The sequence below is a fragment of the Flagellimonas amphidinii genome (assembly GCF_013090115.1).
GTDB lineage: Bacteria > Bacteroidota > Bacteroidia > Flavobacteriales > Flavobacteriaceae > Flagellimonas > Flagellimonas amphidinii.
Genome location: NZ_JABFNN010000027.1, coordinates 115,343 through 230,685, shown reverse-complemented (window position 1 = coordinate 230,685; position 115,343 = coordinate 115,343). Strand labels below are relative to the sequence as shown.

The 115,343-nt window shown below is 38.9% G+C and carries 113 protein-coding genes (2 of these 113 running past the window's edge); 65 read left to right on the top strand and 48 right to left on the bottom strand.

Features of this window, described 5'->3' with window-relative positions; translation table 11 throughout:
- Positions 1–518, bottom strand: partial view of a TonB-dependent receptor gene (locus tag HJC33_RS05665; RefSeq protein WP_171657831.1) — the beginning only. 2,218 nt of this gene lie to the left of the window's left edge; 518 of the gene's 2,736 nt are visible here — the first part of the coding sequence; the start codon lies at positions 516–518; its stop codon lies off the left edge, out of view.
- A gap of 103 nt (positions 519–621) precedes the next feature.
- On the opposite strand from HJC33_RS05665, the gene HJC33_RS05660 reads away from it, so the two are divergent.
- Positions 622–1,662, top strand: a complete 1,041-nt coding sequence (locus HJC33_RS05660; RefSeq protein WP_171657830.1) for an endonuclease/exonuclease/phosphatase family protein — start codon at positions 622–624, stop codon at positions 1,660–1,662.
- A gap of 9 nt (positions 1,663–1,671) precedes the next feature.
- Here the strand turns inward: HJC33_RS05660 and HJC33_RS05655 are convergent, their stop codons facing one another.
- From HJC33_RS05655 to uvrC, 9 genes are all read right to left on the bottom strand, one after another.
- Entirely contained in the window at positions 1,672–2,160 is a 489-nt protein-coding gene (locus HJC33_RS05655; protein ID WP_171657829.1) for a hypothetical protein, read from the bottom strand.
- Positions 2,161–2,252: 92 nt separating this feature from the next.
- Positions 2,253–2,690 carry a hypothetical protein gene (locus HJC33_RS05650; RefSeq protein WP_171657828.1) on the bottom strand — a complete coding sequence of 146 codons (438 nt, stop codon included), beginning with the start codon at positions 2,688–2,690 and terminating at the stop codon, positions 2,253–2,255.
- A gap of 89 nt (positions 2,691–2,779) precedes the next feature.
- The gene (locus tag HJC33_RS05645; protein WP_171657827.1) at positions 2,780–5,461 is read right to left on the bottom strand and encodes a TonB-dependent receptor; all 2,682 of its coding nucleotides are present in this window, start codon (positions 5,459–5,461) and stop codon (positions 2,780–2,782) included.
- A gap of 165 nt (positions 5,462–5,626) precedes the next feature.
- Complete coding sequence (gene pgi / locus HJC33_RS05640) at positions 5,627–7,264, bottom strand: glucose-6-phosphate isomerase (protein ID WP_171657826.1); 1,638 nt, start codon at positions 7,262–7,264, stop codon at positions 5,627–5,629.
- Position 7,265: 1 nt separating this feature from the next.
- Entirely contained in the window at positions 7,266–8,543 is a 1,278-nt protein-coding gene (locus tag HJC33_RS05635; RefSeq protein ID WP_171657825.1) for a peptidoglycan DD-metalloendopeptidase family protein, read from the bottom strand.
- Positions 8,544–8,552: 9 nt separating this feature from the next.
- The gene (locus HJC33_RS05630) at positions 8,553–9,515 is read right to left on the bottom strand and encodes a tryptophan 2,3-dioxygenase family protein (protein WP_171657824.1); all 963 of its coding nucleotides are present in this window, start codon (positions 9,513–9,515) and stop codon (positions 8,553–8,555) included.
- Positions 9,516–9,524: 9 nt separating this feature from the next.
- On the bottom strand, positions 9,525–10,307 hold the full coding sequence (locus HJC33_RS05625) for a DUF3108 domain-containing protein (protein WP_171657823.1): 783 nt from the start codon (positions 10,305–10,307) through the stop codon (positions 9,525–9,527).
- A 305-nt stretch (positions 10,308–10,612) separates the two neighbouring features.
- The gene (locus tag HJC33_RS05620) at positions 10,613–12,889 is read right to left on the bottom strand and encodes a patatin-like phospholipase family protein (protein ID WP_171657822.1); all 2,277 of its coding nucleotides are present in this window, start codon (positions 12,887–12,889) and stop codon (positions 10,613–10,615) included.
- Between the two features lie 5 nt (positions 12,890–12,894).
- On the bottom strand, positions 12,895–14,685 hold the full coding sequence (gene uvrC, locus HJC33_RS05615) for an excinuclease ABC subunit UvrC (RefSeq protein ID WP_171657821.1): 1,791 nt from the start codon (positions 14,683–14,685) through the stop codon (positions 12,895–12,897).
- A gap of 415 nt (positions 14,686–15,100) precedes the next feature.
- Between uvrC and HJC33_RS05610 the strand changes: the two genes are divergently transcribed.
- Positions 15,101–15,661 (top strand): 5-formyltetrahydrofolate cyclo-ligase, encoded by a 561-nt coding sequence (locus tag HJC33_RS05610; RefSeq protein WP_171657820.1) that lies wholly within the window; start codon positions 15,101–15,103, stop codon positions 15,659–15,661.
- On the opposite strand, the gene HJC33_RS05605 is transcribed toward HJC33_RS05610, so the two are convergent.
- The 4 genes from HJC33_RS05605 to ileS are packed head-to-tail and all read right to left on the bottom strand — an operon-like array spanning position 15,658 to position 20,766.
- The gene (locus HJC33_RS05605) at positions 15,658–16,296 is read right to left on the bottom strand and encodes a lipoprotein signal peptidase (protein WP_171657819.1); all 639 of its coding nucleotides are present in this window, start codon (positions 16,294–16,296) and stop codon (positions 15,658–15,660) included. The genes HJC33_RS05610 and HJC33_RS05605 overlap by 4 nt on opposite strands.
- Before the next feature lie 33 nt (positions 16,297–16,329).
- Positions 16,330–16,950: a DUF4097 family beta strand repeat-containing protein gene (locus HJC33_RS05600; RefSeq protein ID WP_171657818.1), complete on the bottom strand. Its 621-nt coding sequence runs from the start codon at positions 16,948–16,950 to the stop codon at positions 16,330–16,332.
- A gap of 27 nt (positions 16,951–16,977) precedes the next feature.
- Positions 16,978–17,361, bottom strand: coding sequence for a TraR/DksA family transcriptional regulator (locus HJC33_RS05595; RefSeq protein WP_171657817.1), 384 nt, complete (start codon positions 17,359–17,361; stop codon positions 16,978–16,980).
- Between the two features lie 3 nt (positions 17,362–17,364).
- Positions 17,365–20,766: an isoleucine--tRNA ligase gene (ileS, locus tag HJC33_RS05590; RefSeq protein WP_171657816.1), complete on the bottom strand. Its 3,402-nt coding sequence runs from the start codon at positions 20,764–20,766 to the stop codon at positions 17,365–17,367.
- 183 nt (positions 20,767–20,949) lie between these two features.
- Here ileS and HJC33_RS05585 point away from each other — a divergent pair, with 183 nt between their 5' ends.
- Positions 20,950–21,303 carry a hypothetical protein gene (locus HJC33_RS05585; protein WP_171657815.1) on the top strand — a complete coding sequence of 118 codons (354 nt, stop codon included), beginning with the start codon at positions 20,950–20,952 and terminating at the stop codon, positions 21,301–21,303.
- Positions 21,304–21,359: 56 nt separating this feature from the next.
- Here the strand turns inward: HJC33_RS05585 and HJC33_RS05580 are convergent, their stop codons facing one another.
- From HJC33_RS05580 to HJC33_RS05565, 4 genes are all read right to left on the bottom strand, one after another.
- Positions 21,360–23,795 carry a TonB-dependent receptor gene (locus HJC33_RS05580; protein ID WP_171657814.1) on the bottom strand — a complete coding sequence of 812 codons (2,436 nt, stop codon included), beginning with the start codon at positions 23,793–23,795 and terminating at the stop codon, positions 21,360–21,362.
- Positions 23,776–24,498, bottom strand: coding sequence for a DNA repair protein RecO (gene recO, locus HJC33_RS05575; RefSeq protein ID WP_171657813.1), 723 nt, complete (start codon positions 24,496–24,498; stop codon positions 23,776–23,778). Before recO ends, HJC33_RS05580 begins: the two co-directional genes overlap by 20 nt.
- A gap of 94 nt (positions 24,499–24,592) precedes the next feature.
- Positions 24,593–25,936, bottom strand: a complete 1,344-nt coding sequence (gdhA, locus tag HJC33_RS05570) for an NADP-specific glutamate dehydrogenase (protein WP_171657812.1) — start codon at positions 25,934–25,936, stop codon at positions 24,593–24,595.
- Between the two features lie 130 nt (positions 25,937–26,066).
- Complete coding sequence (locus HJC33_RS05565; RefSeq protein WP_171657811.1) at positions 26,067–27,221, bottom strand: cystathionine gamma-synthase; 1,155 nt, start codon at positions 27,219–27,221, stop codon at positions 26,067–26,069.
- 85 nt (positions 27,222–27,306) lie between these two features.
- Between HJC33_RS05565 and HJC33_RS05560 the strand changes: the two genes are divergently transcribed.
- Positions 27,307–28,050: a DUF3298 and DUF4163 domain-containing protein gene (locus HJC33_RS05560; protein ID WP_171657810.1), complete on the top strand. Its 744-nt coding sequence runs from the start codon at positions 27,307–27,309 to the stop codon at positions 28,048–28,050.
- On the opposite strand, the gene HJC33_RS05555 is transcribed toward HJC33_RS05560, so the two are convergent.
- Positions 28,047–28,514, bottom strand: a complete 468-nt coding sequence (locus HJC33_RS05555; protein ID WP_171657809.1) for a DinB family protein — start codon at positions 28,512–28,514, stop codon at positions 28,047–28,049. The genes HJC33_RS05560 and HJC33_RS05555 overlap by 4 nt on opposite strands.
- 125 nt (positions 28,515–28,639) lie before the next feature.
- Here HJC33_RS05555 and HJC33_RS05550 point away from each other — a divergent pair, with 125 nt between their 5' ends.
- From HJC33_RS05550 to HJC33_RS05530, 5 genes are read left to right on the top strand one after another with little or no spacing between them, the layout of a single operon-like run.
- Entirely contained in the window at positions 28,640–28,888 is a 249-nt protein-coding gene (locus tag HJC33_RS05550; protein WP_335341462.1) for an ArsR/SmtB family transcription factor, read from the top strand.
- 43 nt (positions 28,889–28,931) lie between these two features.
- Complete coding sequence (locus HJC33_RS05545) at positions 28,932–29,072, top strand: hypothetical protein (RefSeq protein WP_171657807.1); 141 nt, start codon at positions 28,932–28,934, stop codon at positions 29,070–29,072.
- Between the two features lie 16 nt (positions 29,073–29,088).
- Entirely contained in the window at positions 29,089–29,781 is a 693-nt protein-coding gene (locus HJC33_RS05540) for an aspartate/glutamate racemase family protein (protein WP_171657806.1), read from the top strand.
- Between the two features lie 48 nt (positions 29,782–29,829).
- Positions 29,830–30,183 carry an arsenate reductase family protein gene (locus tag HJC33_RS05535; RefSeq protein WP_171657805.1) on the top strand — a complete coding sequence of 118 codons (354 nt, stop codon included), beginning with the start codon at positions 29,830–29,832 and terminating at the stop codon, positions 30,181–30,183.
- The gene (locus HJC33_RS05530; protein ID WP_171657804.1) at positions 30,180–31,073 is read left to right on the top strand and encodes a DMT family transporter; all 894 of its coding nucleotides are present in this window, start codon (positions 30,180–30,182) and stop codon (positions 31,071–31,073) included. Before HJC33_RS05535 ends, HJC33_RS05530 begins: the two co-directional genes overlap by 4 nt.
- On the opposite strand, the gene HJC33_RS05525 is transcribed toward HJC33_RS05530, so the two are convergent.
- Positions 31,057–31,533 carry an acyl-CoA thioesterase gene (locus HJC33_RS05525; protein ID WP_171657803.1) on the bottom strand — a complete coding sequence of 159 codons (477 nt, stop codon included), beginning with the start codon at positions 31,531–31,533 and terminating at the stop codon, positions 31,057–31,059. The genes HJC33_RS05530 and HJC33_RS05525 overlap by 17 nt on opposite strands.
- Positions 31,534–31,650: 117 nt before the next feature.
- Here HJC33_RS05525 and HJC33_RS05520 point away from each other — a divergent pair, with 117 nt between their 5' ends.
- The 8 genes from HJC33_RS05520 (at position 31,651) to HJC33_RS05485 (ending at position 37,175) form a co-directional block, all read left to right on the top strand.
- Entirely contained in the window at positions 31,651–32,628 is a 978-nt protein-coding gene (locus tag HJC33_RS05520) for an NAD(P)H-dependent flavin oxidoreductase (protein WP_171657802.1), read from the top strand.
- Positions 32,629–32,684: 56 nt separating this feature from the next.
- The gene (locus tag HJC33_RS05515) at positions 32,685–33,644 is read left to right on the top strand and encodes a YheT family hydrolase (RefSeq protein WP_171657801.1); all 960 of its coding nucleotides are present in this window, start codon (positions 32,685–32,687) and stop codon (positions 33,642–33,644) included.
- 103 nt (positions 33,645–33,747) lie between these two features.
- On the top strand, positions 33,748–34,227 hold the full coding sequence (locus HJC33_RS05510; RefSeq protein ID WP_171657800.1) for a c-type cytochrome: 480 nt from the start codon (positions 33,748–33,750) through the stop codon (positions 34,225–34,227).
- Positions 34,228–34,289: 62 nt separating this feature from the next.
- Complete coding sequence (locus tag HJC33_RS05505) at positions 34,290–34,667, top strand: nuclear transport factor 2 family protein (protein WP_171657799.1); 378 nt, start codon at positions 34,290–34,292, stop codon at positions 34,665–34,667.
- Between the two features lie 10 nt (positions 34,668–34,677).
- A complete protein-coding gene (locus HJC33_RS05500) occupies positions 34,678–35,394 on the top strand; it encodes a membrane or secreted protein (RefSeq protein WP_171657798.1) in 717 nt (238 codons plus the stop codon).
- Between the two features lie 3 nt (positions 35,395–35,397).
- A complete protein-coding gene (locus tag HJC33_RS05495; RefSeq protein WP_171657797.1) occupies positions 35,398–36,207 on the top strand; it encodes an META domain-containing protein in 810 nt (269 codons plus the stop codon).
- 46 nt (positions 36,208–36,253) lie between these two features.
- Positions 36,254–36,838 carry a DinB family protein gene (locus tag HJC33_RS05490; RefSeq protein ID WP_171657796.1) on the top strand — a complete coding sequence of 195 codons (585 nt, stop codon included), beginning with the start codon at positions 36,254–36,256 and terminating at the stop codon, positions 36,836–36,838.
- 58 nt (positions 36,839–36,896) lie between these two features.
- Entirely contained in the window at positions 36,897–37,175 is a 279-nt protein-coding gene (locus HJC33_RS05485) for a hypothetical protein (RefSeq protein ID WP_171657795.1), read from the top strand.
- Between the two features lie 10 nt (positions 37,176–37,185).
- On the opposite strand, the gene HJC33_RS05480 is transcribed toward HJC33_RS05485, so the two are convergent.
- Both HJC33_RS05480 and HJC33_RS05475 read right to left on the bottom strand, forming a co-directional pair.
- Positions 37,186–38,727, bottom strand: a complete 1,542-nt coding sequence (locus tag HJC33_RS05480) for a SulP family inorganic anion transporter (RefSeq protein WP_171657794.1) — start codon at positions 38,725–38,727, stop codon at positions 37,186–37,188.
- Between the two features lie 264 nt (positions 38,728–38,991).
- Positions 38,992–39,909, bottom strand: coding sequence for a nicotinic acid mononucleotide adenyltransferase (locus HJC33_RS05475; RefSeq protein ID WP_171657793.1), 918 nt, complete (start codon positions 39,907–39,909; stop codon positions 38,992–38,994).
- Between the two features lie 124 nt (positions 39,910–40,033).
- Between HJC33_RS05475 and HJC33_RS05470 the strand changes: the two genes are divergently transcribed.
- Positions 40,034–41,035: an NAD(P)H-dependent glycerol-3-phosphate dehydrogenase gene (locus HJC33_RS05470; RefSeq protein WP_171657792.1), complete on the top strand. Its 1,002-nt coding sequence runs from the start codon at positions 40,034–40,036 to the stop codon at positions 41,033–41,035.
- Here HJC33_RS05470 and HJC33_RS05465 read toward each other — a convergent pair.
- Genes HJC33_RS05465 through HJC33_RS05455 form a run of 3 tightly spaced genes read right to left on the bottom strand, consistent with a single transcriptional unit; the run spans position 41,032 to position 43,391 of the window.
- On the bottom strand, positions 41,032–42,699 hold the full coding sequence (locus HJC33_RS05465) for a glycerol-3-phosphate dehydrogenase/oxidase (protein WP_171657791.1): 1,668 nt from the start codon (positions 42,697–42,699) through the stop codon (positions 41,032–41,034). The genes HJC33_RS05470 and HJC33_RS05465 overlap by 4 nt on opposite strands.
- 26 nt (positions 42,700–42,725) lie before the next feature.
- Positions 42,726–43,034: an antibiotic biosynthesis monooxygenase family protein gene (locus tag HJC33_RS05460; protein ID WP_171657790.1), complete on the bottom strand. Its 309-nt coding sequence runs from the start codon at positions 43,032–43,034 to the stop codon at positions 42,726–42,728.
- Positions 43,035–43,391, bottom strand: a complete 357-nt coding sequence (locus tag HJC33_RS05455) for a hypothetical protein (protein ID WP_171657789.1) — start codon at positions 43,389–43,391, stop codon at positions 43,035–43,037.
- Positions 43,392–43,452: 61 nt separating this feature from the next.
- On the opposite strand from HJC33_RS05455, the gene HJC33_RS05450 reads away from it, so the two are divergent.
- The 7 genes from HJC33_RS05450 to HJC33_RS05420 all read left to right on the top strand — a co-directional run bounded on the left by HJC33_RS05450 (position 43,453) and on the right by HJC33_RS05420 (position 49,198).
- Positions 43,453–43,977 (top strand): CvpA family protein, encoded by a 525-nt coding sequence (locus tag HJC33_RS05450; protein ID WP_171657788.1) that lies wholly within the window; start codon positions 43,453–43,455, stop codon positions 43,975–43,977.
- A 187-nt stretch (positions 43,978–44,164) separates the two neighbouring features.
- Positions 44,165–44,677: a CAP domain-containing protein gene (locus HJC33_RS05445; RefSeq protein ID WP_171657787.1), complete on the top strand. Its 513-nt coding sequence runs from the start codon at positions 44,165–44,167 to the stop codon at positions 44,675–44,677.
- A gap of 110 nt (positions 44,678–44,787) precedes the next feature.
- Positions 44,788–45,330: a 3-hydroxyanthranilate 3,4-dioxygenase gene (locus HJC33_RS05440; RefSeq protein ID WP_171657786.1), complete on the top strand. Its 543-nt coding sequence runs from the start codon at positions 44,788–44,790 to the stop codon at positions 45,328–45,330.
- Positions 45,327–45,701, top strand: coding sequence for a DUF1304 domain-containing protein (locus tag HJC33_RS05435; RefSeq protein ID WP_216366654.1), 375 nt, complete (start codon positions 45,327–45,329; stop codon positions 45,699–45,701). Before HJC33_RS05440 ends, HJC33_RS05435 begins: the two co-directional genes overlap by 4 nt.
- 73 nt (positions 45,702–45,774) lie before the next feature.
- Positions 45,775–47,328: an L-piperidine-6-carboxylate dehydrogenase gene (gene amaB / locus HJC33_RS05430; RefSeq protein ID WP_171657785.1), complete on the top strand. Its 1,554-nt coding sequence runs from the start codon at positions 45,775–45,777 to the stop codon at positions 47,326–47,328.
- A gap of 358 nt (positions 47,329–47,686) precedes the next feature.
- Complete coding sequence (locus HJC33_RS05425) at positions 47,687–48,604, top strand: OmpA family protein (protein WP_171657784.1); 918 nt, start codon at positions 47,687–47,689, stop codon at positions 48,602–48,604.
- A 30-nt stretch (positions 48,605–48,634) separates the two neighbouring features.
- A complete protein-coding gene (locus tag HJC33_RS05420) occupies positions 48,635–49,198 on the top strand; it encodes a hypothetical protein (protein ID WP_171657783.1) in 564 nt (187 codons plus the stop codon).
- 18 nt (positions 49,199–49,216) lie between these two features.
- On the opposite strand, the gene HJC33_RS05415 is transcribed toward HJC33_RS05420, so the two are convergent.
- Positions 49,217–49,942, bottom strand: coding sequence for a metallophosphoesterase (locus HJC33_RS05415; RefSeq protein WP_171657782.1), 726 nt, complete (start codon positions 49,940–49,942; stop codon positions 49,217–49,219).
- 208 nt (positions 49,943–50,150) lie between these two features.
- On the opposite strand from HJC33_RS05415, the gene HJC33_RS05410 reads away from it, so the two are divergent.
- The 3 genes from HJC33_RS05410 to HJC33_RS05400 all read left to right on the top strand — a co-directional run bounded on the left by HJC33_RS05410 (position 50,151) and on the right by HJC33_RS05400 (position 55,367).
- Positions 50,151–53,837, top strand: coding sequence for a T9SS type A sorting domain-containing protein (locus HJC33_RS05410; RefSeq protein WP_171657781.1), 3,687 nt, complete (start codon positions 50,151–50,153; stop codon positions 53,835–53,837).
- 100 nt (positions 53,838–53,937) lie between these two features.
- Positions 53,938–54,375 (top strand): hypothetical protein, encoded by a 438-nt coding sequence (locus tag HJC33_RS05405; RefSeq protein WP_171657780.1) that lies wholly within the window; start codon positions 53,938–53,940, stop codon positions 54,373–54,375.
- 47 nt (positions 54,376–54,422) lie between these two features.
- Positions 54,423–55,367, top strand: coding sequence for a carbohydrate kinase family protein (locus HJC33_RS05400; protein ID WP_171657779.1), 945 nt, complete (start codon positions 54,423–54,425; stop codon positions 55,365–55,367).
- Between the two features lie 22 nt (positions 55,368–55,389).
- On the opposite strand, the gene HJC33_RS05395 is transcribed toward HJC33_RS05400, so the two are convergent.
- From HJC33_RS05395 to HJC33_RS05385, 3 genes are read right to left on the bottom strand one after another with little or no spacing between them, the layout of a single operon-like run.
- A complete protein-coding gene (locus HJC33_RS05395; protein ID WP_171657778.1) occupies positions 55,390–56,526 on the bottom strand; it encodes an ATP-binding protein in 1,137 nt (378 codons plus the stop codon).
- A complete protein-coding gene (locus HJC33_RS05390; protein ID WP_171657777.1) occupies positions 56,523–57,284 on the bottom strand; it encodes an SDR family NAD(P)-dependent oxidoreductase in 762 nt (253 codons plus the stop codon). Before HJC33_RS05390 ends, HJC33_RS05395 begins: the two co-directional genes overlap by 4 nt.
- Positions 57,285–57,296: 12 nt before the next feature.
- Entirely contained in the window at positions 57,297–58,169 is an 873-nt protein-coding gene (locus tag HJC33_RS05385; protein ID WP_171657776.1) for an aldo/keto reductase, read from the bottom strand.
- A 157-nt stretch (positions 58,170–58,326) separates the two neighbouring features.
- Between HJC33_RS05385 and HJC33_RS05380 the strand changes: the two genes are divergently transcribed.
- The 16 genes from HJC33_RS05380 (at position 58,327) to HJC33_RS05305 (ending at position 76,232) form a co-directional block, all read left to right on the top strand.
- Positions 58,327–59,328, top strand: coding sequence for an AAA family ATPase (locus tag HJC33_RS05380; protein ID WP_171657775.1), 1,002 nt, complete (start codon positions 58,327–58,329; stop codon positions 59,326–59,328).
- A 76-nt stretch (positions 59,329–59,404) separates the two neighbouring features.
- A complete protein-coding gene (locus tag HJC33_RS05375) occupies positions 59,405–60,271 on the top strand; it encodes a DUF58 domain-containing protein (RefSeq protein WP_171657774.1) in 867 nt (288 codons plus the stop codon).
- Positions 60,268–61,932, top strand: a complete 1,665-nt coding sequence (locus tag HJC33_RS05370; RefSeq protein WP_171657773.1) for a BatD family protein — start codon at positions 60,268–60,270, stop codon at positions 61,930–61,932. Before HJC33_RS05375 ends, HJC33_RS05370 begins: the two co-directional genes overlap by 4 nt.
- On the top strand, positions 61,933–62,931 hold the full coding sequence (locus tag HJC33_RS05365) for a vWA domain-containing protein (protein ID WP_171657772.1): 999 nt from the start codon (positions 61,933–61,935) through the stop codon (positions 62,929–62,931).
- A gap of 3 nt (positions 62,932–62,934) precedes the next feature.
- The gene (locus tag HJC33_RS05360) at positions 62,935–63,981 is read left to right on the top strand and encodes a VWA domain-containing protein (RefSeq protein WP_171657771.1); all 1,047 of its coding nucleotides are present in this window, start codon (positions 62,935–62,937) and stop codon (positions 63,979–63,981) included.
- Complete coding sequence (locus HJC33_RS05355) at positions 63,962–64,855, top strand: tetratricopeptide repeat protein (RefSeq protein ID WP_171657770.1); 894 nt, start codon at positions 63,962–63,964, stop codon at positions 64,853–64,855. The genes HJC33_RS05360 and HJC33_RS05355 overlap by 20 nt, the downstream gene beginning before the upstream one ends.
- Complete coding sequence (locus HJC33_RS05350) at positions 64,856–66,640, top strand: BatD family protein (protein WP_246245496.1); 1,785 nt, start codon at positions 64,856–64,858, stop codon at positions 66,638–66,640. It abuts the gene before it with no gap.
- 2 nt (positions 66,641–66,642) lie between these two features.
- Positions 66,643–67,401: an SH3 domain-containing protein gene (locus HJC33_RS05345; RefSeq protein ID WP_171657769.1), complete on the top strand. Its 759-nt coding sequence runs from the start codon at positions 66,643–66,645 to the stop codon at positions 67,399–67,401.
- 55 nt (positions 67,402–67,456) lie between these two features.
- Positions 67,457–67,762 carry a hypothetical protein gene (locus HJC33_RS05340; protein ID WP_171657768.1) on the top strand — a complete coding sequence of 102 codons (306 nt, stop codon included), beginning with the start codon at positions 67,457–67,459 and terminating at the stop codon, positions 67,760–67,762.
- Between the two features lie 83 nt (positions 67,763–67,845).
- Complete coding sequence (locus tag HJC33_RS05335; protein ID WP_171657767.1) at positions 67,846–69,426, top strand: SulP family inorganic anion transporter; 1,581 nt, start codon at positions 67,846–67,848, stop codon at positions 69,424–69,426.
- Positions 69,427–69,438: 12 nt separating this feature from the next.
- Positions 69,439–70,065, top strand: coding sequence for a carbonic anhydrase family protein (locus HJC33_RS05330; RefSeq protein WP_171657766.1), 627 nt, complete (start codon positions 69,439–69,441; stop codon positions 70,063–70,065).
- A gap of 110 nt (positions 70,066–70,175) precedes the next feature.
- Entirely contained in the window at positions 70,176–72,035 is a 1,860-nt protein-coding gene (locus tag HJC33_RS05325; protein WP_171657765.1) for a SulP family inorganic anion transporter, read from the top strand.
- A 26-nt stretch (positions 72,036–72,061) separates the two neighbouring features.
- Positions 72,062–72,754 (top strand): hypothetical protein, encoded by a 693-nt coding sequence (locus HJC33_RS05320; RefSeq protein ID WP_171657764.1) that lies wholly within the window; start codon positions 72,062–72,064, stop codon positions 72,752–72,754.
- Positions 72,747–73,766, top strand: coding sequence for a phenylalanine--tRNA ligase subunit alpha (pheS, locus tag HJC33_RS05315; protein WP_171657763.1), 1,020 nt, complete (start codon positions 72,747–72,749; stop codon positions 73,764–73,766). The genes HJC33_RS05320 and pheS overlap by 8 nt, the downstream gene beginning before the upstream one ends.
- Before the next feature lie 142 nt (positions 73,767–73,908).
- The gene (locus tag HJC33_RS05310; RefSeq protein ID WP_171657762.1) at positions 73,909–75,102 is read left to right on the top strand and encodes a pyridoxal phosphate-dependent aminotransferase; all 1,194 of its coding nucleotides are present in this window, start codon (positions 73,909–73,911) and stop codon (positions 75,100–75,102) included.
- Entirely contained in the window at positions 75,102–76,232 is a 1,131-nt protein-coding gene (locus HJC33_RS05305) for an AEC family transporter (RefSeq protein ID WP_216366653.1), read from the top strand. The genes HJC33_RS05310 and HJC33_RS05305 overlap by 1 nt, the downstream gene beginning before the upstream one ends.
- 121 nt (positions 76,233–76,353) lie before the next feature.
- Here the strand turns inward: HJC33_RS05305 and HJC33_RS05300 are convergent, their stop codons facing one another.
- Entirely contained in the window at positions 76,354–77,235 is an 882-nt protein-coding gene (locus HJC33_RS05300; protein WP_171657761.1) for a DUF6268 family outer membrane beta-barrel protein, read from the bottom strand.
- Positions 77,236–77,409: 174 nt separating this feature from the next.
- Entirely contained in the window at positions 77,410–77,883 is a 474-nt protein-coding gene (locus HJC33_RS05295) for a CYTH domain-containing protein (RefSeq protein ID WP_171657760.1), read from the bottom strand.
- Between the two features lie 27 nt (positions 77,884–77,910).
- On the opposite strand from HJC33_RS05295, the gene dinB reads away from it, so the two are divergent.
- Both dinB and HJC33_RS05285 read left to right on the top strand, forming a co-directional pair.
- On the top strand, positions 77,911–79,011 hold the full coding sequence (dinB, locus tag HJC33_RS05290) for a DNA polymerase IV (protein WP_171657759.1): 1,101 nt from the start codon (positions 77,911–77,913) through the stop codon (positions 79,009–79,011).
- Positions 79,012–79,060: 49 nt separating this feature from the next.
- Complete coding sequence (locus HJC33_RS05285; protein ID WP_171657758.1) at positions 79,061–79,639, top strand: TetR/AcrR family transcriptional regulator; 579 nt, start codon at positions 79,061–79,063, stop codon at positions 79,637–79,639.
- Between the two features lie 50 nt (positions 79,640–79,689).
- Here HJC33_RS05285 and HJC33_RS05280 read toward each other — a convergent pair whose 3' ends face one another.
- From HJC33_RS05280 to HJC33_RS05265, 4 genes are all read right to left on the bottom strand, one after another.
- Positions 79,690–80,082, bottom strand: a complete 393-nt coding sequence (locus tag HJC33_RS05280) for a plastocyanin/azurin family copper-binding protein (RefSeq protein ID WP_171657757.1) — start codon at positions 80,080–80,082, stop codon at positions 79,690–79,692.
- Positions 80,083–80,121: 39 nt separating this feature from the next.
- Positions 80,122–80,655, bottom strand: a complete 534-nt coding sequence (locus HJC33_RS05275; RefSeq protein WP_171657756.1) for a carboxymuconolactone decarboxylase family protein — start codon at positions 80,653–80,655, stop codon at positions 80,122–80,124.
- A 31-nt stretch (positions 80,656–80,686) separates the two neighbouring features.
- A complete protein-coding gene (locus tag HJC33_RS05270) occupies positions 80,687–80,836 on the bottom strand; it encodes a hypothetical protein (protein ID WP_171657755.1) in 150 nt (49 codons plus the stop codon).
- Between the two features lie 95 nt (positions 80,837–80,931).
- Complete coding sequence (locus tag HJC33_RS05265; protein ID WP_171657754.1) at positions 80,932–81,780, bottom strand: helix-turn-helix domain-containing protein; 849 nt, start codon at positions 81,778–81,780, stop codon at positions 80,932–80,934.
- A gap of 162 nt (positions 81,781–81,942) precedes the next feature.
- Here HJC33_RS05265 and HJC33_RS05260 point away from each other — a divergent pair, with 162 nt between their 5' ends.
- Positions 81,943–82,464, top strand: a complete 522-nt coding sequence (locus HJC33_RS05260) for a PAS domain-containing protein (RefSeq protein WP_171657753.1) — start codon at positions 81,943–81,945, stop codon at positions 82,462–82,464.
- 11 nt (positions 82,465–82,475) lie between these two features.
- Here HJC33_RS05260 and pyk read toward each other — a convergent pair whose 3' ends face one another.
- From pyk to HJC33_RS05235, 5 genes are all read right to left on the bottom strand, one after another.
- Complete coding sequence (gene pyk, locus HJC33_RS05255; protein ID WP_171657752.1) at positions 82,476–83,918, bottom strand: pyruvate kinase; 1,443 nt, start codon at positions 83,916–83,918, stop codon at positions 82,476–82,478.
- A 2-nt stretch (positions 83,919–83,920) separates the two neighbouring features.
- Complete coding sequence (locus HJC33_RS05250) at positions 83,921–84,385, bottom strand: IPExxxVDY family protein (protein ID WP_171657751.1); 465 nt, start codon at positions 84,383–84,385, stop codon at positions 83,921–83,923.
- A gap of 110 nt (positions 84,386–84,495) precedes the next feature.
- Positions 84,496–85,233 (bottom strand): ribonuclease III, encoded by a 738-nt coding sequence (gene rnc, locus HJC33_RS05245; RefSeq protein ID WP_171657750.1) that lies wholly within the window; start codon positions 85,231–85,233, stop codon positions 84,496–84,498.
- Positions 85,234–85,243: 10 nt separating this feature from the next.
- Positions 85,244–86,494 carry a beta-ketoacyl-ACP synthase II gene (fabF, locus tag HJC33_RS05240; protein WP_171657749.1) on the bottom strand — a complete coding sequence of 417 codons (1,251 nt, stop codon included), beginning with the start codon at positions 86,492–86,494 and terminating at the stop codon, positions 85,244–85,246.
- A gap of 101 nt (positions 86,495–86,595) precedes the next feature.
- Positions 86,596–86,829, bottom strand: a complete 234-nt coding sequence (locus HJC33_RS05235) for an acyl carrier protein (protein WP_009778413.1) — start codon at positions 86,827–86,829, stop codon at positions 86,596–86,598.
- Positions 86,830–86,991: 162 nt separating this feature from the next.
- Between HJC33_RS05235 and purN the strand changes: the two genes are divergently transcribed.
- From purN to HJC33_RS05215, 4 genes are all read left to right on the top strand, one after another.
- Entirely contained in the window at positions 86,992–87,573 is a 582-nt protein-coding gene (gene purN, locus HJC33_RS05230) for a phosphoribosylglycinamide formyltransferase (RefSeq protein ID WP_171657748.1), read from the top strand.
- Entirely contained in the window at positions 87,557–88,192 is a 636-nt protein-coding gene (locus HJC33_RS05225; protein ID WP_171657747.1) for a ribonuclease H1 domain-containing protein, read from the top strand. Before purN ends, HJC33_RS05225 begins: the two co-directional genes overlap by 17 nt.
- A 74-nt stretch (positions 88,193–88,266) precedes the next feature.
- Positions 88,267–89,193: a PfkB family carbohydrate kinase gene (locus tag HJC33_RS05220; RefSeq protein ID WP_171657746.1), complete on the top strand. Its 927-nt coding sequence runs from the start codon at positions 88,267–88,269 to the stop codon at positions 89,191–89,193.
- A gap of 45 nt (positions 89,194–89,238) precedes the next feature.
- The gene (locus tag HJC33_RS05215) at positions 89,239–91,137 is read left to right on the top strand and encodes an amidophosphoribosyltransferase (protein ID WP_171657745.1); all 1,899 of its coding nucleotides are present in this window, start codon (positions 89,239–89,241) and stop codon (positions 91,135–91,137) included.
- Positions 91,138–91,210: 73 nt separating this feature from the next.
- Here the strand turns inward: HJC33_RS05215 and HJC33_RS05210 are convergent, their stop codons facing one another.
- Together HJC33_RS05210 and HJC33_RS05205 are read right to left on the bottom strand one after the other, a co-directional pair.
- Entirely contained in the window at positions 91,211–91,396 is a 186-nt protein-coding gene (locus HJC33_RS05210; protein ID WP_171657744.1) for a hypothetical protein, read from the bottom strand.
- 398 nt (positions 91,397–91,794) lie between these two features.
- Positions 91,795–92,403, bottom strand: coding sequence for a superoxide dismutase (locus HJC33_RS05205; RefSeq protein WP_216366652.1), 609 nt, complete (start codon positions 92,401–92,403; stop codon positions 91,795–91,797).
- A gap of 118 nt (positions 92,404–92,521) precedes the next feature.
- Between HJC33_RS05205 and HJC33_RS05200 the strand changes: the two genes are divergently transcribed.
- The 4 genes from HJC33_RS05200 (at position 92,522) to HJC33_RS05185 (ending at position 101,117) form a co-directional block, all read left to right on the top strand.
- Positions 92,522–95,641, top strand: a complete 3,120-nt coding sequence (locus tag HJC33_RS05200; protein ID WP_171657743.1) for a UvrD-helicase domain-containing protein — start codon at positions 92,522–92,524, stop codon at positions 95,639–95,641.
- Positions 95,642–95,653: 12 nt separating this feature from the next.
- Complete coding sequence (gene kbl, locus HJC33_RS05195; RefSeq protein ID WP_171657742.1) at positions 95,654–96,847, top strand: glycine C-acetyltransferase; 1,194 nt, start codon at positions 95,654–95,656, stop codon at positions 96,845–96,847.
- Positions 96,848–96,960: 113 nt separating this feature from the next.
- Complete coding sequence (locus HJC33_RS05190; RefSeq protein ID WP_171657741.1) at positions 96,961–98,319, top strand: OmpA family protein; 1,359 nt, start codon at positions 96,961–96,963, stop codon at positions 98,317–98,319.
- Positions 98,320–98,390: 71 nt separating this feature from the next.
- Complete coding sequence (locus HJC33_RS05185) at positions 98,391–101,117, top strand: PD-(D/E)XK nuclease family protein (RefSeq protein ID WP_171657740.1); 2,727 nt, start codon at positions 98,391–98,393, stop codon at positions 101,115–101,117.
- On the opposite strand, the gene HJC33_RS05180 is transcribed toward HJC33_RS05185, so the two are convergent.
- Complete coding sequence (locus tag HJC33_RS05180) at positions 101,118–101,828, bottom strand: SDR family oxidoreductase (protein ID WP_171657739.1); 711 nt, start codon at positions 101,826–101,828, stop codon at positions 101,118–101,120.
- A 54-nt stretch (positions 101,829–101,882) separates the two neighbouring features.
- On the bottom strand, positions 101,883–102,638 hold the full coding sequence (locus HJC33_RS05175) for a sulfite exporter TauE/SafE family protein (protein ID WP_246245495.1): 756 nt from the start codon (positions 102,636–102,638) through the stop codon (positions 101,883–101,885).
- Positions 102,639–102,714: 76 nt separating this feature from the next.
- Here HJC33_RS05175 and HJC33_RS05170 point away from each other — a divergent pair, with 76 nt between their 5' ends.
- Positions 102,715–104,517, top strand: coding sequence for a sodium:solute symporter family protein (locus HJC33_RS05170; RefSeq protein ID WP_171657738.1), 1,803 nt, complete (start codon positions 102,715–102,717; stop codon positions 104,515–104,517).
- Here the strand turns inward: HJC33_RS05170 and HJC33_RS05165 are convergent.
- Positions 104,514–105,107, bottom strand: a complete 594-nt coding sequence (locus HJC33_RS05165) for a riboflavin synthase (RefSeq protein ID WP_171657737.1) — start codon at positions 105,105–105,107, stop codon at positions 104,514–104,516. The two genes, HJC33_RS05170 and HJC33_RS05165, sit on opposite strands and share 4 nt — an antisense overlap.
- A gap of 58 nt (positions 105,108–105,165) precedes the next feature.
- Between HJC33_RS05165 and pdxA the strand changes: the two genes are divergently transcribed.
- The 9 genes from pdxA to HJC33_RS05120 all read left to right on the top strand — a co-directional run bounded on the left by pdxA (position 105,166) and on the right by HJC33_RS05120 (position 113,735).
- Complete coding sequence (pdxA, locus tag HJC33_RS05160; protein WP_171657736.1) at positions 105,166–106,218, top strand: 4-hydroxythreonine-4-phosphate dehydrogenase PdxA; 1,053 nt, start codon at positions 105,166–105,168, stop codon at positions 106,216–106,218.
- A gap of 108 nt (positions 106,219–106,326) precedes the next feature.
- Complete coding sequence (locus HJC33_RS05155) at positions 106,327–106,860, top strand: YceD family protein (protein WP_171657735.1); 534 nt, start codon at positions 106,327–106,329, stop codon at positions 106,858–106,860.
- Between the two features lie 7 nt (positions 106,861–106,867).
- Positions 106,868–107,068, top strand: a complete 201-nt coding sequence (gene rpmF, locus HJC33_RS05150) for a 50S ribosomal protein L32 (RefSeq protein ID WP_171657734.1) — start codon at positions 106,868–106,870, stop codon at positions 107,066–107,068.
- 177 nt (positions 107,069–107,245) lie between these two features.
- Positions 107,246–108,244, top strand: a complete 999-nt coding sequence (locus HJC33_RS05145; RefSeq protein ID WP_171657733.1) for a beta-ketoacyl-ACP synthase III — start codon at positions 107,246–107,248, stop codon at positions 108,242–108,244.
- Positions 108,245–108,268: 24 nt separating this feature from the next.
- Positions 108,269–108,760, top strand: coding sequence for an acetyl-CoA carboxylase biotin carboxyl carrier protein (gene accB, locus HJC33_RS05140; RefSeq protein ID WP_171657732.1), 492 nt, complete (start codon positions 108,269–108,271; stop codon positions 108,758–108,760).
- A 76-nt stretch (positions 108,761–108,836) separates the two neighbouring features.
- On the top strand, positions 108,837–110,189 hold the full coding sequence (accC, locus tag HJC33_RS05135) for an acetyl-CoA carboxylase biotin carboxylase subunit (RefSeq protein WP_171657731.1): 1,353 nt from the start codon (positions 108,837–108,839) through the stop codon (positions 110,187–110,189).
- A 33-nt stretch (positions 110,190–110,222) separates the two neighbouring features.
- Positions 110,223–111,338, top strand: a complete 1,116-nt coding sequence (locus HJC33_RS05130) for an NAD(P)/FAD-dependent oxidoreductase (RefSeq protein WP_171657730.1) — start codon at positions 110,223–110,225, stop codon at positions 111,336–111,338.
- Complete coding sequence (locus tag HJC33_RS05125; protein ID WP_171657729.1) at positions 111,335–111,781, top strand: 3-oxoacyl-ACP synthase; 447 nt, start codon at positions 111,335–111,337, stop codon at positions 111,779–111,781. Before HJC33_RS05130 ends, HJC33_RS05125 begins: the two co-directional genes overlap by 4 nt.
- Positions 111,782–112,061: 280 nt before the next feature.
- Positions 112,062–113,735 carry a hypothetical protein gene (locus tag HJC33_RS05120; protein WP_171657728.1) on the top strand — a complete coding sequence of 558 codons (1,674 nt, stop codon included), beginning with the start codon at positions 112,062–112,064 and terminating at the stop codon, positions 113,733–113,735.
- 52 nt (positions 113,736–113,787) lie between these two features.
- On the opposite strand, the gene arfB is transcribed toward HJC33_RS05120, so the two are convergent.
- The 3 genes from arfB to HJC33_RS05105 form a co-directional block, all read right to left on the bottom strand.
- Positions 113,788–114,192 (bottom strand): alternative ribosome rescue aminoacyl-tRNA hydrolase ArfB, encoded by a 405-nt coding sequence (gene arfB / locus HJC33_RS05115; RefSeq protein WP_171657727.1) that lies wholly within the window; start codon positions 114,190–114,192, stop codon positions 113,788–113,790.
- On the bottom strand, positions 114,170–115,165 hold the full coding sequence (locus HJC33_RS05110) for an ABC transporter ATP-binding protein (protein ID WP_171657726.1): 996 nt from the start codon (positions 115,163–115,165) through the stop codon (positions 114,170–114,172). Before HJC33_RS05110 ends, arfB begins: the two co-directional genes overlap by 23 nt.
- A gap of 85 nt (positions 115,166–115,250) precedes the next feature.
- A protein-coding gene (locus HJC33_RS05105; protein WP_171657725.1) for an aspartate-semialdehyde dehydrogenase crosses the window boundary here: on the bottom strand, positions 115,251–115,343 show its 3' portion. Its footprint extends 921 nt past the window's final position; the window shows 93 of its 1,014 coding nt (coding positions 922–1,014); its start codon lies beyond the right edge, outside the window; it ends in the stop codon at positions 115,251–115,253.

Sequence of the window (115,343 nt, the reverse complement as noted above, 5' to 3'; positions counted from 1 at the left end):
TTCATGGAAATACCATTGATGAGCACATTACCATTACGAGAATCATAACCTCTTACCTTAAAAAAGGCTTGGCCAAAATCAAAAGCAGCACGATTTAAGAAAACATCCCTGGTAGATTGAAGAATACCCAGAGATGAGGAAACAGTTTGGTCATCATCAAAAAGTTCAGCATCGGTAAGGGTCAACAGATTGTCTGTCTTTTCCTGAACCAAATCCTTGTCTAAGTAAATCTCCCCTAGATCAATTGGTGTTCCATCTAAAAAAACCGCGAAGTTTTGGGTAACAAAACCGTCTGAAGTAATTTTTAAAATGGACTCTCCTGAAAGGGAAATCTGTATCGAAAATGTTCCATCACCATCGGTAAAAAACTTTTCTGAAAGATTATCAATGGTAATTTCGGCATTAGCAATTGGTCGTTTCAACCCTTTCTCTAAAATATTCCCCGAAATAGTAGTGTTCTGCTGACCATATTGCATTATGGCACAGCAAAACACAGCCCAGAACAAAGCTGTTCTCATAGCTAATGAGTAGGTTAATTAAACAAAAATTGGGGTTATTACTAAAGAGGTTGTAAGAAATGTGTGCAATCTTACTTATTTTAGTCGCAAAATCAAAATATAAATGCGATTATTAATATGCCTACTTGTATTAATATCGACCTCACTTAACGGACAAGTTTCCAAAACTTATAAAATTCGGACCATTGCTTTTTACAATGTTGAAAACCTTTTTGACATTGAAAACGATTCGCTCACCTTTGATGATGACCGTACTCCGGAAGGGAAGTACCAATGGACTCAGGAACGTTATGCCCGAAAATTGGAAAACATCTCCCAGGTTTTAGCGCAGATAGGTAAAACGGTGTCTGGGTCTTCTCCAGATATTATTGGTCTTTGCGAAGTTGAAAATAGAAAAGTAATTGAGGATTTGATCCATCATCGTAATCTTCTGGGAAAAAATTATGGAATTGTCCATTTTGATTCTCCCGATCAACGGGGTATAGATGTAGCCTTGCTTTATAAAAAATCTTCATTTATTCCCTCATCGTTTCAAAGCCGTAGGTTATTGCTCTTTGATGATTTGGGGGAAAGGGATTATACTCGAGATCAGCTTGTGGTGGGTGGCGTAATGGATGGAGAGGAATTCCATTTTATCGTGAATCATTGGCCTTCCCGAAGAGGTGGTGCTTCTAAAAGCAATCCTTTACGAATTAGGGCAGCTTTGCTGAACAAGCGTATTATTGATTCTATTCAAAAATTGAATGTGAATGCCAAAATTATAAGTATGGGTGACCTTAATGATGACCCAAGGGACGATAGCTTAAAAAAAATTCTAAAAACTAAGGGCAAGGTCAATCAACTGGACAGTATCTCCCTTTTTAATCCCATGGAAAAATTATATAGAAATGGTATAGGGTCTTTGGCATACCGCGACAAATGGAATCTTTTTGACCAATTTTTTATGACACCGAGCATTTTGGATGATTCAAAACAAACATTGTCCTATTGGAAAGCGGGAATATTTACTCCTGCATATATCCGAACCACCGAAGGAAAATATAAGGGTTATCCGCTACGCACCTACTCTGGAGGAAGCTATACCGGGGGGTACAGTGACCACTTCCCGGTATACCTTTATTTGATCAAAGCAATGATAAATTGAACTTCTACCTTAGAACTGGTACCTGATTCCCAAGCCGAGGTCAAAGTCAAAGCCGTCACCATAGTCCTCGTCTCCTAAGCCCAATTCTGGTCGTAAATCCAGCGAAAGGAGCAATGGTATTTTAAAATTATATTCAATTCCAATATTACCCGTCAAGAGCGCAAACGAATTGGAACCTCCATTGTCAAAATCCACACTACCAACACCTGCGCCGGCCCCTACATACCAATGAAAAGATTGATCTAGGGGCATTATCCATTGATAAAGACCCACTAACTTAAAAGCATCGTATACATCCTTTTCGCCCCGAATACCTAAATTCAATTCCAATCTATTGTTATCAAAAAGAGCCCTTTGATAACTAACTTCGGCACCTAGGGAATCAAAACCGTCATCATCGCCAATTCTAATTCCAATAGCGTTCTTGGATATTCTTTGAGCCTCGCAATGAAAGCTAAAAGCGAGACCTAAACATAACAGTGAAATAAATGTTTTCATAGGTTGATACTTATTGTTTTTACATAGTAAAAAGTACAAAAAATAAACCCTAAAAAGAATTTAACCCCTGTGTATTCGATGGAATGCAACTTCTAAGCAAACCATTGTCCCCATGGAATACGACTCAAAATAAGTAAAAGCCCCAGACCGTAGAAAATACCAATGCTTTTAAATTTTTTGCTGCTCTCCATTAATCTTTTGTGTCTGGACCAACCTATGGTGATCAACGCCAAGGCGATGATATTGATTACGGGATGTTCCAAGGCCAATAGTCGGGCAGGAGCATTTAGCCCTCCCATACCCAAGGCTTGTATAGCTTTTAAGCCATTAGCGGAAACAAAGTATAGGATAAGTCCCACCACTAACTGAATGTGGCTTAGAATCAATGCAAAAAGACTAATTCTTAAATCTTTGTGCATGGTGAAATCCCTTTTATTGATCCAGCCCAAAAGCGCATTGATCACTGCAATTAGTAAAACGGCCAATACCACGTAGGCCAGATAGGAGTGTAGGTTCTTGATGATTTCCATAGGTACAATTTGAATGCTTAAATGTAATGATTTTGGGAATAAAAAAACCCTGCCGATTGGCAGGGTTTTGCTATAATTTTTAGAGAATCCTAGAAATCGTAACGAATAGTTACATTCCAAGTTCTTCCTAATCCAAAATAACCTCTGTTGGAAACTGCCAAACCATCATAGGTTTCATCTCCAGCTTCAACAAAGTTTGCTGTAGTCAATCTAGAAATATACTCTGTATCAAATACGTTGTTCATATTTGCTCTTATCTTAAACTGGTTTGATTTGTCTACACCAACAGGTAAGGTAAAAGTAACCCCTGCATCAACTAAGCTGAAAGAGGGTAATTCCAAGTTTTCTTTGATTGCACCAACATCTGCGTAAAGATTGTCATAGAATCTATAATCAGAATCGAAAGAGAACATCTTATTAATTCTGTATGCAAATCCTAGACCTCCTGATAATTGGGCAGCACCACCTACTTTCCCGCCATCAATATCAACAGTTTCAGTGCTTAGTACATTTCGTTCTTCATCGGTAACCTGAGTGACTGCCTCTCCAACATACTCCCAATTACCAACAGATGCAAATCCGTTGATGGTAAGCCCACTTACTGGTCTTAACTTAGCATCTAACTCAACTCCAGAGTGTAATTGCTCTGTTCCAAAGTTAGAAGTATACTGAACTACATCATCAACAAAATCTGAACTTGTTTCAACTCTATCCTTCCAAGAAGTCCTGTACAAGTTAACATTGGCGGAGAACACATTAGTTCTAAAGCCATAACCAGCCTCCAAACCAAAAATCTTCTCGTTTTCAGTCAATGGATTTACTTGATTAGTAAAGTTCAAGTAGATATTATCATGGTATGGTTGACGATTATAGTAACCTACATTAGCATAGAAACTGTGCTGAGAAGTTGGTTTATAACTAAATCCAGCCTTGGCGTTATATCCAAGATTATTTACTTTTTCGGAATCTACACCATCAGTAATCCCTGCTGGCAAAGGCTCTCCCGTCCACTGTGGAGAAGTCCCATCAATAAGTGATTGATCAGCATACTGAAATGGGTCAAACCTTTGGTGGTACTGATTTGAGATAGAACCTTGGAAGAAAGTAGAGAATGTATCAGTAGCATACTCCAATTGGGTAAAGAAACCTCCATAAGAAATTCTTTCCTCATTGTTATACGCTATTTTCTGAGTTTCATCATAACTATTGAATGCAGCTGCCCATCCTGAAGGCCTAAAGCTTTCCGTAGCAGTAACAAATTTATAGGTGCCAAAACTTCCATAAGTTTCATGGTTATTGTTTTGGTCTCTTAATCTGATGTTCTCTGTCCAAGAGTTTAGACCATGAAAATCAGATACTACTCTAAAGTGCTTTCCGTAATATGTTCTTAAATCAAAACCTGCATTCCAAGTAAGGTTATCAGAGAATTTCTTTTCAAAGTTTGAAATAAGCCCATACCAGTTGTGCAAGTTCATGGAAGCTCTTGTAATGTATGCATCATCAGAACCAAAATAAACCCCAGCTCCATTAGGAACCTGTGCGTTTTGGGCATAGATAGCATCATAATCTATACGACCTTCATCAGTTCTGATTCTATTTCCACGGTCACCTGTGCCTCCACCGTTACCCCAAGAAGCATAAAGTACTGTGGAAAGGCTTGTAGATGAATCTAATACCCAGTCCCAGTTAAGGTTGGCAACTGGCTTGTGATAGAAATTTCTTCTTTCGGTTTTGTACTCTCCGTTATAAGTACCCCAGTTGTTGTTGTACTGAAATCCATACTCCAAGTAATCAGAAATGGATTTGGTAAAGTTCTGATCATGGAACTGGGGAGCTCCTGTAATCAAGAAGTTAAAGTTGTGATTGTCATTAGGCCTGTAACCCACAGAAAAGAAGTAAGTTTGACCTTCACCAAAGTTTCCTTCATTATAGCCATCACCTTGCCAGTGGGAGAACATAGCAGTAAGACCCCATCCTTTTTCAGAAATTCCGGTGTTGTAACCAGCTGTGGTCTTAATGTAGTTATTATTCGCAACTGTAGAATATGCAAACCCACCTTCATTCATCTCAGTAGCCTTAGTTACAAAGTTCACCGTACCTCCAACAGAAGAAATGGCCAATTTAGAAGAGCCCAATCCACGTTGAATCTGCACCCCTTTGGCAATGTCATTTAATCCAGACCAGTTAGACCAGTACATCAATCCGTCTTCCATACCATTGATCGGTTGACCATTAAGTAAGAAAGCAGTGTTGTCTTGCTCAAAACCTCTTACCCTCATATTGGTGTCACCAAATCCACCAGATTGTCCTGAAACATAAACTGATGGAGTATTCACCAACGTCATAGTAACGTCTTGTGTTCCTATTTTTTCTTGAATTACTTTTACAGGAACCGACGATACAGCAATCGGAGTTTGTCTATCCGAAGCCAAGTCAATAATCCCTGTTCCTACGACTACAACTCCTTCTAATTCTTCAGCATCTGGAGATAAAGAAATGGTGCCTACACTTCCTGTAGAGGAAAATGGAACAGATTTGGATACAAATCCTATATAGGATATAACCAAAGTACCTGAACCTTCAGAAACTTCTAAAGTAAAATTCCCATCAAAATCAGTTGATGTTCCCGTCGATGTGCCTTGAACCAATACACTAGCACCTGGAAGTGGGCCTCCTAGCTCACCATCTACAACAGTACCAGTAATTGTTCCTTGTGAAAATGCCAATGCTGACGTTAAAATCGCCGCAAAAGCCAAGTAGATTCTTTTCATTTTAACAGTGTTTAATTGTTTTGAATTGTTTGGCAAAAATCTTGCTTTTTGACCTCTGTGGTGTTAACGCAACGTTAAGAAATCAAGGCCCTATGAGCAGGCAATGCAATATAAGTAATTGCAATTCAATCAATTAAATCTGAAGGAATTTTACTGAATTGTAGATTATTTCTTAAAAAATTGTAAAAGGTTTACTGTAGAGCCGTCATGATCGCCATTTCCTGAATCTTCGATATCTGCAAGAATGGTCTTTGCCAATTGTTTGCCCAACTCAACACCCCATTGATCATAACTGAAGATATTCCAAATAACCCCTTGCACAAAGATTTTGTGTTCATATAAGGCTACAAGCGCACCTAATGCTTTAGGGGTAAGTTTCTCAATGAGGAGAGTATTTGTAGGTTTGTTGCCCTCAAATACTTTGAACGGCACCAAGGATTCCAACTCTTTTTCTGATAGATTCTGACTTTTAAGCTCTTCTCGAACCTCTTCCTTGGTCTTACCCGTCATCAAAGCTTCGGTCTGGGCAAAAAAGTTGGCCATAAGTTTGTTGTGATGGTCCACATCACCATGTAACGACTTCTTGAAACCAATAAAATCTGTAGGTATCAACTTTGTCCCTTGATGGATCAATTGAAAAAATGCGTGTTGCGAATTGGTTCCTGGTTCTCCCCAAATAATGGTTCCCGTTTCATAATTGGCTCGATTACCATTTCTGTCCATGCTTTTCCCATTACTTTCCATAATGCCTTGTTGTAAATAGGCAGAAAAGCGGTTAAGATATTGGGTATAGGGAATTATAGCTTCTGTTTCTGCGCCATAAAAGTTGTTGTACCACACACTCAACAAGGCCAAAACAACTGGAATATTCTCCGAAAATGGGGTTTCCTTGAAATGGAGATCCATCTCATTGGCTCCGGACAGTAATTCTTCAAAATTTTGATAGCCTACCGCCAAAGCTATCGATAGTCCTACAGCACTCCAAAGTGAAAATCGACCACCAACCCAATCCCACATGGGAAATACGTTTTCTTGCGCAATTCCAAATTCATCAATTTTGGCCAGATTGGTAGATACTGCCACAAAATGTGCCGCTACATCTTTTTCTGACGCATGTTTTAGAAACCACTTTTTAATGGTCAATGCATTGGACAAGGTCTCTTGGGTAGTGAACGACTTGGAAACAATAACGAACAATGTGGTCTCTGGGTCAAGTCCCTTCAAACTCTCATGAACGTGATCGCCATCAACGTTGCTCACAAAATGAACCTTTAAATGATTTTGGTAAAATTTTAGGGCTTCCGTTACCATTACAGGACCTAAATCCGATCCGCCAATCCCAATGTTGACCACATCGGTAAAAGGTTTTCCGGTATATCCTTTTTTGTTTCCCGAAATTATTGCCTCAGTAAAGGATTTTATCTTTTCCTTGACCTCAAACACTTCTTCGATTACATTTTTTCCATCTACAAAAACTTGATTTTCTTTTTTGGCTCTCAAGGCAGTGTGAAGCACCGCTCTTCCTTCGGTTTGATTGATCAATTCTCCTCCAAAGTAACTGGAGATTGCTTCTTTCAATCCAACTTCATTGGCCAAATCCAAAAGAAGGGACACTGTTTCTTCGGTGATTCTATTTTTTGAATAGTCCACCAAAAAATCATTCCAAAGTATAGAAAACTGTTCTCCCCGCTTAGGATTGGAAGCGAAAAGGTCTTTTAGGTGTTCGTCTTTGTTTAGTTGATAATGTTCTTGAAGGTTTTTCCAGGCTTGTGTTTCTGTGGGGTTGATTGTAGGTAGTGCCATTTTACTGGTTGAGCGTTATAGTATTGTCTTCAGGTTCAAATTTTGGTTCAATATATTCTATGCAGTCCAGCTGTTCTTTTAAGGGCTGTATGTAATTTAAATAATCTGTTCTAATAGAATCTGCAATGGGTTCCGCAGTCGGTAATTTTTCTCTGAGAGGATCTACCTGTCTTCCATTTTTCCAAAAACGATAGCATACATGAGGGCCACCTGTATTTCCAGTCATACCAACCCAGCCAATTACATCTCCTTGCCTCACAAATTCTCCTCTTTTCACCTTTTGTTTTTTCATATGGAGGTATTGAGTGCTATAGGTGCCATTGTGTCTAATCTTAACATATTTTCCGTTACCTCCCCTTCTCGTGGATTCTGTGACGGTACCATCGGCAGTAGCAATGATTGGAGTTCCAATAGGTGCTGCATAATCCGTTCCTAAATGTGGCCTAACTTTGTAACCGTAATAAGCGATTCTACGTTTTAGGTTATAACGAGAGGATAATCGGTACCCAAACTTTATGGGAGCTCTTAAAAAAGTGCTGCGCAAATTATTGGCTTCATGATCATAGTAGTCCAATATGTTCTTCAAAGAATCGGTGACATAGGGAAAGGAGTAAATTGGTTTTCCCTTATGTTCAAAAAGTGCAGCTTTTATAGGGCCACGACCTGCATAAATACTATCATTGATGTAGCGTTCATCATAAATTACCTTAAAACGGTCTCCTTTTTCCAGTCGGAAGAAATCAATGGTCCATGCGTAGATTTCAGAAAGGTCTATGGTAACATTGTAATCTACTCCCAAACTATCGAGGGCCTGCGAAAGACTACTGTGGATGACACCTCCCACTTCGCGCTCCACATATCTTACCTTTCTTTTGCTCTTATAGGCCACAGCGCTATCCCTTAGGTCCACTACCGTATAATTGATACGGTCATTTTCATAAATGAAAACTTCTGCTACTTCAGAAGTGTCCTTGGATTTTAAGATAAAGTAGGGCTTTCCCACTTGGATTTTCCTTACATCAAAAGTGTCCTTGAAATTTTCAGAAATTGTGGCAATCTTTGGATACTCTACTTTGTTTTTCAGCATAAGTTCACCAAAGCTATCTCCCCACTTAACGGTATCTTTTACTACATTAAATTCATCCAAATTAAAGCCAAAATGAGTTGTTGGAACTTTTTCAAGCGTTTCCGATTGAACCAACTCATTCACTACAACTTTGTCTTGTTTGCACGATGCCAAAACCATCAATGCCAAGATTGCCCCAAAAATTCTTTGCATTCTAAAAATCTAACTATTTGCTGGGTTGAATATATGGTCTACCCATTGTTTTCCCCATGTATCAATCTCATTTTCTGTATACAAAGTTGGGAAAAATATTATTTTCTGAAAACCGGGGGGTAAAAACTCTTTCCAATTGGTGCCTCCAGTGGCATCAACATCCCTATCTGCCTTGGCTAAATATCTATATGCCGAGCCCATGTGCATCAACGGCCAATTGACATTTGCATTCACATCCATATCTTTTAAGGCCTTGATCAAATTTTCATTTTTCCTTGATTGCTCTGGCAACTGAAGGTATTTATGATATACGTTGCTATTCTTAACCTGATTGGCTATTCTTAACAATCGCGGCGTGTATCTAATTTCAAATTGTTTTAGAGTCAATGTTTTTTCTCCAGTGTTGACATCTGTTGCTCCTTTTTTCCAATAAATGTGCTCAAAGAGTTCTTCTATGGTATCTTTCTCTGAGAAAGATTCCCTTTCTGTATGGTGCACCAAGTTTTCCATAGGAGTGGAATAAATCTCAATCATACGATACTGTGCAGATTGAAACCCGCTGGCAGGCAGCAAAGCCATTCTATACCGAAGAAATTGTTCTCGTTCCATTCCCTTGATCATTATACTAAAGGAGGAAATGAGGGCTTTGTAATAATTGTTGATCCTGCTCACTTTTTCAATGAAAAAATCAACATCCTGTGACCTGTCCTCCACAATTTGTTTTTGCTCGTGCAGAATCAGTTTAAAGTACAACTCTGTAATCTGGTGGTACATGATGAAGATTTCTTCATCTGGAAAATGGGTTCGGGGTACTTGTATACTTAAAAGCGTATCTAAATGAATGTAATCCCAATATGTTAGATAACGCTGATAGAGAAGACCATCCAAATAAGAGCTTAGGTCTTGTCCAGAATTTTTATATTTCTCCTCAAGTTTGTTGATTTGGGACTTGATCCGGTCACCGTTGTTCATCTACTATTACTATTCCTTCATAATTATTTTAAACTGGTTCCTCAGTCCATTATAGGCATCCAAATCAGCTTTTAGGGATCCTACTGCCAAATCAGCTTTGATTCGTACAGGGATTTTATTTAAATCATTTGAGACCCATAGTGTAAGACTTTCCTGTTCTTTAAAAACACGGCCAGATTGAACCAAGGGTCTAAATTTAACACATTCTACTTTCCCAAACTTCGTTCGGATGACCTCTTTGCCCAAAAATTTTAGTTTAAATTTATAGACCCCATCGTCATCAAAAAGCATATCCAAGTTTATGGATTGGCCTTCTTCAAACTCTTCTAGGTTGTAATTGTTCCTTAGAAAATAGCTGGCAGATAGCAAATCTTGTATACGATCATGGACGGCAATGTCCATTGCAGTGCCATTTTTATTATCTGTTAGGATAGCTTTTTCTTCGTCGTAATGAAAATCTATTTCGATATCCTTGGTATATCCTCCCTCGTTTATTTTTCTTATAAATCGATAGGGTTTGCCATCATATCGGCCAAAATAGCTTTCATAGGTGTCGTCCACCTTAAAAAAGATACTTGCAAAGCCAGTGGTCTTTCCTTTTCCAACTACATGAAACACCGGAACACTATCTAAATTCTTGGAACTTAAGTGCAGTGTGGCGTAACTGGCATTAAGAAATCCATAGTGAATCCTGAACTTGAGCCATTCACCAGATTTGAACGCCGGCGTAAATTTTTGGGACATTGCCGGTAACGATAACAGTAAGTACAAAACAATAAGAGCCTTTTTCATAAGCAATAAAATTGGTATAAAGTTACTAAAATCACATTCTGAGGCTGATAGATTTACAATTACTTAAACAAAACTTGTTCCAAAATAGTATACACAAAAAAAGCCCAGTTTACAAACTGGGCTTTTCCTAAATAACCAACCAAACTTTAAATTATGAAAAACCAATACTTAAAGTTATAAGGGAACCACCCCTTATTTGCTGTAAAGATACAGCAAGGTTTTGTAGGAAAATAAGTTTTTAACGGACTTTAACTATACTAGTTGTTAATTGAGGTTTTTTAGTAAATAGTTAAGAAACTCATGCATCAAAACCAATACCCTACACTAAAAAAAACATTGCTTTGATTATTTTGAGGCGACCATGAATAGTAAATCTGTACTGGGCCAAAAAAGGATTCGAGACCGTAACCCACACCGTATCCAGAATAACTGGGTTCCTTGAACCAATCCCCAGTTCTAAAAAGATCATCCGCAACATTGGTGAAATTTGCAGAAAACATAAGATGGTTTTTTGGAGCAATTTCATAATCCAATCTTCCGTAGGCCTTTACAAAACTGTTGCCCGGCAGACTTAAGAAATCATAACCAAAAAAGGGTATAAAATTATTCACAAAGTCATTGCCGAAGCCTCCAAGAACAAAATCAAAGGAAGTTACACTTGACGTCCCCAACTTTAAGCCTCCTTCAGTTTCTAGATTAAGGCTAAGATTGTCCAGTACAGGAAAGGCGGTGCCCAACCTCGCTTTTCCAACAGAGAATTCCCTGAAATTATCATTGAAATCCGAAGAGAACAAGTATAAATGTAAGTCACTATCAAAAAAGACCCCTTTAGTCGGAAAATACTTATCATCATAGGTGTCCAAGGTTATTTTTCCAAAAGCACTGAAATAATTTGAATCTTCAAAATAGGTCCTATCAGAAGAGGATGGAGGGGGAGTGCCATCATTATCTTCTACAATCTCATTAATGGTTTTTGTACTATAGCGCAACAATTTATGTTCTACTCCCAAAGTAACTCCAAATTCCTCCCGGAAAACAGTTTGCAAATAAATCTGATTGGTCAAATCTGTCACGTCCAAATTTATTTCACTGATGTTGGGGTCATTGGGCACATCAAAATTTCCGCGAATCAATCCATAATCAATTTCCTCTCCAAAATTGGTAAATGTTGAGTTGACTCCAAAACTCCAGTAATATCCTTTATCAATATAATATTGGAGGTTATATCTTATGTGGTCACCAAGAATAAAATCAAAGGAAGCCACATCATCTTTAAGTAAAAAGTTTTTCTTGGTAAGGTTGATCAAAGCGGCACTTTTGTATAGATCATCGTAGTGGGCCCCTACCTTCAAGAACATTTTTGTTGGATTTTCCTTGAGCTTAAGGATTAGGTCTGTTCCCAATCCGTTGGACACCAATTCATAGCGAATGGCCTTAAAGTTACCCGTTGCCGATAAGTTGTTCATCCCTTGTTTTAATTTGTCAAAAGAAATTTTCTCTGCCAAATTGAACCTTAATTTTCCCTTGATGTATCCACGTGTATACCTATCGTTACCTCTAATAATCAATCGATTTATAATGAGACTATCCTGTGCTTGAATTCTTTGTTTATCCTCAACTGAAGTCAGATTATTTTGGTTTTGGGCCACATGTTGCAATTCTGAAATTTTGGTCAAAGCACCTTCTTCACCACTAGCCATAATTTCAATTCCTCGTTCAAAATCAATTACTGAAAATTGGTCAATATCCGGTCTAATGTAGATATCGGTTCTCTTGGATTTCTCCTTCATATCGTTGACCGTCCTGTAATTATTGATCTGCAACAAAATCTCAGTGGCGGAAGATAAAGATTCCCTAGTTGACAAGTCGTGTTGCACATCCACCCCAATAATCAAATCAGCTCCTAAATCCCTTACCTCATCGATGGGATAATTATTGACCACCCCGCCATCTATCAAAATCATATTATCAATTTCCGATGGCTCAAAAAGTGACGGAAAAGTGCCACTTGCCATAATGGCTTCGGGCAGGTATCCTCCATCCAGTAGAATCTCTTCACCGGTTTCCACATTTGTAGCAATACACAAAAAAGGAATGGGTAACTTTTTAAAATCTTGAACATCCTTCACATGAAATAAAAGTCGTACCAATTCATTATAAATATTTTGACCTCCAGAAATGGCCTGTGGAAACGATACATTAAAATTTGTAAAAGGGAGGGTGAGCGCATATCGTTCAGAATCTTCTTTTTCGTAGAAAGTTTTGGCTCCTCTAGGAACGTTATCTTGAATCATCCCTGCAAAATCCGTTACCCTAAAAATGGAATCCAATTCATGTGCAGAATACCCTGAAGCATAAAGCGCACCAACAATAGCCCCCATACTGGTTCCGCCGATATAATCAATTTTAATCCCAGCCTCCTCAATAACTTTAAGCGCGCCAATATGCGCCAACCCTTTTGCTCCACCGCCACTCAATACCAAGCCTACTTTTGGCGACGTTTTATCAACATCGGTCTGGGACCATGCCAAAGCACCAAAGAATAAAAAAACTAGTAACGGAATTATCTTATGGATGCTCATCTTAATCAATGAAAGGTTTTATATATTTTTTTCGCCTTCGCCATGCCTACAGATTCTGCCAAGCTTTCTATGGTGGCTTCTTTTATTCGCTTAACAGATTTAAAATTTTTCAATAACTGTTCAGCAGTTTTCTCTCCGATTCCTTCAATACTTTCCAACTCCGAATTTATGGCTCCTTTGCTTCTCTTATTTCTGTGATGCGTTATGCCAAACCTATGGGCCTCGTTCCTCAATTGCTGTATTACTTTTAAGGTCTCAGATCTTTTGTCCAGATACAATGGCACAGGATCTTCTGGAAAATAAATTTCCTCTAAGCGCTTGGCAATGCCCACTATAGCAATCTTTCCTCTAAGACCTAAAATATCCAAGCTTTTTAGGGCAGAGGACAATTGACCTTTTCCCCCATCGATAACTATTAACTGAGGCAATGGCTCTTCTTCATTCAATAGCCTTCTATATCTTCTAAAGATCACCTCTTCCATACTGGCAAAATCATCTGGGCCTTCCACAGTTTTAATATTGAAATGCCTATAGTCTTTTTTTGAAGGCTTTCCGTTTTTAAAGACAACACAAGCGGCCACAGGGTTGCTTCCCTGAATGTTTGAATTATCAAAACATTCAATATGTGTTGGTTCTTCAGAAAGTCTCAAATCGGCTTTCATTTGCGCCATCAGTCGCTTTGCATGCCTATCTGGATCGGTAATTTTTATCTGTTTTAGTCTATCCTGTCTATAAAAACGAGCATTGCGCTCAGAAAGCTCCAAAAGGCGTTTCTTATCGCCAAGTTTGGGCAAAGTAATCTTCACATCTTCTTCTACCATTACAGGAAACGGCAAGTAAATTTCTTTAGAAAGTGATTTGAACCGCTGCCTAATTTCAGTAAGGGCCAATTGTAATAGTTCCTCATCGGTTTCTTCCAGTTTTTTCTTGATCTCCATGGTATGAGATCGAATAATTGAACCGTGTGAAAGTTGTAAAAAGTTGACATATCCATGGGTTTCATCAGAAATGATGGTAAACACATCCACATTATTGATCTTGGGATTTACCACTGTTGATTTGGCATGATAATTTTCCAAGATTTCGATTTTATCCTTTACCCTCTGCGCCTTTTCAAACTCCATATTACTGGCCAGTTCCTTCATTTTTATGCGAAACGACTGCAAGGACCCTTTAAAGTTGCCTTTGATAATTTGTCTGATATCTTCAATCTGTCCGTGGTATTCATCCTCTGTTTGAAGCCCTTCGCATGGCCCTAAACAATTGCCCAAATGATATTCCAGACACACTTTGTATTTGCCAGCTGCTATTTTCTCTTCAGACAAATCATAATTACAAGTACGTAAAGGATAAAGACCTTTGATCAAATCCAACAATGTCCTCACAGTTTTCATACTGGTGTAGGGGCCAAAGTATTCAGAACCATCCTTTATAAGCTTACGAGTTGGAAAAACTCTTGGGAAACGCTCATTTTTAATGCAGATCCATGGGTATGATTTGTCGTCCCTCAACATTACATTATATCGAGGCTGTAATTTCTTGATCAGGTTGTTTTCTAAAAGTAGGGCGTCAGATTCTGTAGATACCACAATATGTTTGATGGACCGTATCTTTTTTACCAAAACCCGAGTCTTTCCGTATTCTTGTTTTTTATTAAAATAAGAAGAGACTCTTTTTTTAAGGTTCTTTGCCTTACCTACATATAGGATTTTTTCATCATCATCATAAAACTGATACACTCCCGGACTATTGGGAAGTGTACTGATTTGTACATCTATTGAGGATTGTTTGGACATATAATCTCCAGAGGTTGACACTATAACAAAAATAAATCTTATTTGCAGTGTTTTGAATTAAAGTTGATGGATTACTTTTTTGCCTTTACAATTCCATCTTTTGATCTAATGGTTTTATGTCAAATCTTTCTGGTCATCACCTCATTACGCGCAAAAAAACCTTTAAAAGTGTCTAAAAATTGTTAAACTGCTGCTAAAAATGATGTATTTCATCGATAAAAAATGCATTTCATAGTGAAATTTTCAATTCTTTTACCTACATTTAACCATATAAATACAATTCGATGGAAAACTATGTTATCGTTTTGGGAATGTACTTGATTTTGATGTTGTTCTTCAAAATCTTTTTCTCTGTTTCAACAAGAGAATAGCATTAACTATATCCCAAACACACCCCAAACTCTTTCAACATTAGATGTTGAAACATGAACTAAGAAAAAAATACAAAGATCTGAGAGCTGACTTAAGTGATGCTCAAATATCAGATTACAGTATAGCTTTATCTAATCATGTACTTAGAATCCCATTATGGGATTTTTTTTATTTCCATGTTTTCTTGAGCATTCAAGAGAATAGAGAGGTAGATACACTCCCCATCATTACTTTGCTCCAGGGAAAGGACAAACATGTAGTTATTCCAAAAGTTAGCGGCGAAAACTCCATGGACAATTACCTATTAACGGACAGTACCATTTTTAAAAAAAATAAATGGAACATTCCCGAGCCTACAGATGGCATCACCATTCCCGACGAAAAAATTGATGTGGTTTTTCTTCCACTGTTGGCGTTTGACAAAAAAGGAAACCGTGTGGGCTATGGCAAAGGATTCTACGACACCTTTCTAAACAAGTGCAGAAAAGACGTAATCAAGATTGGGCTTTCTTTCTTTGGCCCCGAAGAGCTTATTACAGATGTTCACGAAAATGATGTGAAATTGGACTACTGCATCTGCCCCAACGAAATCTATAAATTTTAATCCTCCGTTCTTTCACTTTCCTCTTTCTTGGGAAATGCTTTTTTATTGAAAACAATCAAGATACCAACTCCGGTACTTATGGCCGTATCCGCAATGTTAAAGACAGGTTCAAAAAAACGAAATGGTTTACCCCCAAAAGATGGAACCCAGTCTGGCCATGTGGTATCAATCATTGGGAAATAAAGCATATCTACCACCTTGCCATGAAACAAGCTTCCATAAGGTTCGTCGGCAAAAAGAGTAGAAACTTGTCCGTAGCTATGATCAAACAACATTCCATAAAAGACAGAATCTATAATATTTCCCAAAGCTCCGGCAAAAATTAAGGAAACAGCAAAAATCAGAGTTTTGGGAGATTTCTTCTGTATGATGTCCCAAAGCCAATAACCAATTCCAAAGACCGCAAAAATCCTAAAGATGGTCAAAATTAGTTTTCCTGTCGATTCTGAGATGGGTAAAAAATCGCTCAATTTGGTACCCCAAGCAGCACCAGAATTTTCTATAAAGTAGATTTTGAACCACGAAAAAATAATTTCAGTCTGTTCGTAAACAAAATTGGTTTTGATATATATTTTACTGATTTGGTCAGCTAAGAGAATCAGTAGTATTACCAGCAAGGACTTCTTTAAATTCATGGTTTTAAAAGAGATTGCGCAAAAGTAGGGATATTATTTTGTTTTCTTTAGGTAGATATTGCCTTCTACAGTGTTCAATATAAATTGATTGTGCCCCTGTGGGATATCTTCTTCATGTATCTGGCCATAGGCGCTTTTAGCTGTAATATTTCCATTGGAGGTTGTTACCAAAATATCCCCTTGTTGGGTGGTCACATCGACAACTTCCACTACATTATGTAAAACACATCGGCCATCAGCTAATTTTACATCCAGTTTTCTATACTCCCCTTCTACATTAACGTTGCTGTTGGTTCCATAAACATGGACTTCTTTGTGTTTTGGAACCGTGATTTCCAAAGCAATAGAAACAACCTTATGGGCACTGAGTTTGTCATTTGGATTGCTAAAATTGGGGTGAAAACCAGCAGCAATCAAAACCGTTTTTCCTTCTTCATTAATGGTGACCAACAAGTCCTTGGCATATTCTCCCTCTATGCTTGCCTCAACCTCAACCTGATTGGTATTTGCCGTAACAATGTTAACTTGATAACAATATTGGGAATCGATTTGAATAGATTCAATCTTTGGGCCAATGAAAGCTTTTTTTACCTGCTTTTGTCCTTGCACATTGCAAATGGAAAAAAACGTCAACAGAAAGAAGAGAATTCTCATAACAAAAAAACGCCCTAAGGCGTTTCATTATTTCTGCATGTTCTTTGCCTCAATGCTCAGGGTGGCATGTGGAACCAGTTTAAGTCGTTCTTTATTGATCAACTTTCCTGTAACCCGGCAAATTCCATAGGTTTTGTTCTCTATTCTCAAAAGGGCATTCTTTAAATCCCTGATGAACTTTTCTTGACGGATGGCCAACTGTGTATTGGCTTCTTTACTCATGGTTTCAGAACCTTCCTCAAATGCCTTGAAGGTAGGGGAAGTATCATCAGTACCGTTATTTCCATCGTTCATGTAGGCACTCTTTAAAAGCTCCAAGTGCTTTTTTGCCTTCTCTATTTTTTCCTCTATAAGCGTTCTGAACTCCTCAAGTTCTTTATCCGAATATCTTACTTTTAATTCATTTGCCATATTCTAGTGCTTTTGGATAAACAATTTTGTATTCACTTCATCGAAGGCGATTGCTACACCTTCTTCTAGTTTTTCTTCGAAGTCTAGCACTGCAGTAAGGGTTTCTGTTTTGATGTACTCTTCGTTGCTCGAAACCGCATTTTCCACAAGACCGTCCTTCAATATTTTGATGTCAATCTTATCGGTCACTTCCAATCCAGATTCCTTTCGGATATTCTGAATCCTATTGACCAACTCCCTGGCAATCCCTTCTTTTTTTAGGGTTTCATTGATGGTCACGTCCAAAGCAACAGTCAAAAATCCTGAACTTGCTACCAACCAGCCCTCAATATCCTGGGAACTAATGTCTACATCGGTTAACTGTAAATTAATACTTTTATTTTCCAAATGAAGCATTAATTCGCCTTCCTTTTCAATTTTTTGGATGTCTTCTTGGCCCAGTTGGTTCACAGCAGCAGCTATGGCCTTCATATCTTTACCAAATCTAGGGCCCAAAACCTTAAAGTTAGGCTTTATTTGTTTCACAAGTATACCCGAAGCATCATCCAAGAGTTCTATTTCTTTGACGTTGACTTCCGATTTTATAAGGTCCGATACTGCTAAGATGTCATCCCGTTGACTTTCATCCAATATAGGAATCATTATTTTCTGCAACGGCTGACGAACTTTTATTTTCTCCTTCTGACGGATGGACAATACCAAAGAAGACACTTTTTGTGCCAATTGCATCTTGCGTTCCAAGTTTTTGTTGACGATTGTAGCATCAAAAACTGGGAAATGTGCCAAGTGTACACTTTCAAAATCTTCTTTTTTGGTGGAGGCATCCAAATCCTTGTACAATCGATCCATAAAGAAAGGAGCCAAAGGAGCCGATAGTTTGGCTACAGTTAACAAACAAGTGTAAAGGGTTTGGTAAGCAGAAATTTTGTCTTGCTCATATTCCCCTTTCCAAAAACGTCTTCTGCACAAACGAACATACCAGTTACTCAAGTTTTCTTGGACAAAGTCGGAAATCATACGGGAAGCTTTGGTCGCTTCGTAATCCGCATAAGCTTCATCCACTTTTTGGATAAGTGTATGCAGTTCTGATAAAATCCACTGATCAATTTCTGGTCTTTCCTCCAAAGGCGTATCAACCTCAGCATAGGTAAAATTATCTATGTTGGCATATAATGCCATAAAGGAATAGGTATTGTATAGTGTGCCAAAGAACTTACGTTTTACTTCAACAATCCCTTCAATGTCAAATTTTAAGTTGTCCCACGGATTGGCATTGGAAATCATGTACCAACGTGTGGCATCTGGTCCATGTTCTGGCAGTACCTTAAATGGATCCACGGCATTTCCCAATCTTTTGGACATTTTTTTGCCTTCCTTGTCCAAAACCAGACCATTGGAAACCACATTTTTATAAGAAATGGTATCAAAAACCATGGTGGCAATAGCATGTAGTGTATAGAACCATCCTCGGGTTTGGTCTACCCCTTCCGCAATAAAATTGGCCGGGAAAGCGATGCCATCATCAATCAGTTCTTTGTTTTCAAACGGATAGTGCCATTGTGCATAGGGCATAGATCCACTATCAAACCAAACATCTATCAAATCAGATTCCCGCTTCATGGGCTTCCCAGAAGCTGAAACCAATGTAATTTGATCTACAATATTCTTATGAAGGTCAACTTTATCATAATTGGTCTCGCTCATATCACCTACAACAAAATCATCGAAGACGTCTTTTTCCAATAATCCAGCTTCAACAGCTTTGGCCATTTCCACCTTCAGTTCTTCAACAGAACCTATGATCATTTCTTCTGAGCCATCTTCTGTTCGCCAAATAGGTAATGGAATTCCCCAATAACGCGATCGGGAAAGGTTCCAATCATTGGCATTGGTCAACCAGTTGCCAAAACGGCCTTCACCTGTGGCTTTAGGTTTCCAATTGATGGTTTGGTTCAATGCAAACATCCGATCTTTTACATCGGTCACTTTGATGAACCACGAATCCAATGGGTAATATAAAATAGGTTTGTCCGTTCTCCAACAATTGGGATAACTGTGGACATATTTTTCAACCTTAAAGGCTTTGTTCTCTTCTTTTAGTTTGATGGCTATCTCTACATCAACGGATTTTTCTGGAGCTTTTCCATCATCATAGTACTCGTTCTTGACATATTTACCGCCAAATTCCTTCAATTCTGTTCTAAACCTTCCCTGAAGATCTACCAAAGGAACCGGAGTATTATTTTCATCCAAAACCAACATAGGCGGAACTTCTGGAGTGGCCTGTTTAGCCACCAAGGCATCATCTGCACCAAAGGTGGGAGCTGTGTGTACAATACCGGTACCATCTTCTGTTGTTACAAAATCCCCAGAAATAACCCTAAAAGCATTTTCAGGATTTTGATACGGCTGTGCATAGTCAATCAATTGTTCATATTGAATGCCGACCAAATCCTTTCCAATAAAACTTTCTCCAATTTTATAAGGTATCTTTTTATTTCCAGCTTCAAAAGCATTCAGTTCTTCATCCATTTCAACAGCGAAAAACTTACCAGAAAACTGTTTGCCCACCAACGCCTTTGCCAATACCACATTAATGGGTTCAAATGTATATTGGTTGAAGGTTTTTACCAATACATACTCAATCTTTGGGCCCACGGTCAATGCCGTGTTGGAAGGCAAGGTCCATGGTGTGGTCGTCCAAGCCAAAAAGTATAAATCGCCTTCAACATCCTTTAAAAAATTAGGAAGAGAATCTTTTTTTGCCTTGAATTGGGCCGTAACCGTGGTATCTGTCACGTCTTGATAAGTCCCAGGTTGGTTCAGCTCATGAGAACTCAATCCTGTACCCGCTTTTGGCGAGTAGGGTTGAATGGTATACCCTTTGTATAAAAGTCCTTTGTCGTATATCTGTTTCAACAACCACCAAACAGACTCCATGTATTTGGATTTATAGGTGATGTACGGGTCATCCATATCCACCCAATACCCAATTTTTTCGGTCATCTCGTTCCATACATCCGTATAGCGCATTACCGCTTTTTTACAAGCTGCATTATATGCTTCAACAGAGATTTTCTTGCCAATATCTTCTTTGGTAATACCCAATTCCTTTTCTACCCCAATCTCAATGGGGAGCCCATGCGTATCCCAACCAGCCTTTCGCTTTACTTGAAAGCCTTTCATGGTCTTGTACCTTGGAAAAATATCCTTTATGGTACGAGCCATTACGTGGTGAATTCCAGGCATGCCATTAGCAGATGGAGGTCCTTCAAAAAAGACATAACTCTCCCCGCCCTCTCGTGTGGATACACTTTTTTCAAAAATCTGGTTGTCCTTCCAAAATTCCAGAACCTCTTCTGATACCTTGGGCAAATCCAATCCTTTATACTCCGCAAACTTCATAAATACTGCTACTTCTTCTAGAATTCCAAGTTTGCAAAATTATGAATTTAGACGGAATTAAAGTACCTAAAATTGTGATTGAATTTTCGTAACGCCCTTAACCTAAATATGATATCTTTCATATTTTAATTTATCCCAGATTCATTATCTTATGCCCTTATTAACACTAAACCATAATTCAAAATGAAAAAAGTTCTTATTGCAGTTATTGCATTGTCATTATCAATGTCTGTAATGACCTCTTGTAAAGAAGCTGCAGACAAAGCAAAGGAGGCCACCGAGGAAGCAGGCGAAGCTCTTGAAGAAGCTGGTGAAGACCTGAAAGACGTTACCAATGATGCCGCTGATGCGGTAAAAGAAGCGGGCGAGGGTGCTGTTGATCTTGGTGAACAAGCCTTGGATAGCATCAAAAAAGCTGGTGAAGAGACCATGGACAAGGTTAAAGAGGCAGGCGATGATGCTATGGATAAAGCCAAAAAAATGGGAGATGATGCCAAGGACGCTGCCAAACAGGCCATCGATAGTTTAAAAGTATAGAGAAATCTAACTTCAATATTGCAAAAGAAGGGCATGGAACTAATCCATGCCTTTTTTTAAAATGTATATCCCAATCCCAAAATTAAATTGGTTCCTGGCGCCACTATTCCAGAGGAATAAGTCCTATACCGTTGGTTGGTAATGTTTTCCAAACTCATTCTGGCCCTAAAGGCATTGGATATCTGGTATTGCGACCTCAAATTCAACGTGTACCAAGAGGGAGAGTAGGGGTTTCCATTACTATCCGTTGCATAAATGTATGTTTTGCTCTGTTCTGAAAGTGCTAAATCTTCGTAGCTGATCTCCCCGTTATAATTTAGAAAGAAATCTGTTTTTAATTTTTCATTTTGCCAGATAAGGTGTACATCGGCAAAAGTGGGCGCGACATGACGAGCTGGTGTATCCACCCCATCGTCATCTTCTTCAATACCTTCAGTAAGTGTTAAATTTGAAGATATTGACCAGTTGTCATCCAAAAAAGCGTCCATTCCAAATTCAAATCCATAGACATAAGCCTTTGCCGCATTTTGAATCGCCTGTACATTGCTCAATTCTCCATTGTACACAATTTCAGATGCTCCATTAAAGGTGAAATCCCTTCGTACCAAAGCATCAACTAAATAGGTATAATAAGCTGACCCCCTAAATACCAATCTATCTTTAAAATTTTTGCGGATTCCAATCTCAGCGTTATAAGCATATTCCGGTTCCAGCTCTGGGTTAGGCACCACTACGGAACCAGGTTCAGAATCGAATATCTTACCAATATCATCAATGTTGGGGGCTCTAAATCCTGTGGATCCGTTGAGGGTCACTTGCAAATCGGCTCTTGGGAACCAACTAAACCCTATACTTCCCGTAAAGGCCCCGGTGATCAAATCGGCTTCATCAAACGGAAAGGGATAAAAGGTTTTATCAAAGACCGCATCAACCCAAACTTGACTATAACGGGCTCCTGAAAGGAGGGAGAAATTCGGTTTTAGTTGATATTCTCCATTAACATATCCTGCAAAAGTTTGCCATGTAGCGCCATCAGGATAACGCGAAGCCGCTTCAACAGTAACGTTGGTTTCAATATTCTGCAGACTTCCTTTGGAATGGACTTTATTAAAAATATATTCCATGCCATAATAGAGGCGTAAATCTCCTATCTTTTTGTTCTCAAAATCCAGGTTTGCTGATAGTGCATCCACTTTTTCTTGAGTCATGGACAGTTCCGTATCTTGAAATCCCCTGTCATTTCTACTTTCCTCAAAACGTTGGTAAGCGGTGGTCAATTTCACCCCATCATAAAATTTGTTTTTTCCTTGTTTGGTTACCTGAAGATTCCCCATAAACCATTTTTGGGGCCCATAATACCATTCTGCAGAACGGAGCCCATCACCTGAACTGTTTGGACGAATCAACCTATCATATCTTGAATAATCTGATGTTTCGGAATAATAGAGTCCCAAATCGTATTGCCAAGTGGAATTTGGTTTGTACGTTACTTTTTGAAGAAAGTTGATTTGATCATATCCAGAAGTAACTTGTTTTTTGGGGTCATCATTCTCCATCAAAACATCCTCTCCATTTAGCTGGGTGACATAATTTTTCCGCAAATAAGCATCAGGACCATGCTCCCCCATCATCAAATCATCAAAATTATTGTATGTAAAACTGGTGTATGAAGCCCATCTTTGGTTTCCCAAGTTGAAATCTACGTGTGTTGTGCTTTCATTATTGGCCGAAGCAAATCTATACTTGACATTTCCTGAAAAGGCAAGACTGTCCGTAAATGAAAAACGAGGTTTTTGGGTAAGAAAATTCATGACACCTCCCATAGCATCACTTCCGTAAATAACTGAACCAGGGCCAAAAATTATCTCTGTTTTCCTCACAGTAAATGGATCAACCGAGATTACATTTTGGACATTTCCTCCCCTAAATATGGCTGTATTCATGCGAACACCATCTACGGACAACAACAACCTATTAGTAGCAAAACCCCTTATCATGGGGCTTCCGCCTCCTAACTGACTTTTCTGCACAAAGACTTTGCCGCTACTTTGCAGTAAATCCGCTGAAGTTTGTGGCGTATTAAATGCGATTGACTGTGCATCTATCGATTCTATTTTTTGAGGAATGTGTTTTTTCTGCTGTTCCCATTTGGATACGGACATGACCACTTCCTGTAGTTCTTTGGCTTTTAAACTTAGGTAAACCCGATTGCCTTTTTTACCTATCTGCACTTTTGAAGTAGTGTAGGCTTCATAGCTGATATGTTTGAAGGTAATTTTTTCATTTTGAGAAAAAATCTCCAAATCGCATTTTCCATTAAGGTCAGAAACTGTGGTTTTGGATTTATCCCTGTTGTAAATGGCTATGTTAGCCACCGGAATACCGGAATCCATATCCAAGATTGTGATTTTCTGGGCAAAAATTGTTGAAGAAACCAATAAAAAAAGTAGGAATGATCCAAGGGTGCGCATACTATTTTTCAAAAACTGCATTTAGGACGGCCAAGGACCTCGGTTTTCTGAATCCGTGCAAATGTAATTCAAAATACAGAATAACCTTTTTAAGTAGTTCTTGCCGATTTGTCTTAGTTAGTTGTAACGCCTTTAATGCATCAAAATTCATGCCCAAAATTTTCTTAAAATTTTCAAGTAATTCACCTTCTATCAATGGGTTAAGGCTTGGTCGTTTTTCAAAGCTTCCTTCCAAAAGATCAAAATAGGGCGTATCAACGAACGAAGTGTCTGGATAAAAACCTAAAAATTTAGTGAGATTCAACAAAAAAAGGATGTGGTAGTTGGGGTCAGGAAGATGTTCATCCATCCATAGCAGCGAATACTCCAAATAATTGTATAATGACTGGTCCTGTTCTTGTTCTTGAATGCTATTGACCAACATTTCAGCCAAAAAAAGAACCATACTGTTCTTTATGACATCTGTATGAAGTGTTCTGTAGGGAACGATTACCTTGGCTTCCCTAATACTTTCCAAAGTTCCCTTGTTTTTGTGGTTGGCCACTACTTCCAACTGCATTAATGGAAGAAAATACGCAGGTTTCAATTTTCCTTTTTTAGAGGTCAATACTCCTTTTAGCAAATACGATTTCAACCCATCAGATGCTGTGTAGGCTTTTACAATAAGACTCGTATCCCCATACTTTAGGGAAGACAATACTATGGCCTTTGTTGTTATTTGCATGGAAGTATTTAAAAAAGAAAGGCAGTTACCTCGGGTATAAAAATAAACACTTCCCGTGGTAACTGCCCACTATAACCTTATGTTGTAGTAATGATTAAATCACCCCTTGGGCCAACATTGCATCGGCAACCTTCACAAAGCCGGCAATATTTGCTCCCTTAACATAGTTACAATAACCATTTTCCTCTTTACCGTATTCAATACAAGAGTCATGGATATCGTTCATGATTCCTTTTAATCTTTCATCCACTTCTTCACGAGTCCAACTGATTCTTAAAGAGTTCTGGGACATTTCCAATCCAGAAGTGGCAACCCCTCCGGCGTTGGAAGCTTTTCCAGGGGCAAACAAAATTTTAGCGTCATGAAATGCATGAATCGCTTCTGGCGTAGAAGGCATATTGGCACCTTCGGCAACTGCAATACAACCATTTTTAATCAAAGTGGCCGCATCATCTCCATGCAATTCGTTCTGGGTAGCACAAGGCAATGCCACATCACAGGGAACAACCCATGGAGTTTTGCCTTTATGGTATTCAGCAGAAGGATATTTATCTGCATACTCAGAAATTCTTCCTCTGCGATTATTTTTAAGATCCATTACAAAGGCCAGTTTTTCAGCATCAATACCGTCTTTATCATAAACGTAACCTCCAGAGTCAGAAAGTGTAAGTACTTTTCCACCTAACTGCAACACTTTTTCAGCAGCAAACTGAGCAACATTTCCAGAACCTGAAATCACCACATTTTTACCCTCAAAAGATTGGTTGGCAGTTTTCAGCATACTATCTGCAAAATAAACCGTTCCATAACCAGTCGCTTCTGGACGAATTAATGATCCTCCCCAAGAAATTCCTTTTCCGGTCAATACACCGGTAAATTCGTTTCTTATTTTCTTGTACTTTCCAAACAAGAAACCTATTTCACGAGCCCCCACACCAATATCTCCTGCGGGAACGTCTGTATTAGGACCAATATGCCTTGACAATTCTGTCATAAATGCATGGCAAAAACGCATTACCTCATCATCTGACTTTCCTTTAGGGTCAAAATCTGAACCTCCTTTTCCTCCACCCATGGGCAAAGTGGTCAAACTATTCTTAAAAACTTGCTCAAAAGCCAAGAACTTTAATACACTTGCATTTACCGTTGGATGGAATCGAAGTCCTCCTTTATAGGGTCCAATCGCAGAGTTCATTTGGATACGATATCCTCTATTTACATGGATTTCTCCTTCGTCATCAACCCATGCTACCCTAAAAGAAATCAACCTTTCAGGTTCCACCATGCGCAAAAGAATATTTTTACCATGGTAAATATCGTGTTGCACGATGTACGGTATAACGGTTTCAGCTACCTCTTGTACCGCTTGGATGAACTCAGGCTCATGTCCATTTCTGGTCTTGACCTCATCCATAAATGCTTTGATTTTTGCTTCCATAAAACGGATTTCTGTTTACTGCCCTCAGGCTTTGCCAAAGGCTAATTTTTATTGAATTATGAATTAGACGGCAAAATTATATTATTTATATAATCTGAATACCAAATTTTTGTAAATTTTTCAAAAATAACTATCCGATAGCCTGTTCCAAATCCGCAATCAAATCGGTAATGTCCTCAATGCCTACACTTAACCTAATAAGTGCATCCACAACACCACTTTTTTCACGTTCTTCTTTTGGAATGCTGGCATGGGTCATACTCGCTGGATGACCCGCCAAACTTTCAACCCCGCCTAGAGATTCGGCTAAGGTGAAAACACTTAGTTTTTCAACAATTTTTATGGCAGCTTCGTAATTGGCTCCTTTGGGAACAAAGGAAATCATACCCCCAAAATCATCCATTTGGCTTTTGGCTATATCATGGTTGGGGTGAGATTCAAAACCTGGCCAGTAAACTTTTTCAATTTTGGGATGACCTGCCAAATATTCTGCAATTGCTTTACCATTTTCACAATGACGTTGCATACGCACATGAAGCGTTTTTATCCCCCGTAATGTCAAAAAACTATCCATGGGACCGCATACGGCTCCACTTGCATTCTGAATAAAGTAGAGTTTATCTGCCAATTCCTTGTCCTTGACCACCAAAGCTCCTACTACCACATCGCTATGACCTCCTAAATATTTGGTGGCCGAATGCATCACAATATCAGCACCCAAATCCAAAGGTCGCTGTAGATAAGGAGTGGCAAATGTATTGTCTACGGCCAATAACAAACTATACTTCTTGGCCAAAGCAGCCGCAGCTTTAATATCAATGACGTTCATCATTGGATTAGTGGGCGTTTCTACCCAAATAAGCTTAGTATTTGCATTAATGTACTCCTCAACGACATCCATACTTTGCATTCCAATGAAATGAAAGGTAATGCCATACTTCTCAAAAATCTGTTTAAAAAGTCGATAGCTCCCTCCATATAAATCATTCGTTGAGACCACTTCATCTCCGGGGTTCAACAATTTTATCACAGCATCAATAGCGGACAATCCACTTGCAAAAGCCAAACCATAATTTCCATTTTCAATGCTTGCCAGCGAATTTTCCAAAGCCGCACGGGTAGGGTTTCCACTCCGAGAATATTCAAATCCTTGATGCTCTCCAGGTGTGGTTTGGGCATAAGTGGATGTTTGATAAATTGGTGGCATTACAGCTCCATAGGCCTTATCTGGATGTTGACCTCCGTGAATGGTCTTACTATTGAATTTCAATTCTTTTTTGCTCATGGTCTTGTGATATGCATACAAATGTATTGTTATCTTTTGGAGTAATCAATCATGTCTTATTTTTGGGATGCATAATCCCCTACCCATGAAAAAAACATTATTACTACTTCCAATTCTTTTGCTCATCCTTGGTTGCGAAAATGAGAGCAAACTTACTTTTGAACCCATGGAACTGCACGGCAAAACCTGTTCTAATTGTCCTAAAATTGAAATTTCGGTTCCAAAAGCTCTGGATAACCTCACTATTTCAAAAACTATTAATCAAGCCCTGGAGGAGGAAATTATCAGTATGCTTTCATTTGATGAAGAACAAGAGGTTGATAATATTGATAAGGCCATGACTTCTTTTACCAAAAGCTACCAAGATTTAAAGGCCAAATTTCCCGATGAAAGCGTGGGTTGGGAAGCAAGCGTAAACGGAGAAGTAAGCTATGAGGACGAAGCAGTACTTACCATAGCAGTAAACTCCTATACTTTTACAGGAGGCGCACACGGTTATGGCTCCACCACCCTATTAAATTTTGACAAGCGTAGTGGCTCCGAATTGGAAAACTGGGAACTGTTTGAAGATTTTGAAGGTTTCCTAAAATTTGCCGAGACCAAATTTAGGATTCAAGAACATATTCCCCAAGATAAAAACATCAACGCAACGGGATTTATGTTTGAGCAAGATACATTTCATTTAGCCGAAAATGTAGGGTATACTCCAGAGGGAATACAATTGATCTATAATCAATATGAAGTAGCCTCATACGCAGATGGCCCAATTGTATTGAACCTCCCATATGCTGAAATCAATGGTTTTCTAAAACTAAAAGTGAAATCCTAACCTTGGTTTTGTATAGCTTTTTTTAATGCGTTGATGGCACCAAGATGGATTCCTTCATGAAAAGCACAAAAAGCAATGGCATCTTCCACCTTTTGCAATGTGATTTTTGGAGAAGTTGTGTATTCTTTAAACTCTTTGAATTTGCCTTGTTCGTAATCAGATTTAATTTGTTCCAAAGTACTAAAAAGATAAGCTGAGACTTTTTCAATTTCTTCTACAGTTGGCTCCCCATCCGGAAATGTTCCTTTGCGATATTTATTGATGAGATCTTCTTCAATCGTATAGTCCAATCCACTTAAACCATAAATAAGAAGCTCTGGAGTTACTAATACATGGGCAATATTCCACCATATATTATTGCGGAATCCCTTTGGGATTTCAAACAAAAGCTCTGGACTACTTGTTTTGAGAATGTTATCAAGAATTGTTCTGTTCTTTAATAGGATATCCAGTAGTTTTTCCATGTGTAAGGTTATTGTTTTGTTAAAACATATCTATTTTTTTAGATATGTGAATATGTTATTTAAATTTGACTATGGATATTGTTGAAATAAGCAAAGTTCTAAGCAACAAAACTAGGGTTAATATTTTGAAGTGGTTAAAAAATCCCGAGTCAAATTTTCCGCCGCATCAAGATATTGATCATTTTGACGATGGTGTGTGTGTTGGCTTCATACAGGACAAAACTGGGTTGTCACAATCCACCATATCCACCTATTTAAATTCCATGCAGAATGCGAATCTTGTCATTCCCACTCGGCATGGCAAATGGACCTATTACAAAAGAAATGAAGAAGTCATCAAGGCTTATGTGGAAGCCCTAGAAGAAGAATTATAATTTTTTTGAATGACATATCTATAAATAGCGAATTATAAATATTATGAAAAACTGTTTGACTTACAACCACACAGATGGAGTTTTACCTCCAAAAAAAATCAAAAAAACAATTAAACAGCGACTGTTCAACTTTCTGGGGTCCCTTAAATTTGAAGGTGCTGAGGATATGTCCAAAATCAAGTAATTACAAAGAGATGCATATGAAAACTATAGGAATGATCGGAGGAATGAGTTGGGAATCCTCCAAAATATATTATCAACACCTCAACGAAATGGTCCGTGAAAGATTGGGAGGCTCTCATTCTGCCAAAAGCATTCTCTCTTCTGTTGATTTTGATGAAATTGAAAAGCATTCATTTTCGGGAGATTGGGATAAGATTGGTGCTATTATGGCGGAACACACCCAAAAACTGGAAGCCGCTGGCTCTGAATTGATCTTGCTCTGTACCAATACCATACATCTGGTAAGTGACTCCATCACCAATACTACCGAGATTCCTTTTCTACACATTGCCAAAGCCACAGGTGAAGCAATTCAACAAAAAGGATTAAAAAAGATAGCACTTTTAGGTACCCAGTTTACCATGGAGAGCGATTTTTACACCAAAATTCTTCAAGAAGATTTTGGTTTGGACGTGTTGATTCCAGATGTACAGGATAGGGAAAAACTACAATCCATTATATATAATGAGTTGGTAAAAGGGGCCTTTACTGAAGAATCCAAGGGAATTTGTTTGGATATCATCAAAAAAATGGAAGCACTGGGCGCAGAAGGAGCTATATTGGGTTGCACTGAACTGCCCATATTGATTCCTGAAAGTGAAGCATCTATTGCCACTTTTGATACAACAAAAATTCATGCTGAAAAAGCTGTAGAATTTGCGCTTTCTTAATACAGCATGAGGATTAATTGATTTCCTTTGTGGACTTATTTCAATAGGATGAAAAAAATATACCATTTGGGCAATTGCACTACCTGTCAACGTATTTTGAAAGAATTAGAGCCGTTGGAAGGAGTTTCGCTTCAAGAAATAAAAACAGAACCCATTACTTCAGAACAATTGGAGGAAATGTCATCCTTATCAGGAGGGTACGAATCCCTATTTAGTAAAAGAGCCATGTTGTATCGGCAATTGGGTTTGAATGAAAAACAACTTTCAGAAAACGATTATAAAAAACATATTCTTGAACACTATACCTTTTTAAAAAGACCTGTTGTTATTGTTGATGACCAGATTTTTGTTGGTAATTCCAAAAAGGTGGTCCAGGCCGCCAAAGAGGCCTTGCATCCATGAACAAAAGAACGTTGGCCATATTGGCCGCTATAGGAGCCACAACTATTTATGGTATTAATCATACGCTTGCAAAAGGCGTCATGCCCACTTATGTAAAACCCTTTGGGTTTATCATGCTTAGGGTACTTGGTGCCGCCATTCTGTTCTGGTCCATATCCTTTTTAGGGCCCAAAGAAAAAATTGATAAAAAGGATTGGCCTCGAATTTTGGTCTGTGCCATTTTGGGTATGGTAGTGAATATGCTATCCTTTTTTAAAGGGCTACAGCTCTCCACACCTATCAATAGTGCCGTTTTGGTCACTATTACACCCATAATTGTAGTGGTGTTGTCCGCATTTTTTTTAAATGAAAAAATCAAACTCAATAAAGCACTTGGTATTCTGTTGGGTTTTGTTGGTGCCTTGGGCCTTATTCTTTTTGGAGCCGAAGTAAGACAAGATGCGCCAAATATCCCTCTTGGAAACTTTTTGTTTGTCGTCAATGCAACTGTGTACGGTGCTTACCTTATCGTTGTTAAAACACTCATTGAAAAGTACCACCCATTCACCTTGATGAAATGGCTGTTTACCATTGCAATTATTATCAATCTTCCCATTACTTTGCCCGAATTTTTGGAAATCCAGTGGGCAACTATGCCACTTTGGGCTTATGGTATAATTGCCTTTGTGGTGATAGGAACTACTTTTATGACCTATCTTTTTAATGTTTTTGCCTTAACCCAGCTAAAGGCTTCAACCATTGGGGCTTTCATGTATGTTCAGCCTTTAGTAGGTATTTTATTTGCCTTGGCTACTGGTAAGGACCATTTAAGTTGGATAAAAATCACGGCCACCATTCTAGTCCTCTTAGGCGTTTATTTGGCTAGTAAAAAGCCTAAACCAGGTCCGTAGGAATCTGTACGTGCTTACGAGTATCTTCCTTGGTCAATATTTTAAAATCTTTGGACTTTTCCATTTGTTCAAAAGCATCCAAAAACTGCTGGGGAAGGCCAATCAATTTGCGTTCCTTTAAATCAATCCAAGCACCCATCATCTGGCAACGAGCAAAGTTTTTGCCTTTACTGTCATAGAAATCGTGCTGAAATTCAAAGAACATTCCATCCTTACTCATTCCCTGGAACCCCAGAGAAACCTTTACTGGTTTTCCGGCAAAGACCTCCTTAAAATAATACATGTGTTCATAAAAGACCACAGGACCAATATTGTGTTCTGCCATACTTTTTTGGTTAAATCCCAATTGTCCCAAATAGGCCATGCGTGCATGGCTCATAAAATTGATATAGGCAGAGTTGGCTAAATGTCGATTAGCGTCTAAATCGCTCCAACGAATTTCAAATTCCTTAAAAAACATAGCTGGTTAATTTGTTATGCATGCATAATAATTGTAAAATTACCATAGTTTTGAAAACTAAGACCCTCTGGTCGAAGAATTAATTTTACTTTTAAACATAGTTTAACATTATATAGCATGAGTCAAAAAGCCCAATTTATCCAAGACCTGTCATTACCTGTTGTGGCAGCACCCATGTTTTTGATTTCCAACCCTAAACTGGTTGTGGAATGTTGCAAGAATGGTATCGTGGGAACATTTCCTGCATTGAACCAACGCACTAGTGAAGGATTTGAGGAATGGCTCATCCAAATAACAACTGAATTACAGCAATTTGAGGAAGAAACTGGTAAAAAACCTGCGCCGTTTGGAGTAAATCTTATTGTGCATCCTACCAATCCCCGTTTGGAAGCCGATGTTAAACTGTGCATGAAACACAAAGTGCCCTTGGTGATAACATCTTTGGGTGCTGTGAGCATGGTTGTGGACGCCATACACAGTTATGGTGGTCTGGTCTTTCACGATATTATCAAAAAACGCCATGCAGAAAAAGCTGCTGAAGCTGGTGTGGATGGTCTTATTTTGGTATCTGCTGGTGCAGGAGGGCATGCAGGAAACATTAACCCTTTAAGTTTGGTGGCAGAAATCAAAAAATTCTTCAACAAGACAATCTTACTTTCAGGTTGCATCAGTACAGGTAGAGATATTGCCTCTGCGCTTCAAATAGGTGCCGATTTGGCCTATATGGGAACTCGCTTTATCAATACCGAAGAAAGCAAGGCCCCAGATGAATATCGACAAATGATCATTGAAGCTGGCGCAAATGATGTGGTCTATACCGCAGCCATTTCTGGGGTACATGCCAATTTTTTGGCAGCCAGTCTAAAAGCTGCTGGAATTTCTGAAGAAGACCTCAAAAAAGACCACAAAATTGATTTTGGAAAGGAATTGGATACCGAAGCCAAAGCCTGGAAAACCATATGGTCAGCTGGGCAAGGGGTCACTTCCATAGAAAATATACTTCCGGTGGAAAAGCTTGTGGATACTTTAAAAAGTGAATTCAAGTCCTCAATTGAGGAACAAGCAAAGCTTTTAGAAACTTTCCCGAAAGACTAGAACCCTTATTTTTGGCATCTATCTGAGGTAAATCCATTTCAAAACATTCAGGAACAATGCCAACAATATCACCCAACTATCGACCTTCCTTGTTTTTTAGAAGTGGTCATCTTGCCACTATTTATTGCGGGTTGTTCCGAAGTGTTGATGGAGTCGTTCAAACCAGGGAAAGACTCCATTTAAGTGATGGTGATTTTTTGGATTTGGACTGGAGCTCTTCAAAAATTCCCAGCCATAAACTGGTGATTTTGTTGCATGGGCTGGAGGGAAACGCCCAACGCCCCTACATTACAGGAAGCGCAAAACTTTTCAACAAAAATGGATTCGATGCCTGTGCTGTTAACTTACGCGGGTGTAGCGGCGAACCCAATAACCTTTACCGTTCCTATCATTCTGGAGCAACGGAAGACCTCAACGAGGTCATCCATCACATTGTTGCAACTAAAAAATACGCAGAAATCTATATCAAAGGTTTCAGTCTTGGTGGAAATCTAACACTTAAATACTTGGGTGAGGGCAATGTTATCCCCAATGAAGTGAAAGGCGCGGTTGCAGTATCAGTCCCCTGTAGTCTGCAAAGTTCTTGCGAACAACTACTTACCTCCAAAAACATTTTATATGCAAAGCGGTTTAAAAAACATCTTATTGAAAAGCTCAAACAAAAACAACCTGCTTTTCCTAAACTGATTACGGATTCAGATATTGCAAGCATCAAAACCTTAAAGGACTTTGATGATATTTATACCAGCAGGGCGCATAATTTTAATGATGCGTTGGATTATTATACCCAATGTAGCTCCTTGCAATTTTTGCCAAATATTAAAGTCCCTGCTTTGATCATCAATGCAAAAAACGACTCATTTCTGGGACCTGAATGCTATCCTCATAAAGAATCAAAAGAAAATGCCATGTTGTTTTTGGAAGTTCCGAGCTTTGGCGGCCATGTTGGTTTCTGGGGAAAAAACAATATTACTTACACAGAAAAAAGAGCCTTGGAATTTTTTAACTCCCTCTAAGCTTCGCTTATTGCTAAAACCTATTTTAAAAACTGATGAAATACACCCTAATTCCCTATATTAGTGGTTGCAATTACTCAATATTACAACTGAAATTAACACAATGAGAAAATTACTCCTGTTTTTGGCATTGGGAGCCTTAGTGGCTAGCTGTGGCGGAAAAAAAGAAGAAAAAAAAGACGGATTTGAAGTAAGTAGAACCAAAACGGAAGACAAAAAGGCCCAATCCAGTGAAGGTGTGCCTGTAGATTTGGACAATAAAGGAGTTGGCCCCATAAAAAATTTGGATTTTCCTGCTGATATTGATTCCGAGATGGCTGCCCGCGGTGAAGCCAAGTTCAATGCAGTATGCGTAGCCTGTCACATGATTGATCAGCGCATGATCGGTCCTGCCCTCAAAGGAGTTTATGAGCGCCGTAGCCCAGAGTGGGTCATGAACATGATGTTGAACCCAGACGGAATGCTTAGGGAAGACCCAATTGCAAAAGCACTATTAAAAGAGTATAACAATGCCATTATGCTCAACCAAAATCTGACAGAAGAAGAGGCTCGCGATTTGGCCGAGTATCTTAGGACACTATAAAGTTTTATTTAAAATCTTTGAAATGCTGTTATCTTTATACATAAGGTAACAGCATTTTTAGTATGGATTTAGCAGCAAACAAAGCCAATGCAATAGCCTTTTACAAAATGGCTTATGAAGGTAAGCCCAGAGAGGCTGTTGAACAATATATTGGTTCAGAATACATTCAACATAACCCAGATGTTGGTGACGGGACAGAAGGTTTCATTGCCTATTTTGAACGAATGAAGCGGGAATATCCAGAAAAGTCCATTGAATTTGTGCGATGCATTGCAGAAGGGGATTTGGTAGCGCTGCACACCCATCAGACTTGGCCTGGAAACGACGAATATGTGACCATGGATTTTTTCCGTTTTGATGCCTCCGGTAAAATATGCGAACATTGGGATGCCATACAACAAATCCCAGAGAAATCGGCAAATCCAAATACTATGTATTAAATCCATCTCCATGAAAAAAGTATTGCTAACCATCATCTTATGCCAAAGTTTATTGGTATTGAAAGCACAAAATTTTGAAGGTGCTTGGGCATCTACTTCAACCAATGCTAAAGGCGTTGAGGTCAGCCATGTTGCCATAATTTCTGGCGACTATTTTTCTGAAGCTTTTTATGATAAAAAAACAGGCAAGTTCATAGGGACATGGGGAGGAACTTTTACAACAACTGAAAACACCTTTACCTATACGTTTGAATATGTTTCTTTTGACCCTGAATTGGTTGGAACATCCAACAGTATTGCTTATCAGTTTTTAGATGGGAAAATTTTAATGGACGATAAAATATGGGCCAAGATTGATAACGGCAATCCGGGAGAATTAAATGGAGCTTGGCTTATTTCTGGAAGGATGCGTAATGGAGAAATTAGAAAACGTGATACTTCTGGACCACGCAAGACCATGAAAATTCTTTCTGGCACCCGATTTCAATGGATAGCTTACAATACCGAGACCAAGGAGTTTATGGGCACTGGGGGAGGCACTTACACTACTGTTAATGGAAAATATACAGAACATATTGAGTTCTTTTCCAGAGATGATTCCAGGGTCGGGGCAAGTCTTCAATTTGATTTTGAACTAAAAGATGGGGATTGGCACCATTCAGGATTAAGCAGCAAAGGTCAACCCATCTACGAGATCTGGAGCAAAAGATCTTCTCTAAAAAACTGAACCATGAAAAACACATTCCTTTTTGTTTTTGTCATTTTTCTGATGTCTAACTGTGTGGATAAAAAGAAGAAAACCATAGTGCCAAAAGAAGGCGCCGAGATTCAGGACACCATACCAGCTGAAGTGATTGAGCCTGAAGCGGTAGAAGTGGATGAAAGTTTTTTTAAAGCCCAAGGTGATGAACCTACTTGGGCGTTGAAACTTCTTGATGACCAAGTTGAATTGAAAATTGATGCAAACATTATCACAACGCCAACAGTGGAACCCATAATTTTGGAAAGTTCCAATTTAAGAATGTATCGCATTAAGACCGAAGCAACTTCAATGGATATCATTATTGCACAAAAAGAATGCATTCATCCTGATACTGGACTGAAATCTCCATATACCGTCACCATTTCATACAAAAAGGCTGAAGAGGAAGCATCAAGTGTGCTGGAAGGTTGCGGCACATATACCTCAGACCCAAAACTGGACAATACTTGGATTCTAGAGGAGATGGGCGGTCGCCAAGTATCAAAATCAGACTTTAACGGAAATGAAGTCCCATACTTTCAAATGGACCTGAAAAATTACACCTTTTCTGGACTCGCCGGTTGCAACCGAATGAATGGCAGTTTTGTTTTTGAAAAAGGAGTGCTAAAATTTCCTCAAGTGGCCACAACCAAAATGGCTTGCCCAAATGTAAAGGCAGAAACTGAATTTTTAACTGCACTTCAGAATAGTGCTTCCTATAAAATCGATAATAAAAAATTGATGCTCTTCAATAAAGAACAAAATCAACTGTTGACTTTTTTTTCTCGGAACAAATAACAATAGAGCATTATTATGCTATCCTCACGTATAACATACTCACATCATGAATAAGACCATTTTTACCATCACCTTTGTTTTAATTTTTTTTCAAATGCAGGCACAAGAACTTCCGTATCACGAAATTCCAGATTATCCAAAAGATTATAGCCCTGGCAATGTTGCAGCTAGAATGATAGACGGTCTTGGGTTTAGATATTATTGGGCCACCGAAGGTATAACCCAAAAGGATTTGGAATACAAGCCTACTGAAGAAGCAAGAACCTTGATGGAGACACTTCAACATATTTATGGAATGTCGGAAATGATCATGAACGCACCCACCGCCACTCCCAATATCCGTCCAGCAGATTTTTCTGGTTATTCTTTTGAAGAACTTCGGAAAGGAACCTTAGAAAATCTTAAGGCTGCCAGTGAGCTTGTGCAAAACAAAAAGGCTGAAGATTTTGAAAGTTTTGAGGTGATTTTCCAAAATGGAGACAAACAAACGCCTTTTCCCTATTGGAATTTAATCAACGGCATGCTCTCTGATTGCATTTACCACACGGGGCAAATAGTGATGATGCGTAGAATCACTGAAAACCCCATCAACCCAAAGGTGAATGTTTTTATGGGCAAAATCAGAACCTAGTAAAGGCCTTTTGTAACAAAATACCATTTTTTGCAACCCATAATTAAAGTAGAACAAAATGGGTTCAGCAAGCCAACCAATGTTAGTGGTCAAAGCCAATAGGGCTTTATTGAAAAAGCGTCGGAGTTTCAAAGAAATTCGTGAAGCTTACGATGGTTACTTGAATGAAACACAACTACAATTCAAAGAGCTTACTCCTTTTGAGCAAAAGAAAATTCGAGATAAAATCATCAGGCAAGCCAAAAAAGATAGACTTGATGAAATAAAAATTTCACTCCTCGCTCTGGTAGTTTTAGTTGTCTTATGTTTTGGAATTTACTCCTTCTTTGTTAATTGAAGCAGACTCCCTATTTATAAGGCCAAATTTTATCAACCGCTACTTTATAGGTTGGGTCTTCCAGTACATTCACCTCAATGATGTCATCAGCATTTTTGAGCAAGCGTATACAATCTTTGCTCAGGTGTTTTAGGTGTACTTTTTTGCCCACTTTTTTATAACGTTCTGTGATTTTACTCACGGCTTCAATGGCTGACATGTCCACCACCCTACTTTCAGCAAAATCAATAATGATATCATTGGGGTCGTTCTGCACATCAAATTTCTCTGCGAACAAAGTGGTACTGCCAAAAAACAATGGGCCATATATTTCATAATGCTTTACCCCCTCTTCATCGGTATATTTTCTGGCTCTAATACGAATTGCATTGTCCCAGGCAAATACCAATGCGGAAATGATAACGCCTACCAAAACGGCCAAGGCTAAATTATGTAAGAAAACAGTCACCAAGGTCACTAAGACCATTACCAAAACATCTGATTTTGGCATTCTTCTAAAGGTTCTTAAGCTGGCCCATTCAAAAGTTCCCAAAGCCACCATAATCATCAAACCTGTGAGCGCTGCCATGGGGACTTTTTCTATAAGGCTGGAGCCAAACATGATAAATGCCAACAACATCACGGCCGCCACAATTCCAGATAATCTTGCTCTAGCTCCATTTGAAGTATTTATCAAACTTTGACCAATCATTGCGCAACCTCCCATTCCAGAGAAAAGTCCAGAAAGGATATTTGCAGTTCCTTGTGCCACCGCTTCTTTGTTTCCTCTCCCGCGCGTCTCAGTAATTTCATCCACGATGTTTAGGGTGAGCAGACTTTCAATAAGTCCAACACCAGCAACAATGGCCGCATAGGGGAATATAATTTTCAAAGTTTCCAAATTGAAAGGCAAATCGGGAATATGGAAAGGTGGAAATGTTCCTTCAATGGAAGCAATATCTCCAATGGTTCTGGTATCAATTCCGAAGAAAAAAACAATGCCAAAAATCAAGAGTATGGCCATTAAAGACGCCGGTACTACTTTGCTCAATTTAGGAAGACCCCAAATAATCAACATGGTCAGAAGCACCAATCCCAAAAAAACATAAAGCGTAGTTCCGCTCAGCCAAGATCCATCGACTGTTTTGAATTGATCTAGTTGGGACATGAAAATAATAATGGCCAATCCATTTACAAATCCGAAGATTACGGGGTGGGGAACCAAACGCATCAATTTTCCCAATCTTAGAAACCCCGCAGCCATTTGAAGCAGTCCTGCCAAAATTACCGTAGCAAAAACATACTCAACTCCAAAATCCTTGGCCAAGTTTACAATTACCACAGCAACAGCACCGGTTGCACCAGAAATCATTCCGGGCCTACCTCCCAAAATGGATGTTACCAAGCCCATAACAAAAGCGGCATACAATCCTGTTAAGGGGGATAATCCAGCTATTAGGGCAAAAGCAATGGCTTCTGGCACTAAAGCAAGAGCCACGGTTAATCCAGATAAGACTTCTGTACGGTAGTTTACTTTCTGAGAGAAATCAAAAAGATTAAGGTATTTTTTCATCTTCCGATTATAAGGAGGCAAAAATAACACTAATCATCAGTTTAGCACTATTCCCAAAAAGAATTGAGGATATGGCAATGGTTTGTGACATTACTGCCAATGTTTCAAGGTTTTACCGAAAAAAATGAATAGGGAAGCATCCTTTTTCAGTCTAAATTAATGGCGTAAAAAAAGAACCGCCCTAAACTAGGATGTTTAGGGCGATTCTTAACTAAATAACCAACCAAAAAACTTGTATATATAGTCGAACACTATTTTTATTCCTTACATTTTTCGTTGTCTGGCAACGTTCATAGTAGCATTTTTAACTTTTGTTCTTGCCTTGCCTGAACTACCGGTTTTTAAATACTGCATATATCCTCTTCCGGTAAACTCATAGACTGTTCCGCTAGCTACGTGGTACAACTCAATGGTACTATCATTAATAACGTATAGTTCAAAATAATCATTGCCCAAGAAATCGTAATCCAATGTTAAAGTTTTAAGCGTATCATCATTGGCCACATCATACACGGCATAATCTCCCTCATAGTCCCACTGCAGATTTATTAGAGATGTCCCGGACGCATCTATGGATGATCTGAACAATCCATCATTATTGGATAAAAACTGTAGGTAATTTTCATTATCAAAATCATTGACAGCTCCTTCTTGACTGGTATAGGTTTTTTCCCAAGCTTCGTATTCCTGCAAGAAATAGTGAATATTGTCATAGAAAATCATGTCATAATCGAAGCTATTCCTCTGATAACCTCTCAAAACATAGGTTGTATTAGATTGCGGATCGCGCAGTTCCAATGTATGGTTATTCATTTCATATACATCCAACAGCCAAAGGCCATCAACATCATGATCAATCTCAACACTTCCAAAAAGAATGTCATAAGAACCTACATCAATCCCTAAACCGTTTCCGGTTTTTCCGATACCAACCAAGTTATTATTGGCTAAAACGGTACCTCTATCAAATGAAATGGTAAATGCATGCTGCAAAAAAGCGACTTCTCCATTACCACGGGTTTCATGGATGTCCACATACCACAAATCGTAGGATTCCAAAGTAAGAGCAGCATTATAAGGCGGTTCCACATAGAAATCATCTTCAAAGACCACTTCTGTGTAACAAGAGCTGGCCAAAAGACCAGTAAAAAGTATCCCAAATAGTAATTTTCCAATTTTCATAATCGACAGGTTTTGGTTCAGCCTATATAAACCAAGCACCATGCCAAAATTCATAACATTATGATAATCAGTTATTAATGTGCCCTTTAATATATTTTTTAGCTTTGCCTGCTAAATGTTGGGAATGGAGAACAAACTACGTTTTGGAGTTTTTGGTGGTGGAAGTTGGGGAACTGCCATCGTAAAAATGTTATCTGAAAATTTGGATAATATCGGCTGGTACATGCGGAACGAATCTGCCATAAGGCACATCACAAAAGAAGGGCATAATCCCAATTATTTGAGCTCTGTAGAGTTTGATTTGGAAAAACTGACCCTTAGCCATGACATCAATGAAGTTATTGATGCTTCAGATGTGCTCATTTTTGCCATCCCGTCCGCTTTTGTGGAACAGGAACTAAAAAACCTACGTGTTTCTCTCAAAGAGAAAATTGTTTTTTCTGCCATTAAGGGAATTGTACCTGAAAGTGGTGAAATTGTGGGGGAACATTTCCATGATCAATATGAAATTCCATTTGAAAACATTGGAGTCATCACGGGGCCTTGTCACGCTGAAGAGGTAGCTTTGGAACGTCTTTCTTATCTTACCATAGCTTGTGCAGATGAAGCAAAGGCCCAATGGGTGGCTGATGTATTGAAAAGTTCCTATATCCGCACCAAAATTTCAGATGACATTATTGGAACCGAATATGCTGCGATGTTGAAGAACATTTACGCCATGGCTTCAGGGATTGCACACGGCCTTGGATACGGGGACAATTTTCAAAGCGTATTGATGAGCAATGCCATTCGCGAGATGAAACGATTTATTGATAGGGTCTATAAAATGAAACGCAATATCAATAACTCGGCTTATCTAGGGGATTTGTTGGTGACCTCCTATTCCGTGTTCAGTAGAAACCGAATGTTGGGTAATATGATTGGCAAGGGATACACCGTAAAAAGTGCCATGATGGAAATGAATATGGTCGCCGAAGGTTATTATGCTACTAAAAGTGCCCATCTTTTGATGGATAAATTGGAAAAGAAATCCAAAACCCCCATCATCAACGCAGTCTACGATATCCTATACAAAGAGAAAAGCCCTAAAAAGGTGTTTGCCAAACTTACCGAAAAGTTGGATTAATCTCTATGTAAAGAGAAGTTGGAATGGACTTCCAATTCCTGCTCCATGGCTTGTTTCCATTGGTTCAGCTGTTGTTGATCGTTATCAAAGATTTCCTTAAAGTCTTTGAGCAATGCTTCATAATATTGACGAACACTACCAATATCAAAATACAACCGGCCCGTTCTTCTAATGAAAAAGTCCATGGGGTTGGTTACCATTTCATACTGAATCGCAAATCGTAGTTCTGCACGTAATAACCGTAGATAAACATCTTTGTTTTTCAATGAATCATACTCATCCAAAACCTGTTCTGTCTGTTTCCCATAAGTAGTGACCAAGTACCAAGCATCATAATCTGTCAGTCCATCAACTTTAATTCGGTCAAAAACCTCAGCAATGTATTTTTTTACATGTTTTGACTTTTTGAAATCATTACCGCACAGAGGAATCTGATCCGTAGTACAAGGTTCGGTTTTTATCCCCTCATCCTCTTCCATTTGTTTGGTTATTCTATTCACCACACGCTCTGCCATTTTACGGTATCCTGTTAATTTTCCACCTGCAATGCTGACCAATCCTGTATCTGAAGTAAAAATTTCATCCTTTCTGGAAAGTTCCGAAGCAGATTTCCCTTCTTCATGAATCAAAGGACGTAATCCAGCCCATGAAGAAATAATATCGTCCAATTCCAAATTAATCTCCGGGAACATATTGTTCACTGCTGAAATTAAATAAATGGCATCGGCAATATCTGTGGTCACTTGGTCTTTGTCCAAATTGAAATTGGTATCGGTAGTGCCTACATAAGTAACCTTGCCACGAGGGATGGCAAACATCATCCTACCATCTGGAATATCAAAATATACGGACTGTTTTACGGGTAATTTTTCCTTCGGAAAAACCAAATGCACTCCTTTGGTCAAATGAAGTCGTTTCCCCTTTTTAGATTTATTCACAATCCGAAGCTCATCTACCCAAGGTCCCGCAGCACTAATTACATACTTTGATCTTATTTGAAATTCTTCTCCTGAAATTTCATCGCTTACCTTGGCCCCTGTTACTTTTCCATTTTCGTAAATGAAATCAGTGACCTTGGCATAATTAAGGGCCTTCGCCCCAAAACCTAAACTTGTTTTAATGTTTTCTATGGTCAAACGGGCGTCATCTGTCCGGTATTCGGCATAATACCCTGCACCATTCAAAATCTTTTTGGGCAACAGCGGTTCCAGTTTTAAAGCCTCTTTCTTTTCAAGCATTTGCCGTTTGTCATCTCCTGTCACTTGGGCCAAAATATCATACACTTTTAGGCCGATGGATGTCAACCATTTTCCATAAGAGCCTCCTTCAATCAAGGGTAGAAGCATTTTTTCGGGCAAAACCAAATGTGGAGCCAGTTTATGCACAATAGCGCGTTCTGAGCCCACCTCCTTCACCAACCAAAAATCAAATTGCTTTAAATATCGAAGGCCTCCATGTATCAACTTGGTGGATTTACTACTCGTGCCCGAAGCAAAATCGCCTTTCTCCAATAATAGCACTTTCAATCCTCTGGACGCTGCATCCAAAGCAATTCCACCTCCGGTGATACCACCTCCAATAACCAAAAGATCAAAAGTCTCTTTAGTAATGGCTTGAAGTATTTCCTTCCTGTCCAGATTTGAAAATCTAATGGTCTCTTTCATATCACACAATTGTATATGGACTAAAACTATTGGCCAAACTCATATTCACGCTCCACTTTGCAAATTCTGACTTTGTACCATGAATACCATTCCCGTATTCCCCTTCTTTGCGCAACTTTATGGTCTACATGCGATTTCCAGTCGGCAATAGCTTCAAGGTTTTTCCAATAACTAATTGTTATCCCAACTCCATCCCTTGCACTTTCAACATCCAAAAAGCCCGATTGTTGTTTGGCAAGTTCAACCATTTCCTGTGCCATTTCAGCATAACCATTATCCCCATCTGTACGTTTACTGGTAAAAATTACGGCGTAATAGGGCTGTTCTAGTTCCATTTAGTTAATATATTCTTTCTCCAAAAAATAATTGACCAAAGCCTCTTTCATTAAAATAGTTTGTTCACCTGCTTTTAATGGTGGAAGCTCTTCTTTTATGGCATAATGTGGCCATCCATCGTCATCAAAAAAGTCAAAATCATAATACCCATAAGGCTCTAACAAACGGCAAATGGCAATATGCATCAGGTTGACCTTCTCATCTTTTTTAAAGGTCCTTTGAAAATCGCCCAATTCCTGCACTCCGACCAAATAAATAATTCCATCCATTTCCAAGGGGTCACCATCTGAAAATTGTTCAGACAATTTGGCCACCAAAACCTCCCATCTTTCGCGTAATATTTCGTCTCTAGCCATTGGCGTTTTTAAGAGATCCAAAGGTACAAATCAATATCCTATATTTGTTGAAAGCGCATTTATGAGTTTCTTGGATATTGTTATTGGGATTCTATTGGTCTGGGGCTTGTTTAAAGGTCTAAAAAACGGCCTCTTTGTGGAAATTGCGTCCTTAGTGGCTTTGATTGCAGGAATTTATGGGGCCATCCATTTTTCCTATATCACTGCAGACTATTTGTCCGAAAACATGAATTGGGGACAACAGTACATCAAAATCACCGCTTTTTTGATTACTTTTTTTGCTATTGTTTTGATTGTCCATTTTGCGGGTAAATTTTTAACAAAGATTGCTGATTTTGCCATGTTAGGTCTTCTGAATAAAATTGCCGGCGGCATCTTTGGTGCACTCAAGGTTGCCATAATACTAGGGGCCTTGCTCATCTTTTTTGACAGGCTCAATTCTTCGTTTAACTTCATTAACGAAGAGACTAAAAAAGAATCTATTTTCTATGAACCTGTAAAGGAAATAGGGGCATTTGTCTTTTCCTTTGTTCTTGAAAAAAAAGAACAGGATCCACCAGAAACGGAAAATTCTCAAATAATATAAAACGTTCCTTTTTATCGACAAAAGGCATCTGTTTTTCTAGAAAAAAGGTTAACATATTACAATCCTGCATTTTACCGTTAGAAAAAGCCATCCTATGGAATTTTTATGGCATTCATATAGCCTGACCCTAGTTTAGCCAACGAGAACATAGGGATTGCTAGAACCGGTCCCACAATTACCCCCGAAAATGAAAAAGTTATTTGGAGCAATTTTTATTGTTGCGCTGGTAGCACTGGCAAGCATGTGTAGCACCCCCTCAGTTTCAGAAGAGGAAAATGAATTTAATGAAGCCTTATTGGGAAATGAAAAAATAGTTGTTGATTCAGAAGCTTTGGAAAAAGAACTATTGGACTTGGTGAATGACCATAGGTCAACCAAGGGGCTACCAGTTTTAGAAGATAGTCCGTCCTCTTACAAATATGCTGAAGAACACAACAATTACATGATTTCTAAAAATGAACTGAGTCATGATAATTTCAATGCAAGAGCTACCAAAATTGCAGAAGAGACTACAGCCGTTGCCGTGAGTGAAAATGTGGCCCGCTATTATACCTCAGCTGAAAAAACCCTGGAAGGTTGGCTTAATAGCGCTTCCCATAAAGAAGCATTGGAAGGAAACTATAGTCATACCACCTTGAGTGTTCAACTTGATAAGGATGACAGACCTTATTTTACACAGATTTTTATTAAAGTGGAATAACTACCAACATATATTAGTGTGAAAGAGAGACCTGCCCCGTTTGCAGGTCTTTTTTGTTTTCGACTATGTTCCCATAAAGGTTTTTTTTACCTTTCGTGAAATCTTTGACCATGGCGATACAGGCACCTTTCAATTTGAACAAGTGGATTGAGGAAAATCGTGATACTTTAAAACCTCCTGTTGGCAATAAGAATTTATACAGAGATGCCGGCGATTACATTGTAATGATCGTAGCTGGACCCAATGCCCGCAAAGACTATCACTACAACGAAACTGAGGAATTGTTTTATCAGTTGGAAGGAAACATTGAGGTCCATATTCAAGAAGATGGACAAAAGAAAACCATGAAGCTTGGCCCAGGTGATATGTACCTTCATCCAGCCAATGTACCCCACTCCCCCGTACGCCACGAAGGTTCCGTTGGATTGGTAGTGGAACGGAAAAGAGCGGATATGAAAGTTGATGACGGGCTACTTTGGTTCTGTGACAACTGTAACCATAAACTTTATGAGGTGTACTTCACTTTAAATGATATTGAAAAAGATTTTTTGGGTCATTTTAAGCATTTTTATGGCTCTGAAAAACTAAGAACTTGTAGTAACTGTGGAACCGTAATGCCGGTAGATAAAAGATTTATAGCAAAAGAAGAATGATTCTGATCCTAGCAAAAATTATAGTCCTCATTGTGGCCGCGCTTCATCTTTATTTCTTGTGGTTGGAGATGTTTGCATGGACCACAAAAGCCAAGAAGGTATTTCGAAACTTTCCAGAGCATTTGTTTGAGCCCACCAAAACTTTAGCTGCTAATCAAGGGCTCTACAATGGTTTTTTATCGGCTGGCCTCATTTGGTCCTTACTCATAACAGATGCTCTTTGGCAAATTTATGTAGCTCTCTTCTTTTTGGGTTGTGTGGCCGTAGCGGGTATTTATGGAGCCATTACTGCATCCAAAAAAATACTTATCGTGCAAGGGCTTCCTGCCCTATTGGGTATTGTATTATTGTTGGCCCATCTTTTCCTCTAAAATCTTCCTCTTCCTCTTCAGAAATATTCGTAGTTTTGAAAAAATATAACAATATATTCATAAAAAGTTATAAATGTCAAATATTGCAACTGCTTTTGGAATAACTAAAGCTCTGGAACAACTGGGCTTACAAGAAATAAACAAGGGTACTTCAACAGGTTCAGAAAACTTCGGTTCAGGAGAAGTCATAAGCTCTTACTCTCCTGTAGATGGTGCGCTTATTGGAAAAGTTACCTCAACTGCTTCAGAAGATTATAAAAAAGTAATGGAAACTGCTACCGAGGCTTTCAAAAACTGGAGATTGAAACCAGCACCTCAAAGAGGTGAAATTGTGAGGCAATTTGGTGAAAAGCTTCGGGAGCTTAAAGAACCTTTGGGGAAATTGGTTTCCTATGAAATGGGGAAATCCTATCAAGAAGGACTCGGCGAGGTTCAAGAAATGATTGATATCTGTGATTTTGCTGTTGGATTGTCAAGACAATTGCACGGTTTGACCATGCATTCTGAGCGCCCCGGTCACCGTATGTATGAACAATACCACCCGCTTGGCGTAGTCGGAATTATTTCCGCTTTTAATTTCCCTGTAGCGGTTTGGGCATGGAATACGGCACTTGCTTGGGTATGTGGTGATGTCTGTGTTTGGAAACCTTCAGAAAAAGCTCCATTATGTGGAGTAGCCTGCCAGAATATTATTGCAGAAGTTCTAAAGGAAAACAACATGCCCGAAGGCATTTCCTGTCTTATCAATGGGGATTATAATGTTGGGGAATTCATGACCAATGATAAAAGAATTCCGTTGGTTTCAGCCACAGGCTCCATCAGAATGGGAAAAATTGTGGCACAGGCAGTAGCGGCAAGATTAGGTAAATCTTTGTTGGAACTGGGCGGAAACAATGCCATCATTGTTACTCCCGATGCTGATATTAAAATGACCGTTATAGGAGCGGTTTTCGGTGCTGTAGGAACTGCTGGACAGCGATGTACTTCAACAAGGAGGTTAATCATTCATGAATCTATCTATGATCAAGTAAAAAATGCAATCACTGATGCATATGGTCAATTGAAAATTGGCAATCCTTTGGATGAGAACAATCATGTTGGGCCACTAATCGATACTGATGCTGTAAAGATGTATTCCAATGCACTTGAAGAAGCTAAAAAAGAAGGTGGAAAGGTTCTAATTGAAGGCGGCGTTGTACAGGGCGAAGGTTATGAAAGTGGCTGCTATGTAAAGCCTGCCATTGTTGAAGCCGAAAACACTTTCAAAATTGTACAAGAAGAAACCTTTGCCCCCATTCTTTATTTGTTGAAATATTCTGGGGATGTGGAAAATGCAATCGCCTTGCAAAATGGAGTTGTCCAAGGTCTTTCATCCGCTATAATGACCAACAGCCTTAGAGAAGCAGAGCGATTTTTATCAGCAGCAGGGAGTGACTGCGGTATTGCCAATGTAAATATTGGAACTTCTGGTGCGGAAATAGGAGGAGCTTTTGGTGGCGAAAAAGAAACTGGAGGTGGTCGTGAAAGTGGTTCGGACGCTTGGAAAATTTATATGCGCAGACAGACCAACACTATAAATTATACTACTGAACTTCCTTTGGCACAAGGCATAAAATTTGACCTTTAAAAAAGAAGAGGGCCGCCATTCTAGATGAACATAGAATAGGCGGCCTTAAAAAACCAACTTAACTAACTCAAACTTAGTTTTATTAAACCCTATTCCAATGCCGGATCTTTGTCGGGAGAAATAGGGTTTCTTACCTAATATTTAGTGCAAATTTCTATATAAACACCCTTCGATAGATTCGTTTCGGTATCAATGGTCGTAAAAAGTGTATGATTGGTTCTTTTTACGTTATTTTTTGTTGTGCAAATTTCATCTCCCACCCATTTTTATCATAACATCCTCAGATTCTTAATGTTAATCTTAACATTTTAGCAATTTTTTAATATTTTGGTGTTCTTAACACTAACTATTAACACTTATGACAACAAAGGCCACTTATTTGTTGGGAATATTGGCTGCGATCATTCTTGGAACACTTCTCTACATCAATCTTTGTAGTGAGTGTGGTTTAACTAAAACCGTAGTAGAAACAGTCCAAGAAGAAGTAATCCCGCCCATAGAAACTATCCCGCAACACAGTTTTTCTCCATTTGCTTTTGAGTACGGGGATTTTGCACACAAAGTCAATGACAATTTTAACTTCAATGTTTCCAACCCATCTTTTCTAATGCCTATTTCTGAAGAGTTGAAAGGCGGTGTTTCCAGCTTGAAGGATTACTTGGATTCAAATCCAGACCGATCAATCAACATTATTGGTCATTATACTTCCGATGAGGAAAACATATCCGCATTTCCAAACTTGGGGTTGGCAAGGGCCAATTCGGTTAAAAATCACTTTGTGGTCAGTGGAATTTCCTCAAAACGAATTAATACAGAGGGAAAGCTAATGGAAGACCTAATTCCTAAGGAAAATGTGTTTTTGGGGCCTGTTTCTTATGTAATCTCCGAAGCAGACGTAGATGCTGAAGAAAAATTAAAAGCATTATATGAAGAAATCAAATCTGACCCACTAGTCCTCTATTTCCAAACAGGGGAAGCTGCTATAAACCTTACAGCAACACAAAGGCAAAAGGTTGCCATGATCTCTAAATATTTAGACAAGGCCGATGATGGCTTATGTCTGGTGGTAGGGCATACTGACAATACAGGTTCTAGAGAAACCAATATTGCCCTTGGGCAAGAGCGTGCAGATTTTGCAAAAGCTTATTTGGTTAGAAATGCTATTCCAGCATCTAAAATACAAACCTCTTCACAAGGTCCAGATTCCCCTATTGCATCCAACGACACCGAAGAAGGTCGGGCCAAGAACAGAAGAACCGTTGTTACACTAAACTAACTATTACATATAAACCATAAACTATAGAAAATGAATTTTGAAAATCTAAATATCTGGTGTTGGATCATACCTGCTTTGGTAGGGATCATCTCTACAATTTTAGGATACCTTTTAGGAAAGAGCAAAGGCTCTACCGTTGTGGACCATTCAGAGGATGTTGAAAAACTTGAATTGGAAAATGCCAAACTAAAAGCTGATTTAGAAGCCTGTAACAAAAAATTGACAGCAGCTCCCGTTTCCACCAAAACAAAGGTTCCAACTTCATCCTTGACTGCTACTGCCCCTACAGCAATAGCTTTTGATGCAGATGCTGCCAAAATTGCTTTTGGGAAGAAAATAAAACAAGATGACCTTAAAATAGTAGAAGGTATAGGACCCAAGATTGAAGGCCTATTCCACAATTTCGGAATAAAAACTTGGAAAGCACTATCAGAATCATCAACAGACAAATGTCAAGAAGTATTGGACTCTGGTGGAGATCGTTATAGAATTCATGATCCTGCATCTTGGCCAATGCAAGCCAAAATGGCTTATGAGGGTCAATGGAAAGAATTGGCCAAGTGGCAAGATGAGCACAAAGGAGGAAAGTTCTAAAATTATTTACCCTTAGACTCAGTTTCTACCTCGTTCTCCGGGGTAGAAGCTGTGTACAGGGTCACTCTGCCAAAACTCTTTAGTTTCAACATCCATCATGGTCAAGCTACCCTTAAAAGCCGCTCCAGTATCTACATTCCATACGTTGGCTCCATTTTGTGGAACTACCAATCCTGTTTTAGAAAGAGGGGTATGTCCAATGAAAATCTCTTTATAATGTATCAGCCTTTTCGGAAATTTTTTGTCCTCGGGTGTCAATCTGGGGTCCAATGCCTTTGCCAATTCCCATAAAGTTCTGTCCCAATAAAACAATTGATCAAAATACTCATGTTCAATTCCCTTCAGGTTAGTATAACCGGCATGTAAATATAGTCTGTTGGACTCATCTAAAAAGTGATTCTGCAATTGGTTGTAGAATTCAAGATGTGAATCCCAATTTTCCCGGCCTGCACTTAAATAAGAATCTCTGGTTGCGATGCCTCCATGAGCCAACCATTGAGGATTCTCTTTTTTGGTCAATAACCATTCCTTGCAAAGCTCATCATGATTGCCCCTAATAAAAGTACAATTGTATTCTTTCTTTAGATTGATTAAAAAATCAACTGTCTCCACAGCTGTACTCCATGCATCAACATAATCTCCTAAAAAAATAAGGTGGTCCATTTGTGTTACATTGGCCCGAAGCATCAATTGCTCCAATGCCCTTAATCCTGAATGGATATCACCAATGACCAGTGTTCGCATAGAAAAATTTTTCGCAATGATACACAACAAACCAATACACTTCCCAATAATTGGCGTAAAGTTTAAATTATGGTTTCTGGTATAAAACTAAAAGCTAAATTTTAAATTCCCTTAACGATGTATTTCATCGATTTTTGTAAGAATTAATTACGCTTTGCTTTCGTTTTTTGTTATATTGAAAGGCTAACTATATAAAATGAAACACTTTATGAAAAAACCTCTACTCTCTAAACTATTCTTAACTCTTTTTACTTGTTTTTCCCTAACTATTTATGGAATCCAGGCACAAGAATTAAAAAGAACACATGACGATTCGCCCCAAAAAGGTCATAATCTGTACAAACAGTCTAAACTTTATGACAGTAAAAAGGGTCCTGTTGGTATTTCACCAACTGCACCGGGTGATCGCGCTCTAGACCGACAAGCTTATGAATTTAGGCAAGTACAAGATCCATTCACTAAGCAAATTCCAGAGAACATTCGCCAATTGGAAGCTCAATTTTCTGGAAAAATTGATTCCACGGACATACAATCAGAAATGTCCAAGGCTTATGGTGGTGATGCCAATAAAAAGAAATACTTCTATTTTAAGCAAAGAGGGCCCTACAATGTTGGGGGTAGAACCCGAGCATTGGCATTGGACAGAAAAAATGAAAATACCATCCTTGCCGGAGGAGTATCTGGGGGGCTTTGGAGATCCACCAATGCAGGGCAAACGTGGAAAAGGGTGACGCGAAAGCGCGAATCGCCTAGTGTAACTGCCATTGTCCAAGATACCCGCAAAAATCGCCAAAATATATGGTATTATGCCTCTGGTGAACGTTACGGTAACTCCGCAGGTGCTCCAGGTGCTTTTTATCAAGGTTCCGGTATCTATAAATCATCCAACAATGGGAAGACTTGGCGTAGAATGAAAAACACCTCAGACGATGACGTTACCTCGTTTTCTTCCTTTGATTTAATCAATAGTTTAGCGGTACATCCATCCAATGGACATGTGTACGCAGCAACTTTTGATGGTCTGTTTCGTTCCAAGAACGGAGCAAAATCATTTGACGAAGTTCTTCCAAGTGGTTTTGATAGCCAAACAGAGGTCATCATTACCCCTAATGGAACCATTTACGCAACAGTGGACATCTTTGGTGGAGAGAACGCTGGATTCTACACCTCGCAAGATGGAGATACATGGACCGATATTACCCCAGCCGGGATCTTTCCCGCTTTTGGAAGAACGGTCATGGCTTATGACCCATCAGATGAAAACCGAGTTTACTTCTTTTCCTATGACTTGAGCAGCCTTGGTGAAGCTTACCTTTGGAGATATCAAGCAGATGCTACAACTCCAGAGGAACAATGGGTTGATCTAACTGCCAATCTTCCAACAAGTATTGGTGGATTAGCAGGCAATCTGAACCTTCAGGGAGCTTATAACATGATTATTAAGGTACACCCCACCAATCCAGATTTGGTCTTTTTGGGTGGAACCAATCTCTATAGGTCTACTACAGGTTTTACAACTCCAACAGGATTTGAAGGCTGGATCGGTGGTTATACTATTTTTAGTAATAGCTTCGCTGTTTACCCAAACCACCATCCTGATCAGCACAATTTAGTTTTTCTTCCTTCAAACCCAAACAAATCAATTTCGGCTAACGATGGAGGTGTACAGGTGACCGAAGACATTACAACTACCTCCGAACCTGTAAGTTGGACTTCCTTGAACAATGGTTACATTACCACCCAGCCCTACGCTATATCCATAGACCCAGAAGGGAATAGTCAAGATGTGGTAGCTGGTTTCCAAGACAATGGTACTTGGTTTACCAGTTCAACTGATGGGAAAGACCCATGGGAAGAGGATTTTGGTGGTGATGGCTCATTCAATGCCATTGCTGATGGCGGTCTAACACGATATGTATCCTCCCAGTTCGGAAATGTGTATCGTTTCAATTTTAACGAAACAGGTGATTTTATCTCCTTTACGAGGGTTATTCCCGCTGGAGCAAGTGGATTTGACTTTGTAGCGCCATTTATACTGGATCCCATCAATGACAACATTATGTACATGCCCGCAGGCGACCGTATGTGGCGCAATAATAATTTGGATGAAATTCCACTGTTCTCCAACGCCCCGGCAACCGTAAATTGGGTTGAACAAAGCCAAACTGCCACACCTGATGGTTCATTGATCACCGGATTGGATGTTTCCAGATATCCTGTTGCCAATAGATTATATTATGGAACTTCCAGCGGTATGATCTTTAAAATGGAAAATGCCAATATAGATGATCAAGAGCCTATCGATATTTCCACTGGTAAAGGGCTTCCGGCAGGAAACATCAATCAAATCTATGTGAACCCAAATAATGCCGATCAAGTATTTGCCGTGTTTTCCAACTATAATATTAAGAGTCTCTTCATGAGCAGGGATGCTGGAGAAACTTGGGAAAGTATCAGTGGTAATTTGGAAGAAAACAGTGATGGAACAGGAAATGGACCATCGCTTAGATGGTTTGCCATCAACGGGAATAACAATATTTATTTTGTAGGAACAAGTACCGGACTTTATGCATCCTATTATTTAAATGGAGATCGCACACGCTGGTATAGGGAACCTTGCATAGTAGGTAATGTTGTAGTGCCGCAAATTAGGACCAGAAAAGATGGTTTTGTTGCAGTCGCTGCCCATGGAAATGGTGTCTACAACGGAAAATTTTATGCATCAAAATCGCCAGAATCCAAACTAAGTGTAGCCTACTTGCTTTCTGATATGTTATTGCCAATTGGTAGCGCGGATAAAGAAGTGGATGTAACCGATTTATTTGTACACTCCAGAAACAGACCCATTTCTATTGAATTGACCAATTCTAATCCTGATTTGGTCACTGCTGTCTTGGACGGAGATACTATTCGCCTTTCTTTCGCTCCCGATATGGAAGGATCAGCAGCCATTGGATTGGTAGCAACTTCTGGCAAAGAGCAAGTATCTGAAGGATTTACGGTGACCTTGACAGAATTGCCCATTTATGAACAAAATGAAGGCGTTTCCAGCAGTACCCCATCACAGTTATTTACTGATTTTGGCGGGGCTTTGGCACAGTCTGCGGATGATTTTATAATTCCAACCGGAAGTCAGTGGACCATAAATAGTATTGTGGCGTTTGGCGGGGCTAATAACAGTCCTTCATTAACCAATGCTTCTGTTGTCATTTATGAAGACAATGGCGGATTACCTGGGGCTATAGTTTACGATAGTGGGGCTTTTGCTCCCTCTTCAGAGCCAAGCCAAGCTAATCTGACTTTGGACCTCCCTGAAGCGGTTGTGCTTACTGAAGGAACCTATTGGCTATCCGTATACGCTAATTTGGACTTTTCGCCCGATGCCACTCAGTGGTTCTGGTTTACACAAGCTGGATTGATCGGTAATGAATCTGCCTTTAGGGATACTGCGGATCTATTTGGTACAGGTGCCGTGGACTGGACTCCACAATCTGTTGCCTTTGGTGGAACTCCAGAAGATTTGGTGTTCCAAATTTTTGGAAGTGTGGACAATAGTTCTACTATGGATGCTGCTGCCGAGATTGCTCCTACGGCCGCGGCTGGCACTGGAGGCAATGAAACTTCGGAAAGTCTGGCCACGGTAGAAACCAATGTAATCACAGCGGTTTGGCCAAATCCTTCTACCAATGAATTCTATTTTGCTTTAAAAGACAGTGAAGATCCAAAAGTAACAACTCAAATCTTTAATCTGTTGGGACAAATGGTTTTTGAAAGTAAAGAGACCAGTAGTTCCGATCCTATTATTTGGAATGCTTCCAACAATCCTGCTGGTATTTACTTTGTAAAAATCAAAGGAGCAAAAACTAATGAAAACTTTAAAATCATTAAAAAATAACTACCAACTTGAATAACGAAGGGCGCGATTAACATCGCGCTTTTTTTATAACATCCAATTGAAGCTCAGCTTCGTATATATTAGTAAAACTTTATTTCCAATGAAAGCTGTTTTCGTTTTTGTTTTATTTATTCTGAGTACTGCTTGCAGTGAACCAGAAAATTCTTCCTCCACAGAAGGCCTATTAGAAGAGAGTGTTCAAAATGAAAATGACGAGACTGTGATTGATCAACAACAAATGTTAGGGCCCAACGAAATAATGTTGAAAATAAAGGTTTTAGGCTCCTCCACACAAGACAAAGAAATTTGTGGTCTATCCAAAGAGCATGTATTTCATGTTGAAGTGACGGAAATTCTTCAATCTGGAAGCAGTATCAATCAAAAACTTACCAAAGAACAGCAAATGGACGTGGCTTTTCTCTTCGATCCAGAAGTTTTGGAAACTGGCACTTCTCTGGAAGTTAAAGCAAAAGAAGGCCTTTGTCCAGATACATCCACAAGCTATTTCACCATTATTGAGCATAAAATTTTGGAATAGCTCCCTTTTTCCCCTTACTTTGAAATGCTCAATTTTTAACACCCTATATGAAGAAGGTATTCTGTGTTGGTGAACTACTCATTGATTTTGTAGCTGAAAAACAAGGGAACGATCTTTCCAAAGCCACTGAATTTACTAAAAAAGCGGGGGGTGCTCCAGCCAATGTAGCCTGTGCTATTGCCAAATTAGGCGGCAAAGGTGTTTTTGTAGGCTGTGTTGGGGAAGACCCTTTTGGAAAATTTTTACTTGACACTCTAAAAAGAGAAGGGGTGGATATTTCTTTGGCCCAGTTTTCTAAAACATTCACCACTTTGGCTTTTGTTTCTTTGGCCGAGGATGGTGAAAGAGATTTTGTTTTTAGTCGGGGTGCAGACCAAGAACTGGTTTATGACCCATCACTTAGAAAAAGTTTTCATGGCAATCTTTTGCATTTGGGCGCAGCTACCGCACTTTTAGGGGGAAACTTGGAAAAAACCTACGGTAAATATCTTTTTGATGGACTTACCAAGGAAATGTTCATAAGCTTTGACCCCAATTTTAGAGGAGATCTATGGAAAGAAAATGAGCAACAGTTCATTAAAAAATGTATGCCTTTTGTAGAAAAATCGCACCTGTGCAAATTCAGTTTGGAAGAAGCGCAATTGCTTTCTGGAAAAACAGATTTAAATGACGCTTGTGATTTTCTTCACGAAGTAGGAACAAAAATCATCACTATTACTTTGGGTAAAGAAGGCACTTTGGTCAGCATGAACGGTTCTAAAAAAACGGTTCCAAGTATTCCTGTACAACCTGTTGACACTACTGGGGCAGGGGATGCTTTTATTGGTTGTCTTTTACAACAAATAGCAGATATGGGGAACTTGCATAAAATTTTTGATGATTTTGATTTACTCACCAAAATGGTGGCCAAGGCCAACAAAGCAGGGGCTATAACCACAACCAACTTTGGGGCCATCAATTCGCTTCCTACAAAAGGTGAACTGGAAGCTTAGATTGTTTCATTGCTTTAACAAATCAACTATAGCGTACTTTCCTCAATATCCGTTGTGATTCCTTCAATGATAGATAGACATTTCTATCATATGCTTTCAACAAAGATCTTGCCTTGTCCATATGTTCTTTGGCCTCTTCAAAACCATTGAGGTAGCAAATAAGATACGTTGCCGGCAAATGTGTCAAATCAATATGTTCCGATTGGTTAAGGGCAATCTTATTTTCAAGTTTTTGAAGTAGTGTATTATTGGTATTGTAAACGTGATACAGCGTTTTTTTATCATATTGGGGTGGCTCAAATACCAAATTACTGTTGATGGTGTATTTTCCATTTTCGGAGAAGGTAATCATCATTTCCTCCAGCGGATAATATTTTTGTTGGGTTCCCAATCCCAACTGCACATATTCCAAAGTGCTAAAAGAATCATCGTTATAGGTAATGGTGATTTCATCCAAAGCTGAATAAAATAGTTTTACCTGCTCATTGATCAACTCAATATCCACTCTGGAATAATAGGTTTTGTTCTTTACCCTTTTCCGATTTCCGGCCCAACAGACCACAAATTGTTCTTTAAAAACTTTATAATCACTGATTAAATCTGGGTGTCTGTTATTCATGAAATTGATAACGGCGTCCAAGGTCATCTCAATATTGTTACGAGCATGCTTTTCAATAGTGGCCACCGCCTCTGAGTTGATGTTTTTTAACTGAATATCAAAAGCTTTGGGCAAACTGATGCTCCCTTCCCTAAAGAAAACTGCGCCTCCATAATACTTCCAAATGTTCTTTCTTAGTGCACACACTTTCCCATTGGACCGAATGGTGACCAACCCAACCACTTTACCTTCGGGCAAATGCGGGAAAGGAATGTTTTCGTAGGAAATCAAGGGTGGATTATCCAAATAGGCGTTGACCAAATTTTGAATCTTGCTGTCATCAAAAAAATCTACTCCAACAATCTTATTGTCCTCATCCTCAACTCCTATCACTATAAAAGAATTGTTATGTGGATTGCTGTTGGCCAGCGCACAGACATGTTTTAAGAATTTCGCCTTTCCTTCCTTTTCGCCAATGGAAATAAACCGCTTCTTATCATAAAAGCTGTTCTCATCATTGTGCGCCAAAAGATTTTTAACCAGTAGGCGTTTATTGATCATAGTTCCTTCTTCACAATGGTACTGCTTGCCTGGGCCGTTGGCATCACTACCAAATCTGCAATATTTACATGGTAAGGTCTAGTCACCACAAAATGAATGATATCTGCTATATCTTCAGGTCTCAAAGCTTGATATCCTTTATAGACTTTTTCTGCCTTTTCCGTATCTCCTTTGAACCGTACTTGACTAAATTCGGTCTCTACCAAACCAGGGTTTACCGCTCCCACACGTATGCCATATTCGTTTAAATCGATACGCATTCCTTGGTTAATTGCATCAACAGCATGTTTACTGGCACAATACACGTTGCCTTTAGGATAAACTTCTTTTCCAGCAGTGGATCCAATATTGATAATATGTCCCGACTTTCGTTCCACCATTTGGGGCAAAACTGCTTTTGATACATATAACAATCCTTTTACATTAATGTCCAACATGGCATCCCAGTCTTCCAAACTCCCTTGATCAATGGGTTCGAGTCCATGTGCATTCCCGGCATTGTTGATCAGAACATCTATTTCTGAGAAGGGATTTGGTAATTCAGAAATAGCAGAATCAACAGCTTGCTTGTCCCTTACATCAAATTTCAAGGGGTAAACTTGGGCCGCCTTTCCAAGGTTCTGTTTTAAGTCATCCAAACGTTCTTGCCTTCGGCCGCATAACACCAAATTAAAGTCTTGCTTTGCAAAAAGTTCAGCCGTTGCCTTTCCAATTCCACTGGTTGCACCAGTTATCAATACTGTTTGTTTCTTTTTCATTTTTAATTTTTCCTAAGGCACCTCATGCCCTTGACTAGCCGCCAATAAAGCAAACCAATCTTCCAACTCTAACTGAATGTCCACAGCTTTAGCTGCCAACGCTATTCTTTCCTTATTTGCAGTGCCAATCACTGGAAATACCTTTGCAGGATGTCTAAGTACCCATGCCAATAGCAATTGACTTTCCTCTACATCATATTTTTCTGCAAGGTTGCCCAAGGTATTAGTGATTCTTTGTGTTTGTTCGTTCTTTGCTCTAAAAACAGCCCCCAACGGACTCCATGCCATTGCCATTCTACCTTGGGCTATACAATCATCAAAAGTCCCATCATATATGGGTGAGTCATGCGTTAGAGAAAATTCTACTTGATTTCCAGTTATGGGAACTGATTTTTCCAACATGGCAATCTGCGAAGGAGTAAAATTGGAAACTCCAAACTGCCTTATTTTACCTTCCTGCATCAATTGAGCAATGGCTTCTCCAATTATCTGGGGTTCCATCAACGGACTGGGTCGGTGCAACAGGAGTAAATCCAAATATTCCGTGCGTAGCTTCCGAAGTGATTCTTCAGCAGACCATATGATATATTCTTTGGTGTATTCATAATGCTTCAAACGGTTTTTACGACCCGTCGTCATTTGGATTCCACATTTTGAAATCAATTGAATGGATGACCGCTCAACTTCGCTTTCAACAAAGGCGTTGCCAAAATCCAATTCCGTTGAATAATCGCCATAAATGTCTGCATGGTCAAAAGTGGTTATCCCTTGTGCAATGCAATGGTGCATCAGCCCAACCATTTCACTGTTGGAAAATTGTTTGCCCCAACTTCCCCATGTCATGGTTCCAGAAATGATTCTGGAAAAATTATTTATATGTTGCATAGAGAGTTAAAGTATAAAAATAAACCCTTAAATCCTTCATAAAACTGGGGTTGTCTGCATTTTTTTAACCATTAATTAACAGATGCTTTTTAAATTAATTTTCATTTTGCACTTCCCATAAAAATGCTCACATTAATACATCACAATAAAAGTTTATATGGAAGAAAACACTACTATTGATATTAGTGCTGTGAATGAAAAAATTGCTCAAGAGAGTGCTTTTATTGATTTACTGACCACTGAAATGAACAAAACCATTGTTGGTCAAAAGCACATGGTTGAGCGATTGCTCATTGGTCTATTGGGTCAAGGTCACATTCTCTTGGAAGGTGTGCCAGGTCTTGCAAAAACCTTGGCCATAAACACGCTGGCCAAAGCGGTCAAAGGAAGTTTTAGCAGAATCCAGTTTACTCCGGACCTTTTACCAGCGGATGTTGTTGGGACATTGATTTACAATATCAAGGAAAACGATTTTTCCATCAAGAAAGGGCCCATTTTTGCCAACTTTGTCCTTGCGGATGAAATCAATAGGGCTCCTGCAAAGGTGCAGTCTGCTTTACTAGAGGCTATGCAGGAGAAACAAGTTACCATTGGTGATGAAACCTTTAAACTTGATGCTCCCTTTTTGGTAATGGCCACACAAAACCCTGTAGAACAAGAAGGGACTTACCCTTTACCTGAAGCTCAGGTTGACCGTTTTATGTTGAAAACAGTCATTGACTATCCCAAACTCAATGAGGAACAGCTTATCATTAGACAAAATCTAAAGGGCTCTTATGAAGCTATAAAACCTGTGGTAACCTTAAAACAAATTTTAAGTGCACAGGCAGCCGTTAGGGAGGTCTACATGGACGAAAAAATTGAAAAATATATCTTGGATTTGGTATTTGCTACCCGATATCCAGAAAAATACAATCTTGAATCCCTTAAACCACTTATCAGTTTTGGTGCTTCCCCAAGGGGTAGTATCAATTTGGCCAATGCCTCAAAATGCTATGCCTTTATCAAAAGAAGAGGGTATGTGGTTCCAGAAGATGTAAGGGCCGTTGTTCATGATGTACTAAGACATCGTATTGGTATTACTTATGAGGCCGAAGCGGAGAACATCACTTCAGAAGAAATCATCAACAAGATTGTAAACGAGGTAGAGGTGCCGTAATGGTTCAATGTTTCTCGTTCAAAGTAGGCATACTTTAGAAGAGCCAGAAAACCAATTAGCTTGTTACTTGAACCCAATGGACACGAAAGAACTACTTAAGAAAGTACGTAAAATCGAGATAAAGACCCGTCGTCTTTCCGATCATATTTTTGGTGGGGAATACCATTCCGCATTCAAAGGTAGGGGTATGACTTTCAGTGAGGTGAGACAATACCAATTTGGGGATGATGTAAGAGCTATTGATTGGAATGTAACAGCCAGATACAATGAACCCTTTGTAAAGGTTTTTGAGGAGGAACGTGAACTGACCATGATGTTAATGGTGGACGTGAGTGGCTCTGAGTTGTTTGGAACTGCAAAGCAATTCAAAAAAGAAGTCATTACGGAAATATCCGCCACTTTGGCTTTTTCAGCTTTACAGAACAATGATAAAGTAGGGCTTATCCTTTTTTCTGACCAAGTGGAGCTCTTTATCCCTCCTAAAAAAGGGAAAAGTCATGTACTAAGGATTATTAGGGAGCTTTTGGAATTCACCCCTAAAAGTACAAATACCAACCTTGCAGGGGCCTTAAAGTTCCTTACCAATGTGATGAAGAAAAAGGCAATTGTTTTTGTTCTATCTGACTTCATCGCAGATGATTATGACAATACGCTTCGAATTATTGGCAACAAACACGATGTTACTGGCATACGTGTTTTTGATGAAAGAGAAGAATCCATCCCCAATTTGGGAATGGTACAAATGGAAGATGCAGAAACAGGGGCCTTGCAGTTAGTGAACACACAATCCAAAAAAGTGCGAAATGCCTACGGGCAGTTTCATAAGGATAAGGTGAAATATTTTCAAGATTCATTCACCAAAGCAGGTTGTGGGGTAATTCATTCCAGGGTTGATGACAGCTATGTAAAAAAATTATTGGGGTATTTTAAAAGAAGAGGATGATTGGAGTTGAGCCCATACAGTCGAACACCATAAAAATCAGTTGGTTTCAAAAGCTACTTTTGTTTTTGTGCCTTTTTCTGATGCCCTTTTGGGGCCAATCCCAAAACGCTCCCAAAATTTCATCGGAAATTGATACCACTTCCATAAAAATTGGTGAACAAATCCAATACAAGATTACCGTTGAAACCGACTCCACCGATTTAGTACATTTCCCAGAAGGACAGACATTTTCTCCCTTGGAAACAGTGGAGGCCTTGATGATTGACACTACCAAAAACAAAAATCGTGTCATTTTGCAAAGGATTTATGCCCTTACCCAATTTGATAGTGGTGCATATACCATTCCCCCTCAACGAATTGCCGTAAACGAACAACCTTTTTACACAGATTCATTTCGTATAAAAGTGGCCGATGTAGTTGTGGATACTACAACGCAAAAAATGTACGATATAAAACCTTTGATACAGGTTGAAAAAAGCTATGCCAAACTTTGGACTATTTTGCTCTGGGTGCTTTTGGCACTTCTAGTTGTAGGCGGCTTGGTTTATTGGTTTTTCTTAAGAAAAAAACCTTTAACAGAAGAGGAAATGGAAGCTCTTTTGCCTCCCTATGACCGAGCTCTTTTGGAACTCAAAAAACTGGAAAACTCCAGATATCTTATTCAAGATGAATTCAAAAAATACTATTCCGAGCTTACCGATATTGTCCGATCATATTTAGAAGAAGATGTCCAGGTATCGGCCTTGGAAAGTACCACTTCAGAACTCATCACAAAATTAGAATTGCTACGGGATGCAGGAGAGCTGGATTTACAGGATGAAACGATTTCACAATTTCAAAAAATATTACAAACCGCCGACTTGGTAAAGTTTGCCAAATCTAAACCCGCTATTTCCCTTGCGGAACAGGACAGAAAACTGGTAGAACAAATTGTGGTCAAAACCCACGATGCATTACCAGATCCTACTGATGAAGAACTTTTGCAAAATGAGGAGTATTTAGAAGAACTGGCCAAAAAAAAACAACGCAAAAGAATCTATTGGGCCGCTGCTATTTTTGCCGGACTTATTTTCTTGGGTGGAGGACTTTCCATAGCTTATTTTGGTTTCAAAGAAGTTAGGGACACTGTATTTGGATATCCCACCAAAGACTTATTGGAAGGAGAATGGGTTGGAAGCTCTTACGGATATCCTCCCATTGAGTTGGAAACCCCAGATGTATTGATCCGTCAAGAAGCAAAGTTACCCCCAGAGGCCGAAGAATTAATCAAGGAGCTACAAACATTTAGTTATGGAAGTTATGTCGGTGTTTTTTCAGTAGCAACAAGCTCTGTCACTTACAAAGAAGAAATCGATCCCAATTTTGAAGCTGCAATAGGTGGCATTATAGCCACGTTTGAAGGTGCGGGTGTTAAAAATATAATCACCAAGCAAGAAGAGTTCGTTACAAAATCTGGTGTAAAAGGTTTAAAGACCTTTGGAACTGGGAATTTTAATACCGCGCTTGATAATGATTCAAAAAAGGCCAAATACAATATCCTAACATTTGGCGGAAAAGGTTTCATGCAGCAGATTGTGATTACATGGGAAGATGGGGATGATTATGCAGAAGAAATCGTAACCCGCATATTGAATAGTTTGGACGTAAAAACACAAGTATAGATGTTTGAAAATATAGAATTTGCAAATCCTCAGTTTTTTTGGTTGCTGCTTTTGCTTCCATTGGCTTTGCTGTGGTATTTTTTCAAACGAAAAAAAGAAGTCGCTTCTTTAAAAATATCAAGCATCAAAGGATTTTCTGTACGTAGTATGGCTTCCAAGTTAAGACCTGTGCTTTTTGCTTTGCGACTATTGGCACTGGCTTCAATCGTCACTGCATTGGCTCGACCACAAATTGAAGACATTTCAACAAGGACAAAGACCACTAAGGGTATTGATATTGTTATGGCCATCGACGTTTCTTCCAGTATGCTGGCCCGTGACCTAAAGCCCAATCGCCTTGCCGCTTTAAAGGAAGTAGCCGCGGATTTCATCAAAAAAAGACCCAACGATCGTATTGGACTCGTGGGCTACGCTGCTGAAAGCTACACCAAAACACCTATCACCAGTGATAAGACCATTGTGTTGAATGCATTGAGGCAGATTACCTATGGTGAATTAGAAGATGGAACCGCTATTGGTATGGGACTTGCTACTTCTGTAAACCGTTTAAAAGAAAGTAAGGCCATTAGCAAAGTCATTATTTTATTGACAGATGGTGTGAACAATTCTGGTTTCATTGAGCCGAAAACCGCTGCAGATCTTGCTGCTGAATTTGGCATAAAAACCTATACCATTGGTCTTGGAACCAACGGAAATGCACTTTCTCCAGTTGCATATAACCGAGATGGCACCTACAGATATGGTATGCGACAAGTGGAAATAGATGAAGAGCTTTTAAAAGAAATTGCAGAAGTTACAGGAGGTAAATACTTCCGGGCTACCGATAATGAAAAGTTGGGGGAAATTTATGATGAAATCAATAAGTTGGAAAAAACCGAAATAGAGGAATTCAAATACTATAAGTACGAAGAAAAGTTTAGGCCATTGATTCTTTTGGCAGGAGCTTTACTGTTGATTGAATGGGCATTGAGAAATTCCATATTTAAAAGTTTTATTTAGTACATGATCCAGTTTGACGAGAAAATATACTTCTACCTTTTGGCCATCATTCCGGTGATGGTATTGGCCTTTTTCTTTTTTCAAATCTGGAAAAAAAGAACCCAACGCCAATTTGCAGATTCCAGATTACTGCGCAGGCTGGCTCCCAATAGATCTAGTTTTAAATCTGCGTTGAAATTGTTTTTTCTTTTAGCAGGTTTGGCTTTCTTGATACTGGGATTGGTAAACCCCAAAATTGGCACCAAGTTAGAAACCGTAAAACGTGAAGGAGTTGATATTGTTTTTGCCATAGATGTTTCCAAGAGCATGTTGGCCGAGGACATTGCCCCAAACCGTCTGGAAAAATCAAAAAGATTGGTTTCAGAAATCATCAATCAACTGGCCAGTGACCGTATAGGAATCATTGCCTACGCCGGACAGGCTTATCCCCAATTGCCCATCACCACAGATTACGGAGCCGCAAAAATGTTCTTGCAAAGCATGAACACCAATATGCTTTCTTCACAAGGAACCGCCATAGACGCCGCCATTGAATTGGCAAGCACCTATTACGATGATGCCGAACAGACCAATAGAATTTTGTTCATTGTCTCTGATGGTGAGGATCACTCAGAGGGGTCAACCGTTAAAGCTATTGACCTAGCTGTTCAGAATGGTATTAGAATCTACACCATAGGTGTAGGAAAGACCAAAGGCGCCCCAATTCCAATCAAGAGGAACGGTGTGGTGGAAAGTTTAAAGAAAGACAACGAAGGTGAAGTTGTGATCACCAAACTCAATGAAGCCATCCTTTCAGAAATTGCAAATGAAGGAAATGGGGCATATATTGATGGCTCCAATACTGAAAAAACAGTTGAATATATAAAGGAACAACTGGACCAAATGGATAAAAAAGAATTTGAGGCCAAGCAATTTGCAGAGTACAAGGACCAATTTCAATGGTTTCTTGGGGCCGCATTTTTATTTCTATTTTTGGACATTTTCGTTCTGGACAGAAAAACCCAATGGTTGAAAAAGCTAAATCTTTTTAATGAAAGCGATTATGAATAAGATAAGATTCATGGCCGGCCTGCTGTTCTTCCTTGGAATAACACTTCAGGCACAGGAAAAAGTAGTGGACAAAGAGGCCCAAAAGGCATTACGGACCTCAACAAACCTTACTTGGGAAGCAAACAAAGAGCTTACCGCCAATGATTTTACAACTGCAGAATCTGAATATAGACGGGCCATTTCCAAAAGTTCAAAAAACTCAGTGGCGCCCTTCAATTTAGGCAATGCCTATTACAACAGAGAAAGTTACGGGGAAGCCTTTGGAAGATATAAAGAAGCAGGGGAAGCTGCTGAGGCCAAATCTGGCAAGCACAAAGCCTATCACAATATGGGCAATGTTTATATGAAGAGCAAGGAATACCAAAAGGCCGTTGATGCCTATAAAGAAGCTCTTCGAAACAATCCAAAAGACGACGAAACCCGTTACAACCTAGCTTTGGCCAAGAAAATGCTTGAAAAAGAGCAAGAGGAGCAAAAAAATGATGACAACCAGGGTGGCGATGACAATCAGGATCAACAAGACCAGAAAGATCAAAACCAAGACCAGAACAATCAAGGGGATAATGAAAAGCAAGATGAAGGGGAGCAAAATGAAGATGAAAACAAGGATAAGGGAGATCAAGGGGAAAATGGAGAGGATCAACCTGAAGAAAATCAAAAGGGAGATGGTGATGAGAAAAAAGAGCAGGAGAAAAAACCCAATGAAGGAGATAAGCCCGAAGAGCAAAAACAACAGCCTAGACCCAATCAACTTTCTAAACAGCAAATTCAGAATTTGCTAGAGGCCATGCAAAATGAGGAAAAAAAGGTGCAGGAAAAAATGGAGGCCAAAAAAGTAAGGGGCAAAAAGATTAAAAACGAAAAAGATTGGTAGATGTATAGGTTGATGGGCAAAACTTTTTGGACACTTTGTGTTTCCCTTTTTATAGGGTTTTCGCTGTACTCCCAAGACGAAGAGGTTTCCTTTCAAATGAAGTTGAGCAAGGAAAAGCTGGGCATCAACGAACGTCTAAGGGTAGATTTTACCATGAATAAGGATGGAGACAATTTCACCCCTCCCTCTTTTGAAGGTTTTGAAGTAGTTATGGGCCCTTCCCAGTCTATACAATCTTCTTGGGTCAATGGAAAACGTAGTTTTTCCAAAACATACAGTTATATTCTTGTTCCAACTGCAAGAGGTAAGTTCAGTATAAAACAAGCTACGATTGACATTAGCGGCAACACATACAAAACATTGCCAAAAACCGTAGAGATAACTGCAGCGGTAGATAAACCCAGCGACCAAAAAACAGTTGATGACGTAGCTGATGAAAGTCTTCATTTGGTTGCCGAGGTTTCCAAAGGAAATCCCTACCTCAACGAGGCAGTAACCGTAATTTACAAACTGTATGTAAGTCCAAATATCAGTGTCACCAACTATCGCCCATTGGATAATCCCAAATACAATAATTTTTGGAGTCAAGAAATTCCGGTGACAAAACATACCGCTCAAAATGGCACTTATAAGGGCAAACCATATCGCTTTGTAGCTTTAAAAAAGGTGGTCCTCTATCCCCAAAAGTCTGGAAAGTTGGAAATTGAACCGCTTTCATTGGAAATTTTTGTGGATGTCCCTACCAACCGAAGAGACTTCTTTGGCGGTCGCATTTATACCCAAACCAGCAAAAGAGTGTCCGCCGGAAAAAGAACCATCAATGTTAAAGCATTGCCTGAAGCAGGAAAACCTGCAAATTTTAGTGGTGCCGTAGGTGATTTTGAATTCTCCGTAACCGCAAGTAAAAAACAATTGAATGCTTCTGAATCCCTTCAGGCCAAAGTTGAAGTGTCAGGAAATGGAAACCTAAAATTGTTCCAACTACCTGAACCAGAATTACCCAGTGCCCTTGAAGTTTATGAGCCAGAACATGAAGAAAATGTAAACACCTATAGTTCGGGAATGGAAGGAAAAGTCGCCAATAGGTACACCATAGTTCCGTCCTTCAGAGGAAAATACCCCATTCCCAGCATATCCTTTAGCTACTTTAATCCAAAATCAAAAAAGTACATAACCCTCAATTCTGAAGAAATTAATATTGAAGTTTTGGAGGGTCCGGTTGGAGCTTCAGAGAATACCAATGTGGGAAATTCTACGAATAAACAACTGGTGGTAAAAACTGGGAAACAATTTCATTTTTTAAAATTGAATCCTAATCTTACCAAAATTGGAACTCATTATTTCTTCGGTTCCAAATGCTTTTACTGGTGGTTGTTTGCCCCTTTACTTCTGATTCCCTTGGTGATTTTCTTCTTCAAGAAAAGAGAGGCCATAGCCAGTGATGTAGCTGGCAACAAGATTAGACAGGCCAATAAATTGGCCAAAAAATATCTGTCCACTGCTAAAAAAGAACTGGGCAACAAAGAAGCATTTTATGTGGCTTTGGAAAAAGGCCTTCATAATTACCTAAAAGCCAAGTTGAAAATCGAGACTTCGGAGTTCAGTAAAGAAAAAATCACTGCTATTCTCACTGAAAAAAATGTGGATACTGAAAATATTGAAGGTTTTATTTCTTTATTGAAAAGTTGCGAAATGGCCCGATATAGCCCTTTTTCTGATGTTCAGATGCAGAATGATTATGAAAAAGCGAGTGTAGTTATTTCTAATTTGGATAAGAACCTATGAGAATGAGAAAACTGATTTCCGCTTTACTATTCTTTTCCATGTGCTTTGGGTTCTCCCAAAACAAAGAGCTTTTTACCCAAGCTACGGAATATTATAACAAAGGTGAGTTCCTCAAGGCTGCAGAAAATTATGAGAAAATCCTAAAAAGTGGCGAGCATTCTCCAGAGCTTTACTTTAATCTTGGAAATTGTAATTATAAGCTCAATGCCATTGGTCCAAGCATTTACTATTATGAAAAGGCATTGCTTCTAAAACCCAATGACAGTGAAATTTTGAACAATTTGGCCTATGCCCAAAACATGAGGTTGGATGCCATTGAGGAAATGCCCAAAACTGAGATTGCACAAATTTATGGTAACCTGATTAACTTACTCTCCTTTGACCAATGGGCTTATTTGGCTGTAGCCTTGGTCGTTTTATTTGTACTGGGATATTTGGTTTACTTTTTTCTTCGCAATGCAAATCAAAAAAGGATAGCATTCATAGGTAGTATTTTCGCTCTTTCTTTTGGAGTACTATGTGTTTTATTGGCTTATTTGCAATATCAAGAGTTCAAAAATGATAATCCTGCTATTGTATTTAGTAAGGAAGTAAAGATTACATCTGAACCCAACGTAAATAGCGAAGTAATCTTCTCGCTACATGAAGGCACTAAAGTAAATGTGCTGGATGAATTGAACGATTGGAGCAAGATACGGATTGCAGATGGCCAAACTGGTTGGCTTAAAGAAAACAACATCAAGCTTTTAAACGATTTTTAAGCTATATTCAAGAAAAAATAATAGCTTTACTATCAATTATTTTGAAAACGAACCAATGCTAAAAGCAATTGCATTTCCCTTTATTGCCCTGATGCTGATATTCTCCATATTGGCTCCGTCGGTAATCTCCTTGGTGGACAAGGATGGTGCCATTGCTGTTTTGGTCGATTCCAACGATGAAGAAAACAATCAGGAAAAAGAATCTAAAAAAAAATTTGAGGAAAAAGATTTGTTTCTGCATGGATTGGTGACCACAGGAAATTTTCTACACAAAAAAGAAAAATCGGTTCACAAAAAACATGTGTTTCTCCATTCTGATTTCAAAGCAGAAATTCTGCTACCTCCCCCTCAACAGTTGTAATAACTGTCAAGAATCAATCATTTACAACTCGTTTTTAACCTTCTTCAACATTATAGATGCTGGAGAGCAATAAATTAATTATCATGTTCAAGTATATAAAAAATGACTTGCCTGCTAGTATTGTCGTTTTCTTTGTAGCATTACCCCTTTGTTTGGGTATTGCCCTTGCCAGTGGCGCCCCTTTATTTTCAGGATTGATTGCCGGAATTATTGGCGGAATCATTGTTGGTACACTTAGCGGCTCACAAATCGGGGTCAGTGGCCCTGCAGCAGGTCTTGCTGCTATTGTATTGACAGCTATCGGAACCTTGGGTGGATTCGAAAATTTCCTAGTTGCCGTAGTTTTGGGTGGAATCATCCAAATCATATTCAGTATTTTGAAGGCGGGTATTATTGCCTACTATTTTCCTTCTTCAGTAATTAAAGGGATGCTTACCGGTATCGGTATCATCATTATCCTAAAGCAAATTCCACACTTTTTTGGTTATGATTCCAACCCGGAAGGTAATTTCGCCTTTTTTGAAACGGACGGCGGAAATACTTTTAGTGGCATTCTAAACGCTTTTAAATTCATCAGTCCTGGTGCAACTTTAATTGCTATTGTTGCTTTGACCATACTTATTCTCTGGGATAGAGTACTTACCAAAAAAGCAAAAATCTTTCAACTTATCCAAGGGCCTTTGGTTGCAGTAGTTCTTGGTATTTTATATTATGTTTTTACTGCTGATCATGAAACTCTTGCCATATCCAAGGAACATTTGGTAAAGGTGCCAATCCCAGAAAGTTTTGATTCTCTGGGAACATTGCTCAGTTTTCCAAACTTTGCGGTTATAGGGAATCCAGAAATCTGGATTACGGCATTTACAATTGCATTGGTTGCAAGTTTGGAAACCCTATTGTGTGTTGAAGCTACAGATAAATTAGATCCTTATAAGAGAACTACCCCGACCAACAAAGAACTGTTTGCACAAGGTATTGGAAACACTATTTCCGGATTGGTTGGAGGTCTTCCCGTTACCCAGGTAATTGTTCGTAGTTCTGCCAATATTCAGTCTGGAGGAAGAACTAAAGCTTCTGCCATTATCCATGGTTTTTTCTTGCTGATTTCGGTAATACTAATTCCAAGATTGCTCAACTTGATTCCTTTATCTGTTTTGGCGGCCATTCTTTTGATAGTAGGTTATAAATTGGCAAAACCTGCACTTTTCAAAAAAATGTATCAACTAGGATGGAAACAATTTGTCCCATTCGTTGTAACCGTAGTCGGTATTGTCTTCACAGACCTTCTTGTAGGTATAGGTTTGGGATTGGGTGTTGGTATTGTGGTCATTTTGATAAAAAGTTATCAGAATTCACATTTCTTGCATATTGAAGACAAGAGTAACGGTGTACATAAAATCAATATGACCTTGGCAGAGGAAGTAACCTTTTTTAATAAAGGTGCCATTCTTAAGGAGCTGGATAGTCTTCCTGAAAATTCATATCTTCAATTGGATGTGAGAAAGACCCGTTTTCTAGATAATGATATTATTGAAATCCTAGAAGATTTTTCAGAAAAAGCCCGTAACCGAAACATCAATATCAAACTGATTTCTGAACGTGGAATTGTAGAAAATCCAGACAGCTATATCCAATTTTTTAAACTTACACCAAAATCTGCTTAAAAAAATTATACTATGAAAGCACATACTAAAGAGACACAGGCAACAATGAATCCTGATAAAGCCTTAAAGTTTTTGAAAGAAGGTAATGCACGATTTCAAAATAACCTTAAGGCCAATAGAAATCTTTTACAACAAGTAAATGAGACTAAAGATGGTCAATTTCCCTTTGCTACCATCCTAAGCTGTATTGACTCAAGGGTTTCAGCAGAACTTATTTTTGACCAAGGTTTAGGAGACATTTTCAGTATTAGAATTGCCGGCAACTTTGTAAACCAAGATATTTTGGGAAGCATGGAGTTTGCCTGTAAACTTGCAGGAACTAAATTGATTGTGGTTTTGGGCCACACTTCTTGTGGTGCCGTAAAAGGTGCTTGTGATCATGCCCGTCTTGGAAATCTTACCACTCTTATCAACAAAATTGAACCTGCCGTTTATGCCACAAAAGAGCCTCAGGAAGAATCTTTAAGAAATTCAAAAAACTTGGACTTCGTAGATGCCGTTGCAGTTAAAAATGTTGAAATGACTTTGGAGAATATAAGAAACCAAAGTGTAATTCTTAAAGAAATGGAAGATAATGGAGAAATACTTATTGTGGGAGGTATGTATGATATCTCTACAGGAGAAGTGTATTATTTATAGGTACTTTTTCTTAAATAAAGTAGAGGCCAGTGTTTAACATTTCATTGGCCTCTTTTAATTTGTTAAAATTAGTATCTTGACTGCCCAACAATCAAAAAACTGCTGTAAGCATGTTTAAACACTTCAGAGGAGATTTATTCGGAGGAATTACCGCAGGGATTGTTGCCTTGCCATTGGCTTTGGCATTTGGGGTAAGCTCGGGTTTAGGGCCTAGCGCTGGGCTATACGGCGCAATTTTCATTAGTTTTTTTGCTGCTTTGTTTGGAGGGACCAACACTCAAATTTCTGGTCCTACTGCCCCCATGACTGCTGTGAGCATGGTGATCATTGCAGGAATCTTGGCAGTGCATGATGGAAATGTCAGCAAAGCACTCCCTATAATTTTAGCAGTCTTCTTATTGGCGGGGCTCATGCAAGTTGCATTGGGGGTCATAGGATTGGGAAAGTATATCAAATATATTCCTTACCCTGTAGTTTCTGGATTTATGACCGCTATTGGTGTCATCATTTTGGTGACCCAAATACTTCCTGCGGTTGGCTATTATCCAAAAGAAGATAAAACATATGTAAATCAATTTAAAGCTCAAGCAGAAGAAGAAATATTAGAAAATATTCTAAGGGAAGAAGCAGGAGAAGGTATTTTAGTTTTGGAAGACTTTGAAGAAACCATAAAAAGGGCCCAAGAAATTACAGAGGCCGATATGTTGAAAGAAGCCAAAACCTTAGCTGCAAGTGATGCCTCTGGTGTGCTTGGAACCTTTAGGGTTTTACCTAGGGCACTAAAAAATATCAATTGGCTCGAATTAGGTCTCGCCTTGGCCACCATCATTATCATTTACGGGTTCAAACGGATAACTACTGCTGTACCCAGTACCTTGGTTGCTTTGATTGCTGTTTCAGGAATTGCCTATGGCTTTGGATTAGGTTACCGGCCTATAGAGGAAATTCCAACAGGTCTTCCTATTCCCAATCTTGAAATTTTCACAGAATTCAGCTTAAAATCCATAACTCCCTACATTTTTACGGCGCTTACGTTGTCCTTGCTCGGAGCTATAGATTCGCTTTTGACATCGGTTGTTGCAGACAACATGACGCAGACCAAACACAAACCCAATAAAGAATTGATTGGGCAAGGAATAGGAAACAGTATCGCTGCTGTTTTTGGAGGAATTCCTGGTGCTGGGGCTACAATTAGAACAGTTGTCAACATTAACTCTGGTGGTAAAACCAGACTCTCTGGAATGATAGCTGGAATATTATTGCTGGTCATTTTGCTTGCACTTGGCCCAGTAGCCTCCCAAATACCCGCTGCTGTTCTGGCCGGCATCTTGGTTACTGTCGGTATTGGTGTGATGGACTACAGAGGTCTGAAAGCTATTCCTTATTTGCCAAAAGACATCAAACTTGGCCCCTTTAAATTAAGTTCTGAAGTTATTATTATGTTGGTGGTAATGGTCCTTTCCTCTGTATGGAATTTGGTCTACGCCGTTGGAATAGGATTGGTAATTGCCTCATTGATGTTCATGAAAAAGATTGGAGACATTACTGCAAAACGTTCAGATGTAAAACCATTAAAAGAAGAGGCTTGGTCTGATGAAAAAGACTTTCCAAAAAAACTAAACGAAGAGGTATTCATAAAGCACATCAAAGGGCCCCTATTTTTTGGGTCAACGAGTGAGTTTCAGCAATTGGCTGAACAAATTCCGGATACCGCCACCAATGTAATCATCCGAATGGGGCGAATGCAGTATATGGACCAATCTGGACTTTATGCCATGGAAGATGTGCTTCAGGATTTGATCAAAAGAAATATTATTGTTGTCATGGTAGACATTTTGGAACAACCCAGATACATGATGGAACGCATTGATATTATCCCCGACTTGATTCCGGAAGAGCATATTTTTGATAATTTCCAAAGCTGTATGGATTGGGTTGAAGAAAATGTTGAAGACATCTACCACGATTAATGTTTTTAAAAGGAATATTGAGCGCTATGCTCTACTTACTTAAATTTCCACAAGATTCAGGCCCCATTTATTTGGAGACTATTGAGGGGAGGTTTCCCATAGAGCCTTTTAACACCTACAGCAACCTTATATTTCTGGTTCTTCTTATGTATTGGGGCTCTAAAGTCTACAAAAACACAAAACAACATCTATTTCTAGCATGGGTGCTTCCCGTAATCGCTATAAGTTATGTTGGGGGAACGGTTTACCATGCCACTAGAAGTCATGAGTTTTGGTTAAGATTGGATTGGATGCCCATTATGTTTCTTTGCATGGCCTTAATGATTTATTTCATCTTTAAATTAGTGCATAAATGGTGGCAACGTTTGCTGTTTGTACTAGCACTTTTAGGAGTTTCATTTCTTGTCCGAACACTGCCCCTGCCACAAGCTCTTCGGATTTCAATTGGGTATGTTATTACTGCCTTGACCATCCTTTTCCCATTAGCTCTTTATCTCATCAAAACTAAGGGCAGAGGACTACTTTGGGTTGTACTGGCCTTTAGCATTTTTGGGCTGGCCATCTTTTTCCGGAGTATTGACCTTACCCAAACCTTTTTCCCTATGGGAACACACTGGTTGTGGCATTTCTTTGGAGGAGTTGCAGTACATTTTCTAATTACCTATATATTCAGGGACAATTTGCTAAATTTGTCTGCCAATATCGCAGACAATGATTGATACCATTAAGGAGCATTTGGAAGAGGTAGAAAAATTCACCGCTACTTCAACAGATGAAATTGAAACTTTCCGAATTAAGTATTTAGGACGAAAAGGTCTTTTGAATGAATTCTTTGCCGAATTTAAGAATGTTCCCAATGAAGAGAAAAAGGAATTCGGGCAGGTTGTCAATCAACTAAAAACCTCAGCTACCGAAAAAGTGAATGCTTTAAAGGCAGCTTTGGAAAATCAAGCGGATACTTCTGGAAAATTTGGTGATCTTACTAGACCCGGCGAACCTATTCAATTGGGTACCAGACATCCTATTTCCATTGTAAAGAATCAAATCATCGAAATCTTTTCCCGAATTGGTTTCAATGTTTCTGAAGGACCAGAAATTGAAGATGATTGGCACAATTTTACAGCCTTGAATTTGCCAGAATACCATCCTGCAAGAGATATGCAGGATACTTTTTTCATTCAGACCGATCCAGATATTTTGTTGCGCACCCACACCTCATCGGTACAGGTGCGTTATATGGAGAACAACCAACCTCCCATAAGAACTATTTCCCCCGGAAGGGTATATCGGAATGAAGCTATCTCAGCTCGTTCGCATTGTTTCTTCCACCAAGTGGAAGGATTGTATGTGGACAAGAACGTTTCTTTTGCCGATTTGAAACAGACTTTGCAATATTTCACCTCAGAAATGTTCGGAAAATCCAAGATTCGATTGCGCCCTTCCTATTTTCCGTTCACAGAACCAAGTGCTGAGGTTGATGTGTATTGGGGATTGGAAACCGAAACCGATTACAGAATGACCAAAGGAACTGGTTGGTTAGAGATTATGGGCTGTGGCATGGTAGACCCTAACGTTCTTAAAAACTGTGGTATAGACCCAGATGTCTACTCTGGATTTGCCTTTGGAATGGGTATTGATCGTATTGCCCTGCTGTTACATCAAATCTCAGATATTAGACTATTGAGTGAAAATGATGTCCGGTTTTTAGAACAATTCAAATCTTCATTTTAACATTTATACTTAATATTTCATCTTTTTGGCACCCATTTTTTTTGAATTATATAATTCAAATGGTTGATTTTTAAATTTTTAGCATTGTTTTTGGGGCTGTAATCCTGTAATTTTAGTCTCATAGCTAAAACTAATAATCACCATGGGATCAACTAACTTAAACAGGAGAGACTGGCTCAAACGAAGTGCAATTACCGCAGGAGGTGTAATGATGGCACCCTACCTTGGGTTTTCTAAAAATGACCATCTTCCACTATCATTGGATGTAGAAGGAAATGCGGTGTACAGTCCTTTCTTCAAAGAATATTTGCCAGAAGATTTTAGGGAGTTTCCTGCCCTTGACGCCAAACTAAATGCCAATGAAAATCCATACGGTCCTTCCCCAATGGCCTTGGAAGCATTTAAGAATACAGCTTCAGGTGGGAATAGATACGCTTGGAAAGAATTGTTTCAATTAGTTGATAAAATTGCAGCTTTTGAAGGCGTAGCAAGTAAAAACATTATGATGGGCCCAGGATCTTCTGATCTTTTGGAAAAAACAGCCATGGTATTGTTTATGAATGGAGGTAATGTCGTATCTGCTGACCCAGCTTACATGTCTCTTATTAGGGTTGCCGAATCTGTTGGAGCCACTTGGAAGCCCGTGCCCTTAAAAGATGATTGGTCGCATGATCTAAAGGCCATGGAAGAAGCCATAGATGACGATACCAAATTGGTCTATATCTGTAATCCCAATAATCCTACCGGAACTATCACTGAACATGAGGAACTTGTGGATTTTTGTTCCAGAGTATCTGAAAAAGTACCGGTTTTTGTTGATGAAGCTTATTTATGGTTCTTGGAAGATGGCGCCAAAAAAAGTATGGTATCATTGATCAATGAAGGTAAAGATGTCATTATAGCCCGAACATTCTCTAAAATACATGGTATGGCAGGTATGCGTGTTGGGTATATTGTTGGACAAGAATCCACTTTAGGAAAACTTCAAAATATTACCAGAGGTGGAATGGGAATTTCTTACCCCTCTGTCTATGCCGCAATGGCTGCTATGGATGATGCTGAATTCATTGACCAATCCAGAACTTTAAATGCCGCTTCTAGGGAATACCTATACCAGAGTCTGGATGCTATGGGATTTGAATATGTTCCTTCCCATACCAGTTTCATGATCTTTCCTATTGAAATGGATGGAAAATTGTTCCTAAGCAAAATGACCAACCTCAAAGTTGGGGTAAGGGCATTTAATTTTATGGGCAAAAACTGGTGTCGCGTGAGTATGGGTACTTTAGATGAAATGAAACTGTTCACAGCTGCCATAAACAAAGTATTGGTATAGTGGATATAGGGTTTCAAAAAACCATTGTTTTTTTAATCTTCATTGGGATTGGTGTTTTACTTAAGGTAAAATTCAGATCCAAGGAAGAGATTACAGGAATCAAAAAGATTATCCTGAATCTTGCTTTGCCTGCAACCATATTCATTGCCCTGCTTGGAATCAAAATAGAATTGGGACTGTTATTACTTCCCATATTGGCATTGGTTTTAAATCTATTGTTGTTTTTCTCCATGCCTTTACTTCTACCTCTTGTGGGTCTTAAAAAAGAGAGTCCAGAATATCGCACAGCACGTTTATTGGTTCCTTCTTTGGCCCCAGGACTTTCCTGCTTTCCATTTGTATTGGAATTTCTAGGTGAAGACTATTTGGCAAAGGCAGCCATGGCAGATTTAGGAAACAAGTTCTTTGTGCTCGTCTTTTTGTACCTCATCGCAATGAATTGGCATTATAGCTTGTGGTCAACTCATGTGAAAAAAGGCAAAGGGAAAATGAAGACCATGCTTAAAGCAATGGTTTCTGAGCCTGTAAATATCTTTATTGGAGCCGCCCTGCTTCTGCTAGCTTTTGGATTTTCCAAAGATTCTCTACCTTTCTTTATAGGTCAGACCCTTGAAAAACTTAGTCTTATCATGACGCCTTTGGTGCTGCTTTTTATTGGGTTAGCGGTAAAAATTAAACGCAAGCAGTTTTTCCAGATTTTCTCTCTGCTTTGTATACGAGCAGGGTTGGTTCTTTTAATAAGTGGCATTTTCATTGCATTTGGAGGCATTACAACTTCAGGTAATATTCTTTTGGCCATTGCTTTTGGATTGAGCGCGTGCAGTTTTTGGCCTTATGCGCACATTGCTACTGTTGATACTCTTGAGGTAGATGTTGAATCTGAAAAAAGAACATTTAGTGGAGATTTTGGAGTTGCCATACTCGCGCTATCATTCCCTATTTCAACAATATTGGTATTGGCTGTTCTCAACAGCGGAACATTTTTACTTTCAAGTTATACCGTTCTTATGTGTTCTGGATTGCTTTTAGCAATTGGCTTACTTATTCCTGCAATTGGTGGAGTCACTAAAAAACTTAGTGAACAGAAACCTGTTAATGCCAAGTTTAAATCGGCTGCGGAGAACGCCTAAACATTCTGGTCCACTCTTCATATTGCCCATTTTCTATGATAGAATATAAATCCAAAAAAAAGAGTGCCCCTAGTTGCGCAAGACACTCTTTCCCATCAGATAGCAGGAAAACAGCCGATAGCTAATCCAATAATTTGTTGCTGAACCTGTATCTAATTCCAATGGTTCCGTAAAAGCCGTTCTTGTAGTCAAAATCATAGATTTCGCTGCCATCATAATCTTCAACCGTCATGTTGTTGTACAAACTAAATCCGGCATCTACGTTAAGGCTTAAATTCTCCAAAAAATTCAATCTATATCCAAGACCAGAGACAACGGATGTCTGTCTTAGTATGCCCACATCCTCAAAATCAGACACCTTGATCTCCATTTCATCATTAAAAGATCCCATAAAGCCATCTAGCTTGGCAAAAGCATTAAACTGATGACTTTTACCCAAATTATAGGTGGCATACATTTCCGGCATCCCAATCTGGTAACCAAATTGCTCGTTTACCTGTTTGGAATAGCTTATCCAAGGAATAGGTATATCCAGGCCATATTGGTGGTCATAGACCGCTCCTATTTTCCAAACCGTATTGTTCTCTTCATTTGTTCTGCGGAAAATCAGGCTACCATTATAAAAGATATCATCGCCACTCATATCGTTATCAAAATTTGAAGACAACTGTGTTTCCCCTTTTAGGATAAGACCCCATTTATCTCCAAGTTTATGGGCAAATTTTAAAGATCCTGAGAAGGTTTGAAAATTTTCAATTTCTTCTGTGGTGAAAGGTACGTCGGCATCTACGTAGTTAATGTTTGTGGCCTGACAGTCCCCTCCTATACTCAAGCTATATGTTTCTGTCTTAAAAAGCGGAAAACCCACACCCACCTTGGTCTTATTTATGTTTGCAACATTGCTTCCGGATAATAGGTCTTGCTCAAATTTAATCTCGTCCGAAAATTGTGCCATCGTGCAAGTAACACTGAAAATGGCCAAAAAAAAGGATACTTTTCTCATTAGTTTAAGGTGTTTTATACCGCTAAGCTAATGTGGGGGGCCATGAAAACCCAGTAGGTTTTAGAGCTTTAACAGAAGATTTAGGGTGTTTTCTACCAACTCTAAAAAAGTATCTATAAACAGGATTCCATTTGAAAGGAAGAAATGGCGGGAAAGGTCAATTTTCGTTGTTTTTTACCATTTTGTGAACGGGTTCTTGCTCAATTGTGAATTGTAATAGCTGACCTCTCCCGTTACTTCCTCACCCAACCAATCAGGTTTTTCAAAAACCTCATCTTCATGCTTTAATTCTACTTCAGCGACAACAAGACCTTTGTTTTCTCCCAAAAATTCATCCACTTCGAAAACATGTTTACCATAAGGAACCTCATAACGAATCTTTTCCAAGATAACATCCTCACAGAGATCAATAAGATTAGTGGCTTCGGTAGTGTTAATTTCCGTTTCCCACTCAAACCGGGTTGTGCCCGAAGCATTACTTGCTCCTTTTACTGTTAAATAACCTTTTCCATCCTTTATACGCACCCTCACTGTACGATTGGGATCCGTGTTTAAGAATCCTTGTACCATTCGGCTCTGCGAGGTAGCCTCGTCCTTGTAGGCATCTGAAGTAACCAAAAACTTACGTTCAATTTCCAATTGTTCCATCAAACTAAATATACCCTAAATTTGAGTATGGACTTTGATTTTCCCTTAAGAAAAATCATTCATGTAGATATGGACGCGTTCTATGCATCTGTGGAACAACGGGATAATCCTGATTTGAAAGGAAAGCCTATTGCTGTTGGTGGAGGTTCTAAACGTGGTGTGGTATCGGCAGCTAGTTATGAAGCCAGAAAGTTTGGGGTAAAAAGTGCAATGGCTGGTTATATCGCTAGAAGAAATTGCCCAGATTTAATCTTTATAAAACCGCGCTTTGATCGTTACAAAGAAGTCTCGCAACAAATTCGAAAAATATTTTTTGAATACACAGACTTAGTGGAACCATTGTCATTGGATGAGGCCTATTTAGATGTCACTGAAAACAAAAAGGGAAATCCATCTGCTACACTGATTGCCAAAGAAATTAGGGGAAAAATATTGGATGTGACAGGATTAACTGCCTCAGCTGGAATCTCCATAAATAAATTTATTGCCAAAGTTGCCAGTGACTATAATAAACCCAATGGACAAAAAACGGTCAACCCCGAAGAGGTTATTCAATTTTTAGAGGACTTGGATATTAGAAAGTTCTACGGAGTAGGTAAAGTAACTGCCGAAAAGATGTACAAACTGGGCATTTTTACGGGTAATGACCTTAAACAAAAATCACTTGAATTCTTGGACAAGCACTTTGGCAAAAGTGGCAAGTACTACTATCACGTAGTTAGGGGCATACATAAAAGTCCCGTAAAGCCTCACCGTATTCCTAAATCTGTAGGGGCCGAACGTACATTTTTTGAAAACCTCAGCAGTGAAATTTTCATGCTGGAAAAACTCGAAAGCATTGCCAGCGAATTGGAGAGAAGACTTCAAAAGTCCAAAATAGCCGGAAAAACCGTTACCCTAAAAATAAAGTACAGCGATTTTACCCTTCAAACCCGAAGCAAGACCATACCTTATTTTATATCAAACAAAGATCTTATCCTAGAAACCGCCAAAGAACTTTTATACCAATCTGAGCTTCAAAATTCGGTTAGATTGTTGGGAATCTCCCTAGCCAACCTAAACACTGAAAAGAAAAAAGAGGAACAAAGTAAAAAAACTGTTTCGGTTCAATTAAAATTTGATTTTTGACAGTAATAAATTATTGTCCAGAACATTATTTCTTGTTTACTTTGTACATATGCCACGCACAAACTTACACCAACACATCATAAGCACTGCGGGCAATCTCTTCTACACCAATGGGTACAACTCAACGGGGATTAATGAGATCATTGAAAAGTGCGATATAGCCAAAGCAACATTATACAGTCATTTTAAGTCCAAAGAAGGCATTTGTATTGCTTACTTAGCTGAACGTCATAATGGCTTTCTGGAAGCTCTTAAGGGATATGTTTCCAGAAGAAAAAAAGGGAAAAATCAATTATTGGCAATTTTTGATTTTTTAAGGGACAGCTATCACGAAGATGATTTTCACGGGTGCTGGGCACTCAAAATGTTGGGCGAACTGTCTCCAAAACAAAAGAAAATACTCGATGTTATCCAAAAACAGAAGAAGGAATTATTATTATTCTTGGGTGAAGTTGTTGGCGATAATATTTTGAATATTTCCAAAGCAGAAACGGAAAAAATCTCTGGAGGACTTTACATGTTGTATGAAGGTGCAATAATGGAAAGTTATTTATTCAGTAATGATTGGCCCATTCACATGGCCAAGAGCATAGCTCCCTCTCTTTTTGCGGATATGGAAGTGGTATAAAATAAAAAAGCCCCTTGTCAAGGAGCTTTTTCAGTATAGTCTTCTTTTTCTTATTTGACCACCAAAATATTATCAGTAGAGGTTGGGTTCAAAGGACAGAAATAAACATATTCTCCTTTTTCCAATTTAGTAGGTTTAGAAGTTTGGGAAGTTCCTGTTTTTACAGGTTTCGTTACATAAGCAGTCTGAATATGATTTTCAGGCTTGCTAATATCCTTCCCTTTTTTTACCAATACAAATCCCACATCATGCCCCACATCGTTGTTGGTAATGTCAAACACATAAGTTCCAGATGATACAGTGATTTGTTTTTGGGTAAACTCTCCCGCTGTTTGTTCCAACGCCAAGGTCTTTACCGTCTTATCCTTCATCATTTTATCTTGTGCGCTAGTAGAAAATACTACTCCGACAGTCAATACTAAAATTGCAATTACTTTTTTCATTTTATTCAATATTTAGATTATTAATTATGCTTCAATAGTTTATAATGGTTGGGCCACTGGGAAATCAACAGGAATCTCTGTAGTATTGTTGATATAGTTGGAGATTGTTTTGTCCCCTACCAAAACGATTGTATCGATTAGGTTTTCCTTCGTCCAACCGGCAGCAAAGAAATTATCCAATACAGCTGCGTCGGTTACTCCACGATTCTCGGTTATATTTTTGGCCAAACGAGCCAACGCATCCAATTTGTTGTCAAAAGAGGCTTTCCCTGCTCTTAGTTCCAAAATTTGATCATCCGTAAACCCGTTCATTTTTCCAATGGCAGTATGGGCTGATAAACAATAAAGACATCCGTTGACCTCACTTACCGCAAGATTTACCGCTTCTTTTTCTTTAGCTCTTAAAGATGTCTTGCCATTTGAAAAAGTTAGGTAGTTCCCCAACGCATTTTCAGAATAGGCATAGGTAGCATATAGGTTAGGTACAAAACCAACCGCTTTTTCTAAATTGTCAAAAATTGACTGATTGACTTCGCTTACCTCTTCTCTTTTAGGTACATTAAATGTGCTCATAATTTTAAAAATGTTTTGTATTAGAATTTGATTATAGACTTTCAACAAAAGGTTTCTCCACATCACAATAGAAATCATGATGGTATTTTTCATCACAATGGCTTCCCGAAACAACTTCTTGTGTCACAGGTTTTCTAGCCGTTCTAAAAATTTCAATAAGATTGAATATTGGTCTTTCCATGATCTTTACCGTGTTTTTTAATTACAAGACAAAGATGTGGCGAATAGGAAGGGAGGTGTTAGGAAGGATTTCCCGACGACTTGTAGATTTTTCCCTTAAGCTGAAACTGAAAGGCTATCTCTGTATTCTGAAGGGGTCATTAGGGTCATTTTCTTAAAAAAACGACTAAAGTGAGCCGGGTCATTAAACCCCAGGTCATAGGCAATTTCTTGATTTTGTTTATCGGTATAATTGATCAGTCTTTTTGCCTCCAATGCAATCCGTTGTAGAATTATCTCTTGTGGCGATTTTTGGTTATAGATTGAAAAAAGATTGGAAAGTGTTTTTGGTGATTTGAACAGCATTTCTGCATAATCACTCACTTTTCTTTTGGTTTTATAATGAAGATCTACCAAAAAATTGAACTTCCGGATGGTATCAATTTGCTCATTGTTCAGCGTTTTGACAATATGTTGTTCTTTGGCCAAACGAGTACTCATGATAATCAATCGCTTCAATAACATCTGCAGCATATCGCCTTGGATATTGTCCGGAGTTGAAAACTCTTCGACAAAAACATCATACCACAGCTTGAATTTTTTCTGTTGTTCTTCTGGAATAGTGACAATAGGCAGGTCTTGGGTACCAAAAAACAGGATGCCGTTACACGAAACCTCACTATCATGATCTAAAATGCAATAGAATTCTCGGTTAAAAAGAATGGCCAAAATAGGCAGCTCAGTTTTTGAGAAAGCCACATGCTGTAAAGGGGTAACGGTCACTATCTGGTTTGGCAACAATTCCAGCTCCAAACCATCTACCTCAAATAATAAAGGGGCATTGTTTTTGTTCCATAAAAATTTAATGGTATTGGTAGTATTTGAAAATCTTTTTTCATCCTCTCTAATATCATCCGTTAATCCTAAAATGGAACCTAATTTTGAATCTTTGTATTCGTATCGCATTGGATTTGGCCTGTTGATTATTTAAAAAATGCCTTCAATCTGTCTTTTAGTCAGTTTTGTTTGTTGATACTTACAATGGTTTGCGAGCCAATAACATAACAATTTCTTAAACAAGACTGTTAATAAGTTGTTTTGCTTTTGCTGTTTTTATAGTATTGACGTATGAAAGAAACAAGATTTTATGACGAAGCGGTTTCCAACTTCTATAGCGACAAGGTGTTAGGAAGCTACCCTATTTCCTCTTTGGACTTTTATGCCCAACACTTCAGTAGGGTTTGCACTGACCTTAAAGACATTAAAAATCTGAGTGATTTGGCTCAAAAAGAAAAGTGGGAACAAGACATTCCTTTTAGGAATGAAATTCTGGATAAACAACATATTGTTGTGGTCACTGATACCAATTTGAACATTGTTTACGCCTCTACTAATATCAGCTTAATGAATGGGTATTCTCCCAACGAAATCATCGGGAAAAAACCAAAAATGTTCCAAGGCAAGGATACTTGCAAAGAAACCACCCAAAAAGTATCTCTAGCCATTCAACAACAAGAGCCTTTTGAGGTAATTCTTACCAACTACAGAAAAAATGGAACTTCCTATAATTGCTGGATCAAAGGTTCCCCAGTTCGTGACAAAAGTGGTAAAGTAGTCAACTTCATCGCTTTTGAAAAGGAAGTTGCCTAAGCTTTGGAATTCTAGAAATTACAAGTCTCTATTTCGGTTACCCTTAAAGTGTTCACCATCCCTTTGTCCTTTATAGGCATTGCGGCTAGGCTAATGAGCATATCACCTACATCCAAATACCCTTTTTTACAGGCGATTTGGTTCACATCATCTATAGTCTCATCAGTTGATACATACTTGTCATAATAAAAAGCTTTTACTCCCCAAAGCAAATTAAGCTGCGTTAAAATCCTTCTGTTGGACGTAAAGACCAAAATATGAGCACTGGGCCTCCATGCAGAAATTTGAAATGCAGTATACCCACTGTTCGTCAACGTGGAAATAGCTTTTGCCTGAATTTCATTGGCCATTACCGCAGCATGGTAACAAACTGACTTGGTAATGTATCGCTTAGTACGAATATGCGGTGGAGTTTGTGGAACCTTAATAAGGCTGGAGGCTTCTACACTGTTTAGAATACTTGCCATCTTTTCTATGACCTGAACTGGATAATTTCCTACCGAGGTTTCCCCTGAAAGCATTACGGCATCCGCTCCATCCATAACAGAATTGGCCACATCATTCACCTCAGCCCTAGTTGGAGTTAGGCTGGTAATCATGGTTTCCATCATTTGTGTGGCAATAATTACAGGTATCCTCGCTTTTTTAGCGCGTAATACCAGTTTTTTCTGAATCAGTGGAACCTCTTGTGCCGGAATTTCAACTCCCAAATCCCCTCTGGCCACCATTAAACCATCACAATACGCCACAATTTTATCAATGTTTTCAACGGCCTCGGGCTTTTCAATTTTGGCTACAATAGGTATTTTATGATCTGAGTGCTCATTGATCAAACTTTGCAAATCCATAAGATCTTGACTATAACGCACAAAGGATAGCGCAATCCAATCTACTTTATGTCCGATTGCAAAAATTGCATCCTTAATGTCTTTTTCGGTCAATGCTGGCAATGAAATATCAGTATTTGGAAGGTTCACCCCCTTTTTTGACTTTAAAGGTCCTCCTTGAATCACCGTTGCCTTTACTTCATCCTTCCCGTTGGTGGATTTTACCTCAAATATCAATTTTCCATCATCCAGAAGGATACGCTCACCTTGTTTTACATCCTTTGGAAAGTTCTCATAATTCATGTAAACCCTTTCGGCTGTTCCTTCAAAAGGCTCTCCCGTAGCAAAGGTAATCTCGTCTCCTGGTGCCACAACAGCTTCTCCTCCCATTACACCAACCCTTAGTTTAGGTCCTTGTAAGTCTGCTAAGATAGATGTATTCATTTCCAACTCTTCATTGAGTTCCCGAATAATTCTAATGCGTTCGGTTACATCATCATAAGAAGCGTGAGAAAAATTAATTCGGAAAACATCCACACCTGCCTCTATCATTTCCTTGAGGGTCTCTTTCTTACTCGTAGCTGGCCCAAGGGTTGCTACAATTTTCGTCTTCTTTCTAGTTGGCATTGTTAAAAGATTAAGTTTCTTTTTGATTTTAAGGTTTTTGTTTCGATCGGATAGGCCGTAATGACCTTGGGTATTCTATTGATGGCCTTTGACTTTTCATCTATCAACGGTTCATCAGACATATCTATTTTTAAGAAAAAATCGACTTCTTTTCGCTCCTCCATTAAATGAAATGTCCTTAAGGAAGTTCTGTTCTCAAAAAATCCTTCAGAAGGCACTACTTCTTCCACAACACATGTATTCGAAATAAGTGTCCAATACATATCATTAATATCATCCTCCCAATCAAATACCGAGAAGGTATGGCTTTCATTGATCTGAAGGTCGTTGTTCATTCTTTTTAAATGAAGGCCACAAGTAGAATTTATGGCATAGGCCATAGCATAATCTTCAAGGCTGCTATGGATAGCGATGAGTTCAAAATTGTCATCGTAAAAGTCTGCCGATATTTTATGTGTTGTCAACATGCCCTTAACACGAAATGTAAATATAGGCTTAATCCGTTTTACAGCCTAGCTCAAATGGGACAATGCGCCATTTAAACCAACGAAAACGTTTTAGTTTACCTTTATTTAACCTATTGATTTTCTATTCTGCTCTGCAAGGCAAAATATGCTCTTTTAGAAGCTTTTTCCTCTGCCTTTTTCTTAGAAGTGGCCCTAGCTTTGGCCATAATTCTGTCCCCAATGCTCAATTTTACGGCAAAATGTTTTAGCTCGTCGTTACCATTATCTTCATAGACGTCATAATTGAATGCCTTTTTTTGTTTTTGGCACCATTCAATCACCAAGCTTTTATAGCTAATGACCTTGCCTTCTAATTGTTCAATGTCCACATAAGGTTCAATTACCCTTTCATTGATGAACTTTTCACAATAGGCATACCCCTTATCCAGATAAATCGCTCCCACCAAAGCTTCAAACACATTCCCATGAATATTTTCACCAAAATGGGACTTAGGAATCCTACTTTCCACATATTTGAGAAGGCCAAGATCTTTGCCCAATTCATTTAGATGTTTTCTACTCACAACCTTGGAGCGCATCTTGGTAAGATATCCCTCGTCACCCTCTGGAACCTCATTATATAAGTGTTTAGAAATGATGGTGCCCAACATGGCATCTCCCAAAAACTCCAATCTTTCATAGTTCATGGGATTGCCCTGCTCGTCTTTTTTGTTTACCGAGCGATGTAGAAATGCCTTTTTGTATATTTCAATATCCTTAGGTTTAAACCCTAGGATTCGCTTTATCCCTAAAAAAAAATCCCCATCCGTTTTTGGATGGGAATTAAATATTTTAGAGGTGAACTTCATGTTTACAAAACTATCCTATTTTTTTGAACAAAACACATGCATTGTGTCCACCAAACCCAAAGGTATTGCTCATGGCCACATTTACCTCACGTTCTTGAGCCTGATTCAGGGTAAGATTTAATGATGCATCAATCTCCTCATCCACTACGCTGTGGTTAATTGTAGGAGGAACCAGATTGTGCTTCATGGCCAAAATAGATGCAATAGCTTCAATGGCTCCGGCAGCTCCTAACAAGTGTCCTGTCATAGACTTGGTAGAATTGATATTGATGTTGGGAGCATGCTCTCCAAATATCTTGGATATCGCCTTTAACTCAGCCACATCTCCTAAAGGAGTAGATGTTCCATGCGTATTTATGGCATCAATATCTTCAGGGTTCATTCCAGCATTTTTCAAGCAGTTTTCCATGACTTTTACCACTCCTATTCCGTCAGGATGTGGTGCAGTCATATGGTATGCGTCACTGGACAATCCTCCGCCCATTACCTCTGCATATATTTTTGCTCCTCTAGCTTTTGCGTGTTCGTATTCCTCAAGAATAAGAGCTCCTGCTCCTTCACCCAAAACAAAACCGTCCCGGGTGGCATCAAAAGGCCTAGAAGCTGTTTCTGGACTATCATTTCTGGTGGAAAGGGCATGCATTGCGTTGAATCCACCCATACCTGCAATGGTTACGGCAGCTTCACTACCTCCAGTTACAATAACATCGCAATGTCCCAATCGGATATAGTTCAATGCATCAATTAATGCATTGGCAGAAGAAGCACAGGCAGAAACTGTAGTATAGTTTGGCCCCATAAATCCATGTTTGATGGAAATATTACCAGGAGCTATATCTGCAATCATTTTTGGGATAAAGAATGGGTTAAACCGTGGTGTTCCATCACCATTGGCATAACCAATGACTTCGTTCTGGAACGTTTCAAGACCGCCAATTCCTGCTCCCCAGACTACACCTACTCTAAATTTGTCAACATTGTCCAAATCTATACCAGAATCAGCAATGGCCTCATCCGAAGACACTAGGGCATATTGAGCAAATCTGTCCAGTTTTCTAGCTTCTTTTCTGTCAAAATAATCCTGCGGATCGTACCCTTTCAGTTCGCAGGCAAATTTTGTCTTGAACTTTTCGGTGTCAAAATATGTAATGGGCGCACAACCGCTTTTTCCGGTTTTTAGTCCTTCCCAATAAGCTTCCAAATTGTTGCCTATGGGCGTCAACGCGCCCATTCCGGTAACTACTACTCGCTTTAACTGCATGGAACTATCTTTTTACCCTTGAGAACCTAAATTATAAAAAAATTATCCATGTGATGATCATCACATGGATAATTTAAAATCTTTAGTAAAATATCATAAAATTACTTCGCTTCTTCTATATAGCTAATGGCCTGGCCAACAGTTGCAATGTTTTCTGCTTGATCATCTGGGATTTGAATGTCAAATTCCTTTTCAAACTCCATGATAAGTTCAACAGTGTCCAAGGAATCCGCTCCAAGATCGTTGGTAAAGCTTGCCTCTGCAACAACTTCATTTTCATCCACACCTAGTTTATCAACGATGATTGCCTTTACTCTTGATGCAATGTCTGACATAATTATATTGGTTTTAAAAATTTAATCGTTGGCAAAAATATAAAACTTTGGATTAAATACACCATTTGTCGATAAAATGTACCTCAAATTAAACATCTTAAGGTCCAGTATATTACTTTAGCCGCGGAAAATTGGTCGCTAAGTGCACCATTTCTTTACTGTATGAAACGAATTATTATCCTTGCTTCTGGGAGTGGATCCAATGCGGAGAACATCATTACATACTTTGAGCAAAATCCCAATGTCGAAGTAGCCGCTGTACTTACCAATAAATGTACGGCCAAGGTTTTGGAGCGATGCAAAAGATTGAAGGTGCCCGCTTTTTATTTTAATAAAACTGCTTTTTTTGATTCTGACACTGTAGTTCGTTTGTTAAAAACACTGTCTCCAGACCTTATAGTCCTTGCAGGTTTCCTATGGAAAATCACTCCAAACATAACAAGTGCCTTTCCGGAACAAATCATCAATGTACATCCCGCACTTCTCCCAAAATACGGTGGAAAAGGAATGTATGGCGATAATGTACACAGGGCGGTTAAGGACAATTCTGAAACTGAGACCGGCATCACCATTCACTATGTCAACGAGCATTATGATGAAGGTGCCATTATATTTCAAGCCAAGACAAAATTAAATCCTTCTGATAATGTTGAGGCCATTGCCGCCAAAGTACATCAATTGGAATATGAGCATTTCCCTAAAGTGATTGAAACACTACTTTTCCCCGATGGCCAAGAAAGCTAAATTTTATGTAGTCTGGAAAGGCAAACATCCTGGCATTTTTGAAACTTGGGATGACTGTAAAGCTCAAATAGAAGGTTTTAAAGGAGCACAATACAAATCATTCCCCACTTTTACCGAAGCTAAAAAAGCCTTCAACAGCAATTATTTGGAGTACAAGGGAAAATCCAAAGGAAAATCCGAACTGTCTCCAGAAGAATTGTTGAAAATAGGTGACCCTAATTTTAATTCCATTGCCGTGGATGCGGCCTCCAGTGGCAACCCCGGGAAAATGGAATATAGAGGCGTAGACACCAAAACCAAAAAAGTTCTTTTTCATCAAGGGCCTTTTGCCCAAGGAACCAGTAATATAGGTGAGTTCTTGGCACTCGTTCATGGATTGGCATTTTTAAAAAAACAAAAGAGCAGCAGAATTCTTTATTCAGACTCCAGGATAGCAATTGGCTGGGTACGGAAACAGAAATGCGGTACCAAACTAAAAAAGAATGCCAAAAATGCTCCTCTTTTTGAACTTATAACTCGCGCGGAAGACTGGTTGAAAAAGAACCGCTACGATACGCCAATTGTAAAATGGGAGACCAAGGCTTGGGGAGAAATTCCCGCAGATTTTGGAAGGAAATAAATCCGTAGACCACAAATTGAACAAATAGTACCAAAAGGAATAGCTAAAACGTATATTTGCACAAAATTTAGTGAATGGGCAAATTGCTAATCGTTGGGTCTCTTGCTTTTGATGCTATTGAAACCCCGTTTGGAAAAACAGGCAAGATTTTGGGAGGTGCCGCAACTTTTATAGGCCTGGCCGCCACACAGTTCAAAGTAGAATCCTCTATTGTATCCGTTGTTGGGGACGATTTTCCCCAATCCTATCTCGATATTCTAAAAAATAGAAACATTGACATTTCCGGAGTGGAAATCGTTAAAGGGGGAAAAACCTTTTATTGGAAAGGTAAATATCACAACGATTTGAATTCTAGGGACACTTTGGTGACCGAACTCAATACTTTGGCAGACTTTAATCCCATTGTCCCCAATAATTTTAAGAATGCCGATGTGGTCATGTTGGGAAATCTACATCCCAATATCCAAATGGGTGTAATCAATCAGATGGAAAAACGACCAAAACTCATCATTTTGGATACGATGAATTTTTGGATGAACAATACTTGGGATGAGTTGATGGATGTCATCAAAAAAATAGATGTCATTACCATCAATGATGAAGAGGCCCGGCAAATGACCCAAGAATATTCCTTGGTAAAAGCTGCTGCCAAAATTCAAGAAATGGGACCAAAATATGTGGTCATTAAAAAAGGAGAGCACGGTGCGCTTTTGTTTCATGAAGACCATATTTTCTTTGCTCCCGCTCTTCCTTTGGAAGAGGTGTTCGATCCCACTGGCGCAGGAGATACTTTTGCAGGTGGATTCTCTGGCTATTTAGCAGAAGCAGGGAATATTTCGTTTGAGAGTATGAAGAATGCCATTATACAAGGATCCAATCTGGCTTCTTTCTGTGTGGAAAAATTCGGAACCGAGAGAATGGTAGAATTACAGAAACAAGAAGTGGATGCACGATTGGTCCAGTTTAAAGAATTAACACAATTCAATATTGAATTAACATAAATACGTGCCCTGAAAATTTCAGGGCTTTTTTATTTTGGTTTTGTTATGAGTGATGCGATTAAGCACGAATGCGGAATATCACTGATCCGTTTGCTTAAACCTCTGGAATACTACAAAGAAAAGTACGGTACAGCTTTTTACGGAGTCAACAAAATGTACCTGATGATGGAGAAACAGCATAACCGTGGACAGGATGGCGCCGGTTTTGCAAGTATAAAACTGGATATGAATCCTGGGGAACGCTACATGAGTAGGGTGCGTTCTGCAAAGCAGCAGCCCATACAGGATATCTTTGCGCAAATCAACTCCAGGATCAATGCTTCCATAGCCGAAAATCCAGAATATAAAGAAGATGTACAGCTTCAAAAAAAACACATTCCATATATAGGAGAATTGTTGATGGGCCACGTGCGTTACGGTACCTTCGGAAAAAACAGCATTGAAAGTGTACACCCGTTTCTACGGCAGAACAATTGGATGCATCGAAACCTTATTGTGGCCGGGAACTTCAACATGACCAATGTTGATGAGCTTTTTGGCAACCTTGTGGAGCTGGGACAACATCCAAAGGAAATGGCCGACACCGTTACTGTCATGGAAAAAATCGGACATTTTTTGGATGATGCAGTGGCAAAGCTCTACAAACAAATAAAGAAAGAAGGGTATAACAAAAGAGAGGCCTCCCCATTGATCGCAGAGCGATTGAATGTGGCCAAAATTCTGAGAAAAGCCTCTAAAAATTGGGATGGAGGTTACACCATGGGTGGTTTGTTGGGTCACGGAGATGCTTTTGTAGTAAGAGATCCAGCAGGAATTAGACCTGCTTATTATTATAAAGATGATGAAGTGGTAGTGGTTGCTTCGGAAAGACCCGTCATACAAACCGTTTTCAATGTAAAATATGATGAAGTCCATGAGCTTGACCCAGGACATGCATTAATTGTAAAGAAAAGTGGTTCTACACATTTAGAGCAAATTCAGGAGCCTACAGAGCGAAAAGCCTGTTCCTTTGAACGTATTTATTTCTCACGCGGAAGTGATAAGGAAATCTATCAGGAGCGAAAAATGTTGGGGAAATTGGTGTTTCCTCGAATATTGGAGGCCATTGACAATGACTTGGTCAATACTGTCTTTTCCTATATCCCAAACACAGCCGAAACCTCTTTCTTTGGAATGGTGAAAGAAGCCCAAAACTACCTCAACAAAAGAAAAGAGGAACAAATTTTGGCTTTGGGGCCAAATATTTCCGGTGCAGAATTGCACAAAATTCTTGATGTCCGACCTAGAATAGAAAAAGTGGCCATCAAAGATGCAAAATTAAGGACTTTCATTACGCAAGACAGTAGCCGTGACGATTTAGTGACCCACGTTTATGACATTTCCTATGGATCGGTAAAAGAGAATGACAACCTTGTGATCATTGATGACAGTATTGTTCGGGGAACTACTTTAAAGAGAAGTATTCTAAAGATTCTAGACCGATTGTCTCCTAAAAAAATCATTGTTGTTTCATCTGCACCACAAATCCGATATCCAGATTGCTACGGTATAGATATGGCCAAACTTGAGGATTTTGTTGCCTTTAAAGCGGCTCAGGCTTTACATGAAGAACATGGAACCACACATGTGATCAAAGAAATCTATGAAAAATGCCTTACACAAACAGAATCAAAGGATAAAGATGTCATCAACTATGTAAAGGAATTCTATGCTCCTTTTACAGCCGATCAGATATCGGACAAAATAGCAGAGATATTAAGTCCACAAGGAATCAATGCAGAGGTTAGCATCATTTACCAAAGTATAGAAGGGCTCCACACAGCTTGCCCAAAAAATCTTGGTGATTGGTATTTCACGGGAGATTATCCTACTCCGGGAGGAAATAGGGTAGTAAACAGGGCGTTCATCAATTTCTACGAAGGAAAAAATCAAAGAGCCTATTAATCACCCTTTGCCAAACTTAAGTTAAGCCATGCATTTCGTCGATGATATGTGTAGATTAACGGGTTTATGCATACTAGGTAGCTCTCAAAGTTACTTTAGTATTGCCATAGCATAAGTAGGTTAAGTTCATGGTAAGATTTGGGGCAAAAAAGGTGGAAGCTATTCCACCTTTTTTATTTATACCATATCCATTTATCTCTTCGTAATCCTTTTCCTTAACAATAGTGCGCTCAAACCACATTCCTGGCAATTCATCCAAATTAAAAGGGTTTCATCTAAAAAGCTTTAAGCAAGCATTACGTTTGGCTTACATTTGGAGAACCATAGCATAAGTAGGTTAAGTTCATGGTAAGATTTGGGGAAAGAAGGCGGAGTATTCTCCGCCTTCTTTATATTTGAGTCCCAAGGAATTAAGAGATTTTGTCGGATAAATCTCCTTTTTTAGATTAATTCCAAATCCAAAAAAAAATTCAAAAACTTTTGTTATTTCTCACAATACCAGTATTTTAGTCTCGCCATAGCATAAGTAGGTTAAGTTTATGGTAAGATTTGGGACGAAAAGGGTGAGGGCTTCCTCACCCTTTTCTATTGTAGTAATTTGAACATAAAAAAAGCCGGGCGCTGGCCCGACTTTCCTCAATATGAAATTGTTGTAGACTACTTGTTCGCTTCGTAATCCTCTGAAACTTTATCCCAATTGATCACTTCAAAAAATGCAGAAATGTAATCTGGTCTTCTATTTTGATAGTTTAAATAGTAAGCATGCTCCCATACATCCAACCCTAATATAGGGTGACCCTCGCATCCAACTTCTGGCATAAGGGGGTTATCTTGGTTTGGAGTAGAGCAAACTTCTAGTTTACCTCCCTTGTGCACGCATAGCCAAGCCCATCCAGATCCGAACCTGGTTGCTGCGGCTGCACTGAACTTCTCCTTAAATCCATCAAAGGAGCCAAAAGCTTCATCAATTGCTACAGCTAAATCCCCACTTGGAGTTCCTCCTCCATTTGGTGACATAGCTTCCCAGAAAAGGCTATGGTTGTAAAAACCTCCTCCATTATTTCTAACCGCACCATTGGACATATCCAAATTGGTAAGAATATCCATAATATCCTTGCCTTCTAAATCAGTACCAGCAATAGCACCGTTCAATTTGGTAGTATAGCCATTATGGTGTTTGGTATGATGGATTTCCATGGTTCTAGCATCTATATGTGGCTCCAAGGCATCATATGCATAGGGTAATTTTGGTAATTCAAAAGCCATAATAAAACTGTTTTTAAGTTATTAATGATACCTGTAAAAATACGGCTTTATCATTTATATTTCACTCTATACAACATTAACTTAAGGTTGGTAATCCGTAATTTGCAGAAAATTAATTTTGGAAGAATCACATTTTAAAATATATAGTGCTTCAGCTGGATCCGGTAAGACGTATGCATTAACCAAGGAATACCTTAAACTATTGCTAAAAAACGATTCTTTCCAAAAGTTCAGGCAAATTTTGGCCATCACGTTCACCAATAAGGCCGTGGACGAAATGAAAACGCGGATATTGAGTAACCTTCATTCATTTACAAAAGAAGAAATCCCAAAAAAACAACTGCCACTTTGCCATGAGCTTTGCCATGAGCTTTCCATTAGTGTTGAACAACTAAGGAAACGATCCAAGCTTGTTTTAAAGCGGATTTTGCACAATTACTCATTCTTTGAAGTTTCTACCATAGATAAGTTCAACCATAAAATCATTAAAACCTTTGCCCGTGACCTTCAACTATCTCAAAATTTTGAGGTTGAACTGGACACGCTTCTTATTTTGGAGGAAGCTGTAGGACGTTTATTGGAAAGGACAGGCAATGAGCCCGAACTCACAAGTGTATTGATTGATTTCTCCTTGGAAAAAATAGATGAGGACAAAAGTTGGAACATTGCACATGACTTGGTAGAGATTGGGAAATTATTATTTCAGGAAAACCATGCGCCTCATATTGATGCCTTGCGTTCTAAATCCATCCACGATTTTAAGGAAGTACAAAAAGCGTTAGCATTACAAATTAAAAAACTTGAAACCAATATTATTGAAGCCTCGCAACAAGTGCTTCAAGAAATAACGAACCAAGGTTTTGATTTTACAGATTTTCCTAGACAGACCTTGCCCAATCACTTTAAAAAAATAACAGAAGGTGAATTCAGCCCAAAAAGCCTTTACAATAATAAGTTGGAGGAAAACCTTCTTAATGGAAAAATTCTAAAGGCCAATGATTCTAGGGACAGCGTTTTTTTATCGGAGCAAATCCTGAAAGTCTTCAGCTCAATTAAACATAAAATCTATCGGAGAAGCTATTTGAAAAATAGTTATGGCAACATCGTTCCATTAACGGTACTGAATGAAATCGCCAAGGAGATCAAAAACATAGAGCTGGAAAAAGACATTGTTCCTATTTCGTCCATGAACGGTATTCTTTCCAAGGAAATCAAAAATCAACCTGTTCCTTTTATCTATGAACGGATGGGCGAAAAATTCCGTCATTATTTTATTGATGAATTCCAAGACACCTCTCAAATGCAGTGGGAAAACTTGGTTCCTCTTATTGGAAACGCATTGGAGGGTCAGAACCAAAACAACCAACGGGGTTCTCTTTTTTTAGTGGGCGATGTAAAACAAGCCATCTATAGGTGGCGAGGTGGGAGAGCAGAACAATTTTTAAACCTGTTGAATGGAAAATCGCATCCTTTTGTGATTGCGCCAAGTTTTCATTCCTTGGACACCAACTGGAGGAGCCATGACCAAATTGTTACCTTCAACAATGACTTTTTTACCACGGTTGCCCCTGTGCTTCAGCATAAGGATTATCAAAATCTGTTTCTTCAAGGTTCAAAGCAGAAAACCAACAATAAATCTGGTGGCTACGTAGCGCTTTCATTTTTGGATAAGGATATTTCTGATAAAGACGACCTGTATTGCGGTGAGGTTTTGGATACAATCCGCAGCATCAAATCCAAACAATATAATTATTCGGATATCGCTGTATTGGTCAGGGATAATAGTAAAGGTATGCTTGTAGCGGATTTTTTGACTCGAAATCACATCCCAATCATTTCTTCGGATGCTCTTTTGCTCAAGAACAATCCAAAAGTGGAATTTTTAATAGCGCTGCTCAAGGTAATGGAAAACACCACCCATCGAGAAGCTTCCTATCAGGTATTACTATACTTGGCCAAAGAAGAAGAGAGCAAGCACGATTTCATTTCCAAAAATCTTGATGGCCCTCAAGAATTCCTTTCTTCGGAATATGGCTTTCATATCAACAGTTTAAAAGGGCAGTCCGTTTTCAATATTTTGGAAACAGCCATTGTACAGTTTGAGCTTGCCAATGAATCTGATGCCTACCTCACCTATCTTATGGACGAGGTTCTTGTTTTTGAGAAACGAGAAAGTATCAGCATACATGCATTCTTAAATTATTGGGAACAAAAAAAAGAAACACTCTCTATTGCCGCCCCAGATAGCCTGAATGCAGTACGGATAATGACCATTCATAAATCCAAAGGATTGGAGTTCCCTTTTATTATTTTTCCTTTTGCAAATTCCTTATTGGACGATAAAAGAAAAAAGAAAAAATCTTGGGTGCCAACAACAGCGGAAGACCAAAATTTAGGGCTTAATGAATTTCTGTTGAACGCCAACAAAGAAATGCTCCAATACAATCCCATTGCGGCGGCTATTTATACCGAGGAGGAGGAAAAAACTGTTTTAGATTCCATGAACGTGCTCTATGTAGCCCTCACTCGACCTGTACTAGGACTCTTTATATTCTCGGAAAGCAGTAAGGAGCTACATTCAATTGAACAGGCATCATCTTATGCCGAGTTATTCCAACAGTTTTTGAAGGAAAAAGGAATTCCAAAGAACGAAAGTGAGGTATATTGTTTTGGTAGTTTCTCAGAAAATTCAAATGCTCCTGCGCCTGAACCATTAGAAAATAATTACATTTCCTATAGCACACGGCCAGCAGACGATTCAAGTTTTCAAATTTCAACCTCATCTGGGCGCTTATGGGATGATGAGAGAAGAGAAGCGATTGAAATGGGAAATCTTATCCATTTCGCGTTGAGTAAAATCAAAATTACAGCAAATGTTCCCCAAGTGGTTGAAGATCTTCAAATAGCGGGTTATTTTACTGAAAATTCTGCAGATGATATCAAACAAAAATTGATGGAAGTTGTGACCCATCCAAAATTAAAAACATATTTTTCAGACGAATACATTATTTATAATGAACAAGAGATTCTTACCAAGAATGGGGCATCTGTACGTCCTGATAGAATTGTAATCTCTGAAAATGAAGCAATTATCATCGACTATAAAACTGGAAGTCCATCACCTTCGCATAAAACACAAATAAAGCATTACGCCGATGTGTTAATAGAGATGAATTTTAAAATTAAACATACCATTATTGTTTATATTGATCAAAAAATAAACCCCGTTTTCGTCTAAACAACAACAACTATGTACGGAAAAATTAAAGAGCACTTGGCCAGCGAGTTGAAAGCCATAAAAGAAGCTGGACTTTTTAAAAAAGAACGCATCATAACTTCGCCACAAGGAGCGGTTATTAAAATTTCGACAGGAGAGGAAGTCATAAACTTCTGCGCCAACAATTATTTGGGGCTTTCCTCCCATCCAGACGTTATACAAGCTGCTAAGGATGCCATGGACTCACATGGTTTTGGAATGTCTTCAGTTCGTTTCATCTGTGGAACGCAGGATATTCATAAAGAATTGGAAGAAAAAATCGCCTCATTTTACGGCACCGAGGATACCATATTATATGCCGCCGCCTTTGATGCCAATGGAGGGGTTTTTGAGCCCTTGCTTACCGCAGAGGACGCTATCATTTCAGATTCCTTGAATCATGCGTCCATAATAGACGGTGTGCGTCTATGCAAAGCCAAAAGATACCGCTATGCAAATAATGACATGGCCGATTTGGAAAAGCAACTGCAACAAAGCCAAGAAGGTGGTGCTCGTTTCAAGATTATAGTAACCGATGGCGTGTTTTCTATGGATGGCCTTTTGGCTCCCTTGGATGAGATCTGTGACCTAGCAGATAAATATGATGCGCTTGTGATGATTGATGAATGTCATGCAGCAGGTTTTATTGGTGAAACCGGAAGGGGAACCTTAGAAGAAAAGGGAGTCATGAATCGTATAGATATCATCACCGGAACCTTAGGCAAGGCCCTTGGCGGAGCTATGGGTGGTTATACTACAGGGAAAAAAGAAATTATTGAAATGCTAAGGCAACGCTCTAGGCCTTATCTCTTCTCCAACTCCTTGGCCCCGGCTATTGTTGGTGCTTCCATCAAGGTTTTTGACATGTTGGAAAAAGACACATCATTAAGGGATAAACTCCAAGAAAACACCGAATATTTTAAAAAAGGCTTGAAGGAAGCTGGCTTCGATATTATCGATGGGGATTCTGCCATTGTTCCAGTAATGCTATACGATGCCAAGCTTTCACAGCAAATGGCGGATATGCTCTTGGAAGAAGGAATCTATGTCATTGGCTTTTTCTTTCCAGTGGTCCCAAGAGATAAAGCAAGGATTAGGGTACAACTATCAGCCGCACATGAAAAACAACATTTGGATCGAGCAATAAATGCATTTATCAAAGTTGGAAAAGCACTAAAAATCGTTTAAGTGCTTTAAATCTTCTATGTAATGCGTTAAAAAAAATGAAAATTTGATTTTGTTAATAGGTACTAACAACTTACATTTGCAGCTGATAAACACTTAAACTTAAAATTTTGAGCATGAAACATCTTAGCAAATTATTGGTTGTTGCCCTAGTATTTGTAGGGTTTAGCAGCATACAAGCGCAAGACGAGAATAATCCATGGCAGATTAGTTTTGGGGTTAATGCGATTGACACATACCCAACTAACGATGAAAACAATCCTTTTTCGAGCCCAACCTTGTTCGATGAGTATTTCAACGTTTCTGACCACTGGAATATCTTGCCGTCCGTTTCATACGTATCTGTTTCCAGATATGTAGGAGATGGTTTCTCTGTTGGTGCTAGAGGTTCTTTGAACAGAATTGAAAAGAACGGTGATCAAGCTGTTGATGACCTTTCCCACTATGCTATTGATGGTACCATTAAGTACAACTTCCTTAAGAACACAACAATTGATCCTTTTGTTGAAATAGGCGGTGGTTATACTTGGGTTGATGAGATCGGTGCTGGTACTGCCAACGGTGGTATTGGTGTTAACTTATGGTTCTCTGAAAACATTGGTCTGACTTTGCAAACTCAATACAAGCACGCATTCGAAGATTATTTAGTAAAGCATTTTCAGCACTTGGCTGGTCTTAGCATTAGATTTGGTGGTACTGACACTGATGGTGATGGTATCTATGACAAAGACGATGCTTGTCCAGAGGTTGCTGGTTTGGAAGCTTTCAACGGTTGTCCTGATTCTGACGGTGATGGCATCGAAGATGGTAAAGACAGCTGTCCTAACGAAGCTGGTTCTAAAGAAATGAATGGTTGTCCTGATGCTGACGGTGATGGTGTAGCTGATAAAGACGATGCTTGTCCTAACGATGCTGGTCTTGCTGCATTAGCTGGTTGTCCTGATGCTGACGGTGATGGCATCGCTGACAAAGATGATCAGTGTCCTAACGAAGCTGGTCCATCTGAAAACAACGGTTGCCCATGGCCAGATACTGATGGAGACAGCGTTCTTGACAAAGACGATCAATGTCCTCAAGTTGCTGGTACTGTTGCCAACAACGGTTGTCCTGAAGTAACTGAAGAAGTTCAAAAACAATTGAACGACTACGCTAGAACTATCTTGTTCGATACTGGTAAATCTTCTATCAAAGCAGAATCTACTACTGTAATGGTTGATATCATCCAAATCTTGAACGAGTATCCTAACGCTAAGTTTACTGTTGAAGGTCACACTGATAGTGTTGGTAGAGAGTCTACAAACCAGAGACTTTCTGATGAAAGAGCTAACTCTGTAAGAGACTTCTTGATTGACAAAGGTATCGCTGCTGACAGATTAACTGCTGTTGGTTACGGTGAGTCTAAGCCAATCGCTACCAATAACACTAGAGCAGGTAGAGCTCAAAACAGAAGAGTTGAAATCAACTTGGTAAAATAAGATATTAGAAAACTTCTGTTTTCTTTTCGAAAAGGCCCTGTATTCCGCAGGGCCTTTTTTATTTTTAATACATGCAACACAACAACTTTCTCAGATATGTACTGAATGAGCTGCAAAAGAAAGAAACAGATTTTACAAATTGCACCTTTGTTCTTCCCAGTAAACGATCGGGAACTTTTCTAAAAAAACAGCTTTCCACAACGTTGGAACAACATATTTTTTGTCCAGAAATATTATCCATTCAAGATTTTGTTGCGCAAATTTCTGGACTTACACCTGCATCAAACCTAGAACTTCTGTTAATACTCTTCCAAGTATATAAAGATTCAGAAGTAGAAAAGAAAGATGATTTTTCTTCATTTATAAAATGGGGACAAACACTACTCCACGATTTTAATGAAATCGATGGTTACCTAATCCCATCCCACGATATCCTCAACTATCTTTCAGCTATAAAAGAACTCAACCATTGGTCCCTAAAAAAAGACAAAACAGAGCTTGTAACGAATTACATACATTTCTGGAAACATATAGAACCTCTATATAATAGTTTCACTTCCACTCTTCTATCAAAGAAAAGGGGCTACCAAGGACTTATATCTAAAGTAGCTGTGGATAAATTGGCGTCTTACCATAAAACAAGTCCAATAGTATTTGTTGGTTTCAATGCCCTTAACACCTCTGAATCTAAAATTGTACAATATTTTCTAGAACAAGGCAATGGAGAAGTTTATTGGGATATAGATTCACATTTTTATGATGACCCTATTCATGATGCCGGACTTTTTATTAGGGAATATATAGATACATGGCCATATTATGAAAAACAAGCTTCTATTAAGCTTCAAAATGAGTTTTTATCGAACAAAACAATAACCATTACTGGTGTTCCCAAAAGTGTTTCACAAACCAAATATGTAGGTCAGTTATTACAACAAATAAAAGCGAATACACAATCTACACTTGAAAATACCGCACTTGTACTAGCTGATGAAAACTTGCTTCAGCCCATGTTAAAGGCCATTCCCAAAGAAATTAACCAAGTTAATATCACCATGGGACTGCCATTGAACAAAACCATTCTTTATTCATTTTTTAATTCGCTATTGGAACTTAATATCAGCAAGAGTGATAAAGGCTGGTTTTATAAGCAAGTACTCGAATTTCTTTCAAATCCCTATACTTTAATCCTCTCCTCATTGAAAGGGGAAGGGTTTGCCAGCAAAATTACCCAAGAAATAAAAGAGAAAAATTGGCTGTATATCAACACAGCTATTCTTTCTCTATATAGCAGAACAAACTCCGCAATACAATTTATGTTTTCAAAAGATAACATTACTCCCAATGTGTGGACAGCTAATTGTCTGCAGCTCATTAATATCTTGAAAGATTATTTTCAGCAAAAGAAGAAACCCTTTGAACTGGAACAGCTCTATAGATTTTATACCTTATTCAATCAACTGAACAATCATATAGATGATAAAGACCATATAAATGATCTTCAAGCAGTCAAAAGCTTATTTAAGCAATTAGCATCCATAGAAACTCTGGATTTCATTGGAGAGCCCCTTAACGGCCTCCAACTTATGGGAATGTTGGAAAGTCGTAATCTGGACTTTGAAACTGTTATTATCACTTCTGTGAATGAAGGGATACTGCCTTCGGGAAAATCAAATAATTCTTTTATTCCTTTTGATGTGAAAAGAGACTACGGCTTACCTACATATAAGGAAAAAGACGCTATCTACACATATCACTTTTATAGGCTTCTACAAAGGGCGAAAAATGTTCATATTATCTATAATACGGAACCGGATGTTTTGGAGGGCGGCGAAAAAAGCAGACTCATCAATCAACTACTTACCGATGAAAAACTAGCACCATACATTACCCATAAGGTGTTATCACCAAAAGTATCAATAACACCATTCACTCCAGAGGAAATCACCAAAGGAGATTCCCTATTTCAGGAAATCAAGGCATTTGCCAAAAAAGGCTTTTCACCAACATCGCTCACCAACTACATTAAAAACCCTGTTGATTTCTATACCAGAAATATTCTAAAAATCAACGATGTGGAAGAAGTTGAAGAGAATATCGCAGCCAATACTTTTGGAACCGTTGTTCATGACAGTTTGGAGGAACTCTATACCCCATTGATTGGTTTAATCTTGACGAAAGAAAATGTTACTTCCTTAAAACCGCTGATTCCCAAAGTAGTAAAAGGACATTTCCAAAAAAACCTATCTGGAGTTGATACATCAAAAGGAAAGTTCCTTTTAGTTTATAATGTTATCCAAAAGTATCTCAACAACTTTATTGATTTGGAACTAAAGCTCATTCAAAAACATCAGATTAAAATCTTGGCTTTAGAAGAAAAACATGAAATCTTAGTAAACATTGAAGAATTGGATTTCCCCATAAAACTCAAAGGAACCTTGGATAGAGTTGATACAATTGATGATGTTACAAGGATAGTTGACTACAAAACTGGAAGGGTAGAATCCAAAAATGTAAAAATATCCGATTGGGATGAGCTTATCACCAATTATGATAAAAGCAAAGCTTTTCAGTTATTGTGCTATGGTCTTCTGTTCAGCAAAAAACATCATATTGACCATATCAGTGCCGGTATCTATTCCTTTAAAAATTTGGGACAGGGTTTTTTCCCTTTTCAAATACACAAAGGGTCCTCGCTTATAGATGCTGCGACTTTAGGTGTGTTTGAAGACAACCTCAAAAAACTAATTTTGGAAATCTGTAACACCAATATTCCCTTTATGGAAAAACAGGTTTAATTATTTCAAATCTGGCCTAGCGGGGCGTACCTCTATCTTACTGGGCAATGTACGCGGATGCATTAACAATAAATCCACCACTAACTTACCAATATCTTCGGGTTGTATTTTCCAAGCATCTTTTTGAGAAGGTTCATTATTGTTAAAATGTGTTGCCACAGAACCAGGCATAATAGTAGTTGCCTTGATATTGTATTTTCTTAAATCCAACATAGCAGCTTGGGTAAACCCTACAACTCCAAATTTGGTGGCATTATATCCAGCACCTTGTGCAAAAAAATTAGTGCCAGCCAAACTCGCAACTGTCATATAATATCCCTCAGACACTTTCAATGCATCAACGGATGCTTTTAACGTATAGAATACCCCATTTAGATTCGTATTGATCATTTGGTTCCAGTCCTCTTCCTTCATCTCATCAATTGGAGCAAAATGACCTACTCCAGCATTAGCCACAACAACATCAAGTCTACCCCAAATCTTCAATATTTCTTTTACAGCTTTTACCTCATCTCCAGATTTTGAAACATCGGAGACCAATCCCAAAACATTCTCCTCATCATTTAGGTTTTGTATTGCTTCATTAACTCCTGTTTTGCTTCTTCCACTAATTGCAACCTTCATTCCTTGCTCTAACAAACATGCTGCAATGCCGTATCCAATCCCTTTTGTTCCGCCGGTGATGTAGGCTACTTTACCGTTTAAATCCATAATCAAATTTTGGTTCTATAAAGTTCGATAAAATAAAACTATCAGAAAAAAATCTTACTTAAACAAAATGGCAATTGCACCAATGGCCGTAACAATCAAAATGAATCTTTTGTAATTGCGGTCATTGATTTTCTTAACAATAAAAACACCCAGAAAAAGACCTGCAAAAATGGCCGGAAGTAATTTAAGATTGATGATCAACGTTTCTGCAGAGATCGTTTTCCAAACAAAAACATGAAAAGGCAATTTGAACATATTAGTAATGAAGAAAAGCCATGCTGCCGTACCTACAAATTCATTTTTGGGCAATCGCATGGCCAAAAAGAAAATATTGGTGAACGCTCCAGCCAAATTTCCAATCATGGTGCTAATTCCCGCTACAATTCCAATAGGCCCAGAAAAAGTCCAATGCGTAGGGATTTTGGATGATTTTCGCCTGTCCCACCAATACAACATCCCCAAACTAATGAAGATAACAACGACCATACTCAGCTTAAACTCTCTTTCAGGAAGGTCACTCCCCACCAAAACACCTATAAGGATCCCTGTGAGCATCCAAGGTAAAATCTTTAAAAGATATTTCCATTGAGTATGCTTGTTATAATAAACAACGGCAAAAATATCTCCTACCAATAATAATGGAATAAATATACCTGTGGACTGTCGCGCTCCAAAGGCCAAAGCCATGAGCGTTACGTTAAAAATGGACATGCCCTTTAACCCAGCCTTAGAGGTTCCCATTAAAAAAGTGGCTGTGGCCGCTAAAAGCCACGCCATCCATGACGGTTCAGAAGCTGTATATAGAACCAAAACTGGTGTTTAGCGAACAAAGGACAAAGGTATCTCAAAAAATTATATCTTTAAAAGCTTACCAACCAAGACCGATATGGACATTCAAACTTTAGATTATTTCATCATATTTGGATTCTTCGCCCTAGTGCTTTTTATTGGAATCTACGTCTCTAAACAATCTGGAAAAAGTACGGCAGAGTACTTTTTATCTGGTCGAAGCATGCCTTGGTGGCTTTTGGGATTTTCTATGGTGGCCACAACATTTTCAACAGATACCCCCAACTTGGTGACCGATTTTGTCCGTACAGATGGGGTTTCTGGCAACTGGGGTTGGTGGGCATTTTTACTTACTGGTTTGCTTACCGTATTTGTTTATGCCAAACTTTGGAGGAGATCTAATGTAGCAACCGACATGGAATTCTACGATTTGCGCTATGGCGGTAAACCTGCTCATTTTTTAAGAGGGTTCCGGTCATTGTATTTGGGAGTGGTATTTAATGTAATGGCCATGTCAGCTGTTACACTGGCTGCCATAAAAATAGGTCAGATCATGCTTGGGGCAACACCGGTTCAAACTGTTCTTATTGCCGGAAGTATTACCGTGGTATTCAGTGCTATCGGTGGTTTTAGAGGTGTTGTTTATACCGATTTTGTACTCTTCTTTGTGGCAATGGTAGGCGCAATCGGAGCCGCTATTTATTTGGTGAACATTCCAGAGGTTGGAGGCCTTTCAAACATATTGGAAAACGAATTGGTGCGGAGCAAAATGTCCATTCTTCCTGATTTTTCCAATACCGAAGCCTTGATTTCAGTATTGATCATTCCACTGGCCGTACAATGGTGGAGTGCTTGGTATCCTGGGGGTGAGCCTGGGGGTGGTGGTTATATCGCACAGCGAATGTTGGCTGCCAAAGATGAGAATCATGCGGTTGGTGCCACCTTTTTCTTTAATATTCTGCACTACGCCCTAAGACCTTGGCCATGGATATTGGTTGCCTTGGCTTCCTTGGTTGTTTTTCCTGATTTGGAAAGCATCAGACAGGCCTTCCCCAACGTTGAAGAAAGTAAACTTGGTCACGATTTGGCATATTCAGCCATGCTGACCAAATTGCCTTCGGGTCTTTTGGGAATCGTTCTGGCTTCTTTGGGAGCTGCTTATATGTCGACCATTTCCACCCACTTAAATTGGGGGTCTTCATATGTAGTAAATGATTTTTACAAACAACAAATCAATAAAAATGCTTCAGAAAAAGAATTGGTAAATGTGGGTAGAATAACCACGGTTGTTTTAATGGTATTGAGTGCTTTGTTTGCATTGGCCTTGACCAATGCCACCCAACTTTTTGATATTATCATCATGTTCGGTGCTGGTACTGGTCTTATTTTTATTCTGAGATGGTTCTGGTGGAGAATAAACGCTTGGAGCGAGATTGTTGCCATGTTCTCCTCAGGTATCATCTCCATTTTATTTTGGCAGTTTGAAGAAGAACTTTTCCTAAGTGGTGGTGCTCCTTTCCCAGCTTGGAGCAAGTTTTTGTTGGTAGTGCTGTTGACCACAATCATTTGGGTAGTGACCACCTTTATCACTAAGCCAGAAGACAATAAAGTACTTTACCAATTCTATAAAATAACCAAACCAGGTGGCCCGGGATGGAATAAAATACGTGCAGCAGCTAAAAATGATGGAGAGGAAATAGAAGGTTCAAGCGAAAAATGGAGCGTTCCATCAGGAATTCTTGCGATGATTATTGGTTGCGTATTGGTTTACGGATGCTTGTTTGCCATGGGCAATTGGATTTATGGAAACTATCCGTTGGCCATAGGACTTACCTTTTTGGTTTTGATTTCCACCTTCACACTTAAAAAAGTTTGGGGTAAGATGAAGAACGTATTTTAGTCAGTTTTTAATCCCATAAGCCGAGCCACGTACTTGCCAATAACATCAAATTCTAAATTAACTTTGGTACCTCTTGTATAAGAATGGAATCTTGTGTGCTCATGCGTATATGGAATAATAGCCACGCTAAAACCATCTTTCTTGGAATCCACAACAGTTAAACTCACACCATCAACAGTAATGGAGCCTTTTTCTATGGTTACGTTGTTCAGACTGGAATCATAGGTAAAACTATATACCCAACTACCGTCTTTTTCCTCAACAGAAGAACAAATGGCGGTCTGGTCCACATGGCCCTGAACAATATGTCCATCCAATCGAGCTCCCAAAACCATAGCCCTTTCCAAATTAATGGCATCTCCAATTTTCAATTCTCCAATATTGGATTTATTCAAGGTTTCCTCAATCGCCGTTACAGTGTACGTATTCCCTTCAAGTGAAACAACAGTCAAACAAACGCCATTATGCGCCAAACTCTGATCTATCTTCAATTCTGATGTAATCTCAGAGGATACTGTAATATGTAAATTACCCCCTTCTCTTTCAAGTTTTTCAACTTTCCCTAAAGTCTCAATGATGCCCGTAAACATGAATCTTTTTTATTGACTAGTTTTGTACTGTAAAAGTAGCCATATCGGCATTGATTTTATGAAGGAAAATCAAAAAATAAAACTGGGAATATCCATTGGTGATTTAAATGGGATTGGATGCGAAGTAGCCTTGAGGACATTTGAAGACTCCAGAATGCTCGACTTTTGTACTCCTGTAATTTTTGCATCGAATAAAACCATTTCCCAACAAAAATCAGAATTGGGAATCAATATTTCATTCCATGGGGTAAGAGATGCTTCGCAAGCTGTTGATGGCAAACTCAACATTGTGAATGTGTGGAAAGAAGTTCCTAAGACGGCCTTTGGCCAATCAACCGAAGAAGGAGGGAAATATGCCATCAAATCCCTTAGGGCGGCAGTGGCAGCTTTAAAAGAAGGTAAGATAGATGTTTTAGTGACCGCCCCTATAAATAAAAAAAATATCCAATCCGATGATTTTAAGTTTCCCGGGCATACAGATTTCTTGGCGCAGGAGCTCAAAGGTGAAAGTTTGATGTTCATGGTCACTGACACCTTGCGTGTGGGTCTTTTAACTGATCATATCGCTGTAAAGGATGTTGCTAAGGCCATTATTCCAAAGCTGATTCGTGATAAAGTTGCTACCATGGAAAAATCCCTCAAAATGGATTTTGGTATACGTCGTCCAAAAATTGCACTTTTAGGTATTAATCCACATAGTGGCGATGATGGCACCATTGGAGAGGAAGACGACAAAATTCTGAAGCCGACCATAAAGGAAATATTTGACAAGGGGACTTTGGTTTACGGCCCATATTCCGCAGATAGTTTTTTTGGCTCCAACTCCCATCAAAACTTTGATGCAATTTTGGCCGCATACCACGATCAAGGTCTTATCCCTTTTAAAACACTTGCCTTTGGCAAAGGAGTTAATTATACTGCCGGACTTGAAAAAGTACGCACTTCCCCAGATCATGGAACAGCTTATGAAATTGCAGGAAAAGGAGAAGCCGATGCCAGCTCATTCAAAGAAGCTGTGTTTACGGCAATTAAAGTATTCCGGAACCGTTTAGAGCATACAGAGCTCCATAAAAACCCTTTGCAAAAGCAAAAAGTTAAAAGAGCAAGTTAATATTTAGCTTAATGGGGCAGTTTTGTTCCAATGGAATTGTACATTTATAAATAAGTAGTATCTTTGCACCCGCCTTTAACGGCTGGTACACAAACCTTAAGTGTAGAAATGATGAAGCTAAAGGAGTTCAACATTCCTTTTTCTGGATTAAAACTGGGAAAACACACGTTTGAGTACAAAATTGATAATACGTTCTTTGAATCTTTTGATTACCAAGAGTTTAACGGGGCTTCTATTCCGGTCATAGCCATATTGGACAAGATGAACAATATGATGGAATTGGATATTTCAGCTCAGGGAACAGTAGATGTGGATTGTGATCTTACTGGGGAGCCTTTTGATCAACCCATAGAATCAGAATTGCATTTGGTAATCAAGTTTGGGGAGGAGTATAATGACGAAGATGATGAGATTTTGATCATTCCCCATGGAGAGCACCAAATCAACATTGCTCAGTATGTTTATGAAATGTTGGTTTTGGCGGTTCCTCAAAAAAGGATTCATCCAGGAGTATTGGATGGCACGCTGCAATCTGAAATCTTGGATAAGCTGGAAGAATTACAGCCCAAAGAGAACAAAGAAGAATCAGAAAAAACCGATCCCAGATGGGACGACTTAAAAAAGTTATTAACGGACAAATAGGTTAACAATGGCACATCCTAAAAGAAAAACATCAAAAACCAGAAGGGACAAAAGAAGAACCCACTACAAAGCTTCTATGCCCACAATTGCCAAAGATTCCGTAACTGGTGAAATGCACTTGTTCCACAGAGCACACTGGCACGAAGGTAAATTGTACTACAAAGGTCAGGTTTTGATTGATAAAGCTGAAGAAGAAACTGCAGCTTAGTCGCAAAAAATCCTTAAAAAATAAACCAACTCCCGTTTCGTTGTAACGGGAGTTTTTTTATGGGCCATAATCAATTTTAAAAACGACCCCATTTTTATCAAAAAGTCATATAAAATGACTAATTTTCACCGCTTTTGGGTCAAATCTTAATGTTTTTGACAAAAAAAGACACCTAATATGAAAAAAACAACGGCAGCAATTACCGCTGTGGGAGGCTATGTTCCTGACTTTGTTTTATCCAACAAAGTACTGGAAACCATGGTAGACACCAACGATGAATGGATTACTACCAGAACTGGTATCAAGGAACGTAGATTACTAAAAAAAGAAGGAGCTGGAACGTCATACATGGCCATAAAAGCCGCAGAGGACTTGCTTCAAAAAAGTGGGACAGATCCCAAAGAAATAGATTTTGTTTTAGTGGCCACCGCTACTCCTGATCTTCTTGTTGCCGCGACCGCGGCCTTTGTTGCTTCAGAAATTGGTGCGGTGAATGCTTTTGCTTATGATCTTCAAGCCGCTTGTTCCAGTTTTCTATATGGAATGTCAACTGCTGCTAGTTATATAGAATCAGGAAGGTATAAAAAGGTGCTGTTGATAGGCGCTGATAAGATGTCTTCTATAATAGATTATACAGACAGAACCACTTGCATTATTTTTGGCGATGGTGCTGGTGCAGCACTTTTTGAGCCTAATGAAGAAGGTTTGGGGCTTTTAGATGAGCATTTAAGGTCGGATGGTATTGGCAGACAGTTTTTGAAGATAGAAGCCGGCGGTTCTATTTTACCTGCATCAGAAGAAACTGTAAAAAACAAACAACACTATGTTTTTCAAGATGGAAAATCTGTGTTCAAATTTGCAGTATCCAATATGGCAGATGTTTCTGCTTTGGTCATGGAACGGAACAACTTGGATAAAGATGATGTGGATTGGCTGGTTCCCCATCAGGCAAACATGCGAATTATTAACGCTACAGCCAACAGAATGGGCTTGGAACCTGACAAAGTGTTGATTAATATTGATAGATACGGAAATACGACTTCTGCAACCTTGCCACTTTTGTTATACGATTATGAAAAACAATTGAAAAAAGGTGATAATCTTATTTTCGCTGCCTTTGGCGGAGGATTTACTTGGGGTGCCATTTACTTAAAATGGGCCTATAATTCAAAATAATACAACTAACTAAATCATAATCCAATGGATGTTAAAGAAATTCAAAGTCTAATCAAGTTTGTGGCCAAATCGGGTGCCAGCGAAGTGAAGTTGGAAATGGAAGATTTTAAAATTACCATACGCACCGGTAGTCCTTCCACTGGCTCAGAAACCACTATTGTGCAGCAAATACCGATGGCACAGGCACCAGCGGCACCAGTTGCACCTGCTCCAATTGTTCAAGAAGCGGCCGCACCAGCTCCAGCAGAAACTAAGGAAGCTGATGATGATTCAAAATATATTACTATTAAATCTCCAATTATTGGAACATTTTATAGAAAACCTTCTCCTGACAAACCTGCATTTGTTGAGGTAGGAAGCTCCATCAATCCAGGTGATGTACTTTGCGTAATTGAAGCTATGAAATTGTTCAATGATATTGAATCGGAAGTTTCAGGTAAGATAGTCAAGGTTTTGGTTGATGATTCCTCTCCTGTAGAGTTTGATCAGCCTTTATTTTTGGTTGACCCATCTTAAATAAACTAGAATACCCAAGTTTCATCTTCCAATTAATTTGGAAAATGGAATTGGCTATTTGAAATTCTTAGGTATTATGTTCAAGAAAATATTGATTGCTAATAGGGGCGAGATTGCACTACGGATTATTCGTACTTGTAAAGAAATGGGAATTAAAACGGTGGCCGTTTATTCCAAAGCCGATGAGGAAAGCCTTCATGTCCGTTTTGCTGATGAAGCCGTTTGTATTGGGCCAGCCCCCAGCCACGAGTCCTATTTAAAAATACCAAACATCATTGCAGCCGCAGAAATTACCAATGCCGATGCAATTCATCCAGGTTACGGTTTTTTATCTGAAAACGCAAAGTTCTCCAAAATTTGTGCCGAGCACGATATCAAATTTATTGGTGCTTCTGGTGAGCAGATTGAAAAAATGGGAGATAAGGCCACTGCAAAGGAAACCATGAAAAAGGCAGGTGTCCCTACGGTTCCAGGATCAGATGGTCTATTGAAGGATGTGGCGCATGCTAAGAAGGAGGCCAAGAAAATGGGGTACCCTGTAATGATTAAAGCTACTGCTGGTGGTGGTGGTAAAGGTATGCGCGCCATTTGGTCAGAAGAAGAAATGGAAAGCAACTTTGAAAGTGCTGTCCAAGAAGCTACTGCTGCCTTTGGTAATGGTGGAATGTATATGGAAAAATTGATTGAGGAGCCTCGCCATATTGAGATTCAAGTTGTGGGTGATCAATACGGGAAAGCCTGTCACCTATCAGAAAGGGATTGTTCCGTACAGCGAAGACATCAGAAACTTACAGAAGAAACACCCTCTCCTTTTATGACAGATTCCCTAAGAGAGGAAATGGGGGCTGCTGCTGTTAAGGCTTCAGAATACATTAAATACGAAGGAGCGGGAACTGTAGAATTTTTAGTCGATAAACACCGAAACTTCTACTTTATGGAAATGAATACCCGTATTCAGGTGGAACACCCCATCACAGAACAAGTTGTGGATTATGATTTGATTCGTGAACAAATATTGGTAGCTGGTGGTGTCCCAATTTCTGGAAAAAACTATTTTCCTAAATTACATTCTATAGAATGTAGAATCAATGCTGAAGATCCTTACAACGATTTTAGACCTTCACCAGGAAGAATAACAACTTTACATACTCCTGGGGGACATGGAGTTCGTTTGGACACCCACGTGTACAGCGGATACATTATTCCGCCCAATTACGACTCTATGATTGCCAAATTGATCACAACTGCGCAAACTAGGGAAGAGGCCATCAATAAAATGCGTAGAGCCTTGGATGAGTTTGTGATTGAAGGAATAAAAACCACTATTCCATTCCATAGACAATTGATGGATCATCCAGATTATTTGGCCGGTAATTATACCACCAAATTCATGGAAGATTTTGAAATGGACGAGAAATATCAATACTAAACAGACCCCGATGCAAATCGGGGTTTTTGCTTTATGGAACTAAGTTATTGGGAATATAAAACTTGGTTGTCCAATGTGGATTTTACCATTATTGGAAGTGGAATTGTTGGGCTTAATTGTGCCTTGCAACTCAGGAAAAAACATCCAAAAAGCAAAATTATAGTCTTGGAAAAAGGTAGTTTGCCGCAAGGGGCCAGCACAAAAAATGCAGGTTTTGCCTGTTTCGGAAGCATCTCGGAAATCCTTTCAGATCTAAAAACCCACTCTGAAGAAGAAGTTGTTGCGCTTGTTCAAAAGCGATGGGAAGGAATTCAAACTTTACGTAATCTTTTAAGTGATAAAACAATTGGGTTTAAAAAGCTCGGAGGGCATGAGCTTTTTTTAAGAGAGAATCCGGGGTTATATGAAGCCTGTTTAACCCAAATGGACGAATTGAACCAAATGCTGCAACCAGTCTTTGGGGAAAGTCCATTTATAAAGGCCCATAATCGTTTCGGTTTTGGAAAGGTTCAAGAAAACTACATTACCCATAAGCTGGAAGGGCAATTGGACACTGGTAAAATGATGCTGGCGCTACTTGACAAATGTCAATCCAACCACATCCACATTCTAAATGGTATTGAGGTTACGGCACTTGATGATAGCGGTACAAACGTAATCTTAAAAACCAAGGGCTTTGAATTCAATGCCACCCGGGTTTTTGTAGCGACCAATGGATTTGCATCGGCACTTTTGAAAAACGAAACGGTACTTCCGGCCAGAGCACAGGTTTTGGTCACCAAGCCAATTAAAAATCTAAAGATCGAGGGTACTTTTCATTTTGACGAGGGATATTATTATTTCAGGAATGTGGATAACCGTATCTTATTTGGTGGTGGTAGAAATTTAGATGTTAAAGGAGAGGAAACAACAACATTTGGACAAACATCCGTTATTCAAAATTCATTGGAAAAATTGCTCACTGAAGTAATTCTCCCCCAGCAAAAAGTCGAAATAGATTATCGATGGAGTGGAATTATGGGCGTGGGAACACAAAAAACACCTATTGTAAAACAAGTGAGCAACAACATCTTTTGCGGTGTAAGATTGGGAGGGATGGGCGTAGCTTTAGGTAGTTTAGTCGGCAAAGAACTAGCAGAACTGATATGAGCAAGGAGGAACTGTTGCAACATTGCTGGATGCATCTTGAAGAGCGTTCAGAAACCATCCAAAAACAAATGAAAGGCTTGCAAGACTCTTTAAACTCTGAAACAAAAAGCAGTGCGGGAGACAAACATGAAACTGGAAGGGCCATGGTACAATTGGAACAGGAAAAATTGGGCCAACAACTATTGGAAGTCGAAAAAACAAGAGCTATTCTCCAACGAATAGACATAACAAAGTCTAGTAATAGGATTAGTCTGGGAAGTTTGGTAAAGACCAATACAGCAAGCTATTTTATTTCCATTTCTTGCGGCGCTTTTCAAAAAGCGAATACCACAATTTATTGTGTGTCTGCAAAGGCTCCTATCGCACAGCTATTGATGGGTAAGGCGGCTGGAGAAGAATTTCACTTTAATGGAAAGCATTTCACAATACTTGAAGTAGAGTAATTATTAATTCAGACTTTTGGTTTTTCAGTCTTGATTAACCTCTCAAACCAGTCCATTTTCTAACTTTATTTCCATTTTTTTCGCTTACCACCAGTTAAATCTACCCTGTAAGATTAACTCAAACAATGCATTTCATCGAAAATTGCATCGATGAAACGTCCAAACAAAACATCTGTCCGTAGATTTGTATTCATGATGTTGCCTTTTAACGCAAATAACATGCGTTTAATCGATTTTTTTTGATTTAATATAGTAATACCCAATTTCAAATCCTCATATTATGAATTCACTAACCTCAAAGCGAATGATGTTAACCATTCTTTCTTCTCTTTTTATCTTTTTCATATCCTGCAACAAGGACAATGATTTACTCTTAGAAGCTATTCTGGAAGAAGAGTTAGAGGAAGTTCAAGGTACAGAGGGAGAAACTGAAGAAGAAAACACCGGGGAAGAAACTGAAGAAGAAAACACCGGGGAAGAAAGTACTGACGACTCACAGGCTGACAGAAACAACAATTTTCATCAGGTGATGTTTACCGACAATCAAATAGCCACAATGATTTCAAGACTCTCTAGTGGTTTTTCTAGACCGGGAACTAATGGGGAAGACATTTCAAGAATGATTAATGAGGCTCAGGAATTTCTTTCAGCCCCTAACACTGGGCGATTAGATTGGATGCCTTCTAGCGGCATACGAGAATGCCGATTAGGTTGCGATCCAGTACCCATAAATATTGTTAATCGTAATCATTATGTTGCAGAAAATATATTTTACGCTGGCCTTTATGCCTTTATTCTTGCCAATAGAAATCAAGATGGCGACATAGAGTATGCTGAGCAATTGGCTAAAGCCATAGCTGCCCAAACCCTCAATAGGGCAAATGACCCAAATCTTGACTTCACCAATAGGAGCTCTTGGTTGGATGGGGTTGAAACCAACCCATTCTTCTTAACTGCTGCTTGGCTTGAAAAAACATTGAACAATTGGTCCTTAATTAAGTCAATGGGGTTGGACACAGGCTTAACCAATGAAGAGGAAGAAACTGTAGAAAACTGGTTCAAAGATGGTAGGAATTGGTTATACGATAAATTAACGAATCATTATATTGATGGTTATGGGTCCAATTGGAAATCATCTGCAAGCAGTACCGGGTATAATATGAAATACTCTGGATCCAACAATGCAGTAATTGCAATCAACACTGTAGAACAAACAAATTATACAGTGAATCATGCAGCAGTGCTTCCCCACTGGAATGTGCCTTCTAAGTATGCAAGTTATTTGCACTATTATGGTTTAATTTTCCAAGATCAAGCAGCTTTGGATTTATCAGAAACTTGGTATCAGAATGTTTTCAAATTAAGTGTATTCCCAGATGGCACATCCACTGAGCTGAAGAGGGCCACTTCTAGTATTCCAGGTCAAGGAATACAATACTGGTGTATAACAATGTCTACATTAACAAGCATAGCGCATAGTCATGCAGTTGCGGTTTTGCAAGGCAATCCGATAGTTCAAGGATATAGTTATTCTTATTTTTATGATTATACTACAAGTGAAGGGCTAAGCGATTATCTCCCTTCTCATGCAGGTAGTGATACAAAAGGAGGGACAAAAGGTTTAGAAAATTATTTGTTGGCTTTTACAAAATACTTGGGGCAATCTACAGGGTTAAATGGCTGGGGAGCTGTTAGACAAGTAAACGCCTCTGGCTATCCAACGCACGAGATGACTAGAAAGTTTCACTATATGGTTCCAATAGCACAAGCCAATGCTTATTATAATAATGGCACATTACAAAATGCATATAGTGGAACAGGAGGGTTTCAAAGACCTCTAACAAAATCTGAAGGTGCTGAATGGGTTGGCGCTTGGAGAGAATCGTATATGGGAGGATTTGGAAAATATCTAATCGCTTTTCCCTATTTAGAAACAGAGGGAATAACTTATTAATAAAATTATCTGGACAAAATATTTTCATTTAAAAATTGGGATTGAAATAAATTCAATCCCAATTTTGTTTTTTACGGCCAGCTTTCTTTTCCGATTCTTTTCTTTTGGATTGCAACCTTTTTTCAACAGATGCTTTTGTAGGTTTGGTGGGTTTTCGCTTTTTCTGAACCTCAAGGGCGTTTCGTAAGACCTCAAAAAAACGTTTTACCACTAGAGTTTTGTTTTTGTGTTGGCTTCGAGATTCATCACACCTTAAAATCAAGTTTCCATCTTGGTTCAATCTGGTTTTCAGCTTCAATTGAAGACGTTCTTTTTCAACATCAGAAAGACCATTTGAGGCAGGTATGTTAAAGGAGAGTTCCACTTTAGTGGAAACTTTGTTCACGTGCTGTCCGCCCGCTCCTCCGCTTCGAACAGCTTTAAACTGCAATTCTCTATGTATTTGTTCCCTGTTCAAGATTTAGCCGAGCATTTATGGTCTCCAAAGATACATTAAGGAAAACCTTCTCCCCTTCTGTCAGCTCATTTGGTGTGTTGAAATAAAGCGTAATCTGTTGATTTACTTTTCCTTCATTTATATAATAACTCCCTTTAAAGAAGCTCTTTTTCACTAAAATTTCTAACCCTGAAGTTTCAGAAACTTGGAATTCATTCGGATAGATAAGCACAGACTGGTCTATTGTAGCATAAGACTTTAAAAGTTTCATGGGCACCTCATTTACCTCGCCAAACAAAGATGCTACATAGTAGCTTGATGGATTGTTGTATAGTTTTTTGGTCTGTTCATTGGCCACAATTTTTCCTCTTTCCAAAACCAAGGTTCGCTCTGCGTACGGAAGCACATCATTGGGGTCATGGCTAGCTGTAAGCGTAGTAATTTGTTTTTCTTTTAAGTAGGCAAACAGATTTTTTCTAAGCGAATTTCTTTTAAAATTATCGATATGGCTAAAAGGCTCATCCAACAATAGAACTTCGGGTTCTTGAGCAAGGACTTTGGCCAACGCCACGCGCTGTTGCTGCCCACCACTTAAGTTTTTAATTTTAGTTTTGGCATAGTTTTGCAATTCAATAAGTTCTAAAAGTTCGTCTATTCTTTGTTGATGTGTTTCCCGTTCAAAAACAGAAAGATGTTGACCTATATTTTCTGTAACGGTGGTAAAAGGCATCAAATCAAAGTCCTGAGAAAGGAATTTCATATATGGTTCCCCGGGCACCAGATTAAAATTAGGGCCCAATGCTTCCCGTTCTCCCCAAAAAATAGTGCCATTTTCAACATGTAAAAGCCCATAAATAATTTTAAGCAAAGTGCTTTTGCCAGAACCACTTTCCCCCATCAAGGCCAAATGCTCTCCTTTTCCCACTTGAAAGGAAACATTCTTCAAAACAGTTTGATCAAGGTAGGTGAATGATTCTATAGCAACTTTTAGCATGCGTCAAAAATAAAAATCCGTTTCAAAGAAAACGGATTTATTCTATTCATAAGAAATGAATTGCCAAATGTTTTATTTCTCTACATTAAGAAATGGGTTCAGGCTTTTTGGAAATTAAGTTGTTCTCCACCAAATACTCGGCAATCTGTACGGCATTGGTTGCAGCTCCTTTTCGCAG

Coding starts and splice junctions, on each gene's coding strand:
- HJC33_RS05660 (WP_171657830.1), top strand. CDS start 622: ATGCGATTATTAATATGCCTACTTGTATTAATATCGACCTCACTTAAC.
- HJC33_RS05655 (WP_171657829.1), bottom strand. CDS start 2,160: ATGAAAACATTTATTTCACTGTTATGTTTAGGTCTCGCTTTTAGCTTT.
- HJC33_RS05650 (WP_171657828.1), bottom strand. CDS start 2,690: ATGGAAATCATCAAGAACCTACACTCCTATCTGGCCTACGTGGTATTG.
- HJC33_RS05645 (WP_171657827.1), bottom strand. CDS start 5,461: ATGAAAAGAATCTACTTGGCTTTTGCGGCGATTTTAACGTCAGCATTG.
- pgi (WP_171657826.1), bottom strand. CDS start 7,264: ATGGCACTACCTACAATCAACCCCACAGAAACACAAGCCTGGAAAAAC.
- HJC33_RS05635 (WP_171657825.1), bottom strand. CDS start 8,543: ATGCAAAGAATTTTTGGGGCAATCTTGGCATTGATGGTTTTGGCATCG.
- HJC33_RS05630 (WP_171657824.1), bottom strand. CDS start 9,515: ATGAACAACGGTGACCGGATCAAGTCCCAAATCAACAAACTTGAGGAG.
- HJC33_RS05625 (WP_171657823.1), bottom strand. CDS start 10,307: ATGAAAAAGGCTCTTATTGTTTTGTACTTACTGTTATCGTTACCGGCA.
- HJC33_RS05620 (WP_171657822.1), bottom strand. CDS start 12,889: ATGAGCATCCATAAGATAATTCCGTTACTAGTTTTTTTATTCTTTGGT.
- uvrC (WP_171657821.1), bottom strand. CDS start 14,685: ATGTCCAAACAATCCTCAATAGATGTACAAATCAGTACACTTCCCAAT.
- HJC33_RS05610 (WP_171657820.1), top strand. CDS start 15,101: ATGTTGAAACATGAACTAAGAAAAAAATACAAAGATCTGAGAGCTGAC.
- HJC33_RS05605 (WP_171657819.1), bottom strand. CDS start 16,296: ATGAATTTAAAGAAGTCCTTGCTGGTAATACTACTGATTCTCTTAGCT.
- HJC33_RS05600 (WP_171657818.1), bottom strand. CDS start 16,950: ATGAGAATTCTCTTCTTTCTGTTGACGTTTTTTTCCATTTGCAATGTG.
- HJC33_RS05595 (WP_171657817.1), bottom strand. CDS start 17,361: ATGGCAAATGAATTAAAAGTAAGATATTCGGATAAAGAACTTGAGGAG.
- ileS (WP_171657816.1), bottom strand. CDS start 20,766: ATGAAGTTTGCGGAGTATAAAGGATTGGATTTGCCCAAGGTATCAGAA.
- HJC33_RS05585 (WP_171657815.1), top strand. CDS start 20,950: ATGAAAAAAGTTCTTATTGCAGTTATTGCATTGTCATTATCAATGTCT.
- HJC33_RS05580 (WP_171657814.1), bottom strand. CDS start 23,795: ATGCAGTTTTTGAAAAATAGTATGCGCACCCTTGGATCATTCCTACTT.
- recO (WP_171657813.1), bottom strand. CDS start 24,498: ATGCAAATAACAACAAAGGCCATAGTATTGTCTTCCCTAAAGTATGGG.
- gdhA (WP_171657812.1), bottom strand. CDS start 25,936: ATGGAAGCAAAAATCAAAGCATTTATGGATGAGGTCAAGACCAGAAAT.
- HJC33_RS05565 (WP_171657811.1), bottom strand. CDS start 27,221: ATGAGCAAAAAAGAATTGAAATTCAATAGTAAGACCATTCACGGAGGT.
- HJC33_RS05560 (WP_171657810.1), top strand. CDS start 27,307: ATGAAAAAAACATTATTACTACTTCCAATTCTTTTGCTCATCCTTGGT.
- HJC33_RS05555 (WP_171657809.1), bottom strand. CDS start 28,514: ATGGAAAAACTACTGGATATCCTATTAAAGAACAGAACAATTCTTGAT.
- HJC33_RS05545 (WP_171657807.1), top strand. CDS start 28,932: ATGAAAAACTGTTTGACTTACAACCACACAGATGGAGTTTTACCTCCA.
- HJC33_RS05540 (WP_171657806.1), top strand. CDS start 29,089: ATGAAAACTATAGGAATGATCGGAGGAATGAGTTGGGAATCCTCCAAA.
- HJC33_RS05535 (WP_171657805.1), top strand. CDS start 29,830: ATGAAAAAAATATACCATTTGGGCAATTGCACTACCTGTCAACGTATT.
- HJC33_RS05530 (WP_171657804.1), top strand. CDS start 30,180: ATGAACAAAAGAACGTTGGCCATATTGGCCGCTATAGGAGCCACAACT.
- HJC33_RS05525 (WP_171657803.1), bottom strand. CDS start 31,533: ATGTTTTTTAAGGAATTTGAAATTCGTTGGAGCGATTTAGACGCTAAT.
- HJC33_RS05520 (WP_171657802.1), top strand. CDS start 31,651: ATGAGTCAAAAAGCCCAATTTATCCAAGACCTGTCATTACCTGTTGTG.
- HJC33_RS05515 (WP_171657801.1), top strand. CDS start 32,685: ATGCCAACAATATCACCCAACTATCGACCTTCCTTGTTTTTTAGAAGT.
- HJC33_RS05510 (WP_171657800.1), top strand. CDS start 33,748: ATGAGAAAATTACTCCTGTTTTTGGCATTGGGAGCCTTAGTGGCTAGC.
- HJC33_RS05505 (WP_171657799.1), top strand. CDS start 34,290: ATGGATTTAGCAGCAAACAAAGCCAATGCAATAGCCTTTTACAAAATG.
- HJC33_RS05500 (WP_171657798.1), top strand. CDS start 34,678: ATGAAAAAAGTATTGCTAACCATCATCTTATGCCAAAGTTTATTGGTA.
- HJC33_RS05495 (WP_171657797.1), top strand. CDS start 35,398: ATGAAAAACACATTCCTTTTTGTTTTTGTCATTTTTCTGATGTCTAAC.
- HJC33_RS05490 (WP_171657796.1), top strand. CDS start 36,254: ATGAATAAGACCATTTTTACCATCACCTTTGTTTTAATTTTTTTTCAA.
- HJC33_RS05485 (WP_171657795.1), top strand. CDS start 36,897: ATGGGTTCAGCAAGCCAACCAATGTTAGTGGTCAAAGCCAATAGGGCT.
- HJC33_RS05480 (WP_171657794.1), bottom strand. CDS start 38,727: ATGAAAAAATACCTTAATCTTTTTGATTTCTCTCAGAAAGTAAACTAC.
- HJC33_RS05475 (WP_171657793.1), bottom strand. CDS start 39,909: ATGAAAATTGGAAAATTACTATTTGGGATACTTTTTACTGGTCTTTTG.
- HJC33_RS05470 (WP_171657792.1), top strand. CDS start 40,034: ATGGAGAACAAACTACGTTTTGGAGTTTTTGGTGGTGGAAGTTGGGGA.
- HJC33_RS05465 (WP_171657791.1), bottom strand. CDS start 42,699: ATGAAAGAGACCATTAGATTTTCAAATCTGGACAGGAAGGAAATACTT.
- HJC33_RS05460 (WP_171657790.1), bottom strand. CDS start 43,034: ATGGAACTAGAACAGCCCTATTACGCCGTAATTTTTACCAGTAAACGT.
- HJC33_RS05455 (WP_171657789.1), bottom strand. CDS start 43,391: ATGGCTAGAGACGAAATATTACGCGAAAGATGGGAGGTTTTGGTGGCC.
- HJC33_RS05450 (WP_171657788.1), top strand. CDS start 43,453: ATGAGTTTCTTGGATATTGTTATTGGGATTCTATTGGTCTGGGGCTTG.
- HJC33_RS05445 (WP_171657787.1), top strand. CDS start 44,165: ATGAAAAAGTTATTTGGAGCAATTTTTATTGTTGCGCTGGTAGCACTG.
- HJC33_RS05440 (WP_171657786.1), top strand. CDS start 44,788: ATGGCGATACAGGCACCTTTCAATTTGAACAAGTGGATTGAGGAAAAT.
- HJC33_RS05435 (WP_216366654.1), top strand. CDS start 45,327: ATGATTCTGATCCTAGCAAAAATTATAGTCCTCATTGTGGCCGCGCTT.
- amaB (WP_171657785.1), top strand. CDS start 45,775: ATGTCAAATATTGCAACTGCTTTTGGAATAACTAAAGCTCTGGAACAA.
- HJC33_RS05425 (WP_171657784.1), top strand. CDS start 47,687: ATGACAACAAAGGCCACTTATTTGTTGGGAATATTGGCTGCGATCATT.
- HJC33_RS05420 (WP_171657783.1), top strand. CDS start 48,635: ATGAATTTTGAAAATCTAAATATCTGGTGTTGGATCATACCTGCTTTG.
- HJC33_RS05415 (WP_171657782.1), bottom strand. CDS start 49,942: ATGCGAACACTGGTCATTGGTGATATCCATTCAGGATTAAGGGCATTG.
- HJC33_RS05410 (WP_171657781.1), top strand. CDS start 50,151: ATGAAAAAACCTCTACTCTCTAAACTATTCTTAACTCTTTTTACTTGT.
- HJC33_RS05405 (WP_171657780.1), top strand. CDS start 53,938: ATGAAAGCTGTTTTCGTTTTTGTTTTATTTATTCTGAGTACTGCTTGC.
- HJC33_RS05400 (WP_171657779.1), top strand. CDS start 54,423: ATGAAGAAGGTATTCTGTGTTGGTGAACTACTCATTGATTTTGTAGCT.
- HJC33_RS05395 (WP_171657778.1), bottom strand. CDS start 56,526: ATGATCAATAAACGCCTACTGGTTAAAAATCTTTTGGCGCACAATGAT.
- HJC33_RS05390 (WP_171657777.1), bottom strand. CDS start 57,284: ATGAAAAAGAAACAAACAGTATTGATAACTGGTGCAACCAGTGGAATT.
- HJC33_RS05385 (WP_171657776.1), bottom strand. CDS start 58,169: ATGCAACATATAAATAATTTTTCCAGAATCATTTCTGGAACCATGACA.
- HJC33_RS05380 (WP_171657775.1), top strand. CDS start 58,327: ATGGAAGAAAACACTACTATTGATATTAGTGCTGTGAATGAAAAAATT.
- HJC33_RS05375 (WP_171657774.1), top strand. CDS start 59,405: ATGGACACGAAAGAACTACTTAAGAAAGTACGTAAAATCGAGATAAAG.
- HJC33_RS05370 (WP_171657773.1), top strand. CDS start 60,268: ATGATTGGAGTTGAGCCCATACAGTCGAACACCATAAAAATCAGTTGG.
- HJC33_RS05365 (WP_171657772.1), top strand. CDS start 61,933: ATGTTTGAAAATATAGAATTTGCAAATCCTCAGTTTTTTTGGTTGCTG.
- HJC33_RS05360 (WP_171657771.1), top strand. CDS start 62,935: ATGATCCAGTTTGACGAGAAAATATACTTCTACCTTTTGGCCATCATT.
- HJC33_RS05355 (WP_171657770.1), top strand. CDS start 63,962: ATGAAAGCGATTATGAATAAGATAAGATTCATGGCCGGCCTGCTGTTC.
- HJC33_RS05350 (WP_246245496.1), top strand. CDS start 64,856: ATGTATAGGTTGATGGGCAAAACTTTTTGGACACTTTGTGTTTCCCTT.
- HJC33_RS05345 (WP_171657769.1), top strand. CDS start 66,643: ATGAGAAAACTGATTTCCGCTTTACTATTCTTTTCCATGTGCTTTGGG.
- HJC33_RS05340 (WP_171657768.1), top strand. CDS start 67,457: ATGCTAAAAGCAATTGCATTTCCCTTTATTGCCCTGATGCTGATATTC.
- HJC33_RS05335 (WP_171657767.1), top strand. CDS start 67,846: ATGTTCAAGTATATAAAAAATGACTTGCCTGCTAGTATTGTCGTTTTC.
- HJC33_RS05330 (WP_171657766.1), top strand. CDS start 69,439: ATGAAAGCACATACTAAAGAGACACAGGCAACAATGAATCCTGATAAA.
- HJC33_RS05325 (WP_171657765.1), top strand. CDS start 70,176: ATGTTTAAACACTTCAGAGGAGATTTATTCGGAGGAATTACCGCAGGG.
- HJC33_RS05320 (WP_171657764.1), top strand. CDS start 72,062: ATGCTCTACTTACTTAAATTTCCACAAGATTCAGGCCCCATTTATTTG.
- pheS (WP_171657763.1), top strand. CDS start 72,747: ATGATTGATACCATTAAGGAGCATTTGGAAGAGGTAGAAAAATTCACC.
- HJC33_RS05310 (WP_171657762.1), top strand. CDS start 73,909: ATGGGATCAACTAACTTAAACAGGAGAGACTGGCTCAAACGAAGTGCA.
- HJC33_RS05300 (WP_171657761.1), bottom strand. CDS start 77,235: ATGAGAAAAGTATCCTTTTTTTTGGCCATTTTCAGTGTTACTTGCACG.
- HJC33_RS05295 (WP_171657760.1), bottom strand. CDS start 77,883: ATGGAACAATTGGAAATTGAACGTAAGTTTTTGGTTACTTCAGATGCC.
- dinB (WP_171657759.1), top strand. CDS start 77,911: ATGGACTTTGATTTTCCCTTAAGAAAAATCATTCATGTAGATATGGAC.
- HJC33_RS05285 (WP_171657758.1), top strand. CDS start 79,061: ATGCCACGCACAAACTTACACCAACACATCATAAGCACTGCGGGCAAT.
- HJC33_RS05280 (WP_171657757.1), bottom strand. CDS start 80,082: ATGAAAAAAGTAATTGCAATTTTAGTATTGACTGTCGGAGTAGTATTT.
- HJC33_RS05275 (WP_171657756.1), bottom strand. CDS start 80,655: ATGAGCACATTTAATGTACCTAAAAGAGAAGAGGTAAGCGAAGTCAAT.
- HJC33_RS05270 (WP_171657755.1), bottom strand. CDS start 80,836: ATGGAAAGACCAATATTCAATCTTATTGAAATTTTTAGAACGGCTAGA.
- HJC33_RS05265 (WP_171657754.1), bottom strand. CDS start 81,780: ATGCGATACGAATACAAAGATTCAAAATTAGGTTCCATTTTAGGATTA.
- HJC33_RS05260 (WP_171657753.1), top strand. CDS start 81,943: ATGAAAGAAACAAGATTTTATGACGAAGCGGTTTCCAACTTCTATAGC.
- pyk (WP_171657752.1), bottom strand. CDS start 83,918: ATGCCAACTAGAAAGAAGACGAAAATTGTAGCAACCCTTGGGCCAGCT.
- HJC33_RS05250 (WP_171657751.1), bottom strand. CDS start 84,385: ATGTTGACAACACATAAAATATCGGCAGACTTTTACGATGACAATTTT.
- rnc (WP_171657750.1), bottom strand. CDS start 85,233: ATGAAGTTCACCTCTAAAATATTTAATTCCCATCCAAAAACGGATGGG.
- fabF (WP_171657749.1), bottom strand. CDS start 86,494: ATGCAGTTAAAGCGAGTAGTAGTTACCGGAATGGGCGCGTTGACGCCC.
- HJC33_RS05235 (WP_009778413.1), bottom strand. CDS start 86,829: ATGTCAGACATTGCATCAAGAGTAAAGGCAATCATCGTTGATAAACTA.
- purN (WP_171657748.1), top strand. CDS start 86,992: ATGAAACGAATTATTATCCTTGCTTCTGGGAGTGGATCCAATGCGGAG.
- HJC33_RS05225 (WP_171657747.1), top strand. CDS start 87,557: ATGGCCAAGAAAGCTAAATTTTATGTAGTCTGGAAAGGCAAACATCCT.
- HJC33_RS05220 (WP_171657746.1), top strand. CDS start 88,267: ATGGGCAAATTGCTAATCGTTGGGTCTCTTGCTTTTGATGCTATTGAA.
- HJC33_RS05215 (WP_171657745.1), top strand. CDS start 89,239: ATGAGTGATGCGATTAAGCACGAATGCGGAATATCACTGATCCGTTTG.
- HJC33_RS05205 (WP_216366652.1), bottom strand. CDS start 92,403: ATGGCTTTTGAATTACCAAAATTACCCTATGCATATGATGCCTTGGAG.
- kbl (WP_171657742.1), top strand. CDS start 95,654: ATGTACGGAAAAATTAAAGAGCACTTGGCCAGCGAGTTGAAAGCCATA.
- HJC33_RS05190 (WP_171657741.1), top strand. CDS start 96,961: ATGAAACATCTTAGCAAATTATTGGTTGTTGCCCTAGTATTTGTAGGG.
- HJC33_RS05185 (WP_171657740.1), top strand. CDS start 98,391: ATGCAACACAACAACTTTCTCAGATATGTACTGAATGAGCTGCAAAAG.
- HJC33_RS05180 (WP_171657739.1), bottom strand. CDS start 101,828: ATGGATTTAAACGGTAAAGTAGCCTACATCACCGGCGGAACAAAAGGG.
- HJC33_RS05170 (WP_171657738.1), top strand. CDS start 102,715: ATGGACATTCAAACTTTAGATTATTTCATCATATTTGGATTCTTCGCC.
- HJC33_RS05165 (WP_171657737.1), bottom strand. CDS start 105,107: ATGTTTACGGGCATCATTGAGACTTTAGGGAAAGTTGAAAAACTTGAA.
- pdxA (WP_171657736.1), top strand. CDS start 105,166: ATGAAGGAAAATCAAAAAATAAAACTGGGAATATCCATTGGTGATTTA.
- HJC33_RS05155 (WP_171657735.1), top strand. CDS start 106,327: ATGATGAAGCTAAAGGAGTTCAACATTCCTTTTTCTGGATTAAAACTG.
- rpmF (WP_171657734.1), top strand. CDS start 106,868: ATGGCACATCCTAAAAGAAAAACATCAAAAACCAGAAGGGACAAAAGA.
- HJC33_RS05145 (WP_171657733.1), top strand. CDS start 107,246: ATGAAAAAAACAACGGCAGCAATTACCGCTGTGGGAGGCTATGTTCCT.
- accB (WP_171657732.1), top strand. CDS start 108,269: ATGGATGTTAAAGAAATTCAAAGTCTAATCAAGTTTGTGGCCAAATCG.
- accC (WP_171657731.1), top strand. CDS start 108,837: ATGTTCAAGAAAATATTGATTGCTAATAGGGGCGAGATTGCACTACGG.
- HJC33_RS05130 (WP_171657730.1), top strand. CDS start 110,223: ATGGAACTAAGTTATTGGGAATATAAAACTTGGTTGTCCAATGTGGAT.
- HJC33_RS05125 (WP_171657729.1), top strand. CDS start 111,335: ATGAGCAAGGAGGAACTGTTGCAACATTGCTGGATGCATCTTGAAGAG.
- HJC33_RS05120 (WP_171657728.1), top strand. CDS start 112,062: ATGAATTCACTAACCTCAAAGCGAATGATGTTAACCATTCTTTCTTCT.
- HJC33_RS05110 (WP_171657726.1), bottom strand. CDS start 115,165: ATGCTAAAAGTTGCTATAGAATCATTCACCTACCTTGATCAAACTGTT.